A 111,277-nucleotide genomic window follows, 5' to 3' on the forward strand; every position below is an offset into this window, starting at 1 on the left:
CAAGCGCTTCTGCTCGCACTGCGGCACCGCCGTCGGCCGCGGGCGCGACGGTCGGCGTGGAGGCGGCGGCGCCCTCCTCGGGCGGGAGGCCGCAGACGTTGCAGTAGCCGTCCTCGATCGTTCCGGTGCAGCCGGGAGTCGCGGTGCAGGGGGCGCCGTTCATGGGGTGGCCTTCCGGTGGTGCGCGGGGTCGGGGTGCGGGAGGTCGCGGGTGACGACGTCGTACTGCTCGACCAGGTGACGGGCGAGCGGGACGGAGCAGGGCACCGCGTCGAGGGCGGCGCGCACCTCCTCCTCGGCCGCGACGCCGACGGCGGTGGCAGCGCGGCCGTTGCCCTCGGCCCGCTCCCGCAGCGCCCGGAGGCGGAAGCCCAGGGCGGCCCGTTCGCGCAGCGGCGAGGTGTAGGCGGCCTCGACCGCGTCGAACGCGCGGCCGACGGCGGTGAGCCGGGCGAGGTGCGCGTCGAGCGCCTCGCGGTCGGACGGAGGATCGCCCAGCCGGGAGACGTCGGGCACGGCCAGCCGCGGCGGGTCGGCGATCTCGCGGCGGCAGCGGGCCACGAGCTCGCGCAGCGGCGCCTCGCGGTGCTCGGCCGCCTCCGCCAGCTCGCGCGCCCGACGGCGGTCGCGCTCGAGTCCGCGCCGCTCGGACGCGGCGATGATCAGGTCGCGCTCGAGCCGGGCGGAGTCGCTCTCGAGCTGGCCGAGCGGCCCCGACACGTCGGCTCCCCGGCCCGCCCGCTCGGCGAGCGCGTCGAGGCGGGACCGCAGCACGGCGACCCGCTCCGCCCGCTCGCGGTCGACCGTGCCGCCGCCGTCACGGGTGAGGTCGCGGCAGCGCTCGATCTCGGCGCGCACCCCCACGATCCGTCCGGCGACGTCGGTGCCGCTGGGGTCGAGCTCGAGCCGGGAGCGCAGCTGGCCGACGACCGCGTCGCAGAGGCGCACCGCCTCCACCAGCGAGACCGCGCCGCTCCCGGAGGCGTCGAGACGGCCCCAGATCAGCTGCGACATCCGCTCGCGCGCCACGACGTCGACGCGGCCGGAGTCCCAGACCGCCTCGAGCTCGGCGAGGCGCCGGGTGACGGACTCGCGGAGCGACTGGGCGAGCACCACGTCGGCCGTGTAGTTCTCGGCCTGCGGCGACGCCAGCGCGGCGGCGTCCAGCCGCGAGAGCTCTCGCGTGGTCCGCTGGAGCCAGCGGGTGAGAGCGGCGAGGTACTCGAAGAGCTCGCGCTGCGGCGCGGCCTCCCCCAGCCGGCCCGGAGCGACGGGGGTCCCCTCCGCGAGACCGGTGCTCATCGGCCGTACACCGGGGCCGGCGGCGAGGCCTCGCCGAGGACCCCGAGCCAGCGCTCGTAGATGCTCTGCCAGCGGCCGTCGCTGCGGATGCTCTCGAGCGAGGCGTTGACGAAGCGCACGAAGTCGGGGTCGTCGGCGGGCAGGCCGAGGCCGTAGGGCTCCGAGCTCAGGGCGTCGCCGACGACCTTCGCGTACGGGTCCTGCGCCACGAAGCCCGCGAGGATCGTGTCGTCGCCCGCGATGGCGTCGACCTCTCCTGCCTGGAAGAGGGCGAGGCACTGCGAGTGCGTGGCGGCCTCGACGGCCTCGACCTCCGGGTAGTCGTTCTGCAGGCGGCTGAGCGTCGTGGTGCCGCTGGGCGCGCAGACCCTCTCGCCGTCGAGGTCGCCGATGCCCGTGATCGGGACTCCGTCGGGGTCGTCGGAGACGAGCACCTTGAGGCCGGCGTCGTAGTACTCGGACGAGAAGGCGATCGAGCTCCAGCGATCGCAGGTCATCGTGAGGGTGCGGGCCACCATGTCGACCTGCGGGGCGCCGTCGCCGCCGGTGAGCGCGGGGAGGCGCTGAGCGGAGGTGATCACGACGTAGTCGATGGAGTCGCTGCCGAGGATCGCCCGGGCGACCTCGCGGGCGATGTCGACGTCGAAGCCCTCGATCGCCCCCGTGATCGGGTTGCGGGCGCTCATCAGGAGGGTGTCGGCCGAGACGCCGACGCGCAGGGTCCCGCGCCCGCGGATCTCCGCGAGCCTGGTGCTGTCGGTCACGCCGGTCGGCGCGTAGGAGGTGACCGCCGAGGGCGAGCAGTCCGCCGCGGCAGGAGCGGCGGGAGCGGACGCGCTCGCCGTCGGAGTCGGGGTCGCCGCGGCGAGGGGCGTGCCGAGGTCGTCCGCCCCCGTCGTGCAGCCGGTGAGGGCGAGTGCCGCGGCGGTGGCCAGGGCGAGGGCGGCGGCGCGCAGGCGGTTCATCGGTACTCCTCCAGTCGCTGGGCTATGCCGCGCCAGGCGAACACGGCTCCGGCGAGACCCGCCGCCAGCAGGATCCACGAGACGAGGGTCGCGAACTCCGCACCTCTGTCGAGCGTGGCGGCGGCGGCCAGGGCCTTCTCCTGCACCACGTCGCGGGCGTCGTCGGAGAAGGTGGTGAAGAGGTCGTTCGGCGTGCCGTTCCCGGTGATCGTGGCGACGCGGACGGCCTGGTCCCAGTTCCCGGCGTCGTCCGCCTCCCGGATCTCCTCGTGGAACGACTGCCACTGCCCGAACTCGTCGACGAGCCGTGTCCTCGCCAGCTCGTCCTGCAGGTCGCCCGAGAGCTTCTCCCGGGCGGAGTCGACGGCCTGGGTGTAGCGCTCCTCGAGGGCGGCGCCGGAGCCGCGCTTGATCAGCGTGAAGCTCTCGAGCGACTTGGCGTCGCTCGCGGCGATGAGCGCGTTCGACACGGTGAGCGCCTCGCGGTAGGACTCGACCCGCGCCGTCCCCGCGTCCGCCGCGACCGATCCGTAGGCGAGCGCCCCGCCGACGCCGACGACCAGCAGGAGGGCGGTCCCCGTGGCGAGCGGGCGGTTGAGGTAGCGGTGCGTACGGCGGGCGAGCCAGAGCTGCGCCGCCAGGAGGAGGACCAGCATCACGAGCGAGCCGATCATGAGCAGGACGCTCCAGCGGACGGCGTCGTAGGCGGCCGCGACCCGGTCGGCACCGGAGTCGACGAGTCCGTCGACGTCCTCGAGGATGCCGCCGTCTCCCGAGAGGGCCGTCGACGCCTGGTCGAGATACGCCGAGGCGACGGGGAAGCCCTGCCGGTTGTTGGCCCGCGCCTGCTCGATCAGCCCGCTGTAGGTCGTGATGCTGCTGGCGACCCGGGCGAGGGCCCGGGTGTCCGCCGAGTCGGCTGCCGAGAGCCCGGCGATCGCGGAGGCGGCGCCGGTGAGGCTCGAGACGTACGACGCCCGCAGCTCGGTCGGCTCCAGTCCGCCGACGAGGAAGGTGTTGGCCGCGATCGCGTTGGCGTCCACCAGCAGCGTGCGGACGTTCTGCACTCCGAGCAGCTGCGCCGACTGCTCCCGGGCCGTGGTCGCGGCGCGCGCCTGCATCGCTCCTGCCTGCTGCGCGAACACGCCGAACAGCACGGCCGCCAGCGCCGTCAGGGCGAGCAGGAGGCGCAGGGTGGCCGGAGTGGTCGCGGTCGCGCGGGCCAGCAGCGACGGCCTCCGCTGCGCCGGCCGGTTGGCGACCTGGACGAGGGGCGGCTCGGGGATCCTCTGCGCGGGCGGCGCGGCGGGTGCGGTGCTCAACGGCTCTCCTCCTCGGGGTCGTCGGTGACGGGGACGGCCGCGCCGCTCGGGGCGGCGTCCGCCTGCCCGAAGGCCTCCTCAGAGCCGTCGACCGCGCCCTCGTCGTCGTCGCCGGCTCCGTCCGGGCTGCTCGAGGCTTCGGGGCTCTCCACCACGTCCTCGGGGAGCAGGATGCGCAGCTCGTCGAGCGTCGGCTCCTCCACGTCGCGGAGGCGCCAGGCGTGCCGGGCGATCGCCGCGTCGAGGACGTTGCGGACCCAGCGCCCGTTGCCGAACGCCTCCGTGCGCTGCTGCGCCGAGGCGAGGCCCGCGAACGCGGCGAGCGCCTCCTCCGTCGGCTCGAAGTCCGCGGAGGCGGCGAGGCGGCCGAAGATCGCCGAGAGCTCGTCGTCGGAGTAGTCGGCGAAGTCGATCGTGGTCGAGAAGCGGCTGGCGAGACCCGGGTTCGTGTCGAGGAAGCCCTGCATCGGCCCGGAGTAGCCGGCGACGATCACGACGAGGTCGCCGCGGTGGTCCTCCATGTCCTTCACGAGGGTGGTGACCGCCTCCGCGCCGTACTGGTCGAGCGCGAGCGCGTAGGCCTCGTCGATGAAGAGGACGCCGCCGCGCGCGGAGGCGATCACCTCCGCGGTCTTCGTCGCGGTCTGCCCGAGGTAGCCGGCCACCAGCTCCGATCGGTCGACCTCGACGAGCACGCCCTTCGAGAGGATGCCGAGCGAGCGGTAGATCCGCGAGACCAGCCGCGCCACCGTCGTCTTGCCCGTGCCGGGGTTCCCCGTGAAGACGAGGTGGCGGGTGAGCGTGGGCGTGCTGAGTCCGGCGGCCTGGCGCAGGGTGTCGATCCGGAGCAGCTGCGTCTGCCGCTTGATCTCGCTCTTCACCCGGTCGAGGCCGATCAGCGCGTCGAGCTCGGCGAGCAGGTCGTCGATGGACTCCGGCGGGTCGAGCGGCTCCGGCTCGGAGGCGGGCTCCGCGGCGGGAGCGGCGGCGGGCACCGGCTCGTCCTGTGGACCGTCGTGCTCGGTCCGGCGGAGGCGCTCGAGGATCTCGTCGACCCCGGGCACGCCGGCGGGCAGACCGGTCGGCAGGTCGGCGCTCGCGGCACCGTCCGGCGTCCGGCCGGTAGTGTGCGGTACTCCTCCGCTCGTCGTCGGAGCGGCGCCCCGAGCGCCCGGGACGGCGGAGAGCTGGGCCGCGGCGGTCGCGGAGGCGGAGGCGATGCCGCCGATGCCCGGGTCGCCGAGAGCGCTGGCCGCCGAGACGACCTCGGTCAGGGCGCGGGCGTAGGCGGAGGAGTGGTGAGAGCCCGCGCCGACCAGGGCGGCCAGCTGATCGGTCGGCCCCGACCGCCAGCGCCGGCCGCTCGAGGCGGCGGTGAAGAACGCCTCCAGACCGCCCGTCGCGCCGGTCGCGGCGAGCCAGTCCTGTCCGGCGCCGCGGATCGACTCGGCGACGGCGGCGGCCAGCCGCGCACCCTCGTCGCGGACGGCCGCGGCGTCGAGGCCGGCGGCCGTCCCCGCGAGCACGAGGGCGTCCAGCGCCGGGGCGAGCGCGGTCACGAGGCGCTCGGCGGGGTCAGCGAGCCGGATCCGGACGGCGCTCCCGGCTGCGGAGGCGCGTCGAGACCGCTCGGGGAGAGCGAGGACTCCGTGAACTTCTCGGCCAGGAACTGCCCGTGCGCGATCAGCGCCGAGGCGTCCTGCCGCGAGACGGCGTCCGAGATGCGGTCGAGCGTGCCTCCGAGGAGGTCGAGCTGATCGCAGAGGATCATCAGCGAGGTCTTCCCCCTGTGCACGGCGCGGCGGTCGGCGAAGTCCCTCGGCAGGCGGAGGTAGCCCTCCACCGCCTCGGGGAGGTAGCTGGTCGCGGTCGCGACGACGGTGTGGCCCTGCCGGCTCATCCCGCCGAGGCGGTCGAGACGGGGCACCATCTCGCGGACCGTCTCGTCGATCCGCTGGATGCGTGCCGCGACGATGCCGGGAACCCGGCCCTCCGTCCGCGTGCCGACCCGGTCGAGCGCCGCGAGGATGTCGTCGCTCGTCGGGACGCTCGGCAGAGCGGGCGCGGCCTCCTCCGGCACCGCGGGGGCACCCGTGAACAGTCGGGAGAACCAGCCCATCGGCTAGCGGCCGAGATCGAGCGAGGACGTCGCGTCGATGTCCGAGTTGCTGCGGCGGGCCCGCTCGACGTACTCGCCGGCCTTCGCCGTCTCGGTCTGCAGGACTCCGACGGTCTGGGCCATGCTGTCGAGCGCCTTGATCTTGAAGTCCGAGATCGAGTCCATCGTCTGGTAGATGTTCGCGAACGCGGCCTGCAGCTGCGGCAGCCCGACCGTGGCCGAGGCGGCCTGCGACTGGATCGAGGCCGACTGGTCGGCGAGCATGCGCGAGGTGGCCTCGATCATGTTGGACGTCGTGGTGTTCAGCGCCGTGATCTGATCGAGCACGAGGCGCTGGTTGGCGAGCGCCTGCGCCACGATGACCGCCGTGCGCAGCGCCGAGACGGTCGTGGTCGTCGCCCGGTCGACGCCCTTGATCAGCTCGACGTTGTTCTTGATGACGACGTCGATCGCGAGGTAGCCCTGGATCGACACGGCCAGCTGGGTCAGCAGGTCCTGGTGCTTCTGGCGCGCGTAGAAGAGGACGTCCTCGCGCAGCGCCTTCGCCCGCTCCGGGTCGGTGGCGTCGAGCTCGGCGATCTTCGCCGAGAGCTTCACGTCGAGCCGCTCGGCGACGTAGATGTACTCGTTGAGACGGGTCATCGTCTCCCAGAGGTTCTGCTTCTCGAGGTTCAGGGCCGCGTTGTCCTTCCGCAGCTCGTCCTGCCCGTCGTACAGGGCCTGGATGATCGCGTTCAGGTGCGACTGGGCGCTCTCGTAGCGGCGGAAGTAGTCGGTGATCTTGTTGCCGAACGGGATGAAGCCCAGGATCTTCTTCTGCAGGTTGTCCTCGGACGGGTCCAGATCCTCCACCGTGCGGCGCAGCTCGAGCAGCGTCTTCCCGATGGTCGACCCCTCGGAGAGCCCGCCCTCCTGGAGGGCGCGCACCGGCGTGCTCAGCAGCCGGTTCGACGAGTCGGCGGCCGAGCGGATGTCCGCGTCGCCCATCGTGCGGATGTCGTTGGCCCGCGTCGCGAACTCGGGGCTGCGGGACTCCGTCGCCAGGAGCGTGTCGAGGTAGCCGTCGACCTTCGCCTCGAGGCCGGGCAGGGCGGCTTCGGGCACCTTCGGCGCGATCGACGGCGCCGAGGTGGTCGGCACCGCCGCCACCGGCTCCGGAGGCGTGAGCGAGAGGGCGTTCTGGACGGGCGGCTGCAGGGCCTCGGTCATCGGGATCCTCACCGTTCCTGGCGCTCGGCGCCGACTGGGATGAACGTCCGCCCAGCATATCCCGGGCCCTCCCGCGGGATCCCCGCGAGCCGCCTCGCCCGAGGACTCGACGCGATCGGGCGGCTGTGGAGGAGCGTCCGCCGCCGGTCAGACCGCCTTCGGGCGCCTCCGCAGCGTCGCCACCGCGACTCCGGCCAGGGCGAGCGCGCCTCCGAGCAGCGCGGCGAGCGGCGGGGTCTCGCCCAGGACGAGCCAGGACAGCAGCACCACCACCGCGGGCACCGCGTAGGTGGACGCCGCGGTGCGACCCGCGCTGGAGCGCGCGAGGACGTACCCCCACGTCGTGAAGGCGACGGCCGTCGGGAAGATCCCGAGGTAGACCACGGCCAGGATCGAGGAGAGCGGAGCGGCGGCGAGCGCCTCGACGAGCTCCGGGGCGAAGGGCAGGCACGCGACCGTGCCGGCGAGGCAGCCGAGCCAGGTCATCGTCGGTGCGTCGATCCGTCCCAGCAGGCGCTTCTGAAGGGTCGCCGCGCTGCCGTAGACGACGGCGGCGACCAGGCCGAGGGCGACGCCGATCACGTCGAACTGCCCGGTGGAGGTGGAGAACGCGATCACCGCGACGCCGGTCAGCGCCACGAGCATCCCGGCGAGGAGACGGCGGGGGAATCCCTCCCCCAGCAGCAGCCCGGCGAGCACGGCGGTGATCATCGGCGCGATGTTCACCAGCAGCGCCGCCGTCCCCGCGTCGACATGCCGCTCCGCAGCGTTCAACGCCAGGTTGTAGACCCCGAACCAGGCGACCCCCCAGCCCAGCACGAGCAGGAGGAGGCGCCCGCGCGGGACCGCCGTGCGCGGATCCGGAGCCGCCTCCGAGCGGTGCCTCCGGGCGATGAGGACGACGCGCACCACCGTGAGCGCGAGCGACCCCACCACGATGCGGCCGAGGGTCAGCGCGCCCGGGCCGAAGTCCTCCGTCGTGGCGCGGATGCCGACGAAGGCCGACGCCCAGAGCAGGACGGTGACCGCGATCGCTCCCCACAGCAGGAGGGCGTCCCTCGTGGAGGGCGGGGCGGAGGAGGAGACGTCGGTCATGAGGCCATCGTGGCGCTGCCGGGGATTCAGCACCAGTTCCGTTCACTGTCGGATCGTTCAGCCGGACTGTACGGTCGTCTCATGCTCGATGTGCACCGGCTCCGCATCCTCCGCTCCGTCGTCGCCTCCGGCTCGATCGCGGGAGCCGCCTCCAGCCTCGGCTACACGTCCTCCGCCGTCAGCCAGCACCTCTCCGCTCTGCAGCGCGAGACCGGACTGACCCTGCTGGAGCGGGTGGGCCGCGGCGTCCGCCCGACCCCAGCCGGACGCGCCCTCGCCGCCCAGGCGGACCGCGTCCTCGAGCGCCTCGCCGAAGCGGAGGCCGTGGTGGAGGAGCTGCGCGAGGGCCGCTCCGGCCGCCTCTCGGTGACGTACTTCGCCTCCGTCGGCAGCGCCTGGATGCCGGAGGTCGCCCGCCGGCTGACCGCCGCGTTCCCCGGCCTCGCCCTCGATCTGCGCCTGGGAGAGGAGCTCGACGACGACGTCGGAGCGCGCCCCGACGTGCAGCTCCTCGTCGCCTCCTCCGAGCCGACCGCCCCCGGATTCACGGCGCACCACCTCCTCGACGACCCCTACCTCGTCGTCCTGCCCGACGGTCATCCGCTCGCCTCCCGGAGCGAGATCGACCTCGCCGAGCTCGCGAACGAGCGCTGGGTCGACAACGACCTGCCCACCGGCTGGTGCCGCCGGAACGTCGTGGAGGCCTGCGCCGCCGCCGGGTTCGCGCCGCCCTTCCACGTCCAGGCCAACGACCACATCACCGCCGCCGCGTTCGTCGCCGCGGGCATGGGCGTGACGGTCCTGCCGGAGCTCGCGGCCCACCGCCTCCCGGACGGCGTCCGCGCCGTGCCCGTCGTCCGTCCCCGGCCCGTCCGCTCCCTCGAGGCCGTCGTGCGGAACTCCGCCGCCTCCTCCGCACCGGTGGCCCTGGTGCTGGAGACACTGAAGGCCCTCGTCGCGCGCCGCTGAGCGCGCCTGCACGGGCGAGCTCGCAGCACATCGGAGCACGATGGGCGCGTGAGCTCCGTCGAACCCGTCACCCGTTCCGCGCCCGCGCTCGGCGGACCGCGCATCCTGAAGCAGCGCTGGACCGAGGCGACGTTCCTGCACTGGCGGGTCGACCCCGCCCTGGTGGCGCCCCACCTCCCGGCCGGGACGAGGCCCGACGAGCACGACGGCTCCTCCTGGGTGGGCCTGATCCCGTTCCGGCTCTCGCGGACGGCCTTCCTCGGCGGCCCGCGGGTGCCCTGGCTCGGCACCTTCCCCGAGGTGAACGTCCGGCTCTACTCCGTCGACGAGCAGGGACGACGCGGAGTCGTGTTCGTCTCGCTCGACGCCTACCACCTCCTTCCCGTGCTCACCGCGCAGGCGGTGTTCGGGCTCCCCTACCGCTGGGCCCGGATGAGCATCGAGCACCGCCACGGCGCGGTGATCTACGACACGATCCGGCACTCGGACTCGGCCGCCCGCTCCCGGATCGTCGTCCGCCCGGGCGACCCGGTCGGCGAGGACCCGCTCGCCTCGTTCCTCACTGCACGCTGGGCCTACCACGAGCGCCACCTGGGCTCCACCTGGTACGGCCGCAACCTGCACCGGCCGTGGCCGCTGCGCCGCGCGGAACTGCTGGCGCTCGACGACGGGCTGCTCGACGCCGCGGGCTTCCCCGGGCTGGCGACGCGCGCGCCGGACTCGGTGCTGTACTCGGCCGGAGTGGAGACCGTGTTCACGGTGCCGCGGAAGGTGTGAGGGGGGCGGGAACTTCCTCCACAGGCGGCTCTTCGCGATGCTGTCCGATGAAACGGCGGTCCCGAGGTCCACGACGAGACTTCGTCCGGTGAGATCAGGGCATGAAGGAATCGGCGACAGTAGACGACGCGCTCACGGAGGCGCTCGCGCTCGCCGGCTCACGGCACGCTGAGCGGTCCGCCGTCGAGGCATCCCGGTACCGGGCAGTCGAGGAGGCACGCCGCCTCGCGATGGCGGCACCGGCGGTTCTCGTCGGCGAGCACGTCCAGGTGCAGGTGGATCGGGCGGAGGCGGCGCACCGGGCGCTGATCGCGGAGCTCGCGACGGGACTCCGGGTCTCGGAGGCGCACGCCTCTGCATTGGTCGACGAGGCACGCCTGCTGGTGAACGACCTCCCGGCGACGTTGCGCGCACTCGCGGACGGAGCGCTCTCCCCCGAGCACGCGCGACTCGTGGTGCGAGGAGCGCTCGACGTCCCCGCCGAGGTCCGTGGGCGCTTCGACGAGGAGGCCGCCACGATCGCGGTAGCCTGCACGCCGCCCCAGCTGCGACGCGCCCTCCGGTCGCTCCGGGAACGGCTGCACCCGCAGACGCTCAGCGAACGTCATCGGGACTGCGCCCGTCGTCGCGCGCTCTGGGTGGAGGGCCTCGACGACGGGATGGCGATCCTGCACCTCTACACCGCAGCTCCCGATGCGCTCGGCGCGATGGACAGGATCGACCGGGCCGCCCGCTCCCTCGCGGATCTGCCGGACGAGGAGCGGACGCTGGGCCAGCTCCGCGCGGACATCGCCGTTGCGCTGCTGGTCGACGGGGAGACATCGGCCGAGGGAGACGGCACGTCGATGCCGGCGGGAGTGCGCGCCGAAGTCGCGGTGACCGTGCCTGCACTGACCCTCCTCGGGCGCTCCGACCAGCCCGCGGTCCTCGACGGATACGGACCCGTCGATCCGGAGACCGCGCGGCGTCTCGCAGCAGGTGCTCCCTCGTTCACGCGGCTGCTCACCCATCCGGAGAGCGGAGCGGTCCTCTCCGTCGGACGCGACTCCTACCGAGTGCCGGCGGACCTGCGTCGCCACCTCCAGCACCGCGACGGGACCTGCCGGTTCCCGGGATGCACCCACAGCACCCGCCACGCGGACGTCGACCACACGAACGACTGGCAGCACGGAGGCACCACGTCGGCCGACAACCTCGCACACCTCTGCCGACACCACCACCGGCTCCGCCACACCACGGGGTGGACCCACCGGCAGGAGCCGGACGGCACGCTGCGCTGGACGAGCCCGACGGGACGGCAGCATGTCACCCGGCCCGGGGAGCCGGGGAACGGGACGGAGGGCGGACACGATCCGACCGGGACCGGCGGGGCGTGACAAGGGGCAGGTCGGGTGGCGTGGACGGGCAGGTCAAGGGGCGGGCCCGCTTCGGCGCGCCCGCGTAGCGTGGACGGCACGGGCCGATAGGCGCGGAAGCGACAAGAGGGGCAGCGACATGGCAGGAACGAAGGACAGGAAAGACGCGACGACGGGGACCTCGGCGGTGCTCTTCGACATCGACGGGACCCTCGCCGACACGAACTTCCTCCACGTCGAGGCGTGGTCGCGCGCCTTCTGGCAGGCCGACCTCGTCGTGCCCGCCTGGCGCATCCAACGAGCGATCGGCGCAGACTCGTCGGAGCTGCTCGACATGCTCCTCGAGGACGACGTGAAGGAGGAGCAGCGCGCACTGCTGAAGTCGCTGCACACCAAGAACTACGCCGAGACGACAGCACGCATCGTTCCACTCCCGGGAGCTCGCGAGCTCGTCGCGACGCTCGTCGGTCGAGGCGTCCACGTCGTCCTCGCCACCTCGGCACCGCAGAACGAGCTGGACGTGCTTCTCGACGTCCTCGACTTCGGCGGCTCCGTCCACGCTGTCACCAGCGGCACAGACGTCTCGACCGCCAAGCCAGCACCCGACCTGATCTCGATCGCGCTCGACCGCGCGGGCGTCTCCGTCGACCGCGCCGTCATGGTCGGCGACGCGACCTGGGACGTCCTGGCCGCCGAGCGCGCGGGCCTGGCAACGGTCGGAGTCCTCTCCGGCGGTACCTCGGAGCCCGAACTCCGCGAGGCCGGAGCCGTCGCCGTCTACGAGGACGCGGCGGCCGTCCTCACCGGTCTCGGTGAAGGGCCCCTCGCGAGCCTCCTGAACTGACCGACCGCCACCCCAGGAGGCTCACGAGCCTCAGTCGCGGGGTCGCCGTCGCAGCACGAGGAGCGTCACTCCGATGGCGGCGGCGACCGCGGCGAGAGCGCCGCCGATCCACAGGACGTCCCCGAGGAATGCCGGGTCCGATCCGGAGGTCGCCTGCGCTTCGTCGGCGGACTCGGCCTGTCCTCCTGAGACCGCGACGGTGCCGTTGCAGTCCGGGACCGAGTCCGCCCCGTCGGCGAGCGCGGTCCCGTCGGCCGGCGCCCAGTCGAACGCGTACTGGCCCGACACGGGGTGCCCGTCGGTCGACACGACCTGCCACGTCACCTCGTACTCCCCCGCCGCGCCGAGCTCGAGCGGCATCGACGCTTCCGGCCCGACGACGCTGACGCAGCCGTCGCCGTAGTAGAGCCCGTCCGGCCCGACGACGCGCAGAGCCGCCGCCGCTCCGTCTGTCCCGAGGACGAGCAGGTCGTCGTTCGTCGTCAGCACCAGCGTTCCCGGCTGCTCCGTCACGGTCGAGTCCGCAGCGGGAGTTGTCGAGACGAGGTAGTTGTGCGCGCTGGCGGGCGCCGCCACCGCGATCGAGCCGAGCAGCCCGATCGCGGTAGCGGCGACGAGGGCCTTCCGACGGGTCACGCCGACGCCCGGGGTCCGCGGCGGCGGGAGGCGAGCCCGACGGCCACGCCGACCGCGCCGACGACGAGCCCGCCGACTCCGAGGATGCGGGCGAGCACGTCGTCGCCGCTCGTGGCAGTCGTCGCCGAGGCGGTGGTCGCGACCGCGTCGTCACCGTCGCCGTCGTCGTCGTGTCCGGCCTCGTGGCCGGACCCCGCTTCCGCGGCGGTCACCGCGACGGTGGGAGCGGGCAGCTCGGGCTCGTCCTGGCCGTCGACGGTCGGCTGGTCCCAGGCGGTGCTGCCGGTCTCGCACGTCTGCAGCACGGGGAACTCCAGTGTGGAGCCGGCTGCGTCCTCGGGGAGCTGAAGCTGGAGGGCGACGGTGTCGCGGTAGCCGTCGGCGAGGGGCGTCTTCGCCGTGTAGACCACGTCCGAGACCCGCTTGGTCGCGGTGTTCCCGTGGGAGTCGGTGACCGGGTCGGCGATCGCGACCTCGTTCTTCACGACGTCCCAGTTCGGGTTGATCGTCGGGCTGACCGAGTTGATGCCGTCGGGCATCGTGATCGTGAGTCCCGTCGTCGGCGAGCCCTCGCAGCCGTGGGCCAGCGAGAACGTCACCACCGTGTACGAGCCGGCGGCGGTGCTGCTCGCCGCCGCGGTCACGTGGGCGCTGGCCGCCGTGGGCGCGGCGACAGCGAGCGCGATCGATCCGGCGGCGACGAGTGCGCCGCTGCCGACGAGGCGGAGCCGCGAGAAGGAAGAAGAAGAAGAAGAACGGGTCATGACGGTCGTGTCCTCGGGGGAGATCCGGCGCGGGGCCGGGAGTTCTGGACGCAGCGCGGGTCTGCGGTGCGTGCGGAGGCGCCGACCGGAGCCGCTCCCGCACGGGAGGGGCGTCAGGCGGCGCGGAGGACCCGCAGCGGCGGCCCGCGGTGCCGGAGGATCGAGAGGACCGCGTCGAGGGATCGGGGCGCCCGCGGCTCGGGGGTGCGAGTCATCGAGACGCAGGGTGCCGACGGGAGCGCGACCGCGGACGCGCGGGCGACGATCCGTACGACGACGCGGTGGAGGCCTGCTCCCAGCGTCCAGAAGAGGCGCTCGCCGTACCGGAACGCCGCGATCGTGAAGGCAGCCGCAGCGAGGTGGGCGACGAGCATCACCGGCGCGTGAGCCGCGTGTCCGCCTCCGCCGGCGATCAGCTCGATGGTCGCCCCATCGTGGAAGTGCGCGCCGGTGCCCGTCGTCCCGACCACGCTCACCTCCCCACCGCTGCCCGTGATGAGGAAGAGGCCGTGGTACGCGATCTGGCTGAGGAGCACGGAGAGCGTCAGCCGGGGAAGGGACGGACGGCGCCCCGAGAGGAGGACGCAGACGACGACGGCGAACGCCGCGGCGAGGGCGAGCACGGCAGGAGCGGGGGTCTCGGCGCCCGCGAGCGTGTGGGAGGCGGCGGCCGTGGCGGTCGCTGCGAGAGCGGCGGCGACGCCGCGAGCCACTCGTGCACCTCGGGTCTGCACTCGCCCGTCCTCTCGTCGTCGCGTCGACGCGTGCGCGCGACGTCTCCAGGGTAATCGACGCGGCGGAGCAGCCCCCCGCGTTCCGGATCCTTGCCGTTACGAAGCCGTTACCTAGATCACCGAAAGAAATCCAAACCCCCGCAGGGAGGGCTCCGAACACATGTCAACGGCCGCGAAACGGTCCACACAGAACAGGTCCTCCGCATCACGTGGGGGCCGTCTCACGAAGGAGTAATCCCATGCGATCCACCAAGCGTTCCGCCCTCGCCGCATTCGCCCTGCTGGGCACCGCCGCCCTCGGCCTCACCGCCTGCTCGAGCGGAAGCGGCTCGACCACCGCCGCCAGCGACGCGGCGACCGAGATGTCGACCCCGATGGCCACCTCGTCGGCTTCCGCCTCCTCGACCCCCATGGCGACCATGGACCCGGCCGCGAACCTCGTCGGTCCCGGCTGTGCCGCGTACGCCGAGCAGGTCCCGGACGGCGCCGGCTCGGTCGAGGGCATGTCGCTCGACCCCGTCGCGACCGCCGCGTCGAACAACCCGCTGCTCACCACCCTGACCGCTGCGGTCTCCGGTGGCCTCAACCCCGACGTCAACCTCGTCGACACGCTGAACAGCGGCGAGTTCACCGTCTTCGCCCCGGTCGACGACGCGTTCGCCAAGCTCGACGCCGCGACCGTCGACTCCCTCAAGACCCCCGAGGGCGCCGCGACGCTTTCCTCGATCCTGACCTACCACGTCGTCCCCGGCCAGATCGCCCCTGACGCGATCGCCGGCGACCACGCCACCGTCCAGGGTGGCAACCTCACCGTCACCGGTTCCGGCGACGACCTGAAGGTCAACGACGCGTCCGTCATCTGCGGTGGCGTCCAGACCGCCAACGCGACCGTCTACCTCATCGACACCGTGCTGACCCCCCCGGCCAGCTGATTCCCCTCACCGGCTCCGGCCGGTGAACACGCCGAAGGGCGGGCACCTCGCGGTGTCCGCCCTTCGGCGTTCGTGCGTGCAGAAGCCCTCCGCGAAGCCGGGCACTGCAGAGTCGTCCAGCACAGAGTCGTCCAGCACAGAGTCGCGCAACGCAGCGCCGCCCCACGGGAAGCCGTACAGCGAGGAGCCCTGCGCAGCGCGGAGTCGGAGGGTCACCACGACCCGGCACTCGCCGTCACTCCGCACCACAGCACTCACCACGAACGACACGAGGCGCGGACCCCGATGCAGGGGGTCCGCGCCTCGTGTCGTGCGGTCGGCGGCTACTCGGCCGGGGCGCTGATCTCGCGCAGGACGCGGTCGCCGGGGCGGGCCTCGATCATCTCGGCCTCGATCTCGGCCCGGTCGAGCAGCTCCTCCATGCGGCGGCGGCGGTTGCGCGTGATGAGCGTCACGACCGTGCCCGTCTTGCCCGCGCGGCCGGTGCGGCCGGAGCGGTGGAGGTACGTCTTGTACTCGTCGGGAGCGTCGGCCTGGATCACCAGGTCGATGTCGTCGACGTGGATGCCGCGCGCGGCCACGTCGGTCGCGACCAGCACGTCCACGCGTCCGCTGGTGAGCAGTGCGAGGTTGCGGGTGCGGCGCGACTGGTTGAGGTCGCCGTGGAGGCTCGTCGCGGGGATGTCCGCGTGGTCGAGCTGCTCCGCGAGCTGCTCCGCGAACGCGCGGGTCCGGGCGAAGATCAGCGTCTTGCCCTGGCGGGCGGCGAGCTGCTCGATGATCTCGGCCTTGTCGCGGTGCTCGATCAGGAGCACGCGGTGGTCGATGGTCGAGGACGCCTGGTCCTCGCCGGCGACCTCGTGGACGCTCGGCTCGACCAGGAACTCGTCCACGAGCGTCGCGACGCCCTTGTCGAGCGTGGCCGAGAACAGCAGCCGCTGGCCGCCGTCGGCGGTCTGGCGGAGGATGCGCTGCACGGGCTCGAGGAAGCCGAGGTCGCACATGTGGTCGGCCTCGTCGAGCACCGTGATGGTGATGTTGGAGAGGTCGAGGCGGCCCTGCTCGACGAGGTCCTCGAGGCGGCCCGGCGTCGCGATGACGATGTCGACTCCGCGCTGGAGGGCTCCGACCTGCTTGTACTGGGGGACGCCGCCGTAGATGGTCGTCGTGAACAGGCCGACGGAGCGGGCGATCGGCTGGATCGTCCGGTCGATCTGCATGGCGAGCTCGCGGGTCGGCGCGAGGATGAGCGCCCGCGGAGCGCGGCCCGGCTTGCGGCCCTTCGCTCCGTTGTTCTCCATCAGCCGCTCGACGACGGGGGCGCCGAAGGCGATGGTCTTGCCGGAGCCGGTCTTGCCGCGTCCGAGGACGTCCTTGCCGGCGAGCACCTCGGGGATGGTCGCGGCCTGGATCGGGAACGGCGCGGCCGCTCCGAGCTCGGTCAGCATCCGGACGATGTTCCCGCCCAGGCCGAGGTCGCCGAAGGTGACGCCCTCGACGTCGACGGCGAGAGTGGCCGTCGCCTCGAGGCGCTCGAGCACGACGTCGTCGGCCTGGTGCGGCGCACGGGCGTCGCGGCTGGGGTAGAAGTCCGAGCCGGAGTCGCGGCGCGAGGGCCGGGAGTCGCGGTCGAACGAGCGGGTCGGGCGGTCGCCGCGGTCGTGGCCGCGCGAGGGACGCGCGTCCCGGTCGAAGGAGCGGGCCGGACGGTCGCTGCGGTCGAACGAGCGGGCGGGACGCTCGGTGCGGTCGTAGCCGCGCGAGGGGCGCTCGTCGCGGTCGCCGGTGCGGGCGGGCCGGTCGTCGCGTCCGTAGGAGCGGGTCGGACGATCGTCGCGGTCGTTCGAGCGGGCCGGACGCGCATCGCGGTCGAAGGAACGGGCCGGGCGGTCGCTCCGGTCGAAGGAACGCGCCGGACGCTCGTCGCGCCCGTAGGAACGGGCCGGACGCTCGTCGCGATCGTTCGAGCGGGCCGGACGCGCGTCACGGTCGAAGGAACGGGCCGGGCGGTCGCTCCGGTCGAAGGAACGCGCCGGACGCTCATCGCGCCCGTAGGAACGCGCCGGACGATCGTCGCGATCGTTCGAGCGGGCCGGACGCGCATCGCGGTCGAAGGAACGGGCCGGGCGGTCGCTCCGGTCGAAGGAACGCGCAGGACGCTCATCGCGCCCGTAGGAACGGGCCGGACGCTCGTCACGGTCGTTCGAGCGCGCCGGACGCGCGACGCGGTCGTAGCCGCGCGAGGGCCGCTCGTCGCGGTCGTTCCCGCGGGCGGGCCGATCGGCGCGCTCGGTGGCCCGCTCGGCGCGCTCGTCGGCGTTCCAGCGCGCCTTCTTGGGGGCGTTCTCGTCGACGGCGCGGAATCCGCGGTGGCCCTCGCTGCGCGAGCCCGGCTTGGCGCCGGGGAAGCGCGAGCGGCCGCCGAGCTGGGACTTGCCGCTCGAGGCGCCGAAGCGGTTGGGCTCGAAGTTCTTGGCCGGACGTCCGCCGGCGGGCTTCTTGTTCTTGGGCATGGCAGTTCTTCCTGGGTTCAGGTCGTGCGCGAGGAGGCGACGCCGGAGGAGCCCCGTCGTGAGGGGCGTCCGTGCGCTGGACTGCTGCGGGGCAGCAGGGGGAGAACCCGGGCGAGTCATTGACCGGGGCCGATTCACACATGTGATTCGTCTCACGACGACTGTCGGAGACTCGGCCCACTTGACTAACAAACCCATCCGCACGCGAACGCACGGTGTCAAGAGCCGACCGAGCGAGTCTACACGCGGCCCCGGAGCCTGGCTAGGGCGGGGAGACGTGCGGCCAGGAGCCGCTCAGGTCGGGAGCCGCGAAGCCCGGGAGTCGCGCACCTCCGCAACCGGTCCCCCGCGGAGTCGCCCCGCATACAGCCCCCCGGCCCCGAGCCGCAGCACGATCGACGCGCGCCCGCGCGCAACGACCGCCCGTCCGCTACTGCGACGCCCGCCGGGCCCGGTACGCGGCCACGTTCGCGCGATTGCCGCAGTTGCCCGTGTCGCAGTAGCGCTTCGAGCGGTTGCGGGAGAAGTCCACGAGCACCGCCTCGCAGTCCTCCGCCGCGCAGACGCGGATCCGCTCGCGCTCGTCGCCGCGGATCACGTCGACGAACGCCATGGCGGCCTCGACCAGGATGCGCGTGGCGAGCGGGCTCTCGTCGCGCGTCGCGTGGAGGTGCCAGCCGTAGGGTCCGTGCCGGACCAGCTGCGGGAGCGCGCGGCCGGAGTCGAGCATCCCGTTGACGACGGGGACGAGGTCCTCCTCGGCCCGCGTGAGCCAGAGGGTGCGGAGGGAGGAGCGGATCGCCCGCACGGCCTCCAGCTCCTCGGCCGATCCGTCGCGGCTGCCCGTGTACCGGTTCTCGAGGAGGAAGTCGTCCAGCTGCTCGCTCGTCGCCATCTCGTCCTCGCCGGACGGCGACAGCTCGGGGAGCGTGTTGACGAGGGTGGCGGTGGAGGTGAGCGACGCCTCGACGTCATAGGCGAACACCATGTTGACTCCTGACAGTGCGGCTCAGTAGTGTGCGATCAGCTCGCTGTCACGAGTGTAATCCTTTTGACTCCTGAAGGAGCCGGCCATGACCGCCGAGAGCACTGCTGCCGTCACCCTCCCCGCCGCGAGCGCGCCCGCGCCTGCACGGCGCCTCGGCTCCGGCCTCGTCGCGGCGCTGGCCGCGTCGGCGGCGTTCGGTCTGGGCGGGCCGTTCGTGAAGCCGCTCCTCGAGGCGGGCTGGACGCCGGCGTCCGCGGTCCTCTGGCGCGCGGGCGGCGCCGCCCTGATCCTCGCGATCCCGGCGGTCCTGTCCCTCCGCGGCCGCTGGCCCGTGCTCCGCCGCAACCTCGGCACGATCGCCCTCTACGGAGTCTTCGCCGTGATCGCCGCGCAGCTCTGCTTCTACAGCGCGATCGAGCACATGTCGGTCGGCGTCGCCCTGCTGATCGAGTACCTCGCGCCGGTGTTCCTCGTCCTCCTCGCCTGGGCGCGCACCCGCCGGCACCCCGGCCGCTTCACCCTCGCCGGCTCCGCTCTCGCGCTCGGCGGCCTGGTGCTCGTGCTCGACCTGTCCGGCGAGTCGACCCCCGAGCTGGTCGGCATCGCCTGGGCGCTGACCGCCTCGCTCGGCCTGTGCGTCTACTACGTCATCGCCGGCCGGGTGGATCCGGAGCTGCCGCCGATCGCGCTCACGGCGGGGGCGATGACGGTCGGCGCCGCGATCCTGCTGGCACTCGGGGCGCTCGGCGTCACACCGCTGCGCGCGACCTTCGGAGAGGTGGTGTTCGTCGGAGCGGAGGTCAGCTGGCTCCTCCCCGCGGGCGTGATCCTCGGCATGTCGACGGTGCTGGCGTATCTGCTCGGGATCGAGGGCGGACGCCGTCTCGGCACGCGGATCGCCTCCTTCGTCGGCCTGACGGAGGTGCTGTTCTCGATCGCGGCCGCGTGGCTGATCCTCGGCGAGCTGCCCGCGCCGATCCAGTTCGGCGGCGGCGCGCTGATCCTCGCGGGGGTCGTCCTGGTCCGTCTGCAGCGCGAGCCCGGCACCCCCTGATCGCGGGGGTGCCGCATCCGGGGCGCCGGGCACCCCGTACGCTGATCGCACTCATGCGCGAGCCCACCCGATCCCCTCGACGCGTCGCCGCGGTCCTGGCCGCCCTCGCACTCCTCCTCTCGGGCTGCGCGAGCACCACTCCCGTCTCGGAGCCGGTGGCGCAGGCGCTCGGAGCGGCACCCGCACCCGACTGGTCCGGCGTGAGCGTGACGGCCGACGTCGTCTACGACGCGAGCACCGGGCAGAGCGTCGACGTCTGCTCCTCCCCTGCCCCGTCGGCGGAGCCGCGGCCCGCCGTCCTCGTCGTGCACGGCGGCAGCTGGGCCCGTGGAGGCAAGGCCGACGCGAACTGGCGCCCGATCTGCCAGTGGCTCGGATCGGAGGGGTTCGTCGCCGTCTCGGTCGACTACCGCCTCGCGCCCGCCGCCGTGTTCCCCGCGCAGCTCGACGATGTGACGGCCGCCCTCGACTGGCTGCTCGAGCCGGAGCAGACCGCGCGCTTCGGCATCGATCCGGAGCGGGTGGCGGCCTTCGGCGGCTCGGCCGGCGGCAACCTCGCCTCTCTGCTCGGCACGCTGCCGTCGACCTCGTCGCGCCTGGCCGCCGTGGTCGACCTGAGCGGTCCCTCCGATCTCAGCGCCGCCGGCCTCGCCGACGACGACCCGGTGGTCGGAGTCGCGGCCGCCGTGCGCAGCTACCTCGACTGCGCGGACCTCGCCTCCTGCGCCGCTGCGACCGCCGCCTCGCCCCTCGCGCAGGTGGACGGCTCCGAGCCGCCGTTCCTCATCGCGCACGCGGCGCACGAACGGGTCGCGCTCAGCCAGTCGACCCGCTTCGCCGAGGCGCTGCGCGGAGCGGGCTCGAGCGTCGACCTCCTCGTCCTTCCCGGCTCGCTGCACTCGATCGCGCTGCTCGACGACGCTCTGCGTGCTCGGGTCGTCGAGTTCCTCCGCGCCCACCTGGGCTCGTGAGCGGAGTCGTCGTCCGCCTCGAGGACGCAGCCGGAGCGGAGGGCCTCCTCGCCGCGGTCCCGCCCCCGCACGCCCGCGTCCTGGTCGCCCGGATCGACGGGGCGGCGTCCGGCGTGCTGGTGCTCGCTCCCGGCCCGGACGACTTCGCCGAGGTGCTGGAGCTCGTGGTCGCCTCCGTCCACCGGCGCACGGGAGTCGCCCGACGGCTCGTCGCGGCGGCGGAGTCGTGGGCGCGGGTGCAGCGGATCCGCACGCTGCGCCTGGCCGCCGCTCCGGAGCTCGCCCCAGCGGCCGGGGCGCTCGGCTTCACGGCGATCGACGGCTTCGGAGCCCACGTCGGCGACGACGCGGTGCTCTGCTTCGCGCGTCCGGTCTGAGCAGCGCCCGCTCCGAGGCGAGCCTGGTCCGAGGAGCCCGGCCCGAGGGCCCGTCCGGTCGGAGGCCGACACGGCAGGACGCCCGCTCCGATCCGAGTGCCGCTCCCGGGAGGCGGCCCCGCCCTCGTCCGGCGCGCACCCCCGCCGTCAGTCGATCGAGCAGCCCGGCTCGTCCGACAGCGCACGCTCGATCCGCGCGCGGTGCTCGTCCGACATCGGCGGCAGCGCGTCGGGCGCGAACCAGCCGACCTCGGTCGACTCGTCGTCCGCGACGTGGGCCTCCCCCGAGATCCAGCGGCAGCGCACCACGTGGTCGAGGTACTGCGAGCGGTCCCCGTTGGGGTACTGCATCGGCGGGAGGGTGTGCACCTGCACGAGGCGCTCGACCTCGATCTCGACGCCCGCCTCCTCCTGCGCCTCGCGGCGGGCGGTGCCGGCGACGGTCTCGCCCGGATCGATGATCCCGGTGACGGCCGTCCAGGCGCCGGTGTCGGCGCGCCGGACGAGCAGGACCTCGAGCGCCGGCTCCTCGCGGAGGATCACCGCGGTCACGCCGGTGAGCCAGAGCAGCTCGGTCCCGATCCGGTCGCGCAGCCGCAGCACGAACTCGGGAGTCGCCATCAGTGCGCTTCGGGTCGGAAGTCGAACGCGACGATGCCGGCCGTGTCGACGAACGGCCCGACGAACTCCTTGAACGCGTCGTGCGCCGGATCCCAGTGCGCGGGGTCCTCGACGGCCGGCCGGCCCAGGTAGTAGTGCAGGTCGCCCTCGGAGGAGAAGGTCAGCAGGAACGCGCGGTCGAAGCCCTCGCCCGCACCCTCGATGCTCAGCTGCGGCCCGGTCTCGATCGACTCGATGTAGGGCCGTCCGTCGCGGACGCACTCGTCGGCCAGGGCGAGGAAGCGGCGGGTGACCTCGTCCGCCTCGGCGACCAGCGCCGTCGGGCGGAAGCGGATCAGGACGAGGTGCCGGAGCGTGCCCGGGCGGAAGTCGCGGGCGACGAAGCGCTCCGGACCGATCTCGTCGAGGACCGCGGTGGCGCGCTCCGGGCCGCTGCGCCAGCGCGAGCCGACCGTCTCGGCCGCATCCCTGATGTCCGTCATGCCGACGCCTTCCCGGCGCGGGCGGCACGCCGCCGCTCACGATACCCCTCGACCAGGTTGTAGACGACGGGCAGGACCACGAGGGTCAGCACCGTCGAGGACACCAGGCCGCCGATCACGACGATCGCCAGCGGCTGCGAGATGAAGCCGCCGTGGCCCGTGATCCCCAGCGCCATCGGCAGGAGGGCGAAGATCGTCGCGAGGGCTGTCATCAGGATGGGCCGGAGCCGCCGCTCGGTGCCGTGCAGCAGCGCCTCCCGCACCGGCATCCCGCGATCGCGGTACTGGTTCACCAGGTCCACGAGCACGATCGCGTTGGTGACGACGATGCCGATCAGCATCAGCACGCCGATCAGGGACGGCACGCCCAGCGGCACGCCGGTGATCACCTGCAGGAGGATCGCGCCGGTCGCCGCGAACGGCACGGACACGAGCAGGAGCAGCGGCTGCAGGAGCGAGCGGAACGTCGCCACCATCACGACGTAGACGATCAGGATCGCGACCAGCAGCGCGATGCCCAGCTGCGAGAACGCGTCGGCCTGGTCGGCGGTCACTCCGCCGAGGGAGGCGTCGACACCGGCCGGAAGCGCCGTCGCGTCGATCGCGTTCTGCACGGCGACGTTGGCCGAGGCGAGGTCGTCGCCCTCCGGGGTGACGGTGATGGTCGCGGTGCGCTGCCCGCGCTCGGTGGTGATGCTCGCCGGACCGTCCGTCTGCTCGACCGCCGCGAGGGTGGAGAGCGCGACGGTGCCGGTGAGGGTCGGCACCTCGAGGTTCCGCAGCTCGTCCACGGTGGCCGGCGGCTGCCCGTCGGCCAGGTAGATCGAGAGGGTGCGGTCGTCGATCACGACGCTGCCGACCTGGCTGGGCTGGAGCGCCTGGCTGACGATCGTGCCCACGGCGACCTCGCTGAGACCCGCCCGGGCCGCGGCGTCGCGGTCGACCCGCACCGCGATGTAGGGCAGCGAGGAGGAGAGGTTGCTCTCGGCCTGGCTGATCCCGTCGGTCCCGCGCAGGGCCTCGAGGAGCTGGTCGCTCGCGCTCTGGAGGTCGCTCTGCGAGGCGGTCGAGAGGTCGACCTCGATGTCCGAGGAGGCGCCGAAGCCGGAGGAGGCGGCGACGCTGATGTCCTCGGCCGAGGCGACGCCCGACAGCGCGTCGCGGACGTCCGCCTGCACGGCCTCCTGGTCGGCCGACTCATCGGTGGTGACGGAGTAGCGGATCGAGGTGCCGCCGCCGCCTCCCCCGCCGAACGCGCTCTGCAGGCCGCCGGAGGAGCCGACGGTGAGCTGGACGGTCTCGACTCCGTCGACGCCGAGGATCGCCGTGCTCGCCTGCTGCGCCGTCGCGTCCTGCGCGTCGAGGCTCTGGCCGACGGGGACCGTCTGGGTGACGGTGAAGGTGTCCTGCCCGCTGGAGCCGAGGAAGTTCGTCTTCATCAGCGGGTACAGCGCACCGGTCCCGACGAGCACGAGCAGCGCGAGGAGGACGGTGACGACCGAGTGCTTCAGCGTCCAGTGGATGATCGGGCCGTACACCGACTGCAGCCCGCGCGCCCGCCGGGGAGCGGCGTGGGCGCCGTGGTGCGGGGCCTCCTCGACCGGCGCGGCGGTGTCGGCCGGGACCCCCGAGGCGGGTGCCCCTCCGGCCGCCGCGCGCTCCTCCGCGAGCGCCGCCTGCGCGGCCTGGCGCACCGCCGGTCGCTTCGAGGGGCGGAGGAACCAGTAGGCGAGCACCGGCACGATCGTCAGCGCCACCACGAGTGAGGCGAGCAGGGCGATCGACACGGTCAGCGCGAAGGGCCGGAACAGCTCGCCCGTGGTGCCGCCGACGAACGAGATCGGCAGGAACACCGCGACCGTGGTGATCGTGGAGGCGGTGATCGCGCCGGCGACCTCGCGGACGGCGACCGCGATGGTCCGGGCCCGGTCCTCACCCGCGTCGAGGTGCCGCTTGATGTTCTCGATCACGACGATGGAGTCGTCGACCACACGGCCGATCGCGATGGTGAGCGCGCCGAGGGTCAGGATGTTGAGGGTGTAGCCGGCCGTCTGCAGGCCGATGAACGTGATCAGCACCGAGGTCGGGATCGAGATGGCCGTGACCAGGGTCGAGCGCACCGAGAGCAGGAACAGCAGGATCACCAGCACGGCGAAGACGAGGCCGAGCGCCCCCTCCTGCGCGAGCGACGCGATCGACTCCTGGATGTAGGGCGCCTGGTCGAAGACCGGGGTGAAGGCGGCGTTGTCGCCGATCGACTCCTCGAGGTCCGGGAGCAGCGCGGCCACGCCGGTCGACACGTCGACGGTGTTCGCGGCCGGGAGCTTGGTGATCGAGAGGGTCAGGGCGGGCTGGCCGTTGACGCGCGAGATCGAGGTGACGGGGGCGTCGGTGACGGCGACGGTCGCGACGGAGCCGAGGGTGGTGACGGTCGGCTCTGCGGTCACGGCCGCGACTCCCGCCGCCGCTCCGGCCTCGGAGCCGCCGGCGGAAGCCCCGGCACCCGCGGAGGCACCCGCGCCCGCTGACGCACCGGCGCCGCCCGCACCCGCGGAGGCACCTGCGGACGGCAGCAGCGGCAGCGCCGCGATCGCGTCGGTCGAGTCGAGCTTGACGCCCGACTGCACCGAGAAGGTCGACCCGTCCTGGGTGATCTGTCCGCCCGCGACGAGCACGCCGTTCTGCTGCAGGGCCGAGCGGATGTCGCCGGTCGAGAGGCCGGCCGCGGCGAGCGCCGCGTCGTCCGGGGTGATCGTGACGCGCTGGGCGGTCTCGCCGACGAGCGCCGCCTCGCGCACGCCCTCGACCTTCTCCAGGTCCGGGATGACCGTGGTGCGCAGGCGCTCGGCCAGCGCGTCCGCGTCGCCGTCGCTCGACACGGCGAGCTGCAGCACCGGCAGGTCGTCGAGGGAGCCGGTGACCACCTGCGGGTCGACGCCGTCCGGGAGCGTGCTCTTGATCCGGTTGATCGCCTGCAGGATCTTCTGCTCGGCGGTGGCGAGGTCGGTGCCGTAGGTGAAGGACGCCGAGATGAGGGAGGAGTCCGTGGAGGACGTCGCGCTGGTCGTCTCGAGCCCCGGCACCCCCTGGATGGCGGTCTCGATCGGCGTCGAGACGTCGTCGTTGACCACCTCCGGAGCGGCGCCCGGGTAGGACGTGACGACGGCGAGCTGCGGGAAGGAGATCGACGGCGCGAGCTCCTGCTTGAGCCCGGTCAGGGCGACTCCGCCGAAGACGGCGATGACGACAGTGACGAGCGCGATGAGCGCCCGGTTCTTCATGCTGAGGACCGCGAGGAGATGCACCCTCCGAGTCTTCCATCAGCCGACTGAGTGTTGGGAGGGACGCGGCGTTCCGGGGCGTGCGACGGGGCGACCGGCGCCACCGGCCGGCCCCGGACGCCCTCAGCCCAGGCGGACCTCAGCCGTCGACGACCCGACGGGGAGGCTCACTGCAGCGCCCGCCCCGGCGCTCGAGAGCGCGAAGTCCCCGGCGAAGGCCCGGACGCCGACGCGCCCCTCGGCGTCCGTCCGGAGCACCGTCGGCTCGAGCCACCAGTCCCCGCGGATCCGCGAGCGCAGCGCCTCGTAGGCCGGCTTCGGGCTCCCGTCGCGGCGGAGGAACCCGCCCGGCGCTCCGAGCCAGGCGCCGGCGTCGTCGAAGCCCCAGTAGGTGATCGCCTCGACCGCCGGATGCGCGACCAGCGTCTCGTAGTGCCGCACCATCTCGTCCGCCTGCCGCGCCTCCCCCTCCGGGGTGGTCGGCCAGTCCTCGACCACGTGGTCGTTGAGGTCCTCGATCTCGGCGGGCATCAGCTCGCCCGAGACGAGGGTGGTCTCGGTCCAGTGCAGCGGCAGGCCGAAGCGCGCGAACCTGTCGCAGATCGCCGTGATCTGCTCCTCCCCGCGGAACCCCTGGTGCATGTGCGACTGCAGGCCGATCGCGTCGGGCCGGATCCCGGCCTCGAGCACGTCCTCGATCAGCCGCTCGTACTCGGGCCCGAGGTCGAAGTCGTTCAGCACGAGCACCGGTCCGGTGCCGAGGCTGCGCGCCTCCGAGAAGGCCAGCTCGACCATGCCGACGCGTCCCTTCTCGCGGGCGAGGCGGGTGACGGCGTTCGTCACGCCGTCCGGCTCGTTCGCGAAGCGCGGCATGATGACGACCTCGTTGATCGCGTCCCAGGTGTCGATCAGCCCGGCGAAGGCGCCCACCTCCCGGCGGATGCGCGCGCGGAGGAGCTGCTCGGCCTCGTCCAGCGGCAGCGCGTCGAGCCACTCCGGCTTCACGTAGTGCCAGACCAGCGGGTGCCCCTTCAGCCGGACGCCGTCCGCGGCGAGCGCGCGCGCCTCGGCGAGCACCTCCTCCGTCGCGGTGCGGCCGCGCTCCGGCTCGAAGCGGCCCCAGTAGACGGGGAGCGTCGCCGTGTCGAACAGGTCGAGCCAGAGCCGGCGCTCCTCGGCGCGCGCGGGGTCGGTGCTCGGAGGGGTGCAGCCGAAGGCGAAGGCGTGGCGGCGCTGCTCGACCGTCACGTCGGCGTGGGCGAGCGGAGCGCCGTCGGCACCGAGGACGGTGACGAGGGCGTCGGCGAGACGGGGGCTGAAGTCGGTCATGCGGGGCCTCTCAGGCGGGGTGGCGCTCGTCGAGCGCCGTGTACTCGGATCGGGTGAGCGGGAGGACCGCTCCGTGCTTGGTGTCCTCGGGCAGGTCGAACTCCTCCGCGAGCTCCCAGCGGCCCGAGGCCGGGTCGGTGCTCGTGTAGGCGCGGTAGCCGTAGGGGCGGAGGGCGTACTGGTCGACCCAGAGCGACCAGCGCTCCTCGTGGTGGTGCCGGAAGACCAGCGGCCCCTCGATGCTCGGGCCGAGCTCCTGCCCGATCCCCCGGGCGACGGTGGCGAAGTCGTCCGCGAGGAGGGAGGAGCCGACCTGCTGGAACACCTGCATCGTGTCGGGGGCCTCGTCGTGCTGCTTGGCGAAGCGGTGGACGGCCGTGCCCTCGATCAGCAGCGTCATGTCGATCACTCCGCCGGGCAGCCGCAGGTAGGTCTCGGGCTCGGTGAACGTGCGGAAGTCGCGCGTGCGGGACATCAGGATGCGGCTGTCGCCCGTCTCGCCGGTGGCGGGGTCGCCGTCCTCGGCCAGGCCGGAGGACCAGTGCACGAGGAAGTCGCCCGAGACCGGGTCGTAGACCGACTCCGGCGCCCAGGCCATGCCCGCGCCCTCGGGAGCGACGGCGACCGCGCGCGGCTCGGACCACTCGAGGAGGTCCGGGGAGTCCCAGACCACGAGGTCGCGGCTCCCCCGGTGCCGGTAGAGGTCCCGGTCCGGGCCCTCGGGCCGCCAGACGCGGAGATCGGTGGCGACGAGGTGGAAGCCCCGCGGCGCGCGGACGATGTGGGGGTCGCGGACGCCGCCCGTGCCGCCGGTCCACTCCAGCACCGGCCCGAGCGCTCGCCAGCGCAGCGGATCGTCGCCCCGGCTGAGCGAGAGGAAGATCTTCTCGCTGTGGCCGGTCCGGTCCTCCATGAAGTGGACCAGCAGGTAGCCGTACCCGTCGCTCATGAGAGAACGATCTCACACGCCCGGCGGGTACTCCACCTCAGACCACGTCGGCGAGGTACCCCGGGTCGGCCGCCGGGTGCCGGGCGACCTGCGCCCAGGCCGTCGCGAGCGCCTCCACGGCCCGGTCGGTCGCCTCGGGCGAGTAGCCGATCGGGATGCGGAGGAAGCGCTCGAAGGCGCCGTCGATCCCGAAGCGCGGGCCCGCGGTGATCAGCAGGCCCGCCGTCCGGGCGGCGAGCGCCAGCTGCGAGCTCGCCGGCCGGCCCAGGCCCACCCAGGTGGAGAGGCCGCCCGAGACCCGCGGCACGCTCCACTCCGGGATCGCGCGCGCCAGGGCCGCCTCGAGGTGGTCGCGGCCGGCGCGCAGCTGCGAGCGCCGCAGCTCCAGCACGCCGTCCATCCGGCCGAGCATGTCCGCGACCAGGAGCTGCTCCAGGATCGGCGTGCCGAGGTCGCTCGCCGAGCGCGCCAGCGCCAGCTTGCGGATCACCGCCCGCTCGGCGCGGATCCAGCCGATCCGGATGCCGCCCCACAGCGTCTTGCCGACGGAGCCGATCGAGAGCACCGTCCCCTCGGGCCCGTAGGCGGCGAACGGCAGCGGCGTCATCCGCCGGTCGATGTCGAGCTCGGCCGTCGTCTCGTCGGCGATGATCAGCGTGCCCTGCCGGGCCGCGGCGGCGATCGCCCGCTCCCGCAGCTCGGGGGCCATGGAGCGGCCCGTCGGGTTGTGGAAGTCGGGCATCAGGTAGGCCAGGCTCGGGCTCGTGCCGCGCAGCGCGGCGATCAGGCCCTCTCCGTCCCAGCCGTCCGCCCCGTCGACGTTCACCGGCACGAGCCGCGCGCCGGCCAGCCGGAGGGCCTCGTAGGCGTGCGGGTAGGTCGGGGCCTCGATCAGCGCCCGGTCGCCCCGCGCGAGCAGGGTGCGGGCGACGAGCGCGATCGCGTGCTGCGCGCCGATGGTCACCATGATCTGGCCGGGCTCGGTGCGCAGACCCCGCGCGGTGTAGCGCTCGGCGATCGCGCGGCGCAGCACCGGCAGGCCGACCGTGTCGTAGGAGCCGGAGTCGAAGTGCTCGGGGGCCGCCTGCGCCGCGCGAGTGTACGCCTCGGCCAGCTCGGGGACGGCGGGCAGGGCCGCCTTGGTGAAGTCGAGGAAGTCCGGCGCGAGCGAGGGCACCGCGTGCACGGCCGCTCCCGGCAGGCGGGTGACGCTGCCGGAGCCGCGCACGCTGACGAGATAGCCGCTGTCGCGCAGCTCACGGTACGCGGCGGCCACGGTCGTGCGGCTGACGCCGAGGCGGGCCGAGAGCTCGCGCTCGGCGGGCAGGCGGCTGCCCGCGGGGATGCGGCCGTCGATCCCGAGGAGGCGGATCCGGTCGGCCAGAGCGAGGTAGGCGGGCCGGGTGCCGCGCTGCTCGCGCCAGTCGCCGAGGAGGGTCTGCAGGGCGCGCGCGCCGAAGTGGACATCAGCCATGCGTCCAAGGTAGCCGGATTGGACCGCGCGAAGAAGGCCAATGTCGCGCTGTGATGAGTCCATGACGCTCACCGCTCCCGTCGCCGCCGCCGCTCCCCCGGCTGGCCAGTGGCGCCTCCGACCCGTGCCGCGCCTGCTGGTGGGCCTGATCCTCTACGGATTCGCCGACGCGATGATGATCCGCGCGGCGATCGGCGTGGACCCGTGGACCGTCTTCGCCCAGGGGGTCGCGCACCAGACCGGGCTCGGGATCGGACTGCTCACGAACGTGATCGGCCTGCTCGTCCTGCTGCTGTGGATCCCCCTCCGACAGCGGCCCGGTCTCGGCACCGTGCTGAACGTGCTCGTGGTCGGCACGATGATCGATGTCGGGCTGCGCGTGCTGGCGACGCCGGAGGAGTGGTGGGCACGCGGCCTGCTCTTCGCCGGAGGCCTCGTGCTTCTGGCGGTCGCGAGCGGGATCTACATCGGCGCCCACCTCGGTCCGGGGCCCCGCGACGGACTGATGCTGGGCTTGCACACCCGCACGGGCCTGCCGATCTGGGTGGCGCGCTCGGGCGTCGAGCTCACGGTGCTGCTCATCGGCTGGGCCCTCGGCGGCGACGCCGGCCTCGGCACCCTCCTCTTCGCGGTGCTGATCGGGCCGCTCTGCTCGGTGACCCTGCCTCTGCTCGGGGTGCGGAGGCACTGACCCGCGTACGACGGAGGCCCCGCCTCCCGGACCGGTTCCGGGAGGCGGGGCCTTCGCGATCGGATCGGCTAGCGCTTGGCCGCGATCTCCGCACGCATCCGCGACGCCTGGTCGGAGTCCTGGATCGAGGCGATCCCCTCGGTGATCGAGGTGCCCGACGCGGGGGCCTCGTGCTCGTCCGCTCCGAGCGTGGTCTCGTCGAAGGGCGAGCGCCCGCCGAGGACCTCGCGGACCTGCACCATGTCGATCTGCTTGGTCCAGGTGCCCACGAGAAGGGTGGCGACCGCGTTGCCGGTGAAGTTGGTGACCGCGCGGGCCTCGGACATGAAGCGGTCGATGCCGACGATCACGCCGACGCCGTTGACCAGGTCGGGGCGGAAGGACTGGAGGCCGCCGGCCAGCGTGGCCAGGCCCGCTCCGGTGACGCCCGCGGCGCCCTTCGAGGCGATCATCATGAAGAGGAGGAGGCCGATCTGCTCCGGGATCGACATCGGCGCTCCGGTGGCCGAGGCGATGAACAGCGACGCCATCGTGAGGTAGATCGCCGTGCCGTCGAGGTTGAAGGAGTAGCCGGTGGGCACGGTGATGCCGACGACGGGCTTGGAGACGCCGAGGTGCTCCATCTTCGCGATCAGGCGGGGCAGCGCCGCCTCCGAGGAGGAGGTGCCGACGATGAGCAGGTACTCGCGGGCCAGGTACTTCATCAGCGAGAAGATGCTGACGCCGGTCACCAGGCGCAGCAGCAGGCCGAGGACGACGACCACGAAGATCGCGCAGGTGATGTAGAAGCCGATCATCAGGGTGGCGAGAGCGACGACCGCTCCCCAGCCGGTCTTGCCGACGACCGCGGCGATGGCGCCGAACGCGCCGATCGGGGCGACCCAGAGCACCATCGAGAGGATGCGGAAGACCAGGACCTGGAGCTGCTTGATCGCTCCGAGGATCGGCTGGCCCTTGGCGCCCATCTTCTGCAGCGCGAAGCCGACGAGCAGCGCGACGAAGAGGGTCTGCAGGATGCTGCCGTCCACGAGCGAGGAGAACAGCGAGACGGGGATGATCCCGAGGACGAAGTCGCTGGTGCTCTCGGCCTTGAGGTCGCTGGTGTCGTAGGTGGCGCTCGAGATGTCGAGGCCCTCGCCCGGGTGCAGGATGTTGCCGACGACGAGGCCGATCGCCAGGGCGAAGGTCGACATCACGATGAAGTAGCCCAGCGCGAGTCCGCCGACCTTGCCGACCGTGGCGGCCTTCGCGATGGAGCCGATGCCGATGACGATGGTGCAGAAGATGATCGGCGCGATCATCATCTTGATCAGTCCGACGAAGGCCTTGCCGACGGGCTCGAGCGTCGCCGCGAAGGCGGGAGCGACGAGTCCGACCACGACGCCGGCGACCACGGCGATGATGACGGCGATGTAGAGCCAGTGGTTCCGGTCGATGCGCCGCCGGGTCTTCGGAGGGGTGACCGCGGGGATCAGCCGGTCGGACGGCGTCTGAGGCGTCTTCGCCATGGGGGTGTCCTTCTCTTCGTCGAGGTGAGGGGGTAGGACGATGGTGGCCCCGCCTCCGGAGCCCGGCACGGTTGCGTTCATACTGTTCACGGCGGGGCGCCCAGAGCGCTCGCTCACGAGGGAGTGGCATGGTCAGGACGCCGAGCGCACGCGGACCGCGCGGCAGCATCGCCGCGCGCCTGTTCGCCGTGCAGCTGCTGAGCATCCTGCTGATCGCCGCGGCGGCCGTCGCGGTGCTCGCCCTCGACGCGCGGAGCCGAGCGGGCGACGAGGCGGCCCAGCGGAGCCTCGTCGTGGCGCGGACGGTGGCCGACAATCCGTTCGTCCTCGAGTCGACGGCCGGTGCGGATCCCTCCGCGAGCCTGCAGCCGTACGCCGAGGAGGTCATGCGGGACACCGGCGTCGACTTCCTCACGATCATGGCCCCCGACCGCACCCGGTACACCCACCGCGACCGCGACCGGATCGGCCTGCCGTTCCAGGGCACGATCGAGCCCGCGCTGGAGGGGCGGACCTTCACCGAGACGTACACCGGCACGCTCGGGCCCTCCGTCCGCGCCGTCGCGCCGATCGAGGACGCCGACGGCGCGGTCGTCGCGCTCGTGTCGGCGGGCGTCACGCTCTCGGCCGTGGACGCCTCCTTCGCCGCCCGCGTGCAGGTCGTCGCGTGGGGCGCGCTCGGGGCGGTCGCGCTCGGCGCCCTCGGCTCGTGGCTCCTCGCCCGCTACCTGCGCCGCGTCACGGGCGGGCGGGGCCCGGAGCAGATGAGCCAGGTCTTCGCCTACTACGAGTCCGTCCTGCACTCGGTGCGGGAGGGGCTGCTGCTGGTCGACGATCGCGGCCGGCTGGTGCTCGCCAACGACCACGCGCTGGAGCTGCTCGGACTCGAGGGCGTGCGGACGCCGGTGCCGGTCGCCGAGCTCGACCTCCCCGACGCCCTGCGCGAGCTGCTGCAGGACGACGAGCCCGTCTCGGACCGCCTGGTCGTGGCCCGCGAGCGGATCCTCGTGGTGAACGAGCGGCCCGCCGCCTCCCCCGGCGCCCGCCCCCTGGGCACGGTCGTCACGCTCCGGGACCGCACCGAGCTGCAGCGGGTGAGCGGCGAGCTGGAGTCGCTGCGCACCCTCTCGGACGCGCTGCGCTCGCAGACCCACGAGTTCTCGAACCGCCTGCACACCATCGCGTCGCTGATCGAGCTCGGCCGGCCCGACGAGGCGCTCGCGTTCGCCGCCGGCGAGCTGAACCTCAGCCAGCGCCTGGCCGACCGGGTCCTCGGCTCCGTGCAGGAGCCGGTGATCGCCGCCCTGCTGCTGGGCAAGGCCGCGCAGGCCCGCGAGCGCGGCGTCGAGCTGCACTTCGAGACGCACCTCGAGCCCGGCACGCAGGGGCTGGAGCCCGGGGACCTCGTGACGGTGCTGGGCAATCTGATCGACAACGCCCTCGACGCGGCCGCCTCCTCCGCTCCGGACCGCGAGCCGTGGGTGGAGGTCTACCTCGGCCTCGCGGAGGGCGAGCTGGTGGTGCAGGTGTCGGACAGCGGCCCCGGAGTCGCGAGCGCCGCAGACGTCTTCGCGCGCGGCTACTCGACGAAGGAGTCGGACGGCTTCGGCCGCGGCATCGGCCTGGCGCTGGTGCAGCAGGTGGTGGAGCGGCTCGGCGGCTCGATCGAGGTCTCGCGCCACGTCGGCGCGGTGTTCACGGTGCAGCTGCCGCTGCCCGCGCGGGTGGCGTCGTGATCCGGGTGCTCGTCGTCGAGGACGAGCCTCTGACCGCGAGCGCCCACGCCGACTACGTCCGGCGGGTCGACGGCTTCGAGGTGGCCGCGGTCGCCGGCAGCGGCGCGGAGGCGATCCGGGCCCTGCGCGCGGACCCGGGCATCGCGCTGATCCTGCTCGACATGAACCTGCCGGACATGGGCGGCCTCGACCTCTGCCGGGCCGTCCGGGCGGCGGGCCTGGACGTCGACGTCATCGCGATCACCGCCGTCCGCGACGCCGCGAACGTGCGCGCCTCCGTCGCCGCCGGCATCGTGCAGTACCTGATCAAGCCGTTCGTCTTCAGCGCGTTCGCCGCCAAGCTCGCCAGCTACCGGTCGTACCGCGAGCGGATGCACGGCGCCGACGTCGCCAGCCAGCACGAGGTGGACGGGGCCTTCGCGGCGCTCCGCACCTCCAACGCCCCGGGTCTGGCCAAGGGGCTCTCGGCCCAGACCCTCGAGGCCGTCACCGCACTGCTGGGCCCCGTCGGCCTCTCGGCGGCCGAGCTCGCCACCCGCCTCGACATCTCGCGGGTGACGGCCCGCCGCTACCTCGAGCACCTCGCCGACTCCGGAGTCGCGGACCGCGCGCCCCGCTACGGCTCCCCCGGCCGCCCGGAGCTGGAGTACCGCCGCCGCTGAGCGCGCGTCAGGCGGCCTGCAGCGCGTCGGCGATCTCCTCCTCGATCAGGTCGTGGTTGATCGCCGCGCCCACGCGCAGCCCGTCGGCGGACGAGGCGACGACTTGCGCCATCGGCTCGACCAGCGAGCCCGCGGCGAAGACCCCGGCGACGCCGGTCCGGCCCATCGGATCGACGGCGAGGTGCCGCGCGACTCCCGACGGGTGGTCGGCGAGCTCGAGGCCGAGCCCCTCGGGGAGCCGCCCCTCGACCCGCGGGCCGACGACGAGCGCGTCGAGCTCGTGCCGCCGACCGTCGATCACCACGCCGACCAGGCGGTCGTCCTCGACGAGGACCTTCTCGACGCGGCCGGGCACCAGAGCGATCCCGCGGGCGGCCAGCGCCGCCGCCTCGTCGCCGGCGGGCGCGGGTGCGCCGTGGAGCAGGATCGACGTCCGGTCGCTGAGCTGCCGGAACATCTGCGCCTGGTGCCCGGCGAACGAGCTGCCGAGCACGCCGATCCGCCGGCCGCGCACCTCGAAGCCGTGGCAGTAGGGGCAGTGCAGGACGTCCCGTCCCCAGCGGGCGCCGAGCCCGGGGATCTCCGGCAGCAGGTCGCGGACGCCGGTCGCGAGCAGGAGGCGGCGCGCGCGGAGGACCGTGCCGTCGGCGAGGGTCGCGGTCACGCCCTCGGCACCCGCGGAGGCGCGGACCGCCTCGCCCTCGACCACCCGGGCACCGTAGCCCTCGGCCTCGGCGCGCGCCAGGCGCACCAGCTCCGTGGGCGGGACGCCGTCGCGGGTCAGCACGTTGTGGGCACCGGGCGAGGGTGCGTTGCGTGGAGGTCCGCCGTCGACGACGAGGACGTCGCGGAGGCTGCGGCCGAGGGCGGTGGCAGCGGCGAGGCCGGCGAAGGAGGCGCCGAGGATCAGGACGTCGGCGGGGGCGGGGACGGACGGGCCGGTGGGGGCGTCGGTGGAGGTCATGGGTCGATGGTCCGCCGCCCCGGGGCGGGCCGCGAGGATCCGTGCCGTTCCGGCATGCGGCGCGACCGCACGTGCCAGGATGGCGTCGTGCCCGAGACCCCGCCCGCCCCGTCCGACGACGAGATCGTCGCCGCCGTCGGGCCACGGCTCCGGCGCCTGCGCACCCGCCGCGACCGCACGCTCGCGTCCCTCGCGGCCGAGACCGGCATCTCGGCGAGCACCCTCTCGCGCCTCGAGAGCGGAGGCCGTCGCGCGACGCTGGAGCTGCTCCTCCCGATCGCCCGCGCCCTCGGGGCGCCGCTCGACGAGCTCGTCGGCGCCGCACCGGAGGATCCCCGCGTGCACGGCCGGCCGGTGCGCCGGAACGGCATGCTCATCCAGCCGCTCAGCCGCGACGCGGGTGCGCTCCAGGCGTTCAAGCACACGCTCCCGGCCGGGCCGGTGACGGAGCCGGCGGAGCAGCGCGCGCACGAGGGCTTCGAGTGGCTCTACGTGCTGAGCGGGCGGCTCCGCCTGCGGCTCGGCGAGCACGATCTGGTGCTGCCGGCCGGCGAGGCCGCCGAGTTCGACACCCGGGTGCCGCACTGGTTCGGCCGCGCCGACGAGCAGCAGGTCGAGTTCCTCAGCCTCTTCGGCCGCCAGGGCGAGCGGATGCACGTGCGCGCGTCCACGCGCCGCTGAGCGCGGTCACGCCTCGCCGAGCACCTCGCGCGCGAAGCCCTCGGTGCGCGCCCGCAGAGTCGCGATCCGCTGCGCCCGCGCCGCCTCGAGGTCGAACCCGATGTAGGCCACCGACGGGCGCCGCCGCACATTCTCCGAGCACTCGAAGCGGGAGCAGACGAGCGTGCCGAGCGAGTCCCCCGCCCGCCCGGCCGCTCCGGCCTTCCGCGCCCCGAAGAAGACGACGTCGTTCGGGAGCTGCACGTCGCGGCACCACGAGCACTGCGCCCGCGAGCGCGGTAGGGCGTCGGCCTGGGTGAGCAGGACCCCGACGAGGCGCTCCTCCAGCGGCACGACGACGTAGGCGCGGCGGCCCATCCTCCGGTCGCGCCACCCGAGATGGTCGATGACCGACCAGTCGAGCGCGTCGAAGTCCTTCGGCAGCGCGAGATCGGCGACCTCCTTGCGGGAGGCGTTGACGAAGGACTCGCGGATCTCGGTCTCGGTCAGTGGCTGCATAGCGCTTCCGAGCCTAGGCCGGGATCAGCCCAGGTGGGCGACGGCCTCCTTCGGAGCCTGAGCGAGGAACTCCTCCTTCTTCACCCGGATCATCGCGACGGCGACGACGGAGGCGACGACCAGCCCGATCGCGGCCGCGACGAAGACCGCGGAGTAGCCGTCGACGAAGGCGACCGGCGACTGCTGCTCACCCGCGACTCCCGCGTAGAGGGTCGTGAAGATCGACAGCCCGATCGAGCCGCCGATCTGCATGGCGGCGTTCGCGGTCGCTCCGGCGGCACCGGCGTCGTGGGCCGCGACTCCGGTGAGCGCGAGGTTCTGCAGCGGCACGAAGACCATCGCCATGCCGACGCCCAGGAGGATCAGCGCGGGCAGCACCTCTAAGAGGTAGCCGCCGTCGGGGGTGATGCGGCTCAGGTAGAGGAGCCCGGCCGCCGCGATCAGCGGGCCGACGATCATCAGCACGCGCGGGCCGATGCGCGGCAGCAGCTTGGCGGCGACTCCGGCGACGATCATGATCGTCACCGTCATCGGCAGATTGGCCAGGCCCGCCTCGAGCGGCGGCAGGCCCAGGACCAGCTGCAGGTGCAGGGTCAGGTAGAGGGTGGAGCCGATCATCACGCTGCCGACGATCGCCTGGACCAGGAAGGCTCCGCCGCGGACGCGGTCGGCGACGATGCGCAGCGGCAGCGACGGGTGGTCGGAGCGGGCCTGGATCCGCACGAAGAGGGCCAGCAGCAGCACGCCGACGAGGAGGAAGCCGAGGGTGTCGACGCGGAGCCAGCCCTGCTCGGCGAGGGTGAAGCCGTAGACGACGCTCGCGAGCCCGAGCGCGACGGTGATCGTCCCGGCGACGTCGAAGCGGTTGCGCCCCTCCGCGCGGCTCTCGGTGACGAGCAGCTGGCCGGCGATCGCGCCGACTACGACGACGGGGACGTTGACGAGGAGGCACCAGCGCCAGTCGGCGAACTCGGTGAGCAGCCCGCCCAGCACGAGGCCGACGGCGGCGCCCGCTCCGGCGACCGCTCCGAAGACGGCGAAGGCCGTGCCCCGCTCGCGGCCGGAGGGGAAGGAGACGGTGAGGAGGGCCAAAGCGGCCGGAGCGAGCAGCGCGGCGAAGGCGCCCTGCAGCCCGCGGGCGGCGATCAGCTCGGTGCCGGAGGTGGCGAGGCCGCCCCAGGCGGAGGCGGCGCCGAAGCCGATCATCCCGATCAGGTAGGTGCGCTTGCGGCCGGTGTAGTCGGCGATGCGGCCGCCCAGGAGCAGGAGCGCGCCGAACGCGAGGGCGTAGGCGGTGACGACCCACTGGCGCTCGACGTCGGTGAGGCCGAGGTCGGCCTGCGCGGCGGGGAGGGCGATCGTGACGATGGTGCCGTCGAGCACGACGACGAGCTGCGTGAGCGCGAGGATCACGAGCACCCACCAGCGGCGGGCGGAGGAGGGAGCGGACGGGGAGGGCATGGCGGCCTTTCACACGGAGCGGAGCGGGACCGGCGGGTCCGGATCCGAGCCGCGTCATCGGGGCCGAACCACCCCAACCAGTTGGTTGGGCGAAGAAGAGTGTATCGTTCGAGCGCCCGGAGGTGAACCATGGAGCCGACATCCGATGCGGCGCTGCCCGCACGCGAGCGGATCCTCCGCGCGGCCTCCGTCGAGTTCGCCGCCCACGGCTTCGCGGGCGCCCGGGTCGACCGTGTGGCCGCGGCCGCGGGTCTGAACAAGGAGCGGCTCTACGCCTACTACGGCGGCAAGCGCGGCCTGTTCGTCGCGACCGTCGTCGAGGCGCTCGGCGCTCTCGACGAGACGCTCCTCGCCGAGGCGGCGGACCTCCCCGACCTCGCGGGCCGCATGTTCGACCACGTGTGGGAGCACCCGGAGTTCCTGCGCCTGCTCACGTGGGCGCGCCTGGAGGGAGCCGGCGTCTGGGAGGAGGCCGGCGAGCAGCTCGGCGGGGTCCCCGCCCCCGAGGCCCGGGTCCTCGAGTGGCAGCGCACCGGCGTCGTCGACGCGAGCTGGTCCGCCGACGACCTCTTCATCGCCCTCCTCGGCCTCTGCGAGATCTGGCACCTCACCCCCTTCGCCTCCCGGGGCGGGGAGAAGACGCGCGACCGCCGCCGCGCCTTCGTCGTGCACGTCGCGCAGCTGGTGGGCGCACCGCGCTGAGGCCGACCCCTCCCCCGGCAACGGAAGCGACGTCGGCATCTCCGATCCGGACGCGGTGGACGGGGCGGCTCATCCCTCCGAGCCGGAACCCGACGGATCGGAGGAGACTGGGAGGTCCCGCGGATCCGGCTTCGGGACGACCCCTTCATCACCCGGAAGGACCGCGCCCGCCGCGCGCTGAGCCTCGTCCTCGAGGAGGAGTGATTCGAAATCGCCGGGCGCGCACGGCATCTCCGCCCCGATCATGTACATCTCCTCGACAGCGCCGGTGACGAAGCTCGCCCGCAGCACCGGTCCGCCCTGCCCGTAGACCGTCGGGCGCGGAGTCGAATCGGTCACTCTCACCGTCATCCCCAGCGACTCCCAGTAGTCCGCGACCTTCCGCGCATCCCCCTCGACATCGGTGCCCGCCGGGGCCCACCAGGCGTAGCTGTAGCTCGCACCGCTCACCCGGTCGCCGGGGCCGCACACATCGGGCCTGGCCGCGCCGCTCCGCGGCCACCACCCCTCCACATCGAGCCGCCCCGCGGAGTCCCGCACGAACTCCACCACCCGATCCCGACCCTCCCGAGGACTCATCGTGCTCACCGGTCTCGCCTCCTTCTCCGTTGCACAAGCGGTCATCGACATCACGAGCAGAGCGGCGACGGTCAGCGCGACGCCCGTCCGCTGAGGAGAGCCTCTACCCGCCATGGGAGGCTCCCACGACCGCCTTCTGGAAGGCGGTCGGTCCGAGCGGCCGGTTCTCGGTCAGCAGGTCGAGTCGCCGGGAGACGGCCCACGCCGCGTTCTGCAGGGACTCGGTGTTCGTGTCGAGATACCCCGCGAGATCGCCGTCGTCGCTCTTCAGCGCAGCGTGATCCGTCACGATCCTCCCGGCGTCGCCTCCGGTCTCCACACCGAAGACGCGCGCGCCGAAGTCCTCGTCAGCGGGATCCGTGTGGTGGTTCCAGCTGAAGGCGCGGCCCATCCACGCGGCCTCGTCGCCGCTCTCGGTCTCGCCGAGGTACTTGTCCCGCGCCTGCCCCGCGAAGACGGATTCCGCGTGCAGGTCGCTCGCCTCGTCGACGCTGTCCGGGAGGCCGGCCGAGCCCAGCGTCACGACGACCCCGAGCTCGACGTCCGAGCGCGAGGCGGCGACGGCCATGACGGTGCTGCCGTAGGAGTGGGCGACGACGTTCGGCTTCGGCAGGTCGTCGCCCCGGACCGCGGAGAGCCCCTGGACAGCCGAGGCGAGTGCGGCGCCGCCGGCGACCGCCTGGTTCGAGGTGAGGACGTCCATGCCGTTCCCGCCGAGCCGCGCCATCGGCGGGGTCTCGTAGCCGATCCAGGAGACGACGGCGCTGCCGGGCGGGAGGAGCGACTGCAGATTCTGCGACGCCTTCGTCCATCGGGTCATGCTCTCCGTCGTCTGTCCCATCCCGGGGACGGCGTAGGTGACGTTCGTGGCGGTGTCGGGATCGCCGATCGAGACGGCGGCGAGCGGAGGCTCGTCGGCGGTCAGGGAGATGAGGAAGCGCGGGTCCTGACCGAGACCGCGCCGGAGCGATGCCCGCACGTCCCTCAGCGCCACCAGCTGCGACTCCACCGCCGCGAGTCGCTCCCCGTCGTCCGCCTTCCCGCGCAGGCCCGCCGCCTCGCTCCTCAGCGCCACGATCCGCGCCCTCAGCGCCCTCTCGTTCGCCCTCACCCGGGCGCGGTAGGGAACACCCTCCAGATTCCCGATCACCCCGGGCAGACCGGCGACCAGCGCCTCCTGCTGCGGCGAGAAGCGCGCGCCGTCCGTGGAGTCGAGGCTCCGCCACCAGTCGTTCACGAGGGTCGGAGCCAGTCGCCCGAGGCGGGCCGCGAGATCGGGCGACGCGGCGAGGAGTGTCGCGAGATCGTCGGACGAGAGCGCCGCGAGGGAGTCGAGCAGGCTCCGGCCGCCCCGGGGCCGCGCCAGGGTGCCGACGGCGTCGAGGACGGGAACGGAGAGCGCCGCTCCCCCGGCGGCGGTGAAGGCCAGGGAGATCTGCTCGACCCAGGTCGCGTCGGCCGCACCGATCGACAGCAGCTCGCGGAAGCCCTGGAGCACCGAGAAGGACTCGACCGGCGCCCACGAGCAGCGGTTGCCGAAGGCTCCCCAGGCGGCCATCAGATCCTGGAGCCGGGAGCGCATCGCCTCGTCCGCCTGCCGGGTCTGCGAGACGAACACGTCGAGACGCTCGGGGTCGGCGGAGGTCGTGCCTCCCGAGGCGGGGCCGCCCGGGGACGTGCGGGGCACCGACCGGGGGGAGAACAGCGCACGGATCGGCGGAGGCACGACCGGCCGATCGGACGGCGGCCGGTCGACGACCTCCTCGACTCCCGCCGCGAGGGCCGCGACCGGATCGAGGCGGCGCTGCTGCTCGCGCTCGTCCGCCCGCCGCTCCCAGGCCGCGTACTCCTCCCGGCGCCGACGCTCCTCCTCGGCCTTCCGTGCCACGAGCCGAACCGTGTCGGCGAGCTCGTGCAGCTCGGCGCTCAGCCGACCGCGATTCTCCCTGTCGCAGACGCAGACCCGGCGGAACAGCTCGGCGTACGCGCCGCGGAACTCGCCCAGCGCGTACTCGGCAGCGACGGACCTCAGCAGCCCCTGGGAGGCGAGCGCCTCCGCCGCCTCGTCCGAGGCGCGGACCAGCTCCGCCGCTGCTGCGTGGTCGAAAGAGAACAGGGTCATCGCCTCCTGAGTGAGAACATCTCAGGAAATGTAGAACGGCCACGACACCGTCGGCACCGGGTGGCGCGAGACGGCACGCGGTCAGCGCGCCCGCGCCGCGTCCGGCGGCCCGCACGCAGAAGTGGCGCGGACCCCGTCGGTCCGCGCCACTCGTCCAGATCATGCGGGTCACTCCGCCGCGGTCAGCCGCTCCAGGTATCCCGCGAACGCACGCAGGTCCTCCTCGGGCCAGGCGCTCAGCGCCTCCTGCATCCGCTGCCGCTGACGGCCGCCGAGGTCGCGCATCCGCTCGCATCCGGCCGCGCTGAGCGAGAGGAACCGCGCTCGGCCGTCGGCGGGATCGGAGGTCATCTCGACCAGGCCCAGCTCGGCGAGCTGGCGGGCCTGGCGGCTGATCGCGCTGCGGTCGACCCCGAGCCGCTCCGCCGCGGCGCCGGAGTGGACCGGACCGCAGCGCTCGAGGATCCGCAGCAGCCGCAGTCCGAAGGGCGGCAGCGCCGGGTCGATCGACGCCGCCGCGTCCCGGACGGCGAGGCGCACCTGGACGGCGAGCACGGTGATCTGCTCCTCGACCTCGTGCAGCGCCTCGGCCGAGGGCGCGGCGGCGGGCATCAGGAGCGCTCGATCACGTCGACGGAGCCGGTGGGAGCGGCGTGCCGGGCGTGCCCGACCGGCTCCTCCTGCCGCTCCTCGTCGGCGTGGCGGCCGTGTCCGACGGGAGTGGCCTCGCGACCCTCCCGGGCGTGCGTCGCGTCGTCCGTCCGCCGGGCCTGGCCGACGGGGCGGAGCGCCGCCTGGCCGTCCGAGGCGGCGATGAGGGCGTCCTCCGCGGCCTGCAGCGGAGTGGTCGGCTCCGCCTTGAGCTGCACCGCGTTCTTCGAGCCGAGGCTCACGTTGGGCAGGAGGACGACGGCGATCAGCGTGACCACGGCGAGCGGGATGCTGTAGAGGAACACGTCGCCGACGCCGATCCCGTAAGCGCTCTCGACCACGACGCGCACGGCGTCGGGCAGGGTGGCCGGCTGCGGGATCGTGCCGCTGCCCAGCGCCTGCGCGGCGAGAGCCTGGTCGGCGGGAGCGAGCCCCGCGATGCCGGTCTTGATGCGGTCGGCGATCACGGTGCCGAGCATCGAGCCCAGGACCGAGACTCCGACGGTGCCGCCGAGGCTGCGGAAGAACGTGACCGCGCTGGTCGCGACGCCGAGGTTCTTCACCTCGATCGAGTTCTGCACCACCAGGACGAGGTTCTGCATCAGCATGCCCAGGCCGGCGCCGAGGACGGCCATGTAGATCCCGACGAGGACCAGGTCCGTGTCGTAGCGGAGGGTGCTGAGGAGGGAGGTTCCGATCACGGCGAGCACGCCGCCGCTGATCATGATCGCCTTCCACTTGCCGGTGCGGGAGATGATCCCGCCGAAGATCGTCGACGCGATCAGCAGGCCGGCCATCATCGGGATGGTGAGCAGACCCGACTGGGTCGGCGTGGCTCCGCGGGCCAGCTGCATGTACTGCGCGAGGAAGACGGCGACGCCGAACATCGAGACGCCGACCGAGATGCTCGCCACGACGGCGAGGCTGAAGGTGCGGTTCTTGAACATCCCCATCGGGATGATCGGCTCGGCCACGGTGAGCTCGGTGATCACGGCGGCGATCAGCAGCACGACGGCACCGCCGACCATGACCGCGGTCTCCCACGAGGCCCAGTCGAAGTTCTTGCCGGCGAGGGAGACCCAGATCAGCAGGAGCGAGACTCCGCCCGCGATGAGCACGGCGCCGAGGTAGTCGATCCGCACCTTGCGCTTCGGGTGCACGGGGAGGCGGAGGGTCATCTGGAGGAGGACGATCGCGACGATCGCGACGGGCATCGCGATGAAGAAGTTCCAGCGCCAGCCGAACGCGTCGGTCACGACGCCGCCCAGGAGCGGGCCGCCGACGGTGCCGATCGCCATCACGCCGCCGAAGAGGCCGGCGTACTTGCCGCGCTCACGGGGGCTGATGATGTCGGCCATGATGATCTGGCTCAGCGCGGCGAGTCCGCCGGCGCCCAGGCCCTGGAACACGCGGAAGACGATCAGCATGTTCGTGTCCTGCGAGAAGCCGGCCAGGGCGGAGCCGATGACGAACAGCCCGAGGGCGAGCTGGATCAGCAGCTTGCGGTTGAACAGGTCGGCGAACTTGCCCCAGAGCGGGGTGGAGACCGTGGTCGCGAGCAGGGTCGCGGTGACGACCCAGGTGTAGGCGTTCTGGTCGCCCTTGAGGTCGGAGATGATCCGGGGCAGCGAGGTCGACACGACCGTGCCCGCGAGGATCGAGACGAACATGCCCAGCAGCAGGCCGCTGAGCGATTCGAGCACCTGGCGGTGCGACATGGCGCCGTCCGGTCCGGCGGGGGCGTGCGGCTCGGTGGTTCCGCGCGATGCGGCGCGGTGTTCGGGGTGTGACATGGGCTCCTCTTCAGCACGGCGGCGGTTCTAGTTGACCGCGATCAACTATTGACCAAGAGCAACTATATAGCCGGGCGTCACGAATCTCCAGTGGCACTCTGCTGTCGCCCAGGCGCCGCTCCGGCCGCGCCTATCCTCGGAGCATGGACAACATCGATCGGAAGATCCTCGATCTGCTGCGCCAGAACTCCCGCGCGGGCTACGGCGACATCGGCGGCGTGGTCGGGCTCTCCGCCTCCGCGGTGAAGCGCCGCGTCGACCGCCTCGTGGCCGACGGCGTGATCCGCGGCTTCACGATCAAGGTCGACCCCGCGGTCGACGGCATGGCCACCGAGGCCTACGTCGAGCTCTTCTGCCGCGGCACCGTCGCTCCGGACGAGCTCCGCCGCATCCTCTCCGCGGTCCCCGAGGTCGTCGACGCGGGCACGGTCACCGGCTCCGCCGACGCGATCGTCCACATCCGCTCGCGCGACATCCCCAGCCTCGAGCTCGCCCTCGAGAAGGTCCGCATCGCGCCCAACGTCGACCACACGCGCTCCGCGATCGTCCTCTCCCGCCTCATCCAGCGCAGCGAGGCCTGACGGATCGCGCCACCTCCTCGACGCGCGTCGCGACCGCCTGGTACTCCATACCTGTATGGTGAATCCAGGAGGGCGAGCGTGAGCGACAGGGAACAGGCCGGTACGGCGGCACGACGGAGACGGCGCATCTGGCTGATGCTGCCGGCACTGTTCGTCGGCGTCCTGGCCGGGCACCTCGTCGCGACCGCGGTGGGCGCCGAGGATCCGTGGGACGTCGTGGTCACCGCCGCCGTCGCGGCAGCGGTGGCGTCCGTCGTCCTCGCCCTCGTCGACCGGCGGCGCTGAGCCCTCCCTCCTGGATCGGAATCCGAGGGAGGGAACGACGATGGAACGACAGAGGACGAGCACGGCACTGGTCGCGGCGGCGGCCGCTCTGCTGGCGGTGCCGCTGTTCACAGCGCAGGCCGCGCACGCCGAGCCGGCGAGGCAGGAGACGAGCAGCCGGGTGCACCTCGAGGCACGGGGCGGATCGGCGTCGACGGTGACCTTCGACGTCACCGACGACACGCGGATCGTCGAGCTGGCGGGCGGCGGGGTCGGCTTCACGGACGGCGCCGAGACGTCCGACGCACTCCCGGAGAGGATCGACGTCGGACGCGGCCGCACCGTGTCGGGCCACTGGTCGATCGACGACTCCGACACGCTCACCTTCCACTTCGCCCCGGACTCGGCGTCCCGCTCGGCGGCGGGCGGCCTGCACCTGAACAGCGACTGGAGCTCGCCCGAGTGGGGCCACTGCGTCGCCGGGAGCGGCGTCAGCGGTGCCGCGACCGGCGGGGTGATCGGCGCGATCTCCGGTCCCGGCGCGATCGCCTCCGCGACCGGCGGGCTGCTCGCGGGGATCATCGGCGGAGCGATCACCTGCTGAGCGCCGCCTCCTGAACGACCCGGATCAGGCGGGCGCGTCCGCTGCGGTGTGGACGCGCTCGCCGCCGATCCAGGTGCCCAGCACCCGGGTGTCCCCGATCGCGCGGGGGTCGCCGGCGAAGGGGTCCCGGTGCAGCAGGGCGAAGTCCGCCGCGAGTCCCACGGCGATCGAGCCCGACTCGCCCTCCAGGCCGTTCACCCACGCCGAGCCGGCCGTGGAGGCGGAGAGGGCGGTGGCGAGGTCGAGGCGCTGCTCCGGGAGGAACACCTCCTCGCTCCACCCCGGCTCGCGCTCGGACGGCGCCGAGAGCCGGTTCACCGCGACGTGGATCGCGGCGAGCGGGTCGGGCGTCGACACCGGCCAGTCGCTCCCCGCGGCGAGCACCGCGCCCGAGCGGAGCAGGTCGCCGAAGGGGTACTGCCACGAGCCGCGCCGCTCACCGAGGAACGGCAGCGTCAGCTCCACCATCTGCGGCTCCAGCGAGGCCCACAGCATCTGCAGGTTGGCCGCGACGTCGAGCGCACGGAAGCGCGGCAGGTCGTCCGGATGCACGACCTGCAGGTGCGCGAGGTGGTGGCGGTTGCCGCGGCGCCCGTTCGCCTCGATCGCCCGCTCGACGGCGTCCAGGCACTCGCGCACGGCGCGATCGCCGATCGCGTGGAAGTGCACCTGGAACCCGGCCGCGTCCAGGAGCGGCACGGCCTCGTTCAGGAGGCGCGGGTCGACCATCGAGAGGCCGTCGCCGTGACCGTGGCCGCCGTGCCCGTCGAGGTAGGGCTCGAGCATCGCCGCCGTGAAGTTCTCGGCGACCCCGTCCTGCATGATCTTGACGGTCGTCGGCGCGAAGCCGTCGGCGGCGAGCGCCGCGCGCCGCTCGACGAGCTCCGGGATCTGCTCGACGCCGCGGCCCCGGTCCCACCACAGCGCACCGCGGACGCGCCCGGTCAGCTCGCCGCTCAGCGCCGCGCGGCGGTACACCGGACCGGGGTCGCCCACATCGCCGTAGGAGCCGATGATCGCGTCCTGCCACGCCGTCACTCCGAACGAGTGCAGGGTCTCCTGCCCGAGGAGCAGCGCGCGGTGGAGCTCGTCCGCGCTCGCGGGCGGGAGGTGGCGGCGGACCGCGTCCATCGCCCCCTCGTGCAGGGTGCCGGAGGGGGTGCCGTCGGCCAGGCGCTCGATGCGGCCGTCGGCGGGGTCCGGCGTCGTGCGGTCGATCCCCGCGAGGCGCAGTGCGGCGGAGTTGACCCAGGCACCGTGCCCGTCGGCGTTGGTGAGGAAGGCGGGCCGGTCAGGGACGACCGTGTCGAGCTCGCGGGCGGTCGGAGTGCCTCCGGGGAAGTCGGGCAGGTTCCAGCCGCCGCCGAGGATCCACTCCGCTCCGCTCTCCCGAGCCGCGTACTCGGCGACCGTCGCCAGGTGCTCGGCGGGCGACCCTCCCGCTCCGAGCCAGCAGCGCAGCAGCGCGGCACCGCCCCAGACCGGGTGCACGTGGGCGTCCTGGAAGCCGGGGACGAGCATCCGGCCCTCGAGGTCGACCACCTCGGTGCGCGGCCCGATCAGGTCGGAGGCGTCGGCGCCGACCGCGACGATCCGCCCTCCGACGACAGCGACGCCGTGCGCTCGGGAGCGCACGGCGTCGGCGGTGAAGACGGCGCCGCCGGTCAGGACGAGATCGGGGGCGCGCACGGGTTCAGAAGCCCGCGGGAGCGAAGGCCTGCGTCATCTGGGAGAAGAGCGACACCGTCCAGCCGATCGCGATGAGGAACGACACGACCACGACGCCGAGGAAGACCCAGAGCGGGAGGAGTCCGCCGCCGGTCACGCGCTTCACGACCACGCTGCGGCCGATCACGTAGACGTAGGGAGCGGCGAGGAAGGCCCACGCCCAGTGGAACGGACGCTGCAGGCCGGCTCGCTTCAGCTGGCGCCAGTCGAGGAAGGCGAAGACGACCTCCGCCGCGTAGATCAGGAAGCCGACGACCTGGAGCACGCCGAGGCCGACGAGGTAGGCGGTCGACATCCCCATCGAGGAGCTCGGCCCGTAGGTCGAGGCCATCGACGAGTCGACGATCGCGCTCGGCGGGAGGAGGAAGATCGACAGCGCCGAGAGCAGCGGCAGGAGGACTACCACCCAGATCCACGGGGTGGACGTGACGATGCTCGTGTCGCGCTGCTGCACGGGTGCTCCGGGAGCCGCGGCGTAGGCCGGGTACTGCGGCTGCTGCTGGTTGTAGGGCTGCTGCGGCTGCTGGCCGTAGGGCTGCTGGCCGTACCCCTGCTGGCCGTACTGCTGGGGAGCCTGCTGGCCGTAGCCCTGCTGCGGCTGCTGCTGGCCGGAGGGCTGCTGCTGCTGCGGCTGCTGACCGGCGCCCTGCTGGCCGTAGCCCTGCTGCCCGTAGCTCTGCTGCGGGTCGGCGGACGACGGCTGCTGCGGATACTGACCCGAGGCCGACTGCCCGTAGCTCGTCGCCGCTCCGCTCGACGTCTCCCCGTAGGCGGGACGCTCGGCGGGCGGCGCAGGCGGAGTCGGTGCGGTCGGCGGAACGGGAGTCGCGGCGGCCTGCGCCGACCCGCTCTCGGCCGGGGCGGTGGGAGTGGCCGCCGGCGCGTCGCGGAGCGACTCCGTCCAGCCGGTCCCGTCCCACCAGCGCTGACGGGACGAGCCCGCCGGGTCCGGGTACCACCCGGCGCGGGGTCCGGAGGCCTCGCCGCCCGTGCTCGCGCCCTGGTCCGTGCCGGTTCCGTTGTCGTCCGTCATGGCGTCCTCCACTCCCCTCCGGGCGTCTGCCCGCGATCTCGGACCACCGTAGCGCCGCGACACGATGCATGGCCTGAGGGCGAGCTGATCGCGCGCTGTCCGAGCGCTGTCCGCACCGGCAGGCGCCGGAGGCCGCCGACCGCCAGGATGGACGCATGCCCCACCTCCTCCGAGCCCGCGCCGCCCTCTTCGACATGGACGGGACGCTCGTCGACTCGACGGCCGTCGTGGAGACCATCTGGGGCGCCTTCGCCGAGCGCTTCGCTCTCGACCACGACGCGGTGCTCGGCGCCGTTCACGGTGTCCGCGCCGCCGATAGCGTCCGCCGCTTCGCTCCGGCCGGCAGCGACGTCGACGCGATCGTCGCGGAGCTCGACGCGTACGAGCTCGAGCACACCGAGGGCACCGTCGAGATCCCCGGCGCGACGGCGTTCCTCGCCTCACTCCCCCGCGAGCGCGTCGCCCTGGTCACGTCCGCGAGCCCGGCACTGGCGGCCGCCCGTCTGGCCGCGGCGGGCGTCCCCTCCCCCGACACCGTCGTCACCGCGCACGACGTCGCGAACGGCAAGCCCGCTCCCGACGGCTACCTCGCCGCCGCGGCCCTGCTCGGCGTCTCCCCCGAGGAAGCGCTGGTGTTCGAGGACGCCGAGGCCGGCATCCGGGCGGGTCTGGACGCGGGCATGCGCGTGATCGTCGTCGGGAGCCACGAGAGTGCGAGCACCCGGGGGCTGCCCCGGATCGCGCACTACTCCGACGCGCGCGCCGCGCTCGAGGGCGACGAGCTCGTCGTCACCCTCGGCGGGCCTCAGTAGCGGATCGCGTCGATCACCTTCACCCGCACGGCGACGATCGCCGGCACCAGGCCCGCGAGCGCGCCGACGAGGGTCGCCGCCCCGAGCCCGAGCAGCGCCGCCTCGGCCGGGAAAGGCGGGATGTCGGCGATCCCGTTGTCCTGCACGAAGGCCACCGTCCACGGGTTGGTGACGAGGATGACCGCGACCGTCACGCCGACCACTCCCGCGACGACGGTCGCCACGACGCTCTCCATCATGATCGAGAAGAAGATGCGGCCGGAGGAGGCGCCGAAGCTGCGCCGGATGCCGATCTCGCGGATCCGCTGCCGGACGGTGACCAGGGCGATGTTGAGCAGTCCGAGCGCGCCGAGCGCCAGCACCAGGCCCGCCACGCCGCCGATCACCCAGGTCAGCACGCCGAAGGGGTCGGAGTCGTAGACCAGGTAGTCCTGCCGGTCGACCGACACCTCGAAGTCGGATCCCAGGGCGCCGGCCACGTCGCGCTCCACCGCCGCGGCGAGGGGCTCGGCCAGGTCGAGCGGCACCCACATCTCGTAGTTCGGCACGCCCTGCCCGCCGTACTGCGGGTCGGCGTCGCGGGCGACCGCCGGGTAGGCGTCCGCGAGCATCATCATCGACGGATCCGTCTCGAACTGCGAGGAGGGAGTCACGCCGACCACCACGCCCGTGACGTCGCGCTCGGAGCCGAGCAGGGTGACCACCGGGTGGGTGCGCAGATCCGGGCTCCCGATCCGCTCCCAGAAGCGCTCGTTGACGACGAGTGCGGGAGCGAGGCGCTGGGAGTCGCGGGCGGTGAACCAGGAGCCGTCCACGATCTTCAGCCGGTGCATCTCGGCGAAGGGCTGGTCGACCGCCTGCACCGCGACGTCGACGGCGCCGTCGGCGAACTGGACGCGCGCGCTGCCGTAGGTCGAGCGGCTCGCGTAGGTGATGGAGTAGCGCTCGAGCGCACCGGTCCACGCGGCCTGGAGTGCGTCGGCATCCACCTCGGCGGTGCCGGTGCCGGAGGGGTAGGCGGAGAGGAAGAGGCTCGCCGGGCGCCCGCTGGAGCGCTCGGCCTGCTCGATGCTGGCCTGGCGGGCGATGCCACCGGCGGCGACGACCGCGGTCAGGGCGGCGACGGCCACCGCGACTCCGATCAGCGAGAGCAGCACGCGGCCGCGGTGGATCCGCAGCTCGGTCCACGCCTCGACGATCGCGCCGGCGATCCCGACGAGCGCGCGCATCAGAGGACCACCCCCTCGGCGACGGGGCCCGCATCCGCGGTCGAGCCCAGGCGGCCGTGGTCGAGCCGGTAGTGGCGCTCGGCCCGCGCCGCGATGGCCGGGTCGTGGGTGATGGTGACCAGCGCGGAGCCGGACTCGCGGGCGATCTCGTCGAGCAGGCCCATCACGCTCTCGCCGGTGTCGGTGTCGAGGGCGCCCGTCGGCTCGTCGGCGAGGATCAGCCGCGGTCGGCGCACCAGGGCGCGGGCGATCGCGATCCGCTGCTGCTCGCCGCCGGACATGCGCCCGGGCATCGAGTCCACGCGGTGCCCGAGGCCGACCCGCTCCAGCATCTCGGCCGCGAGGTCGCGGCGGCGCCAGAACTCCGATCCGGTCGCGTAGAGCAGCGGCGTCATCACGTTCTCGCGGGCGGTCCGCCCCTCCAGCAGGTTGAACTGCTGGAAGATGAAGCCGATGCTGCCGCCGCGGATGCGCGCGCGGGCCCGCGAGGACAGGGTCTCGGTGGGAGCACCCTCGAGCAGCATCCGCCCCTCGGTGGGCTCGTCGATGAGTCCGAGGATGTTGAGCAGCGTCGACTTGCCGGAACCGCTGCGGCCCACGACCGAGACGTGGTCGCCCTCGCCCACCTCGAGATCGACTCCGTCGAGGATCGTCAGCGGCGGCGCGTCGGGCAGCGGGACGACCTTGCGGATACCCTCGAGCCGGAGGATCGTCACGAGCAGAAGACCGAGCCGTCGGGCTGCGCGATGCAGTCGCCGCCCAGCTGGACGTCGGGAGCAGCCTCCTCCGCGCCCGGCACGAACTGCAGGAGCTCGGCGCCCTCCTCCACTCCGCCGGTGATCTCGACGGAGCTGCCGTCGGTGAGTCCCAGCGTCACCGGGACCTCCTCGGTGCTGCCGTCGTCCGCCCGGCGGAACACGACGCCGGACTGGGCGGTGCCCTCGACCGCGGTGGTCGGCACGACGAGGACGTCCTCCGCCTTGCCTCCCGCGAGAGTCACCGAGGCGGCAAGCCCGGGGAACACGGTGACCTCCGTCGGCACCTGGCAGGTGAAGCTCGTGCCGGAGCCGCCGGTGGAGGTTCCACCGCCGCCGTCCGTCGCTCCGCCGGTCGTGCCGCCCTCGCCGGCTCCGGCGAGAGGGGTGCTGATGGTGAGGTCGGTGCAGGTGAAGCCGGCGGGCCCGCCGGTGATCGCGACCTGCGCCTCTGTCGGCCGGTTCTGGATGCGGTAGAGCTGCTGCGCGTCGATCGTGCCGGTGACGGCGTAGCTCGGCGGCGCGACCTGTCCGGTCACCTCGCCGACCGTGACGGCCTGGTCGTGGATGACGCCGAGGGCGCTGAGGGTGCCGCCGGTCGCGGCGTAGACCCGCTCGAAGCGCACGGAGGGCTCCTGCTGGGTGAGGGTGACGGCGCCGTCCGGGCCGGTCGTCTCGACCGGGTCGCGCGGAGTCTCGACGCGGATGTCGTAGATGAGATCGCCCGACGCGACGGCCGCGCCCTGCTGCACGTAGACGTCGTCGACCGTTCCGGCCGCCGTCGCCTTCAGCGGCACGGCGGGGTCGGCGGCGACGGTGCCCTGGAGGGTGAGGTCGTTGGTGACCGTGCCGCGGGCGACCGTGACGGTCGGCTCGGTGATCTCACCGGTCGGCTGCGTCGGATCGGCCTCGGCCGCGCCGTCCGGGAAGAACGCGATCTTCACCAGGGCGATGCTCGCCGCTCCGATGATGACCATCCACACGATCGGGAACACCCAACGCCGAACCGCACCCATCAAGTCCCCCGACTCCGCTTCCAGGGCGCTCCGCCGTGGGGCGCCGGAGGCAGCCTATCCGGCGGGGAGGTCGCGTCACGGACCGTGGCGCGCCCGTCAGCCGACGAGCGCCGCGACGATCGAGGCGACGCGGCGCGCCCTCGTCTCGGCGGCCTTCGCGCCCTCGACCGACGTGACGTGGGCCTTCCGCGCGCTCGGCGAGAGCGCGGCGAAGCGCTCCGCAGCGCCCGCTGAGGCCAGCGCGGACGCCAGGTCCTCCGGCACGGCGACCTCGCGCGGCGCGGTGTCGAGCTCGATCACGACGTCGATCGCGTCACCGCCGGCGAGCTGCGTCTCGCGGCGCTTCTCGGCCGAGAACGGGATGAGCGCGCGTCCGCCCATCGCTCCGACCGTGCTGGTGAAGCGGTAGCCGTTCACCGTCACCGCGACGGCGGGACGCTTGCCGCCGCCGAGTGCCTCGAGGACCTCGGGCGGCACCTCGATGCCGGTGTTGTTGCCGATCTGGAAGAGCGTCGTGGTGAACTGCACGAGGCGATGATGGCACGGACTCCCGCGTGTCGCGCGGCCGATCGCCGTACGGATGCGGGGGGCCGTCGACTCGATCCTCGTCGACCTCCCGTTCACGGATCCGGAGCGCTCGAGGGCGTTCTCCCCGGCGCTCGGCCGGAGCCTGAATCCTCTGTTCAGGCCTGAGTCCTCTGTTCAGCGACGACGCCGCCTGCTCCGTCGCCTCCGAGAACGTGTCCGCGATGGTCGTCCCGCACCCCTCCTTCTCGACCTCCAGGTCGAAGGAGATCATCGACGCGCGCTCCCAGGTGCAGGCCCTCTTCGCGGTGAGCGTCGGCAGTCGGGAGGAGGTCGGGAACGGGCCGGCCTCCAGCGGCGCCGAGCCGGTCGCGGTGCAGGACCTCGGCTCCATACGGGCGCGCGGCCTCGTGGACCCTGACGGCCACGTCCGGGAGTCCCTGTACACGGATCCAGCCGCGGCCGAGGCCGGTCCGCCCCGGGAGCGAGGGGTCGGTGCGCTCAGCAGGAGCGGGTGTCGGGGTCTCCGAGCGAGGAGCGCACGGCGTCGACCGTCATCCTGCCCTCGGGGTCGAGCCGGGCGAGCATGCGCGACATGATGTCGGCCAGCTGCGGGATCTGCTCGGCGTCGAGCGGATCGATGACGTCGGCCAGCACGGTCGCGACGTGACCGGGCGCCGTGTCGACGATCTTCTGGAGGCCGGCGTCGGTGAGCACCGCGTTCGTGGCGCGGCCGTCGGAGGCGCAGGGGCGGCGCTCGAGGTAGCCGCGGGCGACGAGGCGGGTCACCACGTGCGAGAGCCGGGGCAGGGTCGCGTTGGTGCGGGCGGCGAGCGTGGTCATCCGGAGGGCGCGGTCGGGCGCCTCGGACAGCATCGCCAGCGTCAGGTACTCGAAGTGCGTGAGTCCCGCGTCGCGCTGCAGCTGAGTGTCGAGGGCGCCCGGCAGCAGTTCCACGACCGCGATGAAGCGCAGCCAGGCGTCGAGCTGATCGGGCGTCAGCCAGCGTGTCTCGGGCGCACTCATCCCCCCACCCTACCCACTACTTGCCGCGACAAGTAAGTCCCCCGCGCCTCGTCGAGCCGCGTCCCGGGGCTCCGTCGGGAGGCCGACCCGCGCCAGCCCGATCCATACCATCCCCGCAAGCACCGCCCCCGAGGCGAACCAGCGATCCGCGTACCAGCGGATCGCTGTAGCCGAACGCCCCCCGCTCCTCAGAACGCACCCCGTCGCGAAGCCGACCGCGCCACACAGAATCCACACCATCCCCGCGAGCACCGCCCCCGAGGCGAACCAGCGATCCGCGTACCAGCGGATCGCTGTAGCCGAACGCCCCCCGCCCTGCAGAACGCACCCCATCGCGAAGCCGACCGCGCCACACTCGATCCACACCATCCCCGCAAGCACCGCCCCCGAGGCGAACCAGCGATCCGCGTACCAGCGGATCGCAGTAGCCGAACGCACCACGCTCCTCAGAACGCACCCCATCGAGAAGCCGACCGCGCCACGCCCGTCAGGGACGGGCGTGGAATCGACTACAGCACGTCGTCGCTCAGATCGATCGGGTTGCCGAAGCGGTGGTTCGTGATCGAGATCGCCTGCTCGCGGAGGAAGGGCAGCAGTTCGACGCGGCCGGCGGGGGTGACCGGGTCGGCGTAGACGGCGGTGTCGAGGGCGCCGCCGAGGGCTTCGGCGAGGGCGGTCGCGAGGGGGACGCGGGATCCGTCGGCGCGGGTGAGCGGGACCGGCGTGCCCGTGCTGCCGCGGGTCATGCCGGCGACGACGTCGGTGAAGGAGCCGGTCGAGTCGTACGATCGGCGGACGACGGCCTGCTGTCCGTGCGTCGGGCTGCCGGGGGCCTGCGGGCCCGCGTAACCGTCGACGCGGTCGGAGACGATGTCGCCGATGATGCGGATGCGCGGCGCCGTGATGCGGCCGGCCGCGGCGCGCTCGAGCCACTGGGCGTCGGTCTCGACGACGATGCGCGGGACGAGGCCCGCCATCTCGGCGAGCTCGTCGCCGCCGAGCATCTCCTGGACCCGCGGCGGGAGCGGGAGGGACGTGGAGATGTCCATCCGGGAGCGGGTCAGCAGACCGGCGGCGATGACGCGGAGGAGCTCTCCGAGGTCGCCGCCGTCGGCCAGGCGCAGCGCGATCGGCACGCGGAGGTAGCGGAACAGGTTGCGCTCGACGCCGACCTTCGAGATGTCGGTGACGACTCCGAACTCGGTCGCCCAGGCGAGCTGGTCGGAGAGTGCGGAGCGGCGGAGCAGGTCGAACTGCTCGAACCGGAGCGAGGACTGGGCCGCCTCGATGAACTGGCGCGCGCGGTCGTCGAGGCCGCGCAGGTGCAGCGTCGAGGAGGAGCGCGCGGGCGAGGGCTTCCAGGAGCCGAGGCCGATGAGGTGGTTGGGTCCGCCCGCCTTCGCGCCGCCGCCGACGGACGAGCGCTTCCAGCCGCCGAAGGGCTGGCGCCGGACGATGGCTCCGGTGATGCCCCGGTTGACGTAGAGGTTGCCCGCCTCGACCGAGTCGATCCAGAGGGCGAGCTCGTCGGCGTGCAGGGAGTGGAGCCCGGCAGTGAGCCCGTACTCGGTGCCGTTCTGCATCCGGACGGCGTCCTCGAGGGTCGCCGCGTGCATGATCCCCAGCACCGGGCCGAAGAACTCGGTGAGGTGGACGTAGCTGTCCTCGGTGACGCCCTCGCGGATCCCGGGCGACCAGAGCGTGCCGCTCTCGTCGAGGCGCTGCGGCTCGACGAGCCACGACTCGCCTCCGCCCAGCGTGGTGAGCGCGTGCAGGAGCTTGCCGGTGGGCTCCTCGATGAGCGGCCCCATCACCGCCGACGGGTCGTCGGGCCGGCCGACGCGGAGCGACGTGACGGCGTCGACCAGCTGGGCGCGGAAGCGCTTGGAGCGGGCGACCGAGCCGACCAGGATCACCAGGGAGGCGGCGGAGCACTTCTGGCCCGCGTGCCCGAAGGCGCTGCGGACGATGTCGGCGACGGCGAGGTCGTAGTCGGCGTGGGGAGTGACGATGATCGCGTTCTTGCCGCTGGTCTCGGCCTGCAGTGCGAGGCCGGGCCGCCAGGAGCGGAAGAGGCGGGCGGTCTCGTAGGAGCCGGTGAGCAGCACGCGGTCCACGAGGGGGTCGGTGATCAGCGCCCGTCCCAGCTCCTCCTCGTCGAGGTCGACCAGGGCGAGGAGCTCCTGCGGGACGCCCGCGTCCCAGAGCGCCTCGACGAGCACAGCCGCCGAGCGGCGGGCCTGGGGCGCCGGCTTCACCACGACTCCGGAGCCGGCGGCGAGCGCCGCGAGGATCGATCCGGCCGGGATGGCGACCGGGAAGTTCCACGGCGGAGCGACGACGGTGACCCGCGCGGGGACGAAGGTGGCCCCGGTGACGGCGTCGAGCTCGCGGGCGCGGGTGGCGTAGTAGTGGGCGAAGTCGATGGCCTCGGAGACCTCGGGGTCGGCCTCGGCGATCGTCTTGCCGGTCTCGGAGGCCATCACCTCGATCAGGCGGTCGCGGTTCGCGGCGAGGACGAGGCCGGCGCGGTCGAGCACGGCCGCTCGGTCGTAGCCCAGGCGCTCGCCCCAGCGCTCCGCGCGGCGGGACACCGCGCGCAGCACCTCCTGGAGCTCCGCCTCAGTGCTCACGCGTGCGGCGTCGGCCGTGCCCGCTCCGATGGTCGACCCGGCGATGCGCTCGGTGATCAGGCGCGCCCAGCGTCGGTTGCCGGGGAGGGCGGGGTCGGTGTCGGGCTCGTTGTGGAAGCCCGCGGTCGCGGCGGCCGCACCGGAGCCGCGGCTGAGGCCGAGGACGGCCTGCGTCAGGCCCGCGGCGGCCGGGTCCTGCGCCCGCTCGCCGGCGCGGGCGTGCTCCTGCACGAGGCGGCGGCCGGAGCCGGAGGACCACTCCCGCAGGCGGTCCTGCGTGCGGTTCGGCGGCGGGACGGAGTCGTCGAGGGCCTCGAGCGAGGCGCGGAAGCGGCCGAGCTCCCGCTGCAGCACCTCCTCGTCGTCGAGGCGGAACGCGGCCGAGAGGAAGTTCTCGGGGCTGCTGTTCTCCTCGAGCCGGCGGATGAGGTACGAGATGGCCACGTCGAACTCGTGCGGGTGCACGACGGGCGTGTAGAGGAGGAGTCGTCCCACGTCCTCGCGGACGGCGCGCGCCTGCCCGGTCGCCATCCCGAGCAGCATCTCGATCTCGACCGCGCCGGTCACCCCGCGCTCGGTCGCCGTGAGCCACGCCCAGGCGAGGTCGAAGAGGTTGTGCCCGGCGACGCCCACGCGCACCGCGTCGACGCGCTCCGGCCGCAGCGCCCGGTCGAGCAGGCGCTTGTAGTTCGTGTCGGCCTCCACCTTGCTGCCGACGGTCGCGAGCGGCCAGTCGTGCAGGGCCGCATCGACCCGCTCCATCGCGAGGTTCGCGCCCTTCACGACGCGCACCTTGATCGGGGCTCCGCCGCGGGCCCGGCGCTCCTGCGCCCACTCGGTCAGCTCGTCGAGCACGCGGACGGAGTCGGGCAGGTAGGCCTGCAGGACGATGCCCGCCTCGAGGTCGAGCATGCCCGGCTGCTCGAGGAGGCGCCGGAACACGGCGACCGTCAGGTCGAGGTCGCGGTACTCCTCCATGTCGAGGTTGATGAAGGTGGGGTCGGCTCCGGACGCGGCGGCCTGGTAGAGCGGGGTGAGACGCTCCACGACGCGGTCGACCTCCTCCTCGAAGGCCCACATCGACAGCTGGCTGACGACGCTCGAGACCTTGACGCTGACGTAGTCGACGTCCGGCCGCTCGAGCAGGCGGAGGGTCCCCTCGAGGCGGCGGCGGGCCTCGCGCTCGCCGAGCACGGCCTCGCCGAGGAGGTTGAGGTTGAGCCGGTCGCCGCCCTCGCGCAGCGCGGCGACGGCCGCACCGAGACGCGCCTCCGAGGCGTCGACCACGAGGTGCCCGACGAGGCGGCGGAGGACCCGGCGGGCCGCGGGCACGACCACCCAGGGCAGCACGGGGCCGACGGCGCCGCCGGTGCTGATCGCCGCGCGCAGGTAGGAGGGGAGGAAGGCGGGCGTCTTCGCGGTGAGCGCCGCGAGGTTCTCGGCCGCGACCGAGAGGTCCTCGGGCCGGGCGACGCCGTCGACGAACCCGACGGTGAAGTCGAGTCCGTTCGGGTCCTGGAGCACGCCCGCGAGCCGCTGGGCGGCGGGCTCGACCGGGAACTCGCCGCTGCGCGCGATCCAGCGGCGGACCAGGGACTCGACGCGCTCGATCATCGGGCGGTCGTCGACCTCGGGCTCGGCGGCGGCGGGCGCGGCGAGCTCCGACTCCGACGCGGCGTCGGGCCCGCGCAGGACCTCGTCCTCGGCATCGGGCTCGCTCACGGCCTCGTCCCGAGCGTCGCGAACGACCTCGTCCTCGTCCTGAACACCGGACTCGCGCAGGTCCTCGTCCTCAGCGTCGGACTCCTGCGCGTCCAGAGGCTCGGCCACGTCCTCGGACGCGGACTCCGGCGCCGGCACGACCTCGGCCCCGCTCACGGAGTCGCGGGCCTCACCGGCCTCGACCTCGTCGTCCGACTCCGTGCCGCCCTCCGGCGTCCGACCACCGATCGTCGCGTCGACCCCGCTCCGCACGGCCGCGTCGTCGGGCTCGCGCTCCGGGTCGCTGCCGGGCACACCTGGGGTCGTGGACTGCTGCATCCTCCGAGGCTAAGCCCGACCCGCCGCCCGGACGCGGCGTGACGCGGTGGTCGCGCCGACTCGCCCGCGAGCCGCCCCTGTGGAGGAGCGGATCAGTGCCGGCGGTGGTCCTGGATGGTCATCCGCGGGCCGTGCCGCGGCTTCCTCGCTCCGCTGCAGCCGATCAGCCGGATGACCCGCTGCCGGTGCCCTCGCCACGGCTCGAGGAGCTCGAGCATGCCGTCGTCGTCGACCCCGAGCCGGCCCGTGAGCGCGAAGCCGACGGACGCGGCCAGGTGGTAGTCGCCCACGCTGACCGCGTCCGGATCGCCGTGGGCCCGCATCATCACCTCGGACGCCGTCCACGGCCCGATCCCCGGCACCGACTGCAGCCGGCGGGCGACCTCGTCGCCGCCCCGCCCGAGCGCGAGGGTCCGCTCGAGGCCGGAGGCGACGAGCGCGGCGGTGAGGACGGTCCGCGAGCGCCGCGGATCCACTCCCGCGCGGTGCCAGTCCCACGAGGGCACGCGCCGCCACTGCTGCGCGCTCGGAGCCACGTGCAGAGCGACCGGCCCCGGGGCGGGCTCCCCGTGGAGGCGCACCAGCACCCGGTAGGCGCGCCACGCCTCCGTGCTCGTGACCTTCTGCTCGAGGACCGACGGCGCGAGCATCTCGAACACCAGGTTCGCGCGCGTGAGGCGCAGGCCCGACGAGCGGCGGAGCACCTCGGCGAGCGGCGCGTGGGCCGACAGGTCGAGCCCGCTCCAGTCGTCGCCGTGGCCGAGGAGCTCGGGGACCGCGTCGATCAGCCACTCCGCTCCCCCGCCCCAGGCGCGCGCGTGGACCGCGCCGTCCGCCGCCTGCCGCAGATGCAGGGTGCCCGGGCCGAGCGGCGTGCGGAACGCCCGCCAGAAGCCGGACGCGTCGAGGAGCATGGTCGGGTCGCCCGAGCCCCGCAGCAGCGTGCGGAGGGTGAGCGCGAGGCTCACCGGCTCCGCCGGCGCGTAGACCGTCGCCCAGGCGGGCTCCGGAGCAGGGGCGGGGATCGACACGCAGTGATGGTAACCGGCGGCTCCGACACCGGATCGGACGCTCTTCCGCAGAACCCCCATCCACGACGTGTTCGGAGCGACACACCCGGCGGATTGGTTCAGACGGCGTGAACACATGCGCGGATCCGATCGCCCGTTTCCACTGGTCAGCAGGTCGATCCCGGGCGTAGCTTCGCGCTGTCGCGGCGGCGCTCCAGCCGCCCGGCACCCGCCTATCACTGGAGATGCGCACATGTTCGACACGACCTTCATCCGCAACGCGATCGTCAAGAGCTCTGAGACCGCTCTCGACCGTCGCCGCTTCTTCGAGGCCACCGGCGTCGCCGGCCTCGGCATCGGAGCCGCGGCCCTCGCCGCGCCCACCGCCTCCGCCGAGGAGGTCGCTGCCAGCGGCCCCAGCGACGCCTCGATCCTCAACTTCGCCCTCAACCTCGAGTACCTCGAGGCCGAGTTCTACCTCCGCGCCGTCTACGGCACCGGCCTCGGCGGCTCGGACGTGACCGGCAAGGGCACGCCCGGCGGCGTCATCGGCGGCCGCCCCGTCGACTTCAAGACCCCGTGGCTGAAGAGCTTCGCCACCGAGGTCGCGAACGACGAGAAGGCCCACGTGCAGTTCCTGCGGGCCGCGCTGGGCACCGCGAAGGTGGCCCGCCCGGCGATCAACCTGAAGGACAGCTTCAACTCCGCCGCCGTTGCGGCGGGGCTGATCAAGGCCGGTCAGTCGTTCGACCCGTTCGCGAGCGAGTCGAACTTCCTGCTCGGCGCCTTCGTCTTCGAGGACGTGGGAGTGACCGCCTACAAGGGCGCCGCCCCGCTCATCCAGTCGAAGACCTACCTCGACGCGGCCGCCGGCATCCTCGCGGTGGAGGCGTACCACGCGGGCGCGATCCGCTCGGCGATCTACGCCGCCGACCTGTCCGACTCGGCGAACAAGCTCTCCGACGCGCGCGACAGCCTCGACGGCAAGACCGACCTCGACCAGGGCGTCAAGGTCAACGGCCAGGCGAACATCGTCCCGACCGACGGCAGCTCCATCGCGTTCAGCCGCACCCCGGGCCAGGTCCTCAACATCGTGTACCTGAACCCCGCGGCCGGGACGCGCACCGGCGGATTCTTCCCCCGCGGCGTCAACGGCGAGCTCGTCACGACCTAGTCCCACCAGCACCGAGCACGACGACGGGCCCTTCCTCGAGGCGGCGAGGAGGGGCCCGTCGTCGTCCGCGTGCACATCCGTTCACCGGGTCCTCTAACCTGAGCGGGTGAAGATCGGGATCCTGACCTCCGGTGGCGACTGCCCCGGCCTCAACGCCGTCATCCGCGGTGCCGTCTACAAGGGCATCAAGGTCTACGACCAGGAGTTCGTGGGCTTCCGGAACGGCTGGCGCGGAGTGGTCGACGGCGACCTCCTGCCCCTGGGCCGCCCCGAGATCCAGGGAATCGCCAAGCAGGGCGGCACGATCATCGGCACCAGCCGGACGAACCCCTTCGAGGGCGAGAACGGCGGCCCCGAGAAGATCGCCGAGATGATGGACCGCAACGGCATCGACTCGATCATCGCGATCGGCGGCGAGGGCACTCTGGCGGCGGCCAAGCGCCTCACGGACGCGGGCCTCAAGATCGTCGGCGTCCCCAAGACCATCGACAACGACCTCGGCGCCACCGACTACACCTTCGGCTTCGACACCGCCGTCGGCATCGCGACCGACGCGATGGACCGCCTCCGCACCACCGGCGACTCGCACGGCCGCTGCATGGTCGCCGAGGTCATGGGCCGCCACGTCGGCTGGATCGCCCTGCACTCCGGCATGGCCGCGGGCGCCCACGTCATCCTCATCCCGGAGAAGCGCACCTCCCTAAACCAGATCGTCGAGTGGGTGCAGAGCGCGCAGGACCGCGGGCGCGCACCGCTCGTCGTGGTAGCCGAGGGCTTCTCGCTCGACACGATGGACGACGCCCACTCCGAGCGCGGCCTCGACGCCTTCGGCCGGCCCCGCCTCGGCGGCATCGGCGAGCTGCTGGCCCCGCTCATCGAGGAGCGCACCGGCATCGAGACCCGCGCCACGACGCTCGGCCACATCCAGCGCGGAGGCACGCCCACCGCGTTCGACCGCGTCCTCGCGACCCGCCTGGGCATGGCCGCCATCGACTCCGTCGTCGCCGAGCACTGGGGCCGCATGGTCGCCCTGCGCGGCACCGACATCTACCACGTGGACTTCGCCGAGGCGCTCGGCACCCTCAAGACGGTCCCGGACGCCCGCTACGAGGAGGCGCGCACCCTCTTCGGGTAGCGCGCGCTCCCCGCGGAGCGGGTCAGCCCTTCGCGCCGTCCGGCGTCGCCGTGGCGACGATCTGCGCCCGCGCGAGGGTGTGGAAGTGCGCGTTGAAGCCGAGGATCGCCGGCGTCGACTCCGGATCGAGGTCGAGCGACTCGACGTCGAGGGCGTGCACCACGAAGAAGTAGCGGTGCTCGCGGTCCGGCGGCGCCGCTCCGACGAACTGGCGCAGCCGCATCTCGTTGGGCAGCGTCTGCGCGCCCGCCGGGAGCAGCTCGAAGCCGGCGGCTCCGGCTCCCGTGGGGAGCTCCGTGGTGTCGGCCGGGAGGTTGTAGACGGCCCAGTGCCAGAAGCCGGAGCCGGTGGGCGCGTCGGGGTCGAACACCGTCACGGCGAAGCTCTTCGTCTCGGCGGGGGCTCCCGACCAGCGCAGGTGCGGCGAGACGTCCTCCCCGCCGGAGCCCTCGCCGTAGTGGCGGGCGGACAGGGGCGCACCGTCGGCGATGTCGTCGCTCTCGAGCGCGAAGGTCGGCACCTCGCCGAGGCGGGCGTAGGGGTCGTAGGTCCAGTCGGACATCCGGTTTCTCCGTTCGGGAAGGGCGGGCGGGGGCCCGCGCCCTCAGCCTAGGAACCCGGCGGTGCGCGCCGAAGGGCTTGCGGAGGGGGTCAGGACCCGAGATAGCGCCCGGGCCGGTGGTTGAACGTCAGGACCAGGTTGAGCACCACCACTCCCGCCGCCGAGATCAGCACGTTCAGCGGAGGCACCACCAGCAGCGCGGCCGCGACCACGCACGCGTCGAGCGCCATCATCACGTAGCCCGCCCGCCAGCCGAGCCGCTCCTGCGCGATCAGGGCGACGATGCTGAATCCGCCCAGGCTCGACCCGTGCCGGAAGAGGATCAGGAGGCCGATCCCCGCGAGCACGTCGCCCGTGAGGACGCCGTAGACGGGCTCGATCCGCAGCTCGCCGAACGCCAGCGGGTGCAGCCCCGCCAGGACCGAGACCAGCACGATCGAGAACATGGTCCGCAGCGTGAAGCGCCAGCCCTTCTTCCACAGCGAGAGGGCGAGGAACGGCACGTTGACCGTGACGAGGATCACGCCGAACGGGATGTCGAGCGGGTACCCCAGCAGCAGTGCGAGACCCGCGGTGCCGCCCGTGACCGCCTGGCTCGCGCGCAGCAGGTAGAGGCCGAGCGACACGACGAACGCACCGGTGACGAGACCGAAGACGTCCTCGAGGCGGGAGTGCGGCACGGGGGCGGAGGCGTCGGGCACCCGACGATGCTGCCACACGCCGCGCCCCGGTCCGGACGTCCTCGTAGGATGTGCCGGTGCTGCCGAAGATCCTGCTGTTCTACCGCTTCGTGCCGCTGGCCGACCCCGAGTCCGTGCGGCTGTGGCAGCGCGAGCTGTGCGAGTCGCTGGGCCTGCGCGGGCGCCTGCTGATCTCGGAGCACGGGGTGAACGGCACGCTGGGCGGCGGCATGGACGCCCTGAAGCGCTACGTCCGCCGCACCCGTGAGCACTCGGCCTTCCACGGGCTCGAGGTGAAGTGGAGCGACGGCTCCGGCCTCGACGACGACGGCCGCAGCCTCGACTTCCCCGGTCTCTCGGTGAAGGTGCGCGACGAGATCGTCTCGTTCGGCGCGCCCGACGAGCTGCGGGTCGACGCCGACGGGGTCGTCGGGACGGCGCCGCGGCTCGACCCGGACCAGCTGGACGCCCTGGTCGCCGAGCGCGACGACGTGGTGCTCTTCGACGGCCGCAACGCCTTCGAAGCCGAGATCGGCAGGTTCGAGGGGGCGATCGTGCCGGGGGTCTCCAGCACCCGCGAGTTCGTCGAGCAGCTCGACGCCGGCGTCTACGACCACCTCAAGGGCCGGCCCGTCGTCACGTACTGCACCGGCGGCATCCGCTGCGAGGTGCTGTCGAGCCTGATGACGGCGCGCGGCTTCGGCGAGGTGTACCAGCTCGACGGAGGCGTCGTCCGCTACGCCGAGGCGCGGCGCGACCGCGGGCTGTGGAAGGGGGCCCTGTACGTCTTCGACGGCCGCGGCTCCGTCTCCTTCTCCCCCGACGCCGAGGTGCTCGGCCGCTGCACCTCGTGCGCCGCGCCGACCAGCCGGATGCGCAACTGCACCGACCTCTCCTGCCGCGCCCAGCTCGTGGTCTGCGCCGACTGCGATGCGGCGGCCTGCGCCGCGCACGCGGGCCCTACGCTCGTGCCATGAGCATCGAAGCGCGCGGACGCACCCTCGTCGACCTCCACACCGCCCCCGAGCTGCTGCAGGTGGTGAACGTCTGGGACGTGATCAGCGCGACCACGATCGCCGCGCTCCCGGAGACCCGGGCGCTCGCGACCGCCAGCCACTCCATCGCGGCGGCGTTCGGCTACGAGGACGGCGAGCGGATCCCGCTGGAGCTGCACCTCGGCATGATCGAGCGCATCGTCGCCGCCGTCGAGGTCCCGGTCTCGGCCGACCTCGAGGCGGGCTACGGCGACGCGGGCGAGACGGTCCGGCGCGCGATCGGGATCGGCGTCGTGGGCGCGAACCTCGAGGACCAGGCGAAGCCGCTCCCGGAGGCGCTGCGGGCGGTCGAGAAGGCCGTCGCCGCGGCCGAGGAGGAGGCGGTGCCCTTCGCGCTCAACGCCCGCACGGACGTGCTCCTCCGTGCCGGCGACCGCGACCGCGATGAGGTCCTGGCCGACGCCGTCGAGCGCGGCCGCGCCTACCTCGACGCCGGCGCCACCTGCTTCTTCGTCCCCGGGCTGCTCCAGGACGCCGAGCTGGAGTCCCTCGTCGCCGCCCTCGGGCGGCAGCGCGTCAGCGTCATCGGCGTCCCCGGATCCCAGTCCCCCGCCCGCTTCGAGGAGCTCGGGCTGGCCCGCGTCTCCTACGGTCCGTGGACGCAGCGCGTCGCCCTGACGGCGCTCCAGGACGCGGCCGCCGCCCTCTACTCCGGCGGATCGCTCCCCGAGGGCACCCGGCCCCTGAACTGACCGCCCGGCCGCGGGCCCGCGGGCGTAGCGTGGGCCCATGTACCGAGCCATCGTCGTCGAGCGGCACTCCGACTCCGACACCGACACCCCCAACCGAGCCCGCCTCCTCGAGCGCGACGATCCCGACCGCTCGCACGGCGACGTGTCGATCGCCGTCGAGTACTCGAGCGTCAACTACAAGGACGCCCTCGCGCTGGCGGGGCGGCCCGGGATCGTGCGCCGCACCCCGCTCGTCGCCGGCATCGACCTGGTCGGCACCGTGGAGTACGCGGACGGCGAGGCGGGCGAGCGCTTCGACTCCGGCGACCGGGTGGTGCTCAACGGCGCCGGCCTCGGCGAGCGCCACGACGGCGGGCTCGCCGAGCGGGCGCGTGTCGACTCCGCGTCGCTGCTCCGGCTGCCCGGCGCCATCTCGGCGGCACGGGCCGGAGCGATCGGCACCGCGGGCTTCACGGCGATGCTGGCCGTGCTGGCGCTCGAGCGGCACGGCGTGCGGCCGGGCAGCGGTCCCGTCCTGGTGACGGGGGCCTCGGGAGGCGTGGGGTCGCTCGCCGTCGCGCTCCTGGCGCGCCTGGGCCACGAGGTCGTCGCCTCGACCGGCCGACTCGGCGAGCACGGCGCTCTGCTCCAGCGCTTGGGCGCCTCCGACGTCATCGACCGCGCCGAGCTGCAGGAGGGCGGGAAGCCGCTGCAGTCCGAGCGCTGGGCGGGAGCGGTGGACTCCGCCGGCTCGCACACGCTCGCGAACGCCCTCGCGCAGACGCGGTGGGGCGGCACCGTGGCGGCGTGCGGTCTCGCGCAGGGCCCGGACCTGCCGGTGAGCGTGATGCCGTTCATCCTGCGCGGAGTGACGCTGGCCGGCATCAACTCGGTGGAGGCGCCGCGCAAGCTCCGCGAGGAGGCCTGGCGCCGCCTCGCTCACGACCTCGACCTGGAGCTGCTCGACGAGCTGACGACGACGGTGCCGCTCGGCGGCGCGGTAAACGCGGCCGAGGACGTGCTCGCCGGCCGCTCGCACGGTCGGACGCTGGTGGACGTCCGCGCCTGAGTGCACGGCGTCGCCGGAGGGCGTCCGCCCGCCTCGAGCGTGGAGGAGGGGGCGCCCCGGCCGGCGCTGCGGGGCTGCTGCTCGTGCGGCGGTGCGCTACTCCGCGGCCTCGGTGGCGCCGCTCGGCTCGGCCGACGCGTGACCGACGGAGGAGTCGGGGCGCGCGGCGCGGGGTTTCGCCGGCGTGCGGGGCTTCGGCGCGGGCTTCGCGGTCGGCCCCGGCTTCGCGGGGGCGGGCTCGGCGGACTCGGATCCGGCGGGCTTCGGCTCGGCGGGCTTCGATCCCGCGGACTTTTTCTCGGCGGGCTTCGGCTCCGCGGGCTTCGGCTCGGCGGGCTTCACCGGAGCTGCGGAGTCGATCGGCTCGGAGCCGATGACGTCCACGGGCGCGGAAGCCCCGGACTCGGCCGGCGTGCTCGCGGCGGTCCGAGCACTCGTTTTCGGAGCGCCCTTCGGCGTGGCCTTCGGGCTCTTCGGAGCGGCCCCCGCTGCTGACTCCGTCGGCGCCGCGACGTCCTCCGCGGCGCCGTCCGCCTCCGGAGCCGCGGCCGCCGCGCTCCCGCCGCTCGCCGCCTCCTGACCCTCGACCACCGTCGCCGGACCCGCCGCCTCCGCGGCCACGGCCGCGGCCTCCGCCGCCTTCGCCTTCGTCTTCGCGCGCTTCTCCGCGGCGGCCGCCTGGGCCCGCTCCGCCTGCTCGGCGACCTCGGGGACGATCACGAGGTCGTCGGTCTCGATCACGGGGATCGCCGCGGTCGTCGTCCCCAGCTGGAGGGCCGCGATCAGCTCGGGAGCGTGCTTGGTGCTCACGATCAGGCGGGAGTAGTCCTCGTCGACCAGGTCGATCACGACGGCCGAGGCGGTGCGCTTGATCAGCAGGAAGTCCTTGCCGCCGTGGAACTTCCACGTGCCGGCCGCGAGCGTGAGCGGCACCGCGGTGCCCGGCGCGCGGATGCCCCGGACCCAGATCCAGGGGTCCTCGGTGACCGTCGCCGAGCGGATGCTCGACCGGTCGACGACGACGTCGCTGCGGTGGAACGCGAGCAGTCGCTCGGCCGCGGTGAGGCGGAGTTCGAGGCGGTCGGGGAGCACGGTCACGACGGGCATGCCTCTAGTGTGCCCCGCCGCCCGCCGCCGGGTCAGCGCCGGATCGCACAACGATGCCCCGCTGCTCGCGTGAGTGGCAGCATGGTCGGATGCCGATGGATCCGGACGAGGCGCGCATCCTCGACGCGCTGCTGGCCGAGCGGCAGGCCGAGACGCGCGACGAGGCGGCCCGGCTCGAGGCCTCGCTGGCCGAGCTCCTGCGCGACCGTGCCGACGGCACCGCCGATGACGAGCACGACCCGGAGGGCACGCCGCTCTCGGCCGAGTGGTCGCGGATGGCCGGAGTCCGCGACGCTCTCGCCCGCACGGCGCGCGAGCTCGACGCCGCTCGCACCCGCCTCGGCACCGGCGGCTACGGGGACTGCGCCTCGTGCGGCCGCCCGATCGGAGCCGCCCGCCTCGCCGCCCGGCCCACGGCCGAGCTCTGCATCGACTGCGCCCGGCTAGCGGAGGCGCGCATCCGCTGACGCCCCGCGAGGCGAGCCTGCGGCATGCCCTCCGCCTGAAGGCCCCCACAGATCCCGGCGTGCGGAAACCCGGTTTCTCCTGCGAGCATTCACACCCGGTCGCGTCCCTCGAACAGGTCTGACGGACCCCCCTCCCCCCCTGCTCGAAAGGCACTCCTGCGATGACCGAGACGTCGACCGCCCGATCGACCGGCGCCCCTCCCGCCCCCGACAAGCGCGCCTGGCGCTCGCTGATCGTCCTGCTCGCGGGCATGTTCATCGCCCTGCTCGACACGACGATCGTGAACGTGGCGCTGCCCACTATCCGCACCACGCTCGACGCCTCCGAGTCGACGCTCTCCTGGATCATCTCCGGCTACGCCCTCGCGTTCGGCCTCGCCCTCATCCCCGCCGGCCGCCTCGGCGACCGCTTCGGGCACAAGTGGGTCTTCGTCAGCGGCATCGCCCTCTTCACCGTCGCCAGCTTCGCGTGCGGACTGGCCGCGGACGACACCCAGCTCGTCATCGCCCGCATCGTGCAGGGCCTGGCGGGCGGCGTCTTCGTCCCGGCGGTCAACGCCTACATCCAGCTCCTCTTCCGCGGCCCCTCGCGCGGCAAGGCCTTCGCGGTGATGGGCGCGGTCCTCGGCGTCTCGTCGGCGCTCGGCCCGATCATCGGCGGCCTGATCATCCAGGCCTTCGGCGACGAGAACGGCTGGCGCCTGGTCTTCTGGGTGAACCTGCCCATCGGCGTCGCGACCCTGATCGCCGCCGCGGTCCTCCTCCCCGCCCGCCGCGACCTCGAGGCCGGCGACCGCGCCCCGAGCGGAGGCGTCGACTGGCTCGGCCTCGTGCTCGTCTCCGGCGGCCTGGTCGCCCTGCTCGTCCCGCTCATCCAGGGCGAGGACGAGGGCTGGCCGCTGTGGACCTTCCTCTCGATCGCCGGCGGAGTCCTGCTCCTCGCCGCGTTCGGCGCCTGGGAGGTCCTCCACGTCCGCCGCGGCCGCGCTCCCCTGGTGCCGCCGTCGCTGTTCCGCCACCCGGCCTTCACCGGAGGCGTGATCCTCGCGCTGGTCTACTTCGCGGCCTTCACGAGCATCTTCTTCACCATCTCGCTGCTCTGGCAGTCGGGCCTCGGCCACACCGCGCTCGAGTCGGGCCTGGTGTCGATCCCCTTCGCGATCGGCAGCATCATCAGCTCCTCGCAGAGCAACCGGATGACCGCGCGCCTGGGCCGCAACGTCCTGGTGATGGGCAGCGGACTCCTCGCCGTCGGGCTCGGCTGGGTCTGGCTGGTGCTGCTGACCGCGACCCCGGACTCGATCAGCAACTGGCAGCTCCTGCCGCCGCTGCTGATCGCGGGCCTCGGCAACGGCTTCTTCATCGCCCCGAACGTGCAGTTCATCGTCTCGACCGTCGACCCGCAGGACGCGGGCGCGGCGAGCGGCGTGATCTCGGCGATCCAGCGCATCGGCTCGGCCGTGGGCATCGCGGTCATCGGCAGCGTGCTGTTCGGGAGCCTCGTCATCACGGGTCCGGACACGGTCGCCTCGGGCTTCCTCGACGCCGCGGCTCCCGCGATGCTCCTCAGCACCCTGATGGCGGTCGCCGCCTTCGCGCTGGTGTTCGTGCTGCCGAAGTCGGTCTCGCGCCGGGGCTGAGGGCCCCTGCCCGGTCGCCGCACGCCGGCGGCCGGGCGCGCGGGACGTCCGCCGCTCCGGTACGGCGGGCGCCTCCCGCCTGATCCGCGGGTGGCCCCGGAGCCTACGCCCGAGCGGCCGCCGCGGCCTTCGCCGCCGCCGGCAGCGCGTCCGCGATCCGTCCGATCGCCGCGTCGTCGTGCGCGGCCGAGACGAACCAGGCCTCGTACACCGACGGCGGCAGCGAGACGCCCGCGTCGAGCATCGCGTGGAAGAACGCCGGATAGCGGAACGACTCCTGCGCCTGGACCTCGGCGTAGTCGCGCACCGGCCGGCCCAGGTCCGTGAACATGAAGCTGAAGAGGCTCCCGGCCGTCTGCACCGTGTGCGCGACGCCCTCGGCCGTCAGCGCCGCCGACACCTCGCGCTGGAGGGTCAGCGCCGTGGCGTCCAGCGAGGCGTAGACCGCGTCGTCGGCCAGCTGCAGCGTCCGGATGCCCGCGGCCACCGCGACCGGGTTCCCGGAGAGGGTGCCCGCCTGGTACACCGGCCCGAGCGGCGCCAGGTGGTCCATGACGTCCGCACGGCCGCCGAGAGCCGCGACCGGCATCCCTCCGCCGATGACCTTGCCGAAGGTGTAGAGGTCGGCCCGGTACGGAGCCTCGGCGCCGCGGTTCTCGAGCCCCCACCAGCCGCCGGCGCTCACGCGGAAGCCGGTGAGTACCTCGTCCATGATCAGCAGCGAGCCGTTCGCGTGCACGAGGTCGGCGAGGGCCGCGTTGAAGCCCGGGTCCGGAGCGACGACGCCCATGTTGGCGGCCGCGGCCTCGGTGATGACCGCCGCGATGTCGGCGCCGCGCTCGGCCAGGACCGCGCGCACCGCCTCGAGGTCGTTGTACGGCAGCACGATCGTCTGGGCCGCGGTCGCGGCCGTGACGCCGGCGGAGGCGGGCAGCGAGAGGGTCGCGAGACCGGAGCCGGCATCGGCGAGCAGTCCGTCGGAGTGGCCGTGGTAGTGGCCGGAGAACTTGATCAGCAGGTCGCGGCCGGTGACGCCGCGGGCGAGGCGGATCGCCGTCATCGTAGCCTCGGTGCCGGTGGAGACCAGGCGGAGCTTCTCGATCGGCGAGACTCCCCCGGCCGTGATCCGCGCCTCGACCAGCTCGGCGAGGTCGGTCTCGGCGGGAGTGGACGCGCCGAACGAGAGACCGCGGGCGGCCGCCTCCTGCACCGCCGCGACGACCTCGGGGTGCGCGTGCCCGAGGACCGCGGGGCCCCAGGAGCAGACGAGGTCGACGTACTCGTGCCCGTCCGCGTCCGTGATGTACGGGCCGGCGGCCGAGACCATGAAGCGCGGGGTCCCGCCGACCGAGCGGAACGCTCTGACGGGCGAGTTGACGCCTCCGGGGATCGCGTGCCGGGCACGCTCGTACAGGGTGTCGTTCGCCGAGGTGGTCACCTCTCCAGGGTACGCGCGCCGCCCGGCGCCCTCGCGCCGGAGGAGCGCTTTCGGACGAGATGCCGAGGCTCGCTCCCAGGAGGAGGAGCGGCTACTTCAGCAGGTCGCGAGCGATCTCGACGGCCCAGTACGTGAGAACCGCGTCGGCCCCCGCGCGGAGGATCCCCGTGACCGACTCCAGGATCGCCGGCTCGCGCGAGATCCAGCCGTTCGCGGCGGCGGCCTCGATCATCGCGTACTCCCCCGACACCTGGTACGCCCAGACCGGCACGTCCGAGACGGCGGCGACGTCCGAGAGCACGTCGAGGTAGCTCATGGCCGGCTTCACCATCACCACGTCGGCTCCCTCGGCGAGGTCGAGGGTCGCCTCGCGCAGGCCCTCGCGGCGGTTGGCCGGGTCCTGCTGGTAGGTGCGGCGATCGCCCTCCAGCGTGGACTGCACGGCCTCGCGGAACGGACCGTAGAAGCTGGAGGCGTACTTCGCCGAGTACGCGAGGATCGCGGTGTCCATGTGCCCGGCGCCGTCGAGAGCGGCGCGGATCGCTCCGACCTGGCCGTCCATCATCCCCGAGAGCCCGAGCAGGTGGGAGCCGGCCTCGGCCTGGGCGAGCGCCATCTCCTCGTAGCGGAGGAGCGTGGCGTCGTTGTCGACGCGCCCGCGGTCGTCGAGGACACCGCAGTGGCCGTGGTCGGTGAACTCGTCCAGGCACAGGTCGGTCTGCACGACCAGCGCGTCGCCGACCTCCTCCACGACGACCCGCATCGCGGCGTTGAGCACGCCGTCGGGGTCGGTCGCACCGGAGCCGACCGCGTCGCGCGTGGTCGGCACGCCGAACAGCATCACACCGCCGATCCCCGCCTCGGCCGCCTCCGTCACCGCTCCGCGGACGCTGTCCAGCGAGTGGTGCATCACCCCCGGCATCGACCCGATCGGCCGGGCCTCGGTGGTCCCCTCGGCCACGAAGAGGGGCAGGATCAGCTGCGCCGGGTGGATGCGCGTCTCCTGGACGAGACGGCGGAGTGCGGGGGTCGTGCGGAGGCGGCGCGGGCGGATGGCAGTCATGTCCTCCAGCGTAATCCCGCCCCGCCGAGCACCTCCCGGGAGCGCGGACGCCTCACCCCGTGGAGGTGCTCCGGACGCAGGACGTCAGCCGAGAGTCGGGTCCCCGGCCTGTGGGGCGAGGCCCGCCCCTCCCGGCCGACGTCGCGCCGGAGAGGCGGCTCAGCGGGGAGCGCGCTCCGTGGCGACGGCGGCGACCGCGTCGATGAGGGAGGAGGCCGAGCGCTCGTCGGCGACGACGTCGACGCGCAGGCCGAAGGCGCGGGCGTCCTTCGCGGTCTGCGGGCCGATCGCGGCGACGAGGATCGACTCGGGCACCGGGCCGAGCTGCTTCTGGACCTGCTCCGCGACGCTGCCCGAGGTGACGAGGATCGCGTGCACGGCTCCGCCTGCGACATCCGCCACGACGCGCTCCTCCACCGGGACGCCGACCGTGCGGTAGGCGACCACGGAGCGCACGTCGTGCCCGATGCGGGTGAGGCCCTCGGTGAGCAGCGGCTTGGCGATCTCGGACCGCAGCGTCAGCACGCGCAGGGGGTGCCGACCGCCGGTCGCCTCCTCCCACTCGGCCAGGAGGCCGCGGGCGGAGTTGTCCTCGGAGGGGACGAGGTCGACGGAGTACCCGGCGGCGACGAGCGCGGCCGCCGTGGTCTCGCCGACCGCCGCCACCTTGGTGCTCGCGGGCACAGTGGTGCGCAGGAGGGACAGGACGTCGACCGTGGTGGCGCTCGTGACGGTCATCCAGTCGAAGGCGCCGGCCTCGAGGTCGGCGAGGGCCTGCTCGAGCGCCGGGAAGTCGTCGGTCGGCGCGAAGTTGATCATCGGAGCGACGACGGGCGAGGCTCCCTTGGCACGGAGAGCGGCGGCGACACCGTCTCCCCACGGGCCTCCGCGGGGGACGAGGATGCGCCACCCCTGCAACGGCTTCTCCCACTGGGAGTAGGCGGCGGGGACGATCACGAAGGGGCTCCCAGGGGTGCGAGTTCGGCGGCACCCGCACCGAGAAGCGCGTCAGCGAGCAGAGAGCCGCAACGGAACGCGGCTTCGACGACGGGCAGTTCGCGACCACCATACTGCGGATCCGCCCGGTGTCGACCACCGCCGACCGAACCGTTATCGACCGGCTCCGCGACCTCTCGTGCGAGGGACGCCGTGCCGTCGACGGCGAAGACCACGCCGTGCAGGACCACGCGGTCCTCCTCGACGACCGCGGAGGCTCCGATCGGAGCGGCGCACCCGGCCTCGAGGGAGGCGAGGAGCGACCGCTCGGCCGTGATCGCCGCGCGGGTCGGCACGTGCTCGACCGCCGCGAGAGCGGCACGCAGCTCCTCCGACGGCTCCTCGTCGCGCACCTCGATGGCCAGCGCTCCCTGACCGGGGGCGTGCGGGGAGACGTCGAAGCCGAGCACCTCGGTGATCGCGTCGACCCGGCCGAGGCGGCGCAGGCCGGACAGGGCGAGCACGATCGCGTCCAGCGGCGAGTCGCTGCCGGGCAGCACCCTCCGGAGCCTGGTGTCGATGTTGCCGCGGATGTCCACGATCTCGAGGTCCGGACGGGCGGCCAGCAGCGCCGCGCGCCGACGGGGCGAGCCCGTGCCCACGCGGGCTCCGACCGGCAGGGTCGCCAGGGTGAGCCCGTCGCGGGCGCAGAGCGCGTCGCGCGGGTCCTCCCGCTCGGGGACCGCTCCGAGCAGCAGGCCATCCACCGGAGCGGTGGGCAGGTCCTTCAGCGAGTGCACGATCGCATCGCAGCGCCCGGCGAGCAGCGCGTCGCGCAGGGCGCTGACGAACACGCCGGTGCCGCCGAGGGAGGCGAGCGAGCCGCGCATGCGGTCGCCGTCCGACTCGATGCGCACCAGCTCCACGGGGACCCCCGCGGCGGCCGACATCAGATCGGCCGTCATCCGGGTCTGCGCCACCGCGAGCGCGCTCGCGCGGGTGCCGACTCTGATGCTCACGACAGACGACTCCTCATCACGGTGCGACTCCCGCCAGGGCGGGCTTGAACCCCGCTCGCACGTTCTCGCAGCAGCCGGGGCGGCAGACGTCGTACCAGGGGCCGAGCGCCGTCATCGAGGGCCGGTCCTCGGTCGGCACGCCGTTGACGCGCTCGAGGACCAGGTCGATCAGGCCGGAGACGTAGACCGGGTCCGTGCCGGGGGTCGCGACGCGGAGCGCGACGAGTCCGTGCTCCTCCGAGGTCTCGAGGGCCTCGTTGTCGAGGTCCCACATGACCTCCATGTGGTCGGACACGAAGCCGAGCGGGACGATCAGCAGCGCGCGGCGGCCGCGGGCCGGCAGCTCCGCGATGGCGTCGTTGATGTCCGGCTCGAGCCAGGGCTGGGTGGGCGGGCCGGAGCGCGACTGGTAGACCAGCTGCCAGGGCACGTCCTCGTCCGTGGCGGCGGCCATGACGACCTCGGCGACGGCGAGGTGCTGCGCCTCGTAGGCGCCGCCCGGTCCGAACTCGTGCACGTCGACGACGGTGCCGTCGTCGTGGCGCTCGTGGGGTCCGCTGCGCTCGGCGTCGGCCATGGGGATCGAGTGCGTCGAGAACAGCACCTCCACCTCGGACGTGACATCGAGGTCGGGCATCCGCTCGCGCAGCTCGTCGAGCCCGTTGTGGACGGCCTTGATGAACGGCATCACGAAGCCGGGGTGGTCGAAGAACTGGCGCACCTTGTCGATCCGCAGCTCGCCCTCGAGGCCGGTCGCGTCGAGCGCCGCCGCGTAGTCCTCGCGGTACTGCCTGCAGGACGAGAAGGAGGAGTACGCGCTGGTGGCGATGGCGAGCAGGTTGGTGAACCCGCGCTCCTTCGCCTCGGCGACGGCCTCGCTCATGTAGGGCGCCCAGTTGCGGTTGCCCCAGAGCACGGGGAGGTCGATGCCGCGGTTCGCGAGCTCGGCCTCGAGCGCCTTCTTCAACGCGCGGTTCTGCGCGTTGATCGGGCTGACGCCGCCGAAGTGGCGGTAGTGGTGGGCGACCTCCTCGAGGCGCTCCTCCGGGATGCCGCGGCCGCGGGTGACGTTGCGGAGGAACGGGATGACGTCGTCCTGACCCTCGGGCCCGCCGAAGCCGGCGAGGAGGATCGCGTCGTAGGCCACGGGGACCTCGACGTGCTCGGGGCCGGACGCCGCCGCGGGGGTGGCCCCGCGGACGAGGATCGGCTCGCTGGTCGTGTCGCTCATCGGAGCACCTCGGCGATCTGGTCGGCGTCGATGCGCCGGCCTGTGTAGAAGGGGACTTCCTCGCGCACGTGGCGGCGGGCCTCGGTGGCGCGCAGGTCGCGCATGAGGTCGACGAGGTTGACGAGCTCCTCGTCCTCGAGGGCGAGGATCCACTCGTAGTCGCCGAGCGAGAACGAGGCGACCGTGTTGGTCAGGACGGAGCGGAACCGCGAGCCCTGGCGCCCGTGCTGGGCGAGCATCGCCCGGCGCTCCTCCTCGGGGAGGATGTACCACTCGTAGGAGCGGACGAAGGGGTAGACCGTGAGCCAGCGGGCCGGCGCCTTCCCGCGCATGTAGGCGGGGAGGTGGTTCGAGCTGAACTCGGCGTCGCGGTGCACGCCCATCGCGTTCCACGTCGGCAGGAGGCCGACCAGCAGCTCCGTGCGCCGCAGCTCGCGGTAGGCCCGCTGCAGCTCCTCGGGCGCCGGGCCCGTGAGCCACAGCATGATGTCGGCGTCGGCGCGCAGGGCCGAGACGTCGTAGGTGCCGCGGACGGTCACGCCCTCGCTCTCGAGCTGGGCGACGAGGTGCTCGTACTGCTTCACCGCGGGATCCACGGCGTCGCTGGAGAGGGTGAACGGACGTGCGGGATCCCTGCGGAGAACCGCCCAGAGCGTGTATCCCAGGGCCTGATCGGAGTGATCCTGATCGGCGGGGGGCTGCGGCGCCGGAGCGGCGGCGCTCGTGTCGGGGGCGGACTGAACGGGACCCGCCGTGCCGGCGGTCTGATCGGTCATTGATCCATCATCCCTCCGCTCGTGCCGATGCACAAAAGCGGTGGGGGCTCTGGCGCCGGAGGGCCCGGGACGCTAGCGCCCCGGGCCCTCCGGCACTCAGTCCTCGATGATCTGCTTCGCGACGCCCCAGACGACGAGGCCCACGGCGGCGGCGGCGCCGACCGCTCCGGCGATCAGCGCGGAGGGGTTCTGGCGGCGCACCACCTGGAGCTTGCGCTCGATCGTCCGCTGGGCGGTACGCACCTTGCGCGGCACGTTGACCTTGTACTCGATCGCGTCGAGGGTCGCGGCGAGCTCGGAGCGAGCGCGCTCGATGTCGGCCTTCAGCTGGCCGGGCTTCAGCTCCGCCGGGTCGACGAAGCGGGGCGTGGTGCTGCTGACGGATCGCTCAGTTGTCATAGCTGCCCACTCCCTTGAACGCCTGGACGTCCTTCTTGATGCTGTTGATCGAGTCCTGCGGCACCGGCGGCACGGCCTTCTTGATGGTGCGCACGCCGACGAGGGCGAGGATCACGGCCACCAGGAGGAAGAAGACCGTCACGATCAGCGCCGACAGCCAGGCCGGAAGCCAGGAGGCGATGCCGATGATCGCGAAGGCGACCAGCGTCGCCCACGCGGTCAGGAGGAGGAAGGCCGCGACCGCGAACAGGCCGACGGCCAGACCCGCGCTCTTCGCCTTGCCCGCCAGCTCGTTCTTCAGCGAGGCGACCTCGGCCTTGACGAGCTCGATCACGAGGCCGGGCAGGTCGCTGACCAGCTCTCCCAGCGATCGGGCGTTCTTGGGATTGCGTTCGTTCACCACGGGAGCTCCTCGAGGGTGGGACGTGCCGGCCGGCGCGCGCCTGGCACGGCCGGAGGGATGAGCACTAGGCCCTGCTGGTGGAGGTGGACGTCGTCGACCCGCCGGAGCCGGCCGACGCCGCGGCCTCGTCGACTTTCGAGGCCGCCTTGCGGGCGGCGGCCGACGCCTCCGCGTCGCTCGCTCCCTGGGCCTTCCTGCCGCCGGACACGGCCTTGATGACCACCGAGCGCACGACCTCGTACGCCTTGTCCGAGACGCTGCTCAGCTGGGTCTTCGCGGCACCGCCGACGGCGCCCGCGACGTCCTGCACCGGCTGGGTCCGCCAGAAGCGGCCTGCCGCCGAGGCGATCTGCTCGTACCGCTTGCGGCCGGCACGTGCTCCCAGCACGTACCCGGCTGCGGCTCCTGCCACGAAAAGAATCTTGCCCTTCACGCCTACTCCTCGTCCTGGGTCGCTCTCGCGATCGTCCACGCGGTCGGTGACCACTCGTGCCGGGGCACGCCGCACGCTCGCGCGGATGCCTGGGCCTAAGAGTAGCCGTCGGCGTCGCGGGCGTCGCTCGGCAGCCCGACTCCTTGACGCACCAGTCGGCGCCGGATAAGGGCGGCCGTCTCGGCGGCGTGCGGGAGCACCGAGGCGAGGCCCGTGCCCGCGATCCAGGTGCCGGTCACAGCGACTCCCTCGATCGGGAGGAGCGCCTCGCGGAACGCCTCCAGGTGCGCGCGGCGGCCCAGCGCCGCGGCGGGCCGGACGTTGGCCCAGCGCACCCGGGCGGAGTCGACGAGCGACGCCGGATCGAGGGCGAGTCCGAGCAGCGTCGAGGCGTCGAGCAGGGCGATCGCGGCCGCCTCGGCATCGGTGCGCCCCTCGAGCGGCGGGCGCTCGCCCGGGCGCCCGTAGGAGAGGCGCAGCACGTGGCGGCCGGGAGGGAGGGAGGCGGCCAGCCAGTCCCACTTCGCGGTCGCGTGCGTGATCGCCTTGGCCGTGACGTCGGTGGCGGTGGGCGCCACGAGCACGCCGGAGCCGCGGGGGGCTGCGTCCAGGCGGGCGTCGTCGAGGACCAGGGTCACCAGCTCGACGGAGTCGTGGGGCGCCTCGTCGGCGCGCTCCGCGACGGCGGGAGCGAGGCCGGCGAGCAGCGCCCGGGCGTCGCGCTCCGGGGTCGAGACGATCACCGCTCGGGCGCTCAGAGCGCCGTCGGCGAGGGTCAGGACGAAATCCCCGTCGGAGCCCTCGAGCCGCTGCACGGAGGCGCCGGTGCGGATCTCGCCGGAGAGGTAGTCGATCCGCTGGACCAGCGCGGCGACCAGGCGGTGCATCCCGCCTTCGAGCCCGCGGACCGCGACTCCGGCCGGGAGGTTCGCGCGGAGGGCGGCCACGGCCCGGGCGAGGGAGCCCGCGCGGGTGAGCGCGCCGTTCAGTCCGGGTGCGGCCAGGTCGACGTCGATGTCGTCCGGCCGGCTCGAGTAGACGCCGGAGACGACCGGCGCGACCAGGTCCTCGAGCACGCGCTCGCCCATCCGGGTGCGCACCAGCTCGGCGAGGGAGTGCGCGCGGCCGATGCGCAGCACCGGCATCAGGGTGTCGAGCCAGGCGCGCCAGGCGCCGCGGCGGCCGATCGCCCGCACGACGTCGGGGGCGAGCGGCGTGCCGGGGATGCCGAGGATGCCGGCCCGGGGCGACGGCACGGAGCGGCCGCCCGAGAGGTGCAGCCACGAGCCGTGCGTCCGGGGCTCGACGATCGACTCGGCGAGCGGGACGCCGTCGAGGGTCAGCGCGGCGAGCGCCCGCTCGACGTGGCCGCCGCGGGTGGCGAAGCTCTCGGCGCCCGCGTCGAGCGCGGCTCCGGCCAGGGCGAGCGGAGAGACGGAGCCGCCGACCCGCTCCCCCGCCTCGAGCACCACGACGCGCAGGCCGATGCGCAGGCACTCCGCGGCGGCGGCGAGCCCCGCCACTCCGCCGCCGACGACCGCGACGTCGTACGACGCCGCGTCGCGGGGGCGCTCCTCGCTCACGGCCGCCAGGCGTGCACGAACGCGACGAGGCGCGTGAGCACGTCGGGGTCGGTCTCGGGCGGCACGCCGTGGCCGAGGTTGAGCACGTGCGCGGGGGCGCTCAGGCCCCGGCGGAGCACGTCGTCGACGTGGGACTCGAGGACCTCCCACGGCGCGGTCAGCAGCGCCGGGTCGACGTTGCCCTGCACCGGCACGAAGCCGCCGAGGCGGTGGTTGGCCTCGTCGAGCGGGATCCGGTAGTCGACGCCCACCACGTCGGCGCCGATGCCGTGCATCGCTCCGAGCAGCTCGCCGGTGCCGACGCCGAAGTGCACGATCGGGACGTTGCGGCGCGTCTCCCCGTGGTCGAATGCGAGGTCGCGCACGTGGACGAGGGCGCGCGCGGAGGCGGGAGCGACGTGGGTCGTGTAGTCCGAGAGCGAGAGCGCCCCGGCCCAGGAGTCGAAGAGCTGCGCGGCGCTGGCCCCTGCGAGCACCTGCGCGCGGAGGAAGCGGCCGGTGACCTCGGCGGTCCACTCCATCAGCTGAGCCCAGGCGGCGGGGTCGGCGTGCATCATCGTCCGCGCGCGCAGGTGGTCCTTGGACGGGCCGCCCTCCACCAGGTAGGCGGCCAGGGTGAAGGGAGCGCCGGCGAAGCCGATGAGTGGTGTGTCGCCGAGGCCCGCGACGGTGCGGCGCACGCCCTCGCGGATGGGCTCGAGCGTCTCGTCGAGCACGGACGGGTCGATCGAGGCGAGCTCGGCGACGTCGGCGGCCGTGCGCACCGGCTTCTCGAGCACCGGACCGCGCCCGGGGACGATGTCGACGCCGACGCCCGCGAGCCGCAGCGGGATCACGATGTCGCTGAAGAAGATGGCCGCGTCCACTCCGTGGCGCCGCACCGGCTGCAGGGTGATCTCGCTCGCCAGCGCCGGGTCGAGGCAGGCGTCGAGCATCTTCGTGTCGGTGCGCAGGGCCCGGTACTCCGGGAGGCTGCGGCCGGCCTGGCGCATGAACCAGACGGGCGTCCTCTCGCCCCGCTCGGAGCGGTAGGCGCGCAGGAGCAGCGAGTCGGCCGTGCGGCCGGCGGAGAGGGGGTGCAGCGGATCGAGCAGGCCGTCGGTGGGGGAGGTCACCGCGGCATTATTCCAGGCGCATCCGTGCATTCCTCCCCAGTCCGGGACCCCGCCCCGCCGAGCGCGGGTAGACTGATGTGGTGCTTCTGTGTCTGACGGCGTCGCACAAGAACGCCAGCTTCGATCTCCTCGAGAAGCTCTCCGTCGACTCCTCCGCCGTGACCGCGGCCCTCTCCGAGGGGATCGACTTCGTCTCCGGAGCCGTCGTCGTCGCGACCTGCAACCGCTTCGAGGCCTATCTCGACATCGAGGAGCCGCTGACCGCCGCGCAGGCCGTCGCCGTCGAGGCCGCCACCGCCGCCGTCAGCGCCGCGACCGGCGTCGAGCAGGACGAGCTGCGCGGGAGCGTCGACGTCGTCTCGGGCGACCGGGTGGCCGAGCACCTCTTCGCCGTCTCCAGCGGGCTCGAGTCCGTCGTGGTCGGCGAGGGCGAGATCGCGGGCCAGGTCCGCCGGTCCCTCGAGGAGGCGCGCCGCCTCGGCACCACCTCCTCCGAGCTCGAGCGGCTGTTCCAGCGCGCCTCGCAGACCTCGCGCGGCATCAAGAACCGCACCGGCCTCGGCAGCGCCGGCCGCTCGATCGTGCGCCTCGCGCTCGACCTGGCCGCGAGCCGCGTCACCGACTGGCGGGCCGCCCGCGTTCTCCTCGTCGGCACCGGCAGCTACGCGCGGGCGACCGTCGCGGCCCTGCGCGACCGCGGAGTGGTCGACATCGCCGTGCACTCCCCCTCCGGCCGCGCCGAGGGCTTCGCCGCCCGCCGCTCGCTCCGGCCCATCGCCGCCGCCGATCTCGCGCTCGAGGCGGTCTCGGCCGACATCGTCATCACCTGCACCACGACCCAGGAGCCGGTGCTCGACGCCGCTCTGCTCGCCGCCGGGCGCCTCCAGGGCTTCTCCCGCGAGCGCCAGCTCGTGATCGACCTGGGCCTGCCGCGCAACGTCGCCTCCGACGTCACCTCGGTCGCCGGCGTCGAGCTCCTCGACCTCGAGACGATCAGCCTGCACGCGCCTCTCGACGTGCTCGACGCGTCGCAGCAGGCGCGCGCGCTCGTCGACAAGGCGGCCCGGAAGTTCTCGGACGTCGCCGACGAGAAGAGCCTCACTCCGGCCGTCGTCGCCCTGCGCGCCCACGTGTTCGACGCGCTCGACGCCGAGATCGAGCGGGCCCGCTCGCGCGGCGACGAGGACGGCCGCACCGAGCAGGCGCTCCGCCACCTCGCCGGCGTGCTGCTGCACACCCCGAGCGTCCGCGCCCGCGACTACGCGCGCGCCGGAGCGCAGGAGGCGTACCTCACCGGGCTCGAGGCGCTCTTCGGCATCGAGGTCCCGGCCGAGCCCGCCGCCGCGCGCCCCGACTCTGACGCCGCTACCGCGTGAGCCTCCGGCTCCCCTTCGACGCGGAACCGCTGCGCTCCGCGCCGCTGCTCACCGAGCGCCTGCTCCTGCGTCCCCTCGGACCGGAGGACGCCGAGGACCACGCGCGCTACCAGGGCGACGCCGACGCCGTCCGGTTCCTCCGCTGGCCGGTGCGCACCCCCGAGGAGTCGCGGGCGCACCTGCAGCGCCGCCTCCCCTCGACACGGCTCGCCGCCGACGGCGACGCGGCCGTGCTGGCGATCGTCCCCCGGGAGGGCGTCCTCGCCGGGAGGATGATCGGCGACCTCACGCTCATCGCGACGTCCGTCGAGCAGGAGGCGGTCGAGATCGGCTGGGTGCTGCACCCGGAGGCGCAGGGGCGCGGCTACGCGACCGAGGCCGCCCGGGCGCTGCTCGACCTCGCGTTCGACACCCTCGGCGCCCACCGCGTGATCGCGCAGCTCGACGCTCGGAACACCGCCTCCGCCCGCCTCTGCGAGCGCCTCGGGATGCGCCTCGAGGCGCACCACCGGGAGGACGAGTTCTGCAAGGGCGAGTGGACCTCGACCCTCGTCTTCGCCCTGCTCGCCCGCGAGCGCTGACCGCAGGGCCGGCTGGACCGCGTTCGGCGGGACGCCGCCGGCCCGTCCGGTCGGCGGCGTCCCGGAGGAGCGTCAGGCCCCGCGGAGCCCGGTGAAGAGGTACGACTCGAGCTGCTCGAGCGGGATGCGCTCCTGCTTCATCGTGTCGCGGTCGCGGACGGTCACGGCGTCGTCCTCGAGCGAGTCGAAGTCGACGGTCACGCAGTACGGGGTGCCGATCTCGTCCTGGCGGCGGTAGCGGCGGCCGATCGCTCCGGAGTCGTCGAAGTCGACGTTCCAGAGCTGGCGCAGCTGGTCGGCGACGCGGCGCGCGAGCGGCGAGAGTGCCTCGTTGCGCGAGAGCGGCAGCACGGCCACCTTCACCGGCGCCAGGCGCGGGTCGAGGTGCAGCACGGTCCGCGTCTCGACCTTGCCCTTGGCGTTCGGCGGCAGCTCCTGCTCCTCGTAGGCGTCGACGAGGAACGCCATGAGCGCGCGAGTGAGGCCGAACGACGGCTCGATCACGAACGGCACGTAGCGCTCGTTCTTGTTCTGGTCGAAGAACGAGAGGTCCTTGCCCGAGTGCTCGATGTGCGTCTTGAGGTCGTAGTCGGTGCGGTTCGCGACTCCCATCAGCTCGCCCCACTCGCCCGAGGCGAAGCTGAAGCGGTACTCGATGTCGACGGTGCGCTTGGAGTAGTGGGAGAGCTTGTCCTTCGGGTGCTCGTACTGCCGGATGTTCTCGGGGTTCATCCCGAGCCCGACGAACCAGTCCCAGGCGAGCTGCATCCAGGTCTCCTGCCACTCCTCGTCCGTGCCGGGCTCGACGAAGAACTCGAGCTCCATCTGCTCGAACTCGCGGGTGCGGAAGATGAAGTTGCCGGGGGTGATCTCGTTGCGGAACGCCTTGCCGATCTGGCCGATGCCGAAGGGCGGCTTGCGACGGGCGCTCTGCAGCACGTTCGCGAAGTTGGTGAAGATGCCCTGGGCGGTCTCGGGACGCAGGTAGTGCAGCCCCGACTCGTCGTCGACGACGCCGAGGTAGGTCTTCATCAGGCCCGAGAACTGCTTGATCTCGGTCCACTGGCCGACCTTGTCGGGGTGCTCCGGGTCCGGAATGTCGCCGAGGCCGTTCACGGGCGGGTGGCCGTTGACCTCCTCGTACTTCTCGAAGAGGTGGTCGGCGCGGTAGCGCTTGTGGGTGATCAGCGACTCGGTCAGCGGGTCCGAGAAGACGCCGACGTGTCCCGAGGCGTGCCAGATCGCCGTGGGCAGGATGACCGCGGAGTCCAGGCCGACGACGTCCCCCCGGCCCTGCACGAAGGTCTTCCACCACTGGCGCTTGATGTTCTCCTTGAACTCCACGCCGAGCGGCCCGTAGTCCCACGCGGAGCGGGTGCCCCCGTAGATCTCACCCGAGGGGAAGACGAATCCCCTGTGCTGCGCGAGGGTGATGACTTTGTCGAGGGTGGTGGGTTCTGCCACGGGTTGCTCCTCAGCTGTTCGGGCGCACGGGGCCCCGGCGCGCGCCGGCTGCGCGCGTCCTTCTGGTGTGCCCCCATGGTAGCCGCGGGGGCGCCGCGACGGTCCGCCCGCGGCGGGCATGATGAGCGGATGAGCACCCTCCCGCCGATCGTCGTGTCCGCCGTCGCCGTCCTCCGCGACCGGCGCGTCCTGATGGTCACGGCGCGGGGCCGCGACGTCCTCTACCTCCCCGGCGGCAAGGTCGACGAGGGCGAGAGCGGGATCGAGGCGGCGGCCCGCGAGGCCCGCGAGGAGCTCGGCGCCGTCGCGCTCGGCCTCGAGCCCCTGTTCACCGTCCGCACCCAGGCGCACGGCGAGCCGGAGGGGCGGGAGGTCCACATGAGCGTCTTCGCCGCCGAGCTCGACCGGGAGGCGCGCCCGAGCGGCGAGATCGACTCGCTGCACTGGGTCGACGGCTCCGATGCGGGCCGCTGCCCGCCCGCCGGGGTCGAGACCCTCCGGCTGCTGCGCGGTCTCGATCTCGTCGACTGACCCTCCGGCGCCGGGCCGACCGCGGGGCGGCTAGCCTCGTGGCGTGGAGACGAGACGGCGTGCACGGGACCGGTCGAGCGCGGAGGAGCCGGACCGGCTCGAGCCGGTGCGACTGGAGGCGGCCGTGCCGATCCTGCGGATCTTCTCGGTCGCCAAGGCGGGCGAGTTCTACGTCGACTACCTCGGCTTCGAGGTGGACTGGGAGCACCGCGCCGCGCTCGACGCCCCCCTCTACCTGCAGGTGTCGCGCTCGGGGCTTCGCCTGCACCTCAGCGAGCACCACCGCGACGGCAGTCCCGGCGCCGCGGTGCACGTCGCCCTCCGCGGTGTCCGCGAGCTGCACGCCGAGCTCGACGCGAAGGCGTACCCCTACCTCAACCCGCGGATCACCCGCACGCCGTTCGGCTTCGCGCTCGACGTGATCGATCCGTTCGGCAACCAGCTGCGCTTCGCGGAGCCGGCCCCGGTGCCGCGCCTGCCCTGATCGGTGCGCGTGCGGGTCCTTGTACAACCTGAGCGCCGACTGATCAACCGTTCACCGGCCGTCCATGCACTTCGGAGTCCCATCCTTTAGCGTGGCTCCGATGGCTTCACGGGGGACGATCGAGCGGCCGGACACGGCCCGGGCAACGGGACGGCAGCGCCGACCGCGGCTCCGCTTCATGGAGGCCGCACCGCTGGCGACGGGCCTGCTGGGCTCGATCGCGATCCTCCTCGGCTCGCTCGGCGTGGGCTACCTGCCCGCCGGCTCGCCCATCCGCGACTGGCCTCTCGTCGCCTCGATCCGCGCCACGGGCTGGCTCACCGAGTCCAGCGGCGCCCTCGTCGTGGGCGGCGGGATGCTGCTGCTGATCGCGTGGCTCCGCCTGCGCACGGTCGCTCTCGCGGCGGGCCCCGGCTCCGTCCGCACCATCGTGGTGGCGGCCCTCGCCTGGACCGCTCCGCTCCTCGTGACGGTGCCGCTGTTCAGCCACGACATGTTCTCCTACGTGGCGCAGGGTCGCCTGATGACCCAGGGCATCGACCCCTACACCCACGGCGTCGCGACGCTCCCGGGCTGGTTCGACCTCGGCGTCGACCCGCTCTGGGCCGACACGCCCACGCCCTACGGGCCCCTCTACCTCCTGATCGAGCGCACCGCCGTGCAGTTCGCGGGCTACGGCGCACCGGAGCTCTCGATCGCGATGCTCCGCGCCGTGTCGGTCGCGGGCGTGGCCGTCATGGCCGTCTACGCGCTCCGCCTGGCGCGCCTGCGCGGCCTCTCGGTCCCGCTCACCGCCTGGACGATCGTCGCCAACCCGCTGACCCTCGTGCTCTTCGTCGTCGCCGGCCACAACGACTCCGTGATGCTGGCGCTCATCCTCGCGTCGCTCTACTACGCCCAGACCGACCGGCGCATCGCCGCCGTCGTGCTGATGGCCGGAGCGATCGCGATCAAGCCGATCGCCGTGATCGCGCTCCCCGTGCTCGCGCTCCTGTGGCTGCGCCACGACGCGACGTGGCGTGAGCGCACCCGCGGCTGGCTCTGGACGGGCGCCGGAGCGCTCGGCCTCGTGGTCGCCGTCGGGCTGCTCGCGGGCGTCGGGGTCGGCTGGGTCGCGGCGATGGTCGTGCCCGGCTCGATCCTGCACTGGTACGCGCCGATGTCGTTCGTCACGGTCTCGGTCTCCCGCGCCGTCGAGTTCACCGGTCACGACCCCGCCGCGGCGATCGCCGTGGTCAAGATCCTCGCGCTCGGGCTCGCCGGCCTGATCGCTGCGCGCCTCATGCTGTCGCGGCGCTCCATCGATCCGCTCGCCCGCCTGTCCGGTGCGCTGCTCGCGTTCGTGACGGCGTCGACCGCCATCCACCCCTGGTACGCCCTCTGGATCCTGCCGATCGCCGCGCTCGCGCGCCCGTGGAGCCGCTCCCACGTGCATCTGGCGGTCTACGCGTCGATCTTCCTCATGTGCGTCACGCTCGCCGAGCCGATCGACGGCGGAGGCGGCACGATGGACCAGATCCCGGCGCGGGTCGCGACGATCGCCGCGATCGCCGTGGTCGGGATGTACGTCCTCCTCGGCTACACGGACGAGGAGCGGGTCGAGGGCCTGCCCCTCGTGCGCGCGCTGCCGTTCGGCTCCGTGATCCTCGCCCGCCTCAGCGGCGGCCGCCTGGTCGACGCCCGGATGGCCGCGACGCGCCTGCGCGACTAGCCGGAGCCGCGGCTCAGGAGTCGGACTCGTCCCTCCGACGGCGGGTGCGGCGGTCGAGCGCGGCCTGCGCCGTCTCGGCGGCCGAGTCCGGGGAGCCGACCGGCCCGGTGGGTCCGGCGAGGGTGCTCGAGAGCGACGACAGCCAGCCGGAGTCGTCGCGGCCGGCGTTCAGCGCATCCGAGAAGAGGGGGAGGTCGCTGCGGGTGGCGTGGATCGCGTAGGACTCGCGGGAGAACCCGTTGTCGGGGACGACGGGCGTCCTGCGGGACGCGCGCGTGGCGTCCGGGGCCTGCTCCTGTCGCGAGGCGTCCGACGCCTGCTCCTGGGGGGCCTGCTCCTGGGCGGCCTGCTCCCGGCGGGCGTCGCGCTCGTCGCGCGGGGTGCTGCTGTCGTGGTCCACGGCGGTCCTCCTGCTCTCCGCCCCGAGCGGAGGGACGGGCGCCGCGATGACGGGGCGGCGCCCGGTCAGGCTACCCCTCGTTCAGGGCGTGGCGTCGTCGTCGGCCTCTGATCGTGGCGCGGGGCGCCAGACGACCAGCTCGGTCCGGCGCTGCGCGCGCGTGCCGTGGCGCAGAGTGACCACGTCCCCCTCGAGTCCGGCGGCGAACACGCGGCGGCCCGGCCGGTTCAGGAGCTCGTCGGCGAGGGCCGACTCCAGCTCGCGCACCCGCTGCGAGAGCGACTGCACCTGGTTCTCGAGCTGCAGGATGCGCGCGATGCCCTCGAGAGAGACGCCCTCGGAGGAGAGCCGGGCGACCTCGCGCAGCTGCACCACGTCGCGCATCGAGTAGCGGCGCGACTTGCCCGCGGTGCGGGTCGGGCTCACGAGCCCGAGCCGGTCGTACTGCCGGAGCGTCTGCGGGTGCATCCCCGCCAGCTCGGCGGCGACGGCGATCGCGAAGACGGGCGTGTTCTCGTCCATGTCTCCTCCTCCGACCGGTCGCGCCGATCCGGTGCTAGTAGCGGGCCTTCTCCAGGATGTCCTCGCGCGGGTCCTCGTCCGGCTCGGCGGCGGCGTAGGCCTCGAGGGCCTCACGGGCGGCGGCGGACAGGTGGCTCGGGACGGCGACCTGCAGGACGGCGAGCAGGTCGCCCGTGCCCTTGGGGGTCGTGACGCCGCGGCCCTTGACGCGCAGGACGCGGCCGCTCGGGGTGCCTGCGGCGACCCGGAGCTTGACGGGCTCGCCGCCGAGGGTCGGCACCTCGATCGTCGCGCCGAAGACGGCCTCGACGAAGGTCACGGGGACCGTCACGCGCAGGTTCAGCCCGTCGCGCTCGAACACCGGATGCTTGCGGACCGAGACGGTGAGCACCAGGTCGCCGGGATCGCCGCCGTCCGGGCTGGGGCGGCCCTTGCCGCGGACGCGGATCTTCTGGTCGTCGGCCACGCCGGCCGGGATGCGCACCGAGAGGGTGCGCCCGTCGCCGGTCTGCAGCTGGACGGTGTCACCCCGGGTCGCGGTGCGGAAGTCGATGGTGGTGCTGGCGGTGACGTCGGCGCCCTTCTGCGGGCCGCCGAAGCCGCGGTAGCCGCCGCTGGGCTGGCCGAAGCGGCTGCCTCCGCCGCCGAACATGCCGCCGAGGATGTCCTCGAAGCCGGGCGGCGGGCCCTGCTGGGTGCTGTAGGAGGTGCGCCCGCCCTGGCCGAACATGCCGCCGAAGACGTCGTCGAACCCTCCGGGCTGGCCTCCCGCGGTGAAGCGCGCTCCGCCGCCCATGGCGCGGATCTGGTCGTACTCCTTGCGCTGCTCAGCGTCCGAGAGCACGGTGTACGCCTCGCTGATCTCCTTGAAGCGCGCCTCGGCCTTCGCGTCCCCCGGGTTGGAGTCGGGGTGGAACTGGCGGGCGAGCTTGCGGTAGGTCTTCTTCAGGTCCGCGGCGGAGACGTCCTTGGACACGCCGAGGACCTTGTAGAAGTCCTTGTCGAACCAATCCTGGCTGGCCATGTGCCTCTTCCTGTGTCGAATGCGGCGAGGGACCCCGCCCCGGTCCGGCAGCGTGCTGCCGAGCGGGGCGGGGTCCTCCGCGGTGGTGGTGCCGGTGGCGGGGTCAGTCGGCGGGGACTGCCACGACCACCTTGGCGGCCCGCAGCAGCGAGCCTCCGAGGTAGTAGCCCGCCTCGACGACGTCCGCGACCGTGGAGGTCTCGGCGCCGGGGGTGGGCTGCTGGAAGATCGCCTCGTGGATGTTCGGGTCGAACAGGTCGCCCACGGCGCCGGTCTTCACCAGGCCGAGCTTCTCCACTCCGCCGCGAAGCTTCTGCGCGATGGCCGTGAAGGGCCCGCCCTCGGCGAGGTCGCCGTGCTTCTCGGCGCGGTCGAGGTCGTCGAGCACGGGCAGGATGACCTTCACCGCGTCGCCGATCGCGCGCTCCTTGTCGACCTGGCGGTTGGCCTCGGTTCGCTTGCGGTAGTTCGCGTACTCGGCGGTCACCCGCTGGAGGTCGGCGAGGTGCTCGGCCGCGAGCGTCTCGGCGCTGGACTGTCCCGAGAGGAACGAGAGGTCGGCGTCCGAGAGGCTGGTCTCGACGTCGGGCCCCTCGGCCTCGATGAGGCCCTCCTGGTCCTGGGCGTCCTGCGCCGCCTCGGCTCCCGCCTCGCCGCCGGTGGCCGGCTGCTCCTCGGGGAGGTCCTGGGGCTCGTTCTCGGCTGCCATGGCTACTTCGTGTCCTTCGGCTCGTCCTCGTCGATGACCTCGGCGTCGACGATGTCCTCGTCGTCCTTCTTGTCACCGTCGGCCGGAGCGTCCGCGGGGGCGCTCTGCGCGGCCTGGTCCTGGGAGTAGATCGCCTGGCCGATCTTGGTCTGCGAGGCGTTGAGGGCGTCGAACGCGGTCTTGACGGCCGCGTCGTCGTCGCCGGCGAGCGCGGTCTTCAGCGCGTCGACGTCTCCCTGCACCTCGGACTTGACGTCCTCGGGCAGCTTGTCCTCGTTGTCCTTGATCAGCTTGTCGATCGAGTACGCCAGGGTCTCGGCGTTGTTGCGGATCTCGGCCGCCTCGCGGCGGGCCTTGTCCTCGGCGGCGTGCTCCTCGGCCTCGCGGACCATGCGGTCGATGTCGTCCTTGGGCAGCGACGAGCCGCCCGTGATCGTCATCGACTGCTCCTTGCCGGTGCCCTTGTCCTTCGCGGACACGTGGACGATGCCGTTGGCGTCGATGTCGAAGGTGACCTCGACCTGCGGGATGCCGCGCGGGGCCGGCGCGATGCCGGTCAGCTCGAACGTGCCCAGGTTCTTGTTGTCGCGGGTGAACTCGCGCTCGCCCTGGAAGACCTGGATCGCGACGGACGGCTGGTTGTCGTCGGCCGTGGTGAAGGTCTCGGACCTCTTGGTCGGGATCGCGGTGTTGCGCTCGATGAGCTTCGTCATGATCCCGCCCTTGGTCTCGATGCCCAGCGAGAGCGGGGTCACGTCGATCAGGAGGACGTCCTTGCGCTCGCCCTTGAGGACGCCGGCCTGCAGCGCGGCGCCGACGGCGACGACCTCGTCCGGGTTGACGCCCTTGTTGGGCTCCTTGCCCCCGGTGAGCTTCTTGACGAGCTCGGCGACGGCCGGCATGCGGGTCGAGCCGCCGACGAGGACCACGTGAGCGATGTCCTCGACCTTGACGCCCGCCTCGGCGATGACGTCGGTGAAGGGCTTGCGGGTGCGCTCGATCAGGTCGCTGGTGAGCTCCTCGAACTTGGCGCGGGTGAGCGTCTCGTCGAGGTTCGCCGGACCGTTCTCGGTGAGCGAGAGGTAGGGCAGCTGGATGCTGGTCGAGGTGCTCGAGGAGAGCTCCTTCTTCGCCTGCTCCGCGGCCTCCTTGAGGCGCTGACGAGCGATCTTGTCCTTCGAGACGTCGACGCCGGTCGAGTCCTTGAAGCGCTTGACCAGGTGGTCGACGACGCGCTGGTCCCAGTCGTCGCCGCCGAGGCGGTTGTCGCCCGAGGTCGCGCGGACCTGGATGGTCGAGAAGTCGTCGTCCTTGCCCACCTCGAGGAGGGAGACGTCGAACGTTCCGCCGCCGAGGTCGAAGACGAGGATGAGCTCGTCCTCCTTGCCCTTGTCGAGGCCGTAGGCCAGCGCGGCCGCGGTGGGCTCGTTGATGATGCGCAGGACGTTGAGTCCGGCGATCTCGCCGGCGTCCTTGGTCGCCTGGCGCTCGGCGTCGTTGAAGTAGGCCGGGACGGTGATGACCGCGTCGGTCACCTTGTCGCCCAGGTACTGCTCCGCGTCGCGCTTGAGCTTGCCCAGGATGCGGGCCGAGATCTCCTGCGGGGTGTACTTCTTGTCCTCGACGCCGAAGGTCCAGTCGGTGCCCATGTGGCGCTTGACCGACGCGATGGTGCGGTCGACGTTGGTGACGGCCTGGCGCTTCGCGGTCTCGCCGACGAGCACCTCCCCGTCCTTGGTGAACGCCACGACGGACGGCGTGGTGCGGAAGCCCTCGGCGTTGGCGATGACGGTGGGCTCGCCTCCCTCGAGGACGGCCACGACAGAGTTGGTGGTTCCCAGGTCGATGCCTACGGCACGGGACATATGCGTTGTTCTCCTTCGCGATCGGCGTCGCGCGGGCGGCTGCCGGTCAGTTGACGGGTGGTGCGGAATCCTCTGCGGGAGTTGAGCCCCGCACGCTCAAGTTTACGCATCCGTCGTCTCGCGTCAAGTCCGGACGCGAGAAGTTGAGTCGCATCGGCTCAACTCTCAGACTCACGGGTCCCGCCGCTTCCGGCCGTTCACCTCCTCCCCCTACGGTGGGCCCATGACGACGCGCACCGGCCGCTGGCCCGTCCTCGCCTGGGGCCTGTGGGACTGGGGCGGATCGGCCTTCAACGCGGTGGTGACCACCTTCGTCTTCACCGTCTACCTGACCACCGACGGGCTCTTCGGCACCTCGAGCGGAGTCTCGGCCGCGCTCGGCTGGTCCCTCGCCGCCGCCGGCGTGGTCGTCGCCGTCATCGCGCCGATCACCGGCCGCCGGGCCGACCTCGGCGGGCGCCGCCGCCTCTGGCTCGGGATCCACTCCGCCGTCGTCGTCCTCTGCATCCTGCTGATGTTCCTCGTGCGCCCCGACCCGGCCCTCCTCTGGCTGGGACTCGGACTGCTCGCGGTCGGCACGGTCTTCTTCGAGTTCGCGAGCGTCAACTACAACGCGATGCTCCTCCAGGTCTCGACCCGGGCGACCATCGGCCGCGTCTCCGGTTTCGGCTGGGGCATGGGCTACGTGGGCGGGATCGTCCTGCTGCTGATCGTGTACTTCGGCTTCATCTCGCCCGAGGTCGGGCTCTTCGGAGTGACGGGTGACGACGGCCTCGACGTGCGCGTCTCGATCCTGGTCGCCGGCGTCTGGTTCGCCGTCTTCGCCCTCCCTGTGCTGGTCGCGGTGCCGGCGACGCCGGCGCGCGCGAGCCGGGCGGAGCGCGTCGGCGTGATCGCCTCCTACCGCGCGCTCTTCGCGCAGGTCGCCGGCCTCTGGCGCGAGAGCCGCAGCACCGTGGCCTTCCTCATCGCCAGCGCGGTGTTCCGCGACGGGCTCACCGGGGTCTTCACCTTCGGCGGCGTGCTGGCGCAGGGCACCTTCGGCTTCGACGCCGGCGAGGTGATCCTCTTCGCCATCGCCGCGAACGTCGTGGCCGGAGTGGCGACCATCTCGGTCGGCGCGCTCGACGACCGCATCGGCCCCAAGGCCGTGATCGTCGCCTCGCTCATCGGCCTGGTCGTCTGCGGCACCGCCGTCTTCGTCCTGCACGACGGGGGGAGCACGGTGTTCTGGATCTTCGGCCTGCTGCTGTGCCTGTTCGTCGGCCCGGCGCAGTCGGCGAGCCGCAGCTACCTCGCCCGCCTCATCCCGGAGGGACGCGAGGGCGAGATCTTCGGCCTCTACGCGACCACCGGGCGGGCGGCCTCGTTCCTCGCGCCCGCCGCCTTCGCAGCCGCCGTCTCGATCGCCGCGGCCGTCTCGGGCAGCGGCGAGGCGAACGTGCAGTACTGGGGCATCCTCGGGCTCGTCCTCGTCCTCGCCGTGGGGCTGGTGCTGCTCCTGCCGGTGCGCCGCCCGCCGGCCACCGCCCCCGTCGTGCCGGAGCCGCGGCTCGCTCCGCCCGCCCGCCGGGACTGACGGGGCCCGGACCGCGGAGTCGCTGGCGACGCCCCTCCCCGCGCGCCGCCGGCCGCAGATCAGACCGTGGCGATCCAGAACACGATCAGCAGGAGCGTGACGAGGAAGCCGGTCAGGAAGTTCAGCGCGAGGAAGCGCTTCCAGCCCGCGTTCGCCCGCTCCGCCTCGGCGTCCTCGAGCGATCGGTACGGCCAGATGCTCACCGCGTACGGCACCGCGAGGATCGCCGCGAGAGTCCCCGGCCAGGGCAGCAGGAGCAGGAGCAGGCCGCTCGCGACGTAGGCGGCGATGGCGAAGCGCGTGGTCGCCTTCGCTCCGATCACGGTCGCGATCGAGCCGATGCCGCCCGCCCGGTCGGCCAGGATGTCCTGCACCGCGCCGAAGGCGTGGCTCGCGATCCCCCAGAGGAAGAACGCCACGAGCAGCGCCACCAGAGGTCCGGTGACCACGGTGCCCGCGAGGGCGATCCCGTAGACGGCCGGGCTGACGAAGTGGGTCGCCGAGGTCAGCGAGTCGACGAACGGGCGCTCCTTGAAGCGGAGCCCCGGCGCACTGTAGGCGATCACCGCGAAGACGCTGATCGCGAGGACCAGCCACGAGACCGGGGATCCGAGCAGCACGAGCGCCACCAGGAACGGCACGTTCGTGGCCACCGCCGCGATCAGCGTCGCGCGGTGCTCGCTCCGGTCGAGCACGGCGCCCTCGACGCCGCCCTTGCGGGGGTTCCGCAGGTCGGACTCGTAGTCGAAGACGTCGTTGATCCCGTACATCGCGAGGTTGTAGGGGATGAGGAAGTAGATCGTGCCGAGCACGAAGGCGAGGTCGATCTCGCGGGTGGTCAGCAGGTACGCCGCCGCGAACGGGTAGGCGGTGTTGACCCAGCTCAGCGGGCGGCTCGAGACGAACAGCGCGCGCAGCCGGTTCACGGCTCGCTCCGACGACGCGAGGGCAGGAGCACCCAGAGCGCCGGGAGGGCGAGGGCCGCGGCGATCGCGTAGGCGAAGTCCTCGATCGGAGCGACGCCGATCCGGATGCCCGAGATCAGGTCGTCGTCGTAGGCGACCAGCAGTCCCACTCCGATCATGATGTTGTCGAAGACGGCTGTCATCACCAGCAGCACGGCGAGCGTGCCGAGGACGGCGGGCAGGCGCAGGACGCGTCGGCGCAGCGCGAGCAGCAGCAGCACCAGCACCACCGCGAGGAACACGGCGTTGAGGAGGAGGTAGGTCACGCGCGCGCCTCCGCCCGCCGGGAGACGCGCTGCGAGAGGAAGCCGTGCACGTCCATCGTCAGGTAGCAGAGCAGGGTGAGGAAGAGGACCTCCTCGACCGGGAGCTCCGGCGCGATCTGCAGGCCGGTCATGTAGGAGGTCTCGCCGCGGAAGAAGACGCCCAGGCCGATCCCCACGAGGTCCCAGACCAGGAAGAACGCGACTCCCACGGGCAGCACGATCGCCGCGCGTCGCGCGTCCGCCCAGAAGAACAGCCGGAAGCGGCGGTCGAGCACGATCATCCCGGTGATCGAGACGAGGAGCGCGAGCAGGTAGAGGATCCCCACGCCTACTCCCCCACGGCGACGGGCGCGACCGGACCGGACGGCGCCTCCCGCACGGGCAGCGGCTCGGTCGACACGTCGCCGCGCACGCGCTTGAGCATGACCTCGGCGCTGATGATGCACATCGGCAGGCCGATGCCGGGGATCGTGGAGCTGCCGGCGAAGAGCAGTCCGTCGACGTGCCTGCTGACGTTCCCGGCCCGGAAGAAGGCGCTCTGCGAGAGGACGTGGGCCGGTCCGAGCATCGAGCCGCGCCAGGCGCCGAGGTCGCTCTCGAAGTCGGCCGGGCCGATGGTGCGGCGGACGACGATCCGCTCGGCCAGGTCGGTCGCGCCGGTCCAGGACGCGATCTGCGCGATGGCCTGGTCGGCGATGGCCTCGACGCGCGCGTCGCCCGCGCCGTCGACTCCGCCGTGGCCGATCGAGGTGTCGGCCGGGATCGGCACGAGCACGAACAGGTTCTCGTGCCCCTCCGGAGCCGTGCTCGCGTCGGTCGCGCTCGGGCGGCAGACGTAGATCGACGCGGGATCGGGGACGGTCGGGTGCTCGCCGAAGATCTTGTCGAAGTTGTCGCGCCAGTCCTTCGTGAAGAGCAGGGTGTGGTGCTCGAGCTCGGGCAGCTCCCCGCGCACGCCCAGGAGGACGAGGACGGCGCTCGGGCCGGGCTCGCGCTTCTCCCAGTAGGCGGGCGGGTAGGTCCGCAGCTCCTCGGGGAGGAGCGACTGCTCGGTGGTGAAGAGGTCGGAGGCGTTGACGACCAGGTCGGCGGGGATCCGCTCCGTGCCGTCGGGGCCCGTGAACTCGACTCCGACGACCTCGGCGCCGCGGCGTCGGCCGCGGGGCGAGCGGGCGGTGAGGATCCGCGTCGCGGGCGAGGACGTGCGGACGGTGACGCCGGCCTCCTCGGCGACGTCGGCGACGGCCTCGATCAGCTTCGTGAATCCGCCCATCGGGTAGAGCACGCCGTCGGCGAGGTCGAGGTGGCTCATCAGGTGGTACATGCTCGGCGCGGCGAACGGCGAGGAGCCGAGGAAGACGGCCGGGTAGCCGAGGATCTGGCGCAGCCGGTTGTCGGTGACCGCCGTCGCCGCGAACGTGTCGAGCGGCGTGAGCAGCAGGCGGCCGAGCCTCCCGGTCCGGCTGAGCACGTCGCGGCGCAGCAGCGGGAGGAAGGAGGAGAAGCTCGTGTAGAGGAAGCGGCGCTTGGCCATCTCGTAGGTGTCGCGCGCGGAGTCGAGGTACGCGCGCATCCGCTCGCCCGCTCCGGGCTCGATGCTCTCGAAGAGCGCGAGGTTCGACTCGAGGTCGGCGAGCACGTCGATCGGCTCGTCGACGCCCTCGCTGTAGACCCGGTAGCCGGGGTCGAGCGTGACGAGGTCGAGGCGCTCCTCGGCGCTGGTGCCCATCAGGCGGAAGAAGTGGTCGAACACCTCGGGCATCAGGTACCAGGAGGGACCGGTGTCGAAGCGGAAGCCCTCGTGCTCCCACGAGCCGGCGCGGCCGCCGACGGCCTCGCGCGCCTCCAGGAGGGTCACGTCGTAGCCGTCGCGCGCGAGCAGCGCGGCGGAGGCGAGCCCGCCGATCCCGCCGCCGATGACGACGGCGCGGTGCGGGCCGGTCCTCGAGCGGGTCGCGCGGACGGGGCCGGGGCCCAGGCGCGGGCCCAGCGTCGACACGGCCGCCTTCGCCGCGAGCGCCGCCTTGGCGGCCGTGGGCACGCTGACGCGGGCGCGGAGGAGCTCCTCGGCGGGCGTCGCGCGGATCCGGTCGGCCAGGGCGGCGAAGAGGGAGTGGGCGAGCAGGACCGCGCGCCGGCTCGAGCGCGGGAGCTCGGGCACGATGGCGGCGGCTTCGGCGAGGTCGTCGTCGAGATCGGCGAGCAGCGAGGCCTTGTCGCGCTCGGAGAACGCCCGCGGGTCGACTCCGGGGAAGTAGCTGCGGCCGAGGCCGTCGACGTCGGCGGCGAAATCGCGGAGGAAGTTGACCTTCTGGAACGCGGCCCCCAGGCGGCGCGCTCCGGCCACGAGCCGCGCGCGGGCGGCCTCGGAGACGAGCCCCGCGTCCGGCGCCGCGAGGAACACGTGCAGGCACATCAGCCCGACGACCTCGGCGGAGCCGTAGACGTAGGCCTCGAAGGACTCGGGGGTGTGCTCGGTCTCGCGGAGGTCGGCGCGCATCGACGCGAAGAACGGCCGGGTGAGCTCGGTGCCGAATCCGGTCGCCCGCGCGGTACGAGCGAAGGCGTGGATCACGAGGTTGGAGCTGTAGCCGGAGGCGAGCGCGCGCTCGGTCTCGGCCTCGAAGGCGTCGAGAGACTCCTCCACCGCGGCCCGATCGAGACGGGCCTCCTCGGCGACGCCGTCGACGATCTCGTCGGCGACGCGCACGAGGGCGTAGACGTCCTCCACCCGCTCGCGGACGCCCGGGGCGAGCAGACGCGTGGCCAGCCCGAAGGAGGTGGAGTAGCGGCGGATCACCTGCGCGGACGACTCGTGCGCGACGCGGTCGTACAGTTCGCTCTGGCGGCTCATCGTGCCACCGTACGGGGGCACGGCCGGGCGGAGCGCATCGTCGCACGCATCCGCGCGTGGCGGACAGCGCTCATCGGGTGCGCCCGACCACGCTGGCCACGAGCGGGCGGACCTCGTTGCGGAAGGCCTCCGACACCGCGGGCGTCTCCAGCGCCGCCCAGGCGCGGTCTGCGAACTGGTTCGCGAGCCCCTCGGCGTAGCTGCGGGCGCCGCACTCCTCGAGGATGCCGCGCACCTTCTCCGCGGTCTCGGGCGCGAGGTGCTCGTCGCCGATCAGCGCCTCGATGTCGGGCCAGCAGTCCGTGCCGGCCGCGTGGGCGATGAGGACGGTGCGCTTGCCCTCGCGGAGGTCGCCCAGCGTGGTCTTGCCGGTCTGCCCCTCCGAGCCGAAGACCCCGAGCAGGTCGTCGACGATCTGGTAGGCGATGCCGATCCAGCGGCCGAACTCGCCGAGGGCGTCCACCGCGGCGTCCGAGGCCCCGGCGAGGATCGCTCCGGCCTGCAGCGGCGCCTCGAACGAGTAGACGGCCGTCTTGAGGCGCTCCATCTCGAGCACCTCGTCGACCGAGGGCATGCCCGGCATGAGGGAGAAGTCCACATCGGCCAGCTCACCCGCGGCGGAGGCGAAGACGGCCTCGTCGAGCAGGGTGAGCAGGCGGGCCCGCACGCCGTCGGAGGCGCCGACGCCCTCGACGAGGCGGTGGGCGCCGGTGAGGGCGAGGTCCCCGGCGATCACGGCCACCGAGGTGCCCCGGTGCTCGGCGATCGGGATGGAGAGCCCCGCGGTCGTCGCCTCGTCGCGGTAGCTGCCCGAGACGTTCGGGCCGCCGCGGCGCACGAAGTCGCGGTCGATCACGTCGTCGTGCACGATCAGCGCGGTGTGCAGCAGCTCGAACGCCGCGCCGAGATGGGCGGCGGCCTCCGGATCCTGGCCGCCGTGGGCCTCGTACGCCGAGATCACCATCAGCGGGCGGAAGCGCTTGCCGCCGCGGGTGTTGGCCTCCAGCGTCTGCCAGAGAGTCAGGTAGCGGGGTCCGAGACGCACCGCCCGGGACCTCGCCAACGAGAAGAACCTGTCCAGGACGGCATCGACGTGCTCCTGCCTCAACCGGGACAGAACCACGGGGTCGCGCGTATCCACGTGGGAAGGCTAACAAAGGGGAGAACCAGGACGATAAGCCGGCTGATGTGTTGCGGCGTGCTTGACTTGCGGGTATGACTTCGCCAGCCGCCACTGTGCAGACGGACCGGATCGAGCAGGTGGTCCTCCTCGACGAGGCCGGGAACGCCGTGGGGGTCGCCGACAAGGCGACCGTGCACGACACGGCCACCCCCCTGCACCTCGCGTTCTCCTGCCACGTCTTCTCCCCGGACGGCGCGCTGCTGGTGACCCGCCGCGCGCTCGAGAAGCGCACCTGGCCGGGCGTCTGGACCAACTCCTTCTGCGGGCACCCCGCCCCGGGCGAGCGGATCGAGGACGCCGTCGTCCGCCGGGCCGAGCGCGAGCTCGGCGCCCGGCTGGCCACGCTGGAGGTCGCCCTGCCGGACTTCCGCTACCGCGCGGTCGATGCGTCCGGCGTCGTCGAGAACGAGATCTGCCCCGTCTACACGGCGACGCTGTCGAGCCGCGACGCCCTCGATCCGCGCCTCGACGAGGTCATGGACTACGAGTGGGTCGACGCCGAGGCGACGCTCGCCGCCGTCCGCTCGACCCCCTGGGCGTTCTCCCCCTGGCTCGTGCTGCAGCTCCCCCGTCTGCTGGGCTGACCCCCGCGCCCTGATCCCTGCGCCGGAGTCAGTCGGTGTAGACGTCCGTGCGGTGGAAGTTGAGCGCCGACCGCGACGCGGTCGGACCGCGCTGGCCCTGGTACCGCGAGCTGTACTCCGCCGAGCCGTAGGGCTTCTCGGCGGGCGAGCTGAGGCGGAAGAAGCACATCTGGCCGATCTTCATCCCCGGCCAGAGCGTGATGGGGAGCGTCGCGACGTTGCTGAGCTCGAGGGTGACGTGGCCGGTGAAGCCCGGATCGATGAACCCGGCGGTCGAGTGGGTCAGCAGTCCGAGCCGTCCGAGCGAGCTCTTGCCCTCGAGGCGCGCCGCGATGTCGTCCGGCAGCGACACCTCCTCGTAGGTCGAGCCGAGCACGAACTCTCCCGGGTGGAGGATGAACGGCTCGCCCTGCGGCGTCTCGACCAGGCGGGTCAGCTCGGGCTGGTCCTCGGCCGGATCGATGTACGGGTAGCGGTGGTTGTCGAACAGCCGGAAGAAGCGGTCGAGGCGCACATCGACGGACGACGGCTGCAGCATCGACGGATCGTGCGGGGCGAGCCCCACGCGGCCGGAGGCGAGTTCGAGCGAGATGTCGCGGTCGGAGAGGAGCACGCTGCGATCCTAGGGCGTGGCGCGACCCGGGGCATGGGCCGGCTCCGGGCCTTGCTACGATGTCCTGGTGCGCCCGAGCGGCGCCGCGCGAGTGTAGTTCAATGGTAGAACTTCTGCTTCCCAAGCAGATGGCGCGGGTTCGATTCCCGTCACTCGCTCTCCTCCCCCCCCTCGTCTGCGGCCGGTCCTCCGGCCCGACGCGAGCGGCTCCTCCTCCGGCGCTGCAGCGGCGTCCGTCAGCGCAGCGGCGTCCGGCAGCCCCGCGGTGTCCGTCAGCCCAGCAGCGGCAGCCGCCCGACGATCCTGTCGATCCGGTTCCTCGGCCCCACCAGGCTGACCGCGAGGTACTGCAGCTCGTCGGAGCCGCTCGCCGCCACCGCCTCCCGGTACTCGTCGTACACCCGGGTGGCCTGCGCCGACGCGGGCATGTCGGCGACGAACGTCCCGTCGTGCGCCTCGGCCTTCGCGCGGATCGCGAGCAGGGTCGCCGCGTCGGCGGCGAGGACCGTGCAGCCGGCCCACGGCAGACCGGGATGCAGCGATCCGGACGCGTCGGCGGGGCTCGGTCCGAGCAGCCCCGCGACGTGCGCGGCCGTCGCGGCGCCCACGCAGATCGCGGCGTTCACGGCGCGGCCGGCGGGGAGGGACTCGTCGACGACGACCACCCACGTGAGGCGGGCCGAGCGGGTGGGCGCGGCGGTGTCGATCTCGTCGGGGTGGAAGCCGACGGCGTCGGGGGCGGGGATGGTCATGATGCTCCTCGGTTCGTGCGCAGTGACGTCACGAACAGTAGGCAGGAGGGCTCCCCTTCGGCAGGATCTCCGTATGAACGACCAGCAGAACGGCCCAGGAGCGGCACTCGACGAACTCGACGTCCGGATCCTGCAGGTCCTGCAGTCGGATGCACGGATCACGAACCGTGACCTCGCAGCCGCCGTGCACGTCTCGCCGACCACCGCCCTCGACCGCACGAGGAGCCTCCGGCGCCGCGGCGTGATCACCGGCGCGACGCTCACTCTCGACTTCGCGGCCCTCGGGCGCGGCGTGCAGGCGCTGATCGCGGTCCGCATCCGTCCGCCGTCGCGCGAGATCATCGAGGCCTTCCGCGACTGGGTCGCCGGCCTCGACGAGACGGTCGGCGTGTTCGTCACCTCCGGCTCGGAGGACTTCATCATCCACGTCGCCGTCCGCGACAACCAGGACCTCTACGCCTTCGTCATCGACGAGCTGACGCAGCGCCGCGAGGTCGCCGACGTGCGCACCTCGGTCGTCTACGAGCACCTGCGCGAGCAGGTCGTCCTGCCGCTGGAGCCGCACGGCCGCGCGGAGCGGTGAGGCGCCCGAGCGGCGTTCCGACGCGACACGCCGGGCGGATCCGCGGCAGCGCGCGGGATCGCGGGACGCAGAGGGCAGGGTGGAGGGGTGACAGAGCTCGTCCAGATCCCGTCGCCGGGCGTCGCCCTCGAGTACGGGCACCCCGGCCGGCCCGTGGTGGTCGTGCTGCACGACGTGTTCGGGCGCCTGCCGTGGCTGGAGCCGTTCGCCGAGGCCGTGGCGAAGCACGGCTACCACGTGCTCGTGCCCGACCTCTACGACGGCTGGGCCACGCTCGCCCCGGAGGACGCGCGCGACCTCGCCGCGATGGCCGCGCAGGACCGCACCCTCGCCGCCGTCGCCGAGGCGGTCGGCACCGGAGTCGCGGCCGGGGCACCGCGCAGCGCCGTCATCGGCTTCGGCTTCGGCGGCCGCCTCGGGCTGCTCGCCGCGGGCACCGGGCTCGTGGACGCGGTGGTCGCGTACTACGCCACCCTCGGTGCGGAGGAGCACGTGCTGGTCCCGTGCCCCACCCTCCTGCACTACGCGCAGAGCGACGAGTGGCCCGCGGGCGACGACCCGGAGTCGTTCGTCGGGCGGCTGAAGGAGTCGGGGACGCCGGTCACGGCGCACACCTACCCGGACACGCAGCGGCACTTCGCGAACGGCAACCTGCGCGACCTGGTCAGCCCCGCCTCCGCGGCGCTCGCCTACGCGCGGACGCTCTCGTTCCTCAATCCGCAGCTCATCGACACCTGAGCTCAGCCCTGCACGTCGTGCAGGTGGTGCTGGACGTCGTGCAGGTAGTAGCGGGCGATCGTGTCGACCGTGAACGCCGCGCCGTCGCTGCGGCGGCCTCGGCGCTGCCACTGGGCGCCGGCGACGGAGTCGAACACCTCGGCGATGCGCTCGGCCGCCTCGACCAGCTCGCGGCCGACCGTCGCGGGGTCCTGCTGGTCGTAGCGCTCCTCCACGGCGGTGACGTCCTGGTCCCAGTTGGGGTAGAGCGGGTCGTCGCCGGCGAGCATCAGCTGCACGCGGGTGCGGTAGATGCGATGCACGTCGCGCACGTGCGCGGCGTACTCGAGCGGCGACCAGGTCTCGTCGTCGGGCCGGCCCGCCGCGTCGTCGCGGTCGAGCACGTAGGGCCAGGCGGCGGCGTTCTCGCGGATGAGCTCGGCGACCTCGTCGGCGTCGACGAGCGAGGCGTCGAAACCGCACTCGAGGCAGGGGCGCTCGAGGACCCAGGTCCAGTCCTTGGTGTCGGGAGTGATCGGCATGGCACCAGAGTAGGGCGCCGCCGGATCAGCAGCGCGTCGGGGTCCCCTGCACGGCGCCGCGCTCGCCGTCGGCCGTCCACGGGAGCCGGGGCAGGCCCTCGGCTCCCGTCGCGGCTCCCTGCTCGACCGCGATGGCGGCCAGGGTGCGGGCGACCGTCGCAGCGAAGTCGCCGCCGGGCGTCGAGCTGTTGATCGAGACGGCCACGGTCAGGCCCGAGACCGGGTCGGAGTACGCCGCGGTGACGAAGCCGGGCGCGAGGCCCGAGAAGCCGCGGAGGGGTCCCGCCTCGTGCCCACCGAGCCCGGCGCGGAGGTAGTCGGCGCGGCCCTGGCCCTGGACGACCGGGTCCTGCCACATGGCGTCGCCCGCGGGATCGGCCGCGAGACCCGTCGCCAGCCGCCGGAGGTCCTCCAGATCGGTCAGCGCTCCGCCCGCGGCGCCGAGCGCGGACGGGGACGCGGCGGTGACGTCGAGGCGCACGTCGCAGCGCTTCTCCCCGGTCGCCGGTTCCAGCGCGACCGCGTAGCCGCGGGGGGACGGAGCGGGCAGATCGACCTCGGAGGCGCCGGGCAGCTCCGTGCTGCGCAGCCCGTACCGCGGCACCACGTACTGGTCGTAGAGCTCCCCGATGCTCCGACCGGTCACCTGCGCGGCGACGATGCCGGCGAGCAGCGGACCGGTGGCGGAGTCGGACCACGCCGCTCCGGGCTCGGCCGAGGCGCCGCGCACCTGGGCCGCGGCGAGCAGCTCGAGCGTCGGCCACTGCCGCGGGGGGTTCTGGAGCACGGTCGGCCAGAGCGCCGAGCGGAAGTCGGCCAGGCCGGAGGTGTGCGCGCAGAGCTCGCGCAGCGTGAGGCCGTCGATGCCGGGCAGGGAGCGCAGCGTCTCGCCGACGTCGGCGTCGAGGTCGACCCGGCCGGAGTCGGCGAGGGCGAGGACCACGTCGCAGGTCATCGCCTCGGTGCCGCCGGTGCCGAGCCGCAGGTGCGCGTCGGTGGTGAGGGCGGTGGTGCGCTCGTCCGACTCCCAGCCGACCGCGCCCTCCCAGCTGCCGCCCCATGGCGACCAGACCCCGGCGACCGCTCCGGTCGCGCCGGCGACGCCGACCGTCTCGTCGAGGAACCCCGACAGGGCGGAGGCGAGCTCCTCCGACGCCGCCTGCGCGGGAGCCTCCGCCACGCGCGAGGCGGCGGCGGGCGTGCAGCCGGCCAGTGCGAGCACGAGGACCGGGACGACGAGCAGTCCCGTCCGCGTCCGTCTGCGAGATCCCATGCCGTGCGACTCCCCCGTCGTCTGCGAACGGCACCACTGTACGGGGGCTCCGTCGGGCCGGAGAGGGCCGCTGAGCGCGCGATCGCGATTCGTGTCCTGACCGTGACCGGCGGAGTCCACCCCGTTCCCAAACCGGCAGGCGCCGGGTTACGAAGAGAGGGAGTACAGCGCAGAGGCGCTGCTCGAAGGAGGTAAGAGACCATGCGTAGATCCCCCAATCGACTGCTGGCGACTCTCTTCGGAGCCGTCTACGTCGTCGTCGGGCTCCTCGGCTTCGTCGTGACCGGAGGCGTGCAGTTCCTCTCGACCGAAGGCGGGCTCCTGCTCGGCGTCTTCGAGGTGAACCCGCTGCACAACATCGCCCACCTGCTCATCGGAGGCGCGCTGCTGATCGCGGGCCTGTCGACCGTCGCCGCGGCGAAGACCGTCAACGTGACAGTCGGAGCGGTGTACCTGCTGCTCGGCATCGTCGGCTTCTTCCTGGTCGACACCGCCCTGAACGTGCTGGCGCTGAACACCGCCGACCACTTCCTGCACCTGGCCAGCGCGCTGGTGCTCCTGGGAGTCGGACTCGGCACGGAGAAGACGGCGAGGACGCGCACCGCCGCCACCGCCTGACCCGGGCGGCACCCGCCGCCCCCCTCTACTCCGTCCGCCGTGGGCCCGCCGTTTTCCGCGGCGGACGGACTGAACGGCCCCGGACGACACGATGCGGTGTGTCGATCCGGGGCCTCCTCTTCTTCCCCGATCCAGCGAAGGAGCCGCCATGACCACCGTGGCCCGCTGCAACGCCGCTTTCGCCGGACTCGGCGCCGGGCTCGTCCACCTCTCGCTCGCCGCCGGCGGCGAGGGCGTGCAGGCCCCGGTGATCGGAGTGCTCGGTGCCGTCGAGATCCTCTGGGCGGTCCTCGTCCTGGCGCGCGGCCGGATCGTCGCTCCGCGCTCCGCGCTGGTCGTCGCGGTCGCCTCCCTGGCGGCGTTCGCCCTCGCTCTGGCCCTCGGCGCACTCGCCGAGCCCCTCCCCGCGCTGGCCGCCGCGGCCCTCCAACTGATCGCGGTCGCCGTGGTGGCCGTCTCGCTCCGCTCTCCGCGCGTCGAGGAGAAGGCCGTCTCGCCGTCGCGAGCTCTCGTCGGACTCCTGGCCGGCGCGCTCACCGTCTCCGCCCTCGCCACCCCCGCCATGGCCGCCTCCTCGGGCGGTACGGGCGACATGGGCGGGATGATGCACTCCGTCGTCGACGGCGGACACGGGCACTGACGCCCTCTGGTCCCGGCGGCCCCGCTCGGCTAAGGTAAGGCAGACCTCAGTCGTCGAGGGAGGCCACCGTGTCGAACGTCATCCCGTTCTCCGAGGCCCTGCGCCTGCGCATCGGGCAGTCCGGCGCGGACGACGAGGGCGCCGCCTTCATGACCTCGCTGATGACCGGCTCCGGCAGCCGCGACGACTACATCGCGCTCATCTCGCAGCACTACTTCGTCTACGAGGCCCTCGAGGCCGTGGCGGAGGACATGGCCGGCGATCCGGTCGCGGAGCCCTTCCTCTCGGCCAAGCTCACCCGGCTCCCCGCGATCGCGGAGGACCTGCGCTTCCTCGTCGGCGAGGACTGGCGGGAGCGCATCCGCCCGCTGCCCTCGACCAGCGCCTACGTCGACCGGATCCGCACCGTGGCCTCGGGCTGGAGCGGCGGCTTCGTCGCCCACCACTACACGCGCTACCTCGGCGACCTCTCCGGCTGCGCGATCGTCCGCGGGCTGCTGCAGCGGCGGTTCGGCTTCGAGACCAACGGCGTCGGCTTCTTCCTCTTCGGCGAGATCGCCGCACCGTCGGCCTTCCGCGCCACCTACCGCGAGCAGCTCGACGCCGCGGGCTGGGACGAGGAGGAGCGGGAGCGGGTCATCGCGGAGGTCGCGGAGGCGTACCGGCTGACGACGGAGCTGTTCCGCGATCTCGCCCGGACCTGCGCGGCGGCCTGAGGGCCTGCTCCGACCTCCTCCGCGGGGCGTCAGTCCGCGGACGCCTCCGCGACGGCGGCCGGCTCGGCTCGCCGTTCGGACATGAAGCGCAGCACGTCCTTGTCGACGATGATGTCGCTCGGCCGGAGCGGCCGCGTCAGGTAGAGCCCCTCGAGGCTCGTGATGCGGCTGAGCGCCACGTAGGTCTGCCCGGGGGCGAAGGCGCGCTGCCCGAGGTCGACCACGGCGGAGTCGTAGGTCTTGCCCTGCGACTTGTGGATCGTGACCGCCCACGCCAGGCGGAGCGGGAACTGCGCGAACTCGGCGACGATCTCGCGGGTGAGCTTCTTCGTCGCGGCGGAGTAGGAGTAGCGGTAGCGCTCCCAGGTCGCGGGCTCGACCTCGTGGACCTCGCCGTCCACCTCGACCCACACCGTTCCCGCGACCTTCGTCACCCGGCCGATCGTGCCGTTCACCCAGCGCTGCTCGGAGTCGTTGCGCAGGAACATCACGTGCGCGCCGATCTTGAGCTCGAGGTTCTGGTCCGCTGGATAGGCGCGCCCGCCGAAGTCGCCGCTGATCTCGGCCGACGCGGTCTTCAGCGGGCCCTTCAGCCGCGCGAGCGCCGCCTGGTTGATGCGGTTGACCGTGTCGTTGCGGGTCGCGAGCGTGATCGCGTCGTCCGCCGGAGGCGTCCGCGCGCCCGCGGCGTTCAGCACGTCGGCGATCTCCTTCGTCACCATGCCGAAGCGGACCGCGTTGAGCATCCACTTGAAGCGCTCATCGCTCTGCCGGTGGATCCGGCCGAGCTCGACGATCCGCAGCGGCGCCTCGTGCCAAACGAGGGCGTCGAAGAACCACAGCGAGCGGTAGCGGTCGGCGAAGTAGGCGCGCTCCTCCGGATCGCCGGGAACGGGTGCGAGCTGGAACGGGTCGCCGAAGAGGACGACCTGCACGCCCCCGAACGGCTCGGAGCGCCGCTGCCGCGCCTGCCGGAGGCTGCGGTCGATCCCGTCGAGCAGGTCGGCGTTGACCATGGAGATCTCGTCGATGACGAGCGTGTCGATGGTGTTGAGGAGCTTGCGCAGCTCGGGCGGCTGGTCGAGGTCGGAGTCGGCGATGACGCCGATCGGCAGTCGGAAGAGCGAGTGGATGGTCTGGCCGCCGACGTTCAGCGCCGCGACGCCGGTGGGGGCGCAGATGACGATCTGCTTGTCGGTGTTCCAGCTCAGGTGGTTGAGCAGGGTGGACTTGCCCGTGCCCGCGCGACCCGTGACGAACAGGTGCTCGCGCGTGTTCTCGATGAGGTCGAAGACCCGCTGCTGCTCGTCGGAGAGGGTCGGCTGAGTCACCGCTCCACTGTACCCGCGGGCCGCCAGGACCCCGGGGCCCGGGCGCGGATCAGCCGCGCTTCTGGAGGGCGGCCAGGCGGTCGTTGTAGGCCGTGAGCTCGGCCTCTCCGGTGCGGTCGGCCTGGCGGTCGCGGCGCTTGGTCTCGCGGGCGTCGGAGCGGCTCCACATCATCGCGACGACGATCGCGAGCGCGAGGGTGGGGATCTCGCCGATGCTCCACGCGATGCCGCCGGCCGCCTGCTGATCGGCGAGCGCGGAGGTGCCCCAGCCCATCGCTCCGTACCAGTCGGCGAGGAGCAGCCCCTCCCCCGTCATCAGTGCGAGGCCGAAGAAGGCGTGGAACGCCATGGTGCCCAGCAGCAGCAGGAGGCGCATCGCGTAGGGCACGCGGTGCACGCTCGGGTCCACTCCGATCAGGACGCTGACGAAGAGGTAGCCGGTGATCAGGAAGTGGACGATCATCCACTCGTGGCCGATGTGGTCCGTGGTGGCCCAGCGGAACAGCGGGGAGTAGTAGAAGCCCCAGAGCGACCCGACGAACAGCAGCGCGGCGACGATCGGGTGCGAGATCGCGGTGGCGAAGCGCGAGTGCACGGCGAGCAGCACCCACTCGCGGGCACCGCGGGAGCCGTCGGTGCGGCGGGCGGCGGCGCGGGCGATGAGCGTGACCGGTGCCGCCGGGACGAGCAGCAGCGGCACCGCCATGGTGAGGACCATGTGCGAGAGCATGTGGGCGCTGAACAGGTACTTCTCGTACGCGTTCACCCCGCCGTTCGTGATGTAGGCCAGGAGGAGCATGCCCGCGATCCAGAGGATCGTGCGGTGCAGGGGCCAGCGGTCACCCCGGCGGTGCAGGCGCACCACTCCGGCGACGTAGAACGCGATGGCGAAGGAGCAGACCAGGAGCCAGACCAGGTCGATGTTCCAGAGCGTGAGGAAGTTCATCGCGCTCGCGGGCGGCGGCAGGGGCTCGCCCGTCAGCAGCTGGGCCGGGGTCGGATCCGTGAGCTGGCTCGCGGCGATCTGGTCGACCGGGGTCGCGGTGCGCGCGAGAGCCGCGGCGACTCCGGACGCGATCCCCATGAAGGCGATCTCGGCGCCGACGAGCCACCAGAAGCTGCGGCCGCCGACACCGCCGGCCTTCCGCATCCGCTCGATGAGGTAGCGGCGCTGCAGAACGCCGAACAGGCCCAGCGCGACCAGCGCCGCGACCTTGACCAGCACGAGGATCCCGTAGCCGGTCAGCAGGTTGTCGAGAGTGGCGAGCCGGAGCTCGGCGCTGACGTACCCGGACGCCGCGACCACGACGAAGCTCACGAGCGCGAGGCTGGAGTAGCGCTCGATCACGGGCAGCAGGCGGGAGCCGCCGAGCAGGGGCCGCAGGGCGATGACGGTGATGAGGCCGCCCAGCCAGATCGCCGCGAAGACGAGGTGCAGGCCCAGCGCCGTGACGGCGGCGTCGTGCCCGCTCGCTCCCGCCGCGTGCCCCTGCTGCGCCATCGGCAGCAGCGTGAGCAGGGCCAGGCCCGTGACGAAGACGAGCGCGGTCTGGTTGCGGACGGCGAAGCAGAGGACGGTGACGACGGCCGCGAGCAGCGTCGTGATGAGCCAGGCCTGGCCGACCTCGATGCTGCCGATGAAGTAGCTGAGCTTGGTGCCGAAGTCGCGGTCGAGGCTCAGGGGCGTCTGCGTGACGTTGAGGAAGGTGAGGAACCCGGTCACCGCGCTGGCCGCCGCGAAGAAGGCGGCGCTGGCGGCGGCGACGTCGAGGGCGATCGAGAACTCGGTGCGCGGCTCGGGCGCGGCCTCGGCGGGCGCGGGGCGCGCGGGGGCGACCGCGGTGCGCGTCGATCCGGCGCGGGAGGAGGACTGGCCGCCGCGCGAGGACTGGCCGCCGCGCGAGGAGGCGTGAGCGGTCGAAGATCGGGACGAGGACCGGGCGTCGCGGGCGGCGGCGGCGCGGGGGCTCAGCGCGAACAGCGTCAGCACGAGCGAGCCGATCATGCCCGCGGCGCCCAGATTGACGGCCAGCTTGGCGATCGGGAGGCCGTAGCGGACCACGGGGCCGGGATCGTTCAGCAGCGGAGCCGCGGCTCCCCCTCCGAAGGCCAGGGCCGCGAGGAGGGCGACGAGCGCTGCGGCGACGAGCACGAGCGCAGGGCCGACGATCCGGACGGTTCGATTCACCGGTCCAGCCTACGTTCCGCGGCTGATCGGCAGCCGCGTCCGCGGACGATCGGCGGCCGCGTCCGCGGACGACGACGGCCCCGGCGCAGTGCCGGGGCCGTGTCGGAGGGCGCGACTACTTCGCGGCGGCCTTGAGCTTGGTGCCCGCGGAGACCTTGACCGAGTGGCCGGCGGCGATCTGGATGGTCTCGCCGGTCTGCGGGTTGCGGCCGGTGCGCGCGGCGCGGGAGGTGCGCTCGACGGCGATCCAGCCGGGGATGGTGACCTTCACGTCGTTCGACACGGAGTCGGCGAGGGTGGTGAAGAGCGAGTCGAGGACGCCGTTGACGGCGGCCTGGCTCTGGCCGGAGTCGGCGGCGATCTTCGCGACGAGCTCGGTGCGGTTGAGCGACTTGTCAGCCATGGAGTGTCCTCCCAGGACGTTCTCGCTGTCGGAACAGCTGGTTTCGATGGATCGTCCTCGGCCGGGGACGGACGTCCTCAACCGGTCGGACCGTCGGTAACCTACCAGCCCCGCCCCGGATCTCCGGCGATTCCGGCCTCGAGACGCCCGGAACGACGCCGATCGCGCCGGTCGGTCCCTCCACAGGAGGCGCTCGGCGCCTCTCGTCCACCGGTCCGCCGATCGCCTCTCCGCAGAGTCCGCCGCCTGACGAGGATCGGCTCATGACGACGACGGCACTCCTCCCTCCACCCGCTCCGGGCGACGCGGCCCTCCCCGGCCCTCCCCGGCGGCACCCTCCCGCCCGCCGACCGTACGAGCCCGGGCTCGCCGCGCTCGCGCTGGGCCTGCTCGCGCTCGCGTCCTCCGTGCATCCGCTCTGGGCCCTCCCCGCCGTCGCCGTGGCGGTCGCCGCGGTGATCGCCTCCGTGCGGGCGCTGCGGTGGGCGGGCGAGCGGAGGAGCGCGGTGGCCGGGCTCGCCTGCGCGGCTCTCGCGCTGCTCGTCTGCTCCGTCACGGCTCCCGCCTCCGTGCGGGCGGGCCTCGCCGTGCTGGCCTGGATCACCGCCCTGCGGCCCGGTCCGTGAGCGGGCGCGGCTCCGGTCCAGCCCGCCTCGCTACAGTGACGGCGGCCCGCGCCCGAGCGGGCCGGGAGGACGGCCACGATGGCTCAGACGGACGGTTGGATCTCGACGGCGATCTGGTGGCACGTCTACCCGCTCGGCTTCACGGGCGCCGAGGCGAGCGCCTCGGAGGGTCCGGGCCCGGACGACGAGCCGCAGCACCGCCTCCGCGCCCTGCTGCCCTGGCTCGACGACCTGCTGGCGCTGGGCTGCAACGGGCTGCTGCTCGGGCCGGTCTTCGCCTCCTCCACCCACGGCTACGACACGGTCGACCACTTCCGGATCGATCCCCGCCTCGGCGACGAGGCCGACCTCGACGCGCTGATCGCCGCGTGCCGCGAGCGCGGGATCCGGGTGCTGCTCGACGGGGTCTTCAACCATGTGGGACGGGAGCACCCCTGGTGGCGTGCCGCGGTCGCGGCCGGCGAGGGCTCCCCCGAGGCGGCGCGCTTCTCCCGCAGCGAGCGGTCGCAGGAGGTCGACGGCCTCCGCGTCGACGTGTTCGAGGGGCACGACGCCCTGGTCGAGCTCGACAACGGGAACCCCGAGGTCGCGGAGCACGTGTCCTCCGTGCTCGCGCACTGGCTCGAGCGGGGCATCGACGGCTGGCGGCTCGACGCGGCGTACGCGGTCGCGCCGGCGGCCTGGCAGGCGGCGATCGACCCGGTGCGGCAGCGCTTCCCCGACGCGTGGTTCGTCGGCGAGGTCATCCACGGCGACTACACCGGCTACGTGCGGGAGTCGGGGCTCGACTCGGTCACGCAGTACGAGCTCTGGAAGGCCGTCCGCAACTCCCTCGAGGAGGCGAACCTCTTCGAGCTGGCCTGGTCCCTGAAGCGCCACGACGACTTCGTCCGCGAGTTCCTGCCCCTCACCTTCGTCGGCAACCACGACGTGACCCGGATCGCCAGCGCCGTCAGCGACGAGCGCCACCACGGCCACGCCGCGGCGATCCTCGGCTTCGTCGCCGGCGTGCCGAGCATCTACTCCGGCGACGAGCGGGGCCTGCGCGGCGTCAAGGAGGAGCGGATCGGCGGCGACGACGCGATCCGCCCGGAGTTCCCGGCCGATCCCGCCGAGTGGCCGGGCGGGGAGGCCTACCGGGCCCACCAGGAGGTCGTCGCGTTCCGCCGACGGAACCCGTGGCTGGTCGGCGCGAGCACCCGCACGGTCGACCTCTCCAACACCGCCGTGATGCTCGTGGCGGAGGGCCCGGAGGGACGCACCGCGCGGCTCGCGCTGAACATCGGCGACGAGACGGCGACCGTCGGCGGCGTCCAGGTCGCTCCCCACTCCTGGTCGCTGCACGACTGACCCGGCGCGCAGGCGGCCAGGCAGTGCGCGACGGAGCGTCGACCTTCAGGGGCCTGTCCTCTACGCTCGGGCGCATGCCGAGACCTGCACGAGGACCCTCCGACGGACGAGCCGACTCGATCGACGACGCCGGGATGCCGGCGTCCGGACTCGAGCAGGCGTTCGCCGCCCCCGTCGACCCGGAGAGCGACCCCGGACCGGGCGAGAGGAGCGGCCTGTCGAGCCGCATCGCCCAGGAGCTGCTCGAGGACGGCTTCGGCCTCGATGCGAGCGACGAGGAGGTGCCGTCCCGCGCCGTCGAGATCGACGATCCCGCCCGCGCCGTCGGTGACGATCCCGCCCACCCCGTGCACGGCTCGATGTCCGGCGAGTTCGAGCGCCGCTGAGCCCGGCCGCCGTCGGTCGTCGACAGCCCGGCGGCACCGCTCCGCCCGCCGGCCGTCGTCACCCCGCCGGTACCGCGCCGCCCGCCGCCGGAGCCGGGTCCGGGCCGCCCGCCTGCAGCTCGGCGAGGAATCCGGGCCGGAGCACGCGCGCCTCGATCGACGCGGCTCCCGAGGTCCAGCCGTCGCCGAGCGGACGCTCGGGCGTGAGCAGCACGTGGCCCGGAGTCCCCGCTCGGCCGAGGACGGCGGCGACGCGGCCCTCCGGATCGTAGAGGGCGTGGTCGACGAGCGGCCCGTAGACGGCGTGCACCGCGAAGTCCTCGCGCCTGCCGAGGAGGACGGGCAGCAGCTCCTCGCCCTCGCGCAGGCCGTGGGGCCACCAGCGGAAGCGCTCGACGAGCTCGTGGCAGGCGGCGCACGAGGGCGAGAAGAAGACGAGGTGCGTCGCCGGGCGGGACAGCTCCTCGAGCGTCAGGAGCTCGCCGGCCACCGTGACGAACGCGAGGTCGGCGGCCGAGAGGGCACCCTCGCCCGCGGGCCCCGGCGCGGACTCTCGATCGGCTGCGGACAGGCGGGCGGCCGCCCGGACGCGAGCGGCCGTCGACGCCGCACGGCGGTCGCGCACCAGCACGAGCGAGACCGCGGCGAGAGCGGCGGCGAGCCCGGACGCCGCCGCCGAGGCACCGCCGCCGCCGAGCAGCGCGGCCGGAGCGAGCCCGCCGAGCGCCCCGGCGACCGCCAGCGCGAGCAGCACCGCGTTCCTCGCGACGGTGCGTCCGGTCATCCGCGCCGAGCCCAGACCGCCGAAGCACTCGCAGTCGACGTCCTCCGCCGCGCGGACCGCGCGGACGGCGACGACGAGGAACACGGCGTCGAGGAGCGCCACCGGCACGAGGGCGGTACGGTGCGCCGGAGCGGGCGCCAGCACCACCGCGGCGCCCAGCGCGATCTCGACGACGGGGAAGGCGGCCGCGAACCAGCCGCGGCGCCGGAGGAGGAGGGGGACCCCGAGCGCCTCGAGGCTCGCCCGGAACCGCTCCGCGCGGCCGAGCTTCAGGGCACCGCTGACGACGAGCACCGCGCCCGCGCACCACGCGGCGATCGCGAGAACCGCCTCCAGCATCCGTCGCCCTCCTCGCTCGGCATCGACCCGCGCGACGCTACCGGCGCGGACCGGCCTCCCGCGGCCGAGGCGGGGAACGGGGCGGAGACGGCGCGATCCGGCGCGTTCCGCCCTCCGGACGAGCCGCTGCCGGCGCATCCGGCGCCCCGATCCCTCCAGGCGGGGCGCCCCCGGGCTCCCTCCCGGTCCCGGACGGCCGCTCCGCCGTACACTGCGAGAGGATCGGAGGGGTCATGCGGGGACGGCGAGCGCGCGACGAGCGGCACGGCACGGCGACGACCCCGCCTGCGGACGCCGCTCCCCCGGCAGCGGTCCCGGCTCCGGCCCTCGCGGACTCGCCGGACGACGCCTCGGGCGACGTCTCGACCGGGATGCGGATCGCCGCCGCCTGGTCGTGGCGCTTCCTCGCCGTCGCCGGGCTCCTCTACCTTCTCGTGCGCCTCGTCTCGCTGCTGCCCGTGATCGTCGTGCCGGTGCTGATCGCGCTGCTGCTCACCGCGCTCCTCACCCCGCTGCGGAACCGGCTCGAGCGCCTGCGGCTCCCCCGCCCGCTCGCGGTCCTGGTCTCGATCGTCCTGATGCTCCTCCTGCTGACCGGCCTCGTCGGGCTGGTGGTCGTGCAGTCCCGCTCCGGCTTCAGCGGAGTGGGGCAGCGCGCTCTCGACGCGGTCGACGGCGTCGAGGCGTGGCTGCGGAGCCCGCCGCTGTCGTTCTCGGACGTCCAGCTCTCGGACTGGGCGCAGCGCGCGGTCGACTGGGCCGACGCGCAGGCGTCGACGATCGCATCCGGGGCCCTCGCTGTCGGCTCCCAGCTGGCCGAGGTCTTCGCCGGGACCCTCCTCACCCTGTTCTCGCTGATCTTCCTGCTCCTCGACGGCCGCCGGATCTGGCACTGGTTCCTCCGCCTCCTCCCCCGCCGCGCTCCATCGCCGGGCGGGCGCGGCGGGGGAGGAGGCGGAGGAACCAGTGCCAGATCCGGCGGCCGTCGAGGAGCAG

The 111,277-nt window shown here is 73.3% G+C and carries 108 protein-coding genes and 1 tRNA gene; 41 read left to right on the plus strand and 68 right to left on the minus strand.

Going from position 1 to position 111,277, the window contains the following annotated elements:
- Window positions 1-159: 159 nt before the first annotated feature.
- From C5C69_RS07605 to C5C69_RS07635, 7 genes are all read right to left on the minus strand, one after another.
- Complete coding sequence (locus tag C5C69_RS07605) at window positions 160-1,302, minus strand: hypothetical protein (RefSeq protein WP_104233137.1); 1,143 nt, start codon at window positions 1,300-1,302, stop codon at window positions 160-162.
- Window positions 1,299-2,267 (minus strand): glutamate ABC transporter substrate-binding protein, encoded by a 969-nt coding sequence (locus C5C69_RS07610; RefSeq protein WP_104233136.1) that lies wholly within the window; start codon window positions 2,265-2,267, stop codon window positions 1,299-1,301. The genes C5C69_RS07605 and C5C69_RS07610 overlap by 4 nt, the downstream gene beginning before the upstream one ends.
- The gene (locus C5C69_RS07615; RefSeq protein WP_104233135.1) at window positions 2,264-3,589 is read right to left on the minus strand and encodes a hypothetical protein; all 1,326 of its coding nucleotides are present in this window, start codon (window positions 3,587-3,589) and stop codon (window positions 2,264-2,266) included. Before C5C69_RS07615 ends, C5C69_RS07610 begins: the two co-directional genes overlap by 4 nt.
- Window positions 3,586-5,148: an AAA family ATPase gene (locus C5C69_RS07620; RefSeq protein WP_258065108.1), complete on the minus strand. Its 1,563-nt coding sequence runs from the start codon at window positions 5,146-5,148 to the stop codon at window positions 3,586-3,588. Before C5C69_RS07620 ends, C5C69_RS07615 begins: the two co-directional genes overlap by 4 nt.
- The gene (locus C5C69_RS07625) at window positions 5,145-5,708 is read right to left on the minus strand and encodes a hypothetical protein (RefSeq protein ID WP_104233133.1); all 564 of its coding nucleotides are present in this window, start codon (window positions 5,706-5,708) and stop codon (window positions 5,145-5,147) included. The genes C5C69_RS07620 and C5C69_RS07625 overlap by 4 nt, the downstream gene beginning before the upstream one ends.
- A 3-nt stretch (window positions 5,709-5,711) precedes the next feature.
- Window positions 5,712-6,917, minus strand: a complete 1,206-nt coding sequence (locus C5C69_RS07630; protein ID WP_104223833.1) for a toxic anion resistance protein — start codon at window positions 6,915-6,917, stop codon at window positions 5,712-5,714.
- A gap of 147 nt (window positions 6,918-7,064) precedes the next feature.
- A complete protein-coding gene (locus tag C5C69_RS07635; protein WP_104233132.1) occupies window positions 7,065-8,012 on the minus strand; it encodes a DMT family transporter in 948 nt (315 codons plus the stop codon).
- Window positions 8,013-8,093: 81 nt separating this feature from the next.
- Here C5C69_RS07635 and C5C69_RS07640 point away from each other — a divergent pair, with 81 nt between their 5' ends.
- The 4 genes from C5C69_RS07640 to C5C69_RS07655 all read left to right on the plus strand — a co-directional run bounded on the left by C5C69_RS07640 (window position 8,094) and on the right by C5C69_RS07655 (window position 11,957).
- Complete coding sequence (locus tag C5C69_RS07640) at window positions 8,094-8,981, plus strand: LysR family transcriptional regulator (protein WP_104233131.1); 888 nt, start codon at window positions 8,094-8,096, stop codon at window positions 8,979-8,981.
- A 48-nt stretch (window positions 8,982-9,029) separates the two neighbouring features.
- Window positions 9,030-9,758: a YqjF family protein gene (locus tag C5C69_RS07645; RefSeq protein ID WP_104233130.1), complete on the plus strand. Its 729-nt coding sequence runs from the start codon at window positions 9,030-9,032 to the stop codon at window positions 9,756-9,758.
- A gap of 101 nt (window positions 9,759-9,859) precedes the next feature.
- Entirely contained in the window at window positions 9,860-11,134 is a 1,275-nt protein-coding gene (locus tag C5C69_RS07650; protein WP_104233129.1) for an HNH endonuclease signature motif containing protein, read from the plus strand.
- Between the two features lie 118 nt (window positions 11,135-11,252).
- Window positions 11,253-11,957, plus strand: coding sequence for an HAD family hydrolase (locus C5C69_RS07655; RefSeq protein ID WP_104233128.1), 705 nt, complete (start codon window positions 11,253-11,255; stop codon window positions 11,955-11,957).
- A gap of 30 nt (window positions 11,958-11,987) precedes the next feature.
- Here the strand turns inward: C5C69_RS07655 and C5C69_RS07660 are convergent, their stop codons facing one another.
- The 3 genes from C5C69_RS07660 to C5C69_RS07670 all read right to left on the minus strand — a co-directional run bounded on the left by C5C69_RS07660 (window position 11,988) and on the right by C5C69_RS07670 (window position 14,070).
- Complete coding sequence (locus C5C69_RS07660) at window positions 11,988-12,593, minus strand: copper resistance CopC family protein (RefSeq protein WP_104233127.1); 606 nt, start codon at window positions 12,591-12,593, stop codon at window positions 11,988-11,990.
- Window positions 12,590-13,357 (minus strand): YcnI family protein, encoded by a 768-nt coding sequence (locus tag C5C69_RS07665; protein ID WP_104233126.1) that lies wholly within the window; start codon window positions 13,355-13,357, stop codon window positions 12,590-12,592. The genes C5C69_RS07660 and C5C69_RS07665 overlap by 4 nt, the downstream gene beginning before the upstream one ends.
- A gap of 113 nt (window positions 13,358-13,470) precedes the next feature.
- The gene (locus C5C69_RS07670; protein WP_104233125.1) at window positions 13,471-14,070 is read right to left on the minus strand and encodes a hypothetical protein; all 600 of its coding nucleotides are present in this window, start codon (window positions 14,068-14,070) and stop codon (window positions 13,471-13,473) included.
- A gap of 260 nt (window positions 14,071-14,330) precedes the next feature.
- On the opposite strand from C5C69_RS07670, the gene C5C69_RS07675 reads away from it, so the two are divergent.
- Window positions 14,331-15,023, plus strand: a complete 693-nt coding sequence (locus tag C5C69_RS07675) for a fasciclin domain-containing protein (protein ID WP_104223824.1) — start codon at window positions 14,331-14,333, stop codon at window positions 15,021-15,023.
- Between the two features lie 323 nt (window positions 15,024-15,346).
- Here C5C69_RS07675 and C5C69_RS07685 read toward each other — a convergent pair whose 3' ends face one another.
- Both C5C69_RS07685 and C5C69_RS07690 read right to left on the minus strand, forming a co-directional pair.
- Window positions 15,347-17,536: a DEAD/DEAH box helicase gene (locus tag C5C69_RS07685; protein WP_104257661.1), complete on the minus strand. Its 2,190-nt coding sequence runs from the start codon at window positions 17,534-17,536 to the stop codon at window positions 15,347-15,349.
- A gap of 430 nt (window positions 17,537-17,966) precedes the next feature.
- The gene (locus C5C69_RS07690) at window positions 17,967-18,524 is read right to left on the minus strand and encodes a CGNR zinc finger domain-containing protein (protein WP_104257662.1); all 558 of its coding nucleotides are present in this window, start codon (window positions 18,522-18,524) and stop codon (window positions 17,967-17,969) included.
- An 85-nt stretch (window positions 18,525-18,609) separates the two neighbouring features.
- On the opposite strand from C5C69_RS07690, the gene C5C69_RS07695 reads away from it, so the two are divergent.
- From C5C69_RS07695 to C5C69_RS07705, 3 genes are read left to right on the plus strand one after another with little or no spacing between them, the layout of a single operon-like run.
- A complete protein-coding gene (locus tag C5C69_RS07695; protein WP_104257663.1) occupies window positions 18,610-19,578 on the plus strand; it encodes a DMT family transporter in 969 nt (322 codons plus the stop codon).
- Between the two features lie 53 nt (window positions 19,579-19,631).
- Window positions 19,632-20,549, plus strand: coding sequence for an alpha/beta hydrolase (locus C5C69_RS07700; protein WP_104257664.1), 918 nt, complete (start codon window positions 19,632-19,634; stop codon window positions 20,547-20,549).
- A complete protein-coding gene (locus C5C69_RS07705; RefSeq protein WP_104246893.1) occupies window positions 20,546-20,926 on the plus strand; it encodes a GNAT family N-acetyltransferase in 381 nt (126 codons plus the stop codon). Before C5C69_RS07700 ends, C5C69_RS07705 begins: the two co-directional genes overlap by 4 nt.
- A 147-nt stretch (window positions 20,927-21,073) precedes the next feature.
- Here C5C69_RS07705 and C5C69_RS07710 read toward each other — a convergent pair whose 3' ends face one another.
- From C5C69_RS07710 to C5C69_RS07735, 6 genes are all read right to left on the minus strand, one after another.
- Window positions 21,074-21,547, minus strand: coding sequence for an NUDIX domain-containing protein (locus C5C69_RS07710; protein WP_104233119.1), 474 nt, complete (start codon window positions 21,545-21,547; stop codon window positions 21,074-21,076).
- Window positions 21,547-22,029, minus strand: coding sequence for a Dabb family protein (locus tag C5C69_RS07715; protein WP_104223816.1), 483 nt, complete (start codon window positions 22,027-22,029; stop codon window positions 21,547-21,549). The genes C5C69_RS07710 and C5C69_RS07715 overlap by 1 nt, the downstream gene beginning before the upstream one ends.
- Window positions 22,026-25,334 carry an efflux RND transporter permease subunit gene (locus C5C69_RS07720; RefSeq protein ID WP_104246896.1) on the minus strand — a complete coding sequence of 1,103 codons (3,309 nt, stop codon included), beginning with the start codon at window positions 25,332-25,334 and terminating at the stop codon, window positions 22,026-22,028. Before C5C69_RS07720 ends, C5C69_RS07715 begins: the two co-directional genes overlap by 4 nt.
- 99 nt (window positions 25,335-25,433) lie before the next feature.
- Window positions 25,434-26,639 (minus strand): endo-1,4-beta-xylanase, encoded by a 1,206-nt coding sequence (locus C5C69_RS07725; protein ID WP_104246897.1) that lies wholly within the window; start codon window positions 26,637-26,639, stop codon window positions 25,434-25,436.
- A gap of 10 nt (window positions 26,640-26,649) precedes the next feature.
- Window positions 26,650-27,588 (minus strand): glycoside hydrolase family 43 protein, encoded by a 939-nt coding sequence (locus tag C5C69_RS07730; RefSeq protein ID WP_104257665.1) that lies wholly within the window; start codon window positions 27,586-27,588, stop codon window positions 26,650-26,652.
- A gap of 37 nt (window positions 27,589-27,625) precedes the next feature.
- Window positions 27,626-29,062 carry a PLP-dependent aminotransferase family protein gene (locus tag C5C69_RS07735; protein WP_104257666.1) on the minus strand — a complete coding sequence of 479 codons (1,437 nt, stop codon included), beginning with the start codon at window positions 29,060-29,062 and terminating at the stop codon, window positions 27,626-27,628.
- A gap of 61 nt (window positions 29,063-29,123) precedes the next feature.
- On the opposite strand from C5C69_RS07735, the gene C5C69_RS07740 reads away from it, so the two are divergent.
- Window positions 29,124-29,753 (plus strand): YitT family protein, encoded by a 630-nt coding sequence (locus tag C5C69_RS07740; protein ID WP_374953113.1) that lies wholly within the window; start codon window positions 29,124-29,126, stop codon window positions 29,751-29,753.
- Between the two features lie 68 nt (window positions 29,754-29,821).
- Here C5C69_RS07740 and C5C69_RS07745 read toward each other — a convergent pair whose 3' ends face one another.
- A complete protein-coding gene (locus C5C69_RS07745) occupies window positions 29,822-31,261 on the minus strand; it encodes a cation:dicarboxylate symporter family transporter (protein WP_104257667.1) in 1,440 nt (479 codons plus the stop codon).
- Between the two features lie 128 nt (window positions 31,262-31,389).
- On the opposite strand from C5C69_RS07745, the gene C5C69_RS07750 reads away from it, so the two are divergent.
- Window positions 31,390-32,997 carry a sensor histidine kinase gene (locus C5C69_RS07750; RefSeq protein WP_104257668.1) on the plus strand — a complete coding sequence of 536 codons (1,608 nt, stop codon included), beginning with the start codon at window positions 31,390-31,392 and terminating at the stop codon, window positions 32,995-32,997.
- Entirely contained in the window at window positions 32,994-33,659 is a 666-nt protein-coding gene (locus tag C5C69_RS07755) for a response regulator (protein ID WP_104223809.1), read from the plus strand. Before C5C69_RS07750 ends, C5C69_RS07755 begins: the two co-directional genes overlap by 4 nt.
- A gap of 7 nt (window positions 33,660-33,666) precedes the next feature.
- Here C5C69_RS07755 and C5C69_RS07760 read toward each other — a convergent pair whose 3' ends face one another.
- Window positions 33,667-34,623: an NAD(P)/FAD-dependent oxidoreductase gene (locus C5C69_RS07760; RefSeq protein ID WP_104257669.1), complete on the minus strand. Its 957-nt coding sequence runs from the start codon at window positions 34,621-34,623 to the stop codon at window positions 33,667-33,669.
- Window positions 34,624-34,710: 87 nt separating this feature from the next.
- Here C5C69_RS07760 and C5C69_RS07765 point away from each other — a divergent pair, with 87 nt between their 5' ends.
- Window positions 34,711-35,304: a helix-turn-helix domain-containing protein gene (locus C5C69_RS07765; protein WP_104283164.1), complete on the plus strand. Its 594-nt coding sequence runs from the start codon at window positions 34,711-34,713 to the stop codon at window positions 35,302-35,304.
- Window positions 35,305-35,310: 6 nt separating this feature from the next.
- Here C5C69_RS07765 and C5C69_RS07770 read toward each other — a convergent pair whose 3' ends face one another.
- Both C5C69_RS07770 and C5C69_RS07775 read right to left on the minus strand, forming a co-directional pair.
- A complete protein-coding gene (locus C5C69_RS07770; protein WP_104233111.1) occupies window positions 35,311-35,802 on the minus strand; it encodes an FBP domain-containing protein in 492 nt (163 codons plus the stop codon).
- A gap of 24 nt (window positions 35,803-35,826) precedes the next feature.
- Window positions 35,827-37,263 carry an MFS transporter gene (locus C5C69_RS07775; protein ID WP_104222849.1) on the minus strand — a complete coding sequence of 479 codons (1,437 nt, stop codon included), beginning with the start codon at window positions 37,261-37,263 and terminating at the stop codon, window positions 35,827-35,829.
- A gap of 129 nt (window positions 37,264-37,392) precedes the next feature.
- Between C5C69_RS07775 and C5C69_RS07780 the strand changes: the two genes are divergently transcribed.
- Window positions 37,393-37,965, plus strand: a complete 573-nt coding sequence (locus C5C69_RS07780; RefSeq protein WP_104233110.1) for a TetR family transcriptional regulator — start codon at window positions 37,393-37,395, stop codon at window positions 37,963-37,965.
- Between the two features lie 69 nt (window positions 37,966-38,034).
- On the opposite strand, the gene C5C69_RS07785 is transcribed toward C5C69_RS07780, so the two are convergent.
- The 4 genes from C5C69_RS07785 to C5C69_RS07800 all read right to left on the minus strand — a co-directional run bounded on the left by C5C69_RS07785 (window position 38,035) and on the right by C5C69_RS07800 (window position 43,035).
- Entirely contained in the window at window positions 38,035-38,658 is a 624-nt protein-coding gene (locus tag C5C69_RS07785; protein ID WP_104233109.1) for a hypothetical protein, read from the minus strand.
- Window positions 38,648-40,666 carry an alpha/beta hydrolase gene (locus tag C5C69_RS07790; RefSeq protein ID WP_104233108.1) on the minus strand — a complete coding sequence of 673 codons (2,019 nt, stop codon included), beginning with the start codon at window positions 40,664-40,666 and terminating at the stop codon, window positions 38,648-38,650. The genes C5C69_RS07785 and C5C69_RS07790 overlap by 11 nt, the downstream gene beginning before the upstream one ends.
- Before the next feature lie 168 nt (window positions 40,667-40,834).
- On the minus strand, window positions 40,835-41,278 hold the full coding sequence (locus C5C69_RS07795; protein WP_104222853.1) for a MarR family winged helix-turn-helix transcriptional regulator: 444 nt from the start codon (window positions 41,276-41,278) through the stop codon (window positions 40,835-40,837).
- Window positions 41,278-43,035, minus strand: coding sequence for an MDR family MFS transporter (locus C5C69_RS07800; protein ID WP_104233107.1), 1,758 nt, complete (start codon window positions 43,033-43,035; stop codon window positions 41,278-41,280). The genes C5C69_RS07795 and C5C69_RS07800 overlap by 1 nt, the downstream gene beginning before the upstream one ends.
- 218 nt (window positions 43,036-43,253) lie before the next feature.
- Here C5C69_RS07800 and C5C69_RS07805 point away from each other — a divergent pair, with 218 nt between their 5' ends.
- The 3 genes from C5C69_RS07805 to C5C69_RS07810 all read left to right on the plus strand — a co-directional run bounded on the left by C5C69_RS07805 (window position 43,254) and on the right by C5C69_RS07810 (window position 44,559).
- On the plus strand, window positions 43,254-43,691 hold the full coding sequence (locus tag C5C69_RS07805; RefSeq protein ID WP_104222855.1) for an Lrp/AsnC family transcriptional regulator: 438 nt from the start codon (window positions 43,254-43,256) through the stop codon (window positions 43,689-43,691).
- A 78-nt stretch (window positions 43,692-43,769) separates the two neighbouring features.
- Window positions 43,770-43,976, plus strand: coding sequence for a hypothetical protein (locus C5C69_RS16695; RefSeq protein ID WP_146076614.1), 207 nt, complete (start codon window positions 43,770-43,772; stop codon window positions 43,974-43,976).
- Window positions 43,977-44,016: 40 nt separating this feature from the next.
- Window positions 44,017-44,559: a hypothetical protein gene (locus C5C69_RS07810; protein WP_104233106.1), complete on the plus strand. Its 543-nt coding sequence runs from the start codon at window positions 44,017-44,019 to the stop codon at window positions 44,557-44,559.
- A gap of 24 nt (window positions 44,560-44,583) precedes the next feature.
- Here the strand turns inward: C5C69_RS07810 and C5C69_RS07815 are convergent, their stop codons facing one another.
- Window positions 44,584-46,248: an amidohydrolase gene (locus C5C69_RS07815; RefSeq protein WP_104233105.1), complete on the minus strand. Its 1,665-nt coding sequence runs from the start codon at window positions 46,246-46,248 to the stop codon at window positions 44,584-44,586.
- Window positions 46,249-46,252: 4 nt separating this feature from the next.
- A complete protein-coding gene (locus tag C5C69_RS17220) occupies window positions 46,253-47,320 on the minus strand; it encodes a DUF2510 domain-containing protein (protein WP_258065106.1) in 1,068 nt (355 codons plus the stop codon).
- A 155-nt stretch (window positions 47,321-47,475) separates the two neighbouring features.
- On the opposite strand from C5C69_RS17220, the gene C5C69_RS07825 reads away from it, so the two are divergent.
- Window positions 47,476-48,132, plus strand: a complete 657-nt coding sequence (locus tag C5C69_RS07825; RefSeq protein ID WP_104233104.1) for an HAD-IA family hydrolase — start codon at window positions 47,476-47,478, stop codon at window positions 48,130-48,132.
- Here C5C69_RS07825 and C5C69_RS07830 read toward each other — a convergent pair.
- From C5C69_RS07830 to C5C69_RS07865, 7 genes are all read right to left on the minus strand, one after another.
- Entirely contained in the window at window positions 48,126-49,361 is a 1,236-nt protein-coding gene (locus tag C5C69_RS07830; protein WP_104233103.1) for an ABC transporter permease, read from the minus strand. The genes C5C69_RS07825 and C5C69_RS07830 overlap by 7 nt on opposite strands.
- Window positions 49,361-50,077 carry an ABC transporter ATP-binding protein gene (locus C5C69_RS07835; protein WP_104233102.1) on the minus strand — a complete coding sequence of 239 codons (717 nt, stop codon included), beginning with the start codon at window positions 50,075-50,077 and terminating at the stop codon, window positions 49,361-49,363. Before C5C69_RS07835 ends, C5C69_RS07830 begins: the two co-directional genes overlap by 1 nt.
- The gene (locus C5C69_RS07840) at window positions 50,074-51,093 is read right to left on the minus strand and encodes an efflux RND transporter periplasmic adaptor subunit (RefSeq protein WP_104222862.1); all 1,020 of its coding nucleotides are present in this window, start codon (window positions 51,091-51,093) and stop codon (window positions 50,074-50,076) included. Before C5C69_RS07840 ends, C5C69_RS07835 begins: the two co-directional genes overlap by 4 nt.
- A 135-nt stretch (window positions 51,094-51,228) precedes the next feature.
- Window positions 51,229-51,660 (minus strand): YdeI/OmpD-associated family protein, encoded by a 432-nt coding sequence (locus tag C5C69_RS07845; protein ID WP_104233100.1) that lies wholly within the window; start codon window positions 51,658-51,660, stop codon window positions 51,229-51,231.
- A 498-nt stretch (window positions 51,661-52,158) separates the two neighbouring features.
- Entirely contained in the window at window positions 52,159-52,683 is a 525-nt protein-coding gene (locus tag C5C69_RS07850; RefSeq protein ID WP_104233099.1) for a MarR family winged helix-turn-helix transcriptional regulator, read from the minus strand.
- Between the two features lie 509 nt (window positions 52,684-53,192).
- Window positions 53,193-56,930, minus strand: coding sequence for a proline dehydrogenase family protein (locus C5C69_RS07860; protein WP_104257692.1), 3,738 nt, complete (start codon window positions 56,928-56,930; stop codon window positions 53,193-53,195).
- Window positions 56,931-57,448: 518 nt separating this feature from the next.
- On the minus strand, window positions 57,449-58,387 hold the full coding sequence (locus tag C5C69_RS07865) for a DNA-3-methyladenine glycosylase (RefSeq protein ID WP_258067497.1): 939 nt from the start codon (window positions 58,385-58,387) through the stop codon (window positions 57,449-57,451).
- A 232-nt stretch (window positions 58,388-58,619) separates the two neighbouring features.
- Here C5C69_RS07865 and C5C69_RS07870 point away from each other — a divergent pair, with 232 nt between their 5' ends.
- Both C5C69_RS07870 and C5C69_RS07875 read left to right on the plus strand, forming a co-directional pair.
- Entirely contained in the window at window positions 58,620-59,540 is a 921-nt protein-coding gene (locus C5C69_RS07870; protein ID WP_104222865.1) for a ferritin-like domain-containing protein, read from the plus strand.
- Window positions 59,541-59,646: 106 nt separating this feature from the next.
- Window positions 59,647-60,675: a 6-phosphofructokinase gene (locus C5C69_RS07875; RefSeq protein WP_104226151.1), complete on the plus strand. Its 1,029-nt coding sequence runs from the start codon at window positions 59,647-59,649 to the stop codon at window positions 60,673-60,675.
- 22 nt (window positions 60,676-60,697) lie between these two features.
- On the opposite strand, the gene C5C69_RS07880 is transcribed toward C5C69_RS07875, so the two are convergent.
- Window positions 60,698-61,237, minus strand: a complete 540-nt coding sequence (locus C5C69_RS07880) for a YbhB/YbcL family Raf kinase inhibitor-like protein (RefSeq protein WP_104222867.1) — start codon at window positions 61,235-61,237, stop codon at window positions 60,698-60,700.
- A gap of 89 nt (window positions 61,238-61,326) precedes the next feature.
- Entirely contained in the window at window positions 61,327-61,938 is a 612-nt protein-coding gene (locus tag C5C69_RS07885) for a YitT family protein (protein WP_258067498.1), read from the minus strand.
- Window positions 61,939-61,994: 56 nt separating this feature from the next.
- Between C5C69_RS07885 and C5C69_RS07890 the strand changes: the two genes are divergently transcribed.
- Genes C5C69_RS07890 through C5C69_RS07900 form a run of 3 tightly spaced genes read left to right on the plus strand, consistent with a single transcriptional unit; the run spans window position 61,995 to window position 64,712 of the window.
- Complete coding sequence (locus tag C5C69_RS07890; protein WP_104222869.1) at window positions 61,995-62,894, plus strand: rhodanese-related sulfurtransferase; 900 nt, start codon at window positions 61,995-61,997, stop codon at window positions 62,892-62,894.
- Complete coding sequence (locus C5C69_RS07895; protein WP_104257672.1) at window positions 62,891-63,664, plus strand: isocitrate lyase/phosphoenolpyruvate mutase family protein; 774 nt, start codon at window positions 62,891-62,893, stop codon at window positions 63,662-63,664. Before C5C69_RS07890 ends, C5C69_RS07895 begins: the two co-directional genes overlap by 4 nt.
- 37 nt (window positions 63,665-63,701) lie before the next feature.
- Window positions 63,702-64,712 (plus strand): MDR family oxidoreductase, encoded by a 1,011-nt coding sequence (locus tag C5C69_RS07900; protein WP_104257673.1) that lies wholly within the window; start codon window positions 63,702-63,704, stop codon window positions 64,710-64,712.
- A gap of 96 nt (window positions 64,713-64,808) precedes the next feature.
- Here C5C69_RS07900 and C5C69_RS17225 read toward each other — a convergent pair whose 3' ends face one another.
- A complete protein-coding gene (locus tag C5C69_RS17225) occupies window positions 64,809-65,819 on the minus strand; it encodes a hypothetical protein (protein ID WP_258067499.1) in 1,011 nt (336 codons plus the stop codon).
- Between the two features lie 89 nt (window positions 65,820-65,908).
- On the opposite strand from C5C69_RS17225, the gene C5C69_RS07910 reads away from it, so the two are divergent.
- A complete protein-coding gene (locus C5C69_RS07910; RefSeq protein ID WP_258067500.1) occupies window positions 65,909-66,286 on the plus strand; it encodes a TraR/DksA C4-type zinc finger protein in 378 nt (125 codons plus the stop codon).
- A gap of 161 nt (window positions 66,287-66,447) precedes the next feature.
- Window positions 66,448-67,926 carry an MFS transporter gene (locus C5C69_RS07915; RefSeq protein ID WP_104257675.1) on the plus strand — a complete coding sequence of 493 codons (1,479 nt, stop codon included), beginning with the start codon at window positions 66,448-66,450 and terminating at the stop codon, window positions 67,924-67,926.
- A 103-nt stretch (window positions 67,927-68,029) separates the two neighbouring features.
- Here the strand turns inward: C5C69_RS07915 and hemL are convergent, their stop codons facing one another.
- From hemL to hemE, 11 genes are all read right to left on the minus strand, one after another.
- A complete protein-coding gene (gene hemL, locus C5C69_RS07920) occupies window positions 68,030-69,364 on the minus strand; it encodes a glutamate-1-semialdehyde 2,1-aminomutase (RefSeq protein ID WP_104257676.1) in 1,335 nt (444 codons plus the stop codon).
- Between the two features lie 91 nt (window positions 69,365-69,455).
- Window positions 69,456-70,427, minus strand: coding sequence for a porphobilinogen synthase (hemB, locus tag C5C69_RS07925; RefSeq protein ID WP_104257677.1), 972 nt, complete (start codon window positions 70,425-70,427; stop codon window positions 69,456-69,458).
- A gap of 159 nt (window positions 70,428-70,586) precedes the next feature.
- Entirely contained in the window at window positions 70,587-71,381 is a 795-nt protein-coding gene (locus C5C69_RS07930; RefSeq protein ID WP_104222950.1) for a uroporphyrinogen-III synthase, read from the minus strand.
- A complete protein-coding gene (hemC, locus tag C5C69_RS07935) occupies window positions 71,381-72,382 on the minus strand; it encodes a hydroxymethylbilane synthase (RefSeq protein WP_104257678.1) in 1,002 nt (333 codons plus the stop codon). Before hemC ends, C5C69_RS07930 begins: the two co-directional genes overlap by 1 nt.
- A gap of 16 nt (window positions 72,383-72,398) precedes the next feature.
- Complete coding sequence (locus C5C69_RS07940; RefSeq protein WP_104222877.1) at window positions 72,399-73,613, minus strand: ferrochelatase; 1,215 nt, start codon at window positions 73,611-73,613, stop codon at window positions 72,399-72,401.
- A complete protein-coding gene (hemQ, locus tag C5C69_RS07945; protein WP_104222878.1) occupies window positions 73,610-74,389 on the minus strand; it encodes a hydrogen peroxide-dependent heme synthase in 780 nt (259 codons plus the stop codon). Before hemQ ends, C5C69_RS07940 begins: the two co-directional genes overlap by 4 nt.
- Window positions 74,390-74,485: 96 nt before the next feature.
- On the minus strand, window positions 74,486-74,788 hold the full coding sequence (locus C5C69_RS07950) for a DUF3618 domain-containing protein (RefSeq protein ID WP_104222879.1): 303 nt from the start codon (window positions 74,786-74,788) through the stop codon (window positions 74,486-74,488).
- Window positions 74,778-75,188 (minus strand): phage holin family protein, encoded by a 411-nt coding sequence (locus C5C69_RS07955; protein WP_258062864.1) that lies wholly within the window; start codon window positions 75,186-75,188, stop codon window positions 74,778-74,780. The genes C5C69_RS07950 and C5C69_RS07955 overlap by 11 nt, the downstream gene beginning before the upstream one ends.
- A gap of 67 nt (window positions 75,189-75,255) precedes the next feature.
- Complete coding sequence (locus tag C5C69_RS07960; RefSeq protein WP_146083616.1) at window positions 75,256-75,603, minus strand: hypothetical protein; 348 nt, start codon at window positions 75,601-75,603, stop codon at window positions 75,256-75,258.
- A 116-nt stretch (window positions 75,604-75,719) separates the two neighbouring features.
- Window positions 75,720-77,207 (minus strand): NAD(P)/FAD-dependent oxidoreductase, encoded by a 1,488-nt coding sequence (locus C5C69_RS07965; RefSeq protein ID WP_244229490.1) that lies wholly within the window; start codon window positions 77,205-77,207, stop codon window positions 75,720-75,722.
- Window positions 77,204-78,352 (minus strand): uroporphyrinogen decarboxylase, encoded by a 1,149-nt coding sequence (hemE, locus tag C5C69_RS07970; RefSeq protein ID WP_104222882.1) that lies wholly within the window; start codon window positions 78,350-78,352, stop codon window positions 77,204-77,206. The genes C5C69_RS07965 and hemE overlap by 4 nt, the downstream gene beginning before the upstream one ends.
- Window positions 78,353-78,402: 50 nt before the next feature.
- Here hemE and C5C69_RS07975 point away from each other — a divergent pair, with 50 nt between their 5' ends.
- A complete protein-coding gene (locus C5C69_RS07975) occupies window positions 78,403-79,698 on the plus strand; it encodes a glutamyl-tRNA reductase (RefSeq protein WP_104222952.1) in 1,296 nt (431 codons plus the stop codon).
- Window positions 79,695-80,279 carry a GNAT family N-acetyltransferase gene (locus tag C5C69_RS07980; protein WP_258062863.1) on the plus strand — a complete coding sequence of 195 codons (585 nt, stop codon included), beginning with the start codon at window positions 79,695-79,697 and terminating at the stop codon, window positions 80,277-80,279. Before C5C69_RS07975 ends, C5C69_RS07980 begins: the two co-directional genes overlap by 4 nt.
- A 72-nt stretch (window positions 80,280-80,351) precedes the next feature.
- Here C5C69_RS07980 and C5C69_RS07985 read toward each other — a convergent pair whose 3' ends face one another.
- Window positions 80,352-81,743 carry a glycine--tRNA ligase gene (locus C5C69_RS07985; protein ID WP_104257681.1) on the minus strand — a complete coding sequence of 464 codons (1,392 nt, stop codon included), beginning with the start codon at window positions 81,741-81,743 and terminating at the stop codon, window positions 80,352-80,354.
- Between the two features lie 129 nt (window positions 81,744-81,872).
- On the opposite strand from C5C69_RS07985, the gene C5C69_RS07990 reads away from it, so the two are divergent.
- The 3 genes from C5C69_RS07990 (at window position 81,873) to mptB (ending at window position 84,469) form a co-directional block, all read left to right on the plus strand.
- Window positions 81,873-82,274: an NUDIX domain-containing protein gene (locus C5C69_RS07990; protein WP_104222884.1), complete on the plus strand. Its 402-nt coding sequence runs from the start codon at window positions 81,873-81,875 to the stop codon at window positions 82,272-82,274.
- Window positions 82,275-82,317: 43 nt separating this feature from the next.
- A complete protein-coding gene (locus tag C5C69_RS07995) occupies window positions 82,318-82,758 on the plus strand; it encodes a glyoxalase superfamily protein (protein ID WP_208543318.1) in 441 nt (146 codons plus the stop codon).
- A 100-nt stretch (window positions 82,759-82,858) separates the two neighbouring features.
- Complete coding sequence (mptB, locus tag C5C69_RS08000) at window positions 82,859-84,469, plus strand: polyprenol phosphomannose-dependent alpha 1,6 mannosyltransferase MptB (protein WP_146078786.1); 1,611 nt, start codon at window positions 82,859-82,861, stop codon at window positions 84,467-84,469.
- A gap of 13 nt (window positions 84,470-84,482) precedes the next feature.
- Here mptB and C5C69_RS08005 read toward each other — a convergent pair whose 3' ends face one another.
- The 5 genes from C5C69_RS08005 to dnaK all read right to left on the minus strand — a co-directional run bounded on the left by C5C69_RS08005 (window position 84,483) and on the right by dnaK (window position 88,989).
- Window positions 84,483-84,869 (minus strand): hypothetical protein, encoded by a 387-nt coding sequence (locus tag C5C69_RS08005; protein ID WP_104257682.1) that lies wholly within the window; start codon window positions 84,867-84,869, stop codon window positions 84,483-84,485.
- A gap of 81 nt (window positions 84,870-84,950) precedes the next feature.
- Entirely contained in the window at window positions 84,951-85,391 is a 441-nt protein-coding gene (locus C5C69_RS08010) for a heat shock protein transcriptional repressor HspR (protein WP_104222887.1), read from the minus strand.
- A 34-nt stretch (window positions 85,392-85,425) separates the two neighbouring features.
- The gene (locus C5C69_RS08015; RefSeq protein WP_104222888.1) at window positions 85,426-86,415 is read right to left on the minus strand and encodes a DnaJ C-terminal domain-containing protein; all 990 of its coding nucleotides are present in this window, start codon (window positions 86,413-86,415) and stop codon (window positions 85,426-85,428) included.
- Between the two features lie 103 nt (window positions 86,416-86,518).
- Window positions 86,519-87,124 (minus strand): nucleotide exchange factor GrpE, encoded by a 606-nt coding sequence (locus tag C5C69_RS08020; protein ID WP_104222889.1) that lies wholly within the window; start codon window positions 87,122-87,124, stop codon window positions 86,519-86,521.
- 2 nt (window positions 87,125-87,126) lie between these two features.
- On the minus strand, window positions 87,127-88,989 hold the full coding sequence (dnaK, locus tag C5C69_RS08025) for a molecular chaperone DnaK (protein ID WP_104222890.1): 1,863 nt from the start codon (window positions 88,987-88,989) through the stop codon (window positions 87,127-87,129).
- A gap of 223 nt (window positions 88,990-89,212) precedes the next feature.
- On the opposite strand from dnaK, the gene C5C69_RS08030 reads away from it, so the two are divergent.
- Complete coding sequence (locus C5C69_RS08030; protein WP_104257683.1) at window positions 89,213-90,568, plus strand: MFS transporter; 1,356 nt, start codon at window positions 89,213-89,215, stop codon at window positions 90,566-90,568.
- A gap of 59 nt (window positions 90,569-90,627) precedes the next feature.
- On the opposite strand, the gene C5C69_RS08035 is transcribed toward C5C69_RS08030, so the two are convergent.
- The 5 genes from C5C69_RS08035 to C5C69_RS08055 form a co-directional block, all read right to left on the minus strand.
- Window positions 90,628-91,494, minus strand: a complete 867-nt coding sequence (locus C5C69_RS08035) for a prenyltransferase (RefSeq protein ID WP_104222892.1) — start codon at window positions 91,492-91,494, stop codon at window positions 90,628-90,630.
- Window positions 91,491-91,799: a lycopene cyclase domain-containing protein gene (locus tag C5C69_RS08040; protein ID WP_104222893.1), complete on the minus strand. Its 309-nt coding sequence runs from the start codon at window positions 91,797-91,799 to the stop codon at window positions 91,491-91,493. Before C5C69_RS08040 ends, C5C69_RS08035 begins: the two co-directional genes overlap by 4 nt.
- Window positions 91,796-92,125, minus strand: a complete 330-nt coding sequence (locus C5C69_RS08045; RefSeq protein ID WP_104255346.1) for a lycopene cyclase domain-containing protein — start codon at window positions 92,123-92,125, stop codon at window positions 91,796-91,798. The genes C5C69_RS08040 and C5C69_RS08045 overlap by 4 nt, the downstream gene beginning before the upstream one ends.
- 2 nt (window positions 92,126-92,127) lie before the next feature.
- Window positions 92,128-94,653, minus strand: coding sequence for a phytoene desaturase family protein (gene crtI, locus C5C69_RS08050; protein ID WP_104257696.1), 2,526 nt, complete (start codon window positions 94,651-94,653; stop codon window positions 92,128-92,130).
- Between the two features lie 70 nt (window positions 94,654-94,723).
- A complete protein-coding gene (locus C5C69_RS08055) occupies window positions 94,724-95,698 on the minus strand; it encodes a polyprenyl synthetase family protein (protein WP_244229492.1) in 975 nt (324 codons plus the stop codon).
- 170 nt (window positions 95,699-95,868) lie between these two features.
- Here C5C69_RS08055 and idi point away from each other — a divergent pair, with 170 nt between their 5' ends.
- Window positions 95,869-96,420 (plus strand): isopentenyl-diphosphate Delta-isomerase, encoded by a 552-nt coding sequence (idi, locus tag C5C69_RS08060; RefSeq protein WP_104222897.1) that lies wholly within the window; start codon window positions 95,869-95,871, stop codon window positions 96,418-96,420.
- Window positions 96,421-96,448: 28 nt separating this feature from the next.
- On the opposite strand, the gene dcd is transcribed toward idi, so the two are convergent.
- Window positions 96,449-97,033: a dCTP deaminase gene (gene dcd / locus C5C69_RS08065; protein WP_104222898.1), complete on the minus strand. Its 585-nt coding sequence runs from the start codon at window positions 97,031-97,033 to the stop codon at window positions 96,449-96,451.
- An 87-nt stretch (window positions 97,034-97,120) separates the two neighbouring features.
- On the opposite strand from dcd, the gene C5C69_RS08070 reads away from it, so the two are divergent.
- A tRNA-Gly gene (locus tag C5C69_RS08070) sits at window positions 97,121-97,191 on the plus strand.
- A 114-nt stretch (window positions 97,192-97,305) separates the two neighbouring features.
- Here C5C69_RS08070 and C5C69_RS08075 read toward each other — a convergent pair.
- Complete coding sequence (locus tag C5C69_RS08075; protein ID WP_104257684.1) at window positions 97,306-97,785, minus strand: DUF2000 domain-containing protein; 480 nt, start codon at window positions 97,783-97,785, stop codon at window positions 97,306-97,308.
- 73 nt (window positions 97,786-97,858) lie between these two features.
- Here C5C69_RS08075 and C5C69_RS08080 point away from each other — a divergent pair, with 73 nt between their 5' ends.
- Window positions 97,859-98,368 carry an Lrp/AsnC family transcriptional regulator gene (locus C5C69_RS08080; protein WP_104255349.1) on the plus strand — a complete coding sequence of 170 codons (510 nt, stop codon included), beginning with the start codon at window positions 97,859-97,861 and terminating at the stop codon, window positions 98,366-98,368.
- 87 nt (window positions 98,369-98,455) lie between these two features.
- Window positions 98,456-99,106: a dienelactone hydrolase family protein gene (locus C5C69_RS08085; RefSeq protein ID WP_104257685.1), complete on the plus strand. Its 651-nt coding sequence runs from the start codon at window positions 98,456-98,458 to the stop codon at window positions 99,104-99,106.
- Window positions 99,107-99,108: 2 nt separating this feature from the next.
- Here C5C69_RS08085 and C5C69_RS08090 read toward each other — a convergent pair whose 3' ends face one another.
- Together C5C69_RS08090 and C5C69_RS08095 are read right to left on the minus strand one after the other, a co-directional pair.
- Complete coding sequence (locus C5C69_RS08090; RefSeq protein WP_104222903.1) at window positions 99,109-99,627, minus strand: DinB family protein; 519 nt, start codon at window positions 99,625-99,627, stop codon at window positions 99,109-99,111.
- Window positions 99,628-99,652: 25 nt separating this feature from the next.
- The gene (locus C5C69_RS08095; RefSeq protein WP_104257686.1) at window positions 99,653-100,900 is read right to left on the minus strand and encodes a serine hydrolase; all 1,248 of its coding nucleotides are present in this window, start codon (window positions 100,898-100,900) and stop codon (window positions 99,653-99,655) included.
- A 201-nt stretch (window positions 100,901-101,101) separates the two neighbouring features.
- Between C5C69_RS08095 and C5C69_RS08100 the strand changes: the two genes are divergently transcribed.
- The 3 genes from C5C69_RS08100 to C5C69_RS08110 all read left to right on the plus strand — a co-directional run bounded on the left by C5C69_RS08100 (window position 101,102) and on the right by C5C69_RS08110 (window position 102,874).
- Window positions 101,102-101,518: a DUF4383 domain-containing protein gene (locus C5C69_RS08100; RefSeq protein ID WP_104222905.1), complete on the plus strand. Its 417-nt coding sequence runs from the start codon at window positions 101,102-101,104 to the stop codon at window positions 101,516-101,518.
- A 148-nt stretch (window positions 101,519-101,666) separates the two neighbouring features.
- Complete coding sequence (locus C5C69_RS08105) at window positions 101,667-102,158, plus strand: hypothetical protein (protein ID WP_104257687.1); 492 nt, start codon at window positions 101,667-101,669, stop codon at window positions 102,156-102,158.
- Between the two features lie 68 nt (window positions 102,159-102,226).
- Window positions 102,227-102,874: a heme oxygenase (biliverdin-producing) gene (locus C5C69_RS08110; protein ID WP_104226125.1), complete on the plus strand. Its 648-nt coding sequence runs from the start codon at window positions 102,227-102,229 to the stop codon at window positions 102,872-102,874.
- Window positions 102,875-102,903: 29 nt separating this feature from the next.
- On the opposite strand, the gene C5C69_RS08115 is transcribed toward C5C69_RS08110, so the two are convergent.
- The 3 genes from C5C69_RS08115 to C5C69_RS08125 form a co-directional block, all read right to left on the minus strand.
- The gene (locus C5C69_RS08115; protein ID WP_104233073.1) at window positions 102,904-104,205 is read right to left on the minus strand and encodes an ATP-dependent RecD-like DNA helicase; all 1,302 of its coding nucleotides are present in this window, start codon (window positions 104,203-104,205) and stop codon (window positions 102,904-102,906) included.
- Between the two features lie 49 nt (window positions 104,206-104,254).
- Window positions 104,255-106,393, minus strand: coding sequence for a bifunctional copper resistance protein CopD/cytochrome c oxidase assembly protein (locus tag C5C69_RS08120; RefSeq protein ID WP_258060447.1), 2,139 nt, complete (start codon window positions 106,391-106,393; stop codon window positions 104,255-104,257).
- Between the two features lie 115 nt (window positions 106,394-106,508).
- The gene (locus C5C69_RS08125; RefSeq protein ID WP_056037903.1) at window positions 106,509-106,796 is read right to left on the minus strand and encodes an HU family DNA-binding protein; all 288 of its coding nucleotides are present in this window, start codon (window positions 106,794-106,796) and stop codon (window positions 106,509-106,511) included.
- Window positions 106,797-107,059: 263 nt separating this feature from the next.
- Here C5C69_RS08125 and C5C69_RS08130 point away from each other — a divergent pair, with 263 nt between their 5' ends.
- From C5C69_RS08130 to C5C69_RS08140, 3 genes are all read left to right on the plus strand, one after another.
- Window positions 107,060-107,422, plus strand: a complete 363-nt coding sequence (locus C5C69_RS08130) for a hypothetical protein (protein WP_104257688.1) — start codon at window positions 107,060-107,062, stop codon at window positions 107,420-107,422.
- Window positions 107,423-107,500: 78 nt separating this feature from the next.
- Complete coding sequence (locus C5C69_RS08135; protein WP_104257689.1) at window positions 107,501-108,772, plus strand: alpha-amylase family glycosyl hydrolase; 1,272 nt, start codon at window positions 107,501-107,503, stop codon at window positions 108,770-108,772.
- A 74-nt stretch (window positions 108,773-108,846) separates the two neighbouring features.
- A complete protein-coding gene (locus tag C5C69_RS08140) occupies window positions 108,847-109,158 on the plus strand; it encodes a hypothetical protein (RefSeq protein WP_146083617.1) in 312 nt (103 codons plus the stop codon).
- A 58-nt stretch (window positions 109,159-109,216) separates the two neighbouring features.
- Here the strand turns inward: C5C69_RS08140 and C5C69_RS08145 are convergent, their stop codons facing one another.
- On the minus strand, window positions 109,217-110,281 hold the full coding sequence (locus C5C69_RS08145; RefSeq protein WP_104257691.1) for a MauE/DoxX family redox-associated membrane protein: 1,065 nt from the start codon (window positions 110,279-110,281) through the stop codon (window positions 109,217-109,219).
- Between the two features lie 233 nt (window positions 110,282-110,514).
- Here C5C69_RS08145 and C5C69_RS08150 point away from each other — a divergent pair.
- On the plus strand, window positions 110,515-111,277 hold a 763-nt coding region (locus tag C5C69_RS08150), incomplete at its 3' end, for an AI-2E family transporter (protein ID WP_146083618.1).

Source organism: Rathayibacter sp. AY1C7 (assembly GCF_002931865.1).
Lineage (GTDB): Bacteria > Actinomycetota > Actinomycetes > Actinomycetales > Microbacteriaceae > Rathayibacter.

Excerpts from the sequence above, each read along its gene's own strand:
- C5C69_RS07605 (WP_104233137.1), bottom strand. The coding sequence starts at position 1,302 with ATGAGCACCGGTCTCGCGGAGGGGACCCCCGTCGCTCCGGGCCGGCTG.
- C5C69_RS07610 (WP_104233136.1), bottom strand. The coding sequence starts at position 2,267 with ATGAACCGCCTGCGCGCCGCCGCCCTCGCCCTGGCCACCGCCGCGGCA.
- C5C69_RS07625 (WP_104233133.1), bottom strand. The coding sequence starts at position 5,708 with ATGGGCTGGTTCTCCCGACTGTTCACGGGTGCCCCCGCGGTGCCGGAG.
- C5C69_RS07630 (WP_104223833.1), bottom strand. The coding sequence starts at position 6,917 with ATGACCGAGGCCCTGCAGCCGCCCGTCCAGAACGCCCTCTCGCTCACG.
- C5C69_RS07635 (WP_104233132.1), bottom strand. The coding sequence starts at position 8,012 with ATGACCGACGTCTCCTCCTCCGCCCCGCCCTCCACGAGGGACGCCCTC.
- C5C69_RS07640 (WP_104233131.1), top strand. The coding sequence starts at position 8,094 with ATGCTCGATGTGCACCGGCTCCGCATCCTCCGCTCCGTCGTCGCCTCC.
- C5C69_RS07650 (WP_104233129.1), top strand. The coding sequence starts at position 9,860 with ATGAAGGAATCGGCGACAGTAGACGACGCGCTCACGGAGGCGCTCGCG.
- C5C69_RS07655 (WP_104233128.1), top strand. The coding sequence starts at position 11,253 with ATGGCAGGAACGAAGGACAGGAAAGACGCGACGACGGGGACCTCGGCG.
- C5C69_RS07665 (WP_104233126.1), bottom strand. The coding sequence starts at position 13,357 with ATGACCCGTTCTTCTTCTTCTTCTTCCTTCTCGCGGCTCCGCCTCGTC.
- C5C69_RS07675 (WP_104223824.1), top strand. The coding sequence starts at position 14,331 with ATGCGATCCACCAAGCGTTCCGCCCTCGCCGCATTCGCCCTGCTGGGC.
- C5C69_RS07685 (WP_104257661.1), bottom strand. The coding sequence starts at position 17,536 with ATGCCCAAGAACAAGAAGCCCGCCGGCGGACGTCCGGCCAAGAACTTC.
- C5C69_RS07690 (WP_104257662.1), bottom strand. The coding sequence starts at position 18,524 with ATGGTGTTCGCCTATGACGTCGAGGCGTCGCTCACCTCCACCGCCACC.
- C5C69_RS07695 (WP_104257663.1), top strand. The coding sequence starts at position 18,610 with ATGACCGCCGAGAGCACTGCTGCCGTCACCCTCCCCGCCGCGAGCGCG.
- C5C69_RS07700 (WP_104257664.1), top strand. The coding sequence starts at position 19,632 with ATGCGCGAGCCCACCCGATCCCCTCGACGCGTCGCCGCGGTCCTGGCC.
- C5C69_RS07710 (WP_104233119.1), bottom strand. The coding sequence starts at position 21,547 with ATGGCGACTCCCGAGTTCGTGCTGCGGCTGCGCGACCGGATCGGGACC.
- C5C69_RS07715 (WP_104223816.1), bottom strand. The coding sequence starts at position 22,029 with ATGACGGACATCAGGGATGCGGCCGAGACGGTCGGCTCGCGCTGGCGC.
- C5C69_RS07725 (WP_104246897.1), bottom strand. The coding sequence starts at position 26,639 with ATGACCGACTTCAGCCCCCGTCTCGCCGACGCCCTCGTCACCGTCCTC.
- C5C69_RS07730 (WP_104257665.1), bottom strand. The coding sequence starts at position 27,588 with ATGAGCGACGGGTACGGCTACCTGCTGGTCCACTTCATGGAGGACCGG.
- C5C69_RS07735 (WP_104257666.1), bottom strand. The coding sequence starts at position 29,062 with ATGGCTGATGTCCACTTCGGCGCGCGCGCCCTGCAGACCCTCCTCGGC.
- C5C69_RS07740 (WP_374953113.1), top strand. The coding sequence starts at position 29,124 with ATGACGCTCACCGCTCCCGTCGCCGCCGCCGCTCCCCCGGCTGGCCAG.
- C5C69_RS07745 (WP_104257667.1), bottom strand. The coding sequence starts at position 31,261 with ATGGCGAAGACGCCTCAGACGCCGTCCGACCGGCTGATCCCCGCGGTC.
- C5C69_RS07750 (WP_104257668.1), top strand. The coding sequence starts at position 31,390 with ATGGTCAGGACGCCGAGCGCACGCGGACCGCGCGGCAGCATCGCCGCG.
- C5C69_RS07760 (WP_104257669.1), bottom strand. The coding sequence starts at position 34,623 with ATGACCTCCACCGACGCCCCCACCGGCCCGTCCGTCCCCGCCCCCGCC.
- C5C69_RS07770 (WP_104233111.1), bottom strand. The coding sequence starts at position 35,802 with ATGCAGCCACTGACCGAGACCGAGATCCGCGAGTCCTTCGTCAACGCC.
- C5C69_RS07775 (WP_104222849.1), bottom strand. The coding sequence starts at position 37,263 with ATGCCCTCCCCGTCCGCTCCCTCCTCCGCCCGCCGCTGGTGGGTGCTC.
- C5C69_RS07780 (WP_104233110.1), top strand. The coding sequence starts at position 37,393 with ATGGAGCCGACATCCGATGCGGCGCTGCCCGCACGCGAGCGGATCCTC.
- C5C69_RS07785 (WP_104233109.1), bottom strand. The coding sequence starts at position 38,658 with ATGGCGGGTAGAGGCTCTCCTCAGCGGACGGGCGTCGCGCTGACCGTC.
- C5C69_RS07790 (WP_104233108.1), bottom strand. The coding sequence starts at position 40,666 with ATGACCCTGTTCTCTTTCGACCACGCAGCAGCGGCGGAGCTGGTCCGC.
- C5C69_RS07795 (WP_104222853.1), bottom strand. The coding sequence starts at position 41,278 with ATGCCCGCCGCCGCGCCCTCGGCCGAGGCGCTGCACGAGGTCGAGGAG.
- C5C69_RS07800 (WP_104233107.1), bottom strand. The coding sequence starts at position 43,035 with ATGTCGCACCGCCAGGTGCTCGAATCGCTCAGCGGCCTGCTGCTGGGC.
- C5C69_RS07805 (WP_104222855.1), top strand. The coding sequence starts at position 43,254 with ATGGACAACATCGATCGGAAGATCCTCGATCTGCTGCGCCAGAACTCC.
- C5C69_RS07810 (WP_104233106.1), top strand. The coding sequence starts at position 44,017 with ATGGAACGACAGAGGACGAGCACGGCACTGGTCGCGGCGGCGGCCGCT.
- C5C69_RS17220 (WP_258065106.1), bottom strand. The coding sequence starts at position 47,320 with ATGACGGACGACAACGGAACCGGCACGGACCAGGGCGCGAGCACGGGC.
- C5C69_RS07825 (WP_104233104.1), top strand. The coding sequence starts at position 47,476 with ATGCCCCACCTCCTCCGAGCCCGCGCCGCCCTCTTCGACATGGACGGG.
- C5C69_RS07830 (WP_104233103.1), bottom strand. The coding sequence starts at position 49,361 with ATGCGCGCGCTCGTCGGGATCGCCGGCGCGATCGTCGAGGCGTGGACC.
- C5C69_RS07840 (WP_104222862.1), bottom strand. The coding sequence starts at position 51,093 with ATGGTCATCATCGGAGCGGCGAGCATCGCCCTGGTGAAGATCGCGTTC.
- C5C69_RS07850 (WP_104233099.1), bottom strand. The coding sequence starts at position 52,683 with ATGAGTGCGCCCGAGACACGCTGGCTGACGCCCGATCAGCTCGACGCC.
- C5C69_RS07860 (WP_104257692.1), bottom strand. The coding sequence starts at position 56,930 with ATGATCGAGCGCGTCGAGTCCCTGGTCCGCCGCTGGATCGCGCGCAGC.
- C5C69_RS07870 (WP_104222865.1), top strand. The coding sequence starts at position 58,620 with ATGTTCGACACGACCTTCATCCGCAACGCGATCGTCAAGAGCTCTGAG.
- C5C69_RS07880 (WP_104222867.1), bottom strand. The coding sequence starts at position 61,237 with ATGTCCGACTGGACCTACGACCCCTACGCCCGCCTCGGCGAGGTGCCG.
- C5C69_RS07895 (WP_104257672.1), top strand. The coding sequence starts at position 62,891 with ATGAGCATCGAAGCGCGCGGACGCACCCTCGTCGACCTCCACACCGCC.
- C5C69_RS07900 (WP_104257673.1), top strand. The coding sequence starts at position 63,702 with ATGTACCGAGCCATCGTCGTCGAGCGGCACTCCGACTCCGACACCGAC.
- C5C69_RS17225 (WP_258067499.1), bottom strand. The coding sequence starts at position 65,819 with ATGCCCGTCGTGACCGTGCTCCCCGACCGCCTCGAACTCCGCCTCACC.
- C5C69_RS07910 (WP_258067500.1), top strand. The coding sequence starts at position 65,909 with ATGCCGATGGATCCGGACGAGGCGCGCATCCTCGACGCGCTGCTGGCC.
- C5C69_RS07915 (WP_104257675.1), top strand. The coding sequence starts at position 66,448 with ATGACCGAGACGTCGACCGCCCGATCGACCGGCGCCCCTCCCGCCCCC.
- hemB (WP_104257677.1), bottom strand. The coding sequence starts at position 70,427 with ATGACTGCCATCCGCCCGCGCCGCCTCCGCACGACCCCCGCACTCCGC.
- C5C69_RS07940 (WP_104222877.1), bottom strand. The coding sequence starts at position 73,613 with ATGAGCGACACGACCAGCGAGCCGATCCTCGTCCGCGGGGCCACCCCC.
- hemQ (WP_104222878.1), bottom strand. The coding sequence starts at position 74,389 with ATGACCGATCAGACCGCCGGCACGGCGGGTCCCGTTCAGTCCGCCCCC.
- C5C69_RS07950 (WP_104222879.1), bottom strand. The coding sequence starts at position 74,788 with ATGACAACTGAGCGATCCGTCAGCAGCACCACGCCCCGCTTCGTCGAC.
- hemE (WP_104222882.1), bottom strand. The coding sequence starts at position 78,352 with ATGCACGGATGCGCCTGGAATAATGCCGCGGTGACCTCCCCCACCGAC.
- C5C69_RS07990 (WP_104222884.1), top strand. The coding sequence starts at position 81,873 with ATGAGCACCCTCCCGCCGATCGTCGTGTCCGCCGTCGCCGTCCTCCGC.
- mptB (WP_146078786.1), top strand. The coding sequence starts at position 82,859 with ATGGCTTCACGGGGGACGATCGAGCGGCCGGACACGGCCCGGGCAACG.
- C5C69_RS08010 (WP_104222887.1), bottom strand. The coding sequence starts at position 85,391 with ATGGACGAGAACACGCCCGTCTTCGCGATCGCCGTCGCCGCCGAGCTG.
- C5C69_RS08015 (WP_104222888.1), bottom strand. The coding sequence starts at position 86,415 with ATGGCCAGCCAGGATTGGTTCGACAAGGACTTCTACAAGGTCCTCGGC.
- C5C69_RS08020 (WP_104222889.1), bottom strand. The coding sequence starts at position 87,124 with ATGGCAGCCGAGAACGAGCCCCAGGACCTCCCCGAGGAGCAGCCGGCC.
- dnaK (WP_104222890.1), bottom strand. The coding sequence starts at position 88,989 with ATGTCCCGTGCCGTAGGCATCGACCTGGGAACCACCAACTCTGTCGTG.
- C5C69_RS08030 (WP_104257683.1), top strand. The coding sequence starts at position 89,213 with ATGACGACGCGCACCGGCCGCTGGCCCGTCCTCGCCTGGGGCCTGTGG.
- crtI (WP_104257696.1), bottom strand. The coding sequence starts at position 94,653 with ATGAGCCGCCAGAGCGAACTGTACGACCGCGTCGCGCACGAGTCGTCC.
- idi (WP_104222897.1), top strand. The coding sequence starts at position 95,869 with ATGACTTCGCCAGCCGCCACTGTGCAGACGGACCGGATCGAGCAGGTG.
- C5C69_RS08075 (WP_104257684.1), bottom strand. The coding sequence starts at position 97,785 with ATGACCATCCCCGCCCCCGACGCCGTCGGCTTCCACCCCGACGAGATC.
- C5C69_RS08080 (WP_104255349.1), top strand. The coding sequence starts at position 97,859 with ATGAACGACCAGCAGAACGGCCCAGGAGCGGCACTCGACGAACTCGAC.
- C5C69_RS08090 (WP_104222903.1), bottom strand. The coding sequence starts at position 99,627 with ATGCCGATCACTCCCGACACCAAGGACTGGACCTGGGTCCTCGAGCGC.
- C5C69_RS08095 (WP_104257686.1), bottom strand. The coding sequence starts at position 100,900 with ATGGGATCTCGCAGACGGACGCGGACGGGACTGCTCGTCGTCCCGGTC.
- C5C69_RS08100 (WP_104222905.1), top strand. The coding sequence starts at position 101,102 with ATGCGTAGATCCCCCAATCGACTGCTGGCGACTCTCTTCGGAGCCGTC.
- C5C69_RS08105 (WP_104257687.1), top strand. The coding sequence starts at position 101,667 with ATGACCACCGTGGCCCGCTGCAACGCCGCTTTCGCCGGACTCGGCGCC.
- C5C69_RS08125 (WP_056037903.1), bottom strand. The coding sequence starts at position 106,796 with ATGGCTGACAAGTCGCTCAACCGCACCGAGCTCGTCGCGAAGATCGCC.
- C5C69_RS08130 (WP_104257688.1), top strand. The coding sequence starts at position 107,060 with ATGACGACGACGGCACTCCTCCCTCCACCCGCTCCGGGCGACGCGGCC.
- C5C69_RS08135 (WP_104257689.1), top strand. The coding sequence starts at position 107,501 with ATGGCTCAGACGGACGGTTGGATCTCGACGGCGATCTGGTGGCACGTC.
- C5C69_RS08140 (WP_146083617.1), top strand. The coding sequence starts at position 108,847 with ATGCCGAGACCTGCACGAGGACCCTCCGACGGACGAGCCGACTCGATC.
- C5C69_RS08145 (WP_104257691.1), bottom strand. The coding sequence starts at position 110,281 with ATGCTGGAGGCGGTTCTCGCGATCGCCGCGTGGTGCGCGGGCGCGGTG.